At 58.6% G+C, this 112,313-nt stretch carries 114 protein-coding genes and 2 pseudogenes (2 of these 116 running past the window's edge); 37 read left to right on the top strand and 79 right to left on the bottom strand.

What is annotated here, in order from left to right:
• The 28 genes from crcB to JZI28_RS01525 all read right to left on the bottom strand — a co-directional run.
• Positions 1–98: the 5' end (the start) of a fluoride efflux transporter CrcB gene (gene crcB / locus JZI28_RS01660; protein WP_295451059.1), read on the bottom strand. It extends 283 nt beyond the left edge of the window; the window shows 98 of its 381 coding nt (coding positions 1–98); its start codon is at positions 96–98; the stop codon falls past the left edge of the window.
• Positions 99–459: 361 nt separating this feature from the next.
• On the bottom strand, positions 460–1,779 hold the full coding sequence (locus tag JZI28_RS01655; protein WP_375699021.1) for a replication-associated recombination protein A: 1,320 nt from the start codon (positions 1,777–1,779) through the stop codon (positions 460–462).
• A 3-nt stretch (positions 1,780–1,782) separates the two neighbouring features.
• Positions 1,783–3,189, bottom strand: coding sequence for a trypsin-like peptidase domain-containing protein (locus tag JZI28_RS01650; protein ID WP_348151608.1), 1,407 nt, complete (start codon positions 3,187–3,189; stop codon positions 1,783–1,785).
• A 132-nt stretch (positions 3,190–3,321) separates the two neighbouring features.
• A complete protein-coding gene (locus JZI28_RS01645; RefSeq protein WP_375699020.1) occupies positions 3,322–4,392 on the bottom strand; it encodes a 3-deoxy-7-phosphoheptulonate synthase in 1,071 nt (356 codons plus the stop codon).
• Positions 4,393–4,871: 479 nt separating this feature from the next.
• On the bottom strand, positions 4,872–6,371 hold the full coding sequence (locus tag JZI28_RS01640) for an alkaline phosphatase D family protein (protein ID WP_375699019.1): 1,500 nt from the start codon (positions 6,369–6,371) through the stop codon (positions 4,872–4,874).
• Positions 6,372–6,819: 448 nt separating this feature from the next.
• Positions 6,820–7,245, bottom strand: coding sequence for a 50S ribosomal protein L17 (gene rplQ / locus JZI28_RS01635; protein ID WP_295451071.1), 426 nt, complete (start codon positions 7,243–7,245; stop codon positions 6,820–6,822).
• A gap of 156 nt (positions 7,246–7,401) precedes the next feature.
• The gene (locus tag JZI28_RS01630; RefSeq protein ID WP_295451073.1) at positions 7,402–8,418 is read right to left on the bottom strand and encodes a DNA-directed RNA polymerase subunit alpha; all 1,017 of its coding nucleotides are present in this window, start codon (positions 8,416–8,418) and stop codon (positions 7,402–7,404) included.
• A gap of 114 nt (positions 8,419–8,532) precedes the next feature.
• Positions 8,533–8,922: a 30S ribosomal protein S11 gene (gene rpsK / locus JZI28_RS01625; protein WP_009810843.1), complete on the bottom strand. Its 390-nt coding sequence runs from the start codon at positions 8,920–8,922 to the stop codon at positions 8,533–8,535.
• A gap of 15 nt (positions 8,923–8,937) precedes the next feature.
• The gene (gene rpsM, locus JZI28_RS01620; RefSeq protein WP_295451077.1) at positions 8,938–9,306 is read right to left on the bottom strand and encodes a 30S ribosomal protein S13; all 369 of its coding nucleotides are present in this window, start codon (positions 9,304–9,306) and stop codon (positions 8,938–8,940) included.
• 243 nt (positions 9,307–9,549) lie between these two features.
• Positions 9,550–9,930, bottom strand: coding sequence for a hypothetical protein (locus tag JZI28_RS01615; RefSeq protein WP_297339815.1), 381 nt, complete (start codon positions 9,928–9,930; stop codon positions 9,550–9,552).
• A 206-nt stretch (positions 9,931–10,136) separates the two neighbouring features.
• Positions 10,137–10,784, bottom strand: a complete 648-nt coding sequence (locus tag JZI28_RS01610) for an adenylate kinase (RefSeq protein ID WP_297339816.1) — start codon at positions 10,782–10,784, stop codon at positions 10,137–10,139.
• Positions 10,781–12,145, bottom strand: coding sequence for a preprotein translocase subunit SecY (gene secY / locus JZI28_RS01605; protein ID WP_375699018.1), 1,365 nt, complete (start codon positions 12,143–12,145; stop codon positions 10,781–10,783). The genes JZI28_RS01610 and secY overlap by 4 nt, the downstream gene beginning before the upstream one ends.
• 110 nt (positions 12,146–12,255) lie before the next feature.
• Positions 12,256–12,726 (bottom strand): 50S ribosomal protein L15, encoded by a 471-nt coding sequence (rplO, locus tag JZI28_RS01600; RefSeq protein WP_027241738.1) that lies wholly within the window; start codon positions 12,724–12,726, stop codon positions 12,256–12,258.
• A gap of 275 nt (positions 12,727–13,001) precedes the next feature.
• Positions 13,002–13,214, bottom strand: coding sequence for a DUF1127 domain-containing protein (locus JZI28_RS01595; protein ID WP_295451087.1), 213 nt, complete (start codon positions 13,212–13,214; stop codon positions 13,002–13,004).
• 249 nt (positions 13,215–13,463) lie between these two features.
• Positions 13,464–13,652 carry a 50S ribosomal protein L30 gene (rpmD, locus tag JZI28_RS01590; RefSeq protein WP_009810836.1) on the bottom strand — a complete coding sequence of 63 codons (189 nt, stop codon included), beginning with the start codon at positions 13,650–13,652 and terminating at the stop codon, positions 13,464–13,466.
• 11 nt (positions 13,653–13,663) lie between these two features.
• Positions 13,664–14,233 carry a 30S ribosomal protein S5 gene (rpsE, locus tag JZI28_RS01585; protein WP_295451091.1) on the bottom strand — a complete coding sequence of 190 codons (570 nt, stop codon included), beginning with the start codon at positions 14,231–14,233 and terminating at the stop codon, positions 13,664–13,666.
• A gap of 113 nt (positions 14,234–14,346) precedes the next feature.
• The gene (gene rplR, locus JZI28_RS01580; protein WP_058335703.1) at positions 14,347–14,706 is read right to left on the bottom strand and encodes a 50S ribosomal protein L18; all 360 of its coding nucleotides are present in this window, start codon (positions 14,704–14,706) and stop codon (positions 14,347–14,349) included.
• Between the two features lie 11 nt (positions 14,707–14,717).
• Positions 14,718–15,251 (bottom strand): 50S ribosomal protein L6, encoded by a 534-nt coding sequence (rplF, locus tag JZI28_RS01575; protein WP_295451096.1) that lies wholly within the window; start codon positions 15,249–15,251, stop codon positions 14,718–14,720.
• Between the two features lie 13 nt (positions 15,252–15,264).
• Positions 15,265–15,657: a 30S ribosomal protein S8 gene (gene rpsH, locus JZI28_RS01570; RefSeq protein ID WP_122071980.1), complete on the bottom strand. Its 393-nt coding sequence runs from the start codon at positions 15,655–15,657 to the stop codon at positions 15,265–15,267.
• 13 nt (positions 15,658–15,670) lie between these two features.
• On the bottom strand, positions 15,671–15,976 hold the full coding sequence (rpsN, locus tag JZI28_RS01565; RefSeq protein WP_054463230.1) for a 30S ribosomal protein S14: 306 nt from the start codon (positions 15,974–15,976) through the stop codon (positions 15,671–15,673).
• Between the two features lie 22 nt (positions 15,977–15,998).
• Positions 15,999–16,562: a 50S ribosomal protein L5 gene (gene rplE, locus JZI28_RS01560; RefSeq protein ID WP_375699017.1), complete on the bottom strand. Its 564-nt coding sequence runs from the start codon at positions 16,560–16,562 to the stop codon at positions 15,999–16,001.
• Positions 16,562–16,867 carry a 50S ribosomal protein L24 gene (gene rplX / locus JZI28_RS01555; RefSeq protein ID WP_297341545.1) on the bottom strand — a complete coding sequence of 102 codons (306 nt, stop codon included), beginning with the start codon at positions 16,865–16,867 and terminating at the stop codon, positions 16,562–16,564. The genes rplE and rplX overlap by 1 nt, the downstream gene beginning before the upstream one ends.
• A gap of 2 nt (positions 16,868–16,869) precedes the next feature.
• A complete protein-coding gene (rplN, locus tag JZI28_RS01550; protein ID WP_009810828.1) occupies positions 16,870–17,238 on the bottom strand; it encodes a 50S ribosomal protein L14 in 369 nt (122 codons plus the stop codon).
• A 97-nt stretch (positions 17,239–17,335) separates the two neighbouring features.
• Positions 17,336–17,566, bottom strand: a complete 231-nt coding sequence (gene rpsQ / locus JZI28_RS01545; protein WP_083101282.1) for a 30S ribosomal protein S17 — start codon at positions 17,564–17,566, stop codon at positions 17,336–17,338.
• A 12-nt stretch (positions 17,567–17,578) separates the two neighbouring features.
• Positions 17,579–17,782, bottom strand: a complete 204-nt coding sequence (rpmC, locus tag JZI28_RS01540) for a 50S ribosomal protein L29 (protein ID WP_009810825.1) — start codon at positions 17,780–17,782, stop codon at positions 17,579–17,581.
• A gap of 199 nt (positions 17,783–17,981) precedes the next feature.
• Entirely contained in the window at positions 17,982–18,395 is a 414-nt protein-coding gene (locus JZI28_RS01535; protein WP_375699016.1) for a hypothetical protein, read from the bottom strand.
• Between the two features lie 306 nt (positions 18,396–18,701).
• Positions 18,702–19,322, bottom strand: coding sequence for a 2OG-Fe(II) oxygenase family protein (locus JZI28_RS01530; protein WP_375699015.1), 621 nt, complete (start codon positions 19,320–19,322; stop codon positions 18,702–18,704).
• Between the two features lie 183 nt (positions 19,323–19,505).
• Positions 19,506–21,098: an Ig-like domain-containing protein gene (locus tag JZI28_RS01525; RefSeq protein WP_375699014.1), complete on the bottom strand. Its 1,593-nt coding sequence runs from the start codon at positions 21,096–21,098 to the stop codon at positions 19,506–19,508.
• Between the two features lie 44 nt (positions 21,099–21,142).
• Here JZI28_RS01525 and JZI28_RS01520 point away from each other — a divergent pair, with 44 nt between their 5' ends.
• Positions 21,143–21,691 (top strand): hypothetical protein, encoded by a 549-nt coding sequence (locus JZI28_RS01520; protein ID WP_375699013.1) that lies wholly within the window; start codon positions 21,143–21,145, stop codon positions 21,689–21,691.
• Between the two features lie 203 nt (positions 21,692–21,894).
• Positions 21,895–22,201: pseudogene (locus tag JZI28_RS01515) on the top strand (phage tail protein); the annotation flags it as partial.
• Positions 22,202–22,311: 110 nt separating this feature from the next.
• Here the strand turns inward: JZI28_RS01515 and JZI28_RS01510 are convergent.
• Positions 22,312–23,307: an IS481 family transposase gene (locus JZI28_RS01510; protein WP_375699012.1), complete on the bottom strand. Its 996-nt coding sequence runs from the start codon at positions 23,305–23,307 to the stop codon at positions 22,312–22,314.
• Positions 23,308–23,391: 84 nt separating this feature from the next.
• Between JZI28_RS01510 and JZI28_RS01505 the strand changes: the two are divergent.
• A pseudogene (locus JZI28_RS01505) lies at positions 23,392–23,499 on the top strand (phage tail protein); the annotation flags it as partial.
• A gap of 141 nt (positions 23,500–23,640) precedes the next feature.
• Positions 23,641–24,201 (top strand): GNAT family N-acetyltransferase, encoded by a 561-nt coding sequence (locus JZI28_RS01500; protein ID WP_375699011.1) that lies wholly within the window; start codon positions 23,641–23,643, stop codon positions 24,199–24,201.
• Here the strand turns inward: JZI28_RS01500 and JZI28_RS01495 are convergent.
• Positions 24,177–24,470: a DUF6916 family protein gene (locus tag JZI28_RS01495; RefSeq protein ID WP_375699010.1), complete on the bottom strand. Its 294-nt coding sequence runs from the start codon at positions 24,468–24,470 to the stop codon at positions 24,177–24,179. The two genes, JZI28_RS01500 and JZI28_RS01495, sit on opposite strands and share 25 nt — an antisense overlap.
• Positions 24,471–24,718: 248 nt before the next feature.
• On the opposite strand from JZI28_RS01495, the gene JZI28_RS01490 reads away from it, so the two are divergent.
• Entirely contained in the window at positions 24,719–26,275 is a 1,557-nt protein-coding gene (locus JZI28_RS01490; RefSeq protein WP_375699009.1) for a hypothetical protein, read from the top strand.
• A gap of 303 nt (positions 26,276–26,578) precedes the next feature.
• The gene (katG, locus tag JZI28_RS01485; protein WP_375699008.1) at positions 26,579–28,795 is read left to right on the top strand and encodes a catalase/peroxidase HPI; all 2,217 of its coding nucleotides are present in this window, start codon (positions 26,579–26,581) and stop codon (positions 28,793–28,795) included.
• 35 nt (positions 28,796–28,830) lie between these two features.
• Here the strand turns inward: katG and JZI28_RS01480 are convergent, their stop codons facing one another.
• Together JZI28_RS01480 and JZI28_RS01475 are read right to left on the bottom strand one after the other, a co-directional pair.
• Positions 28,831–30,159 carry an aspartate aminotransferase family protein gene (locus JZI28_RS01480; protein WP_375699007.1) on the bottom strand — a complete coding sequence of 443 codons (1,329 nt, stop codon included), beginning with the start codon at positions 30,157–30,159 and terminating at the stop codon, positions 28,831–28,833.
• Positions 30,160–30,162: 3 nt separating this feature from the next.
• Positions 30,163–30,939 carry a 3-keto-5-aminohexanoate cleavage protein gene (locus tag JZI28_RS01475; protein WP_375699006.1) on the bottom strand — a complete coding sequence of 259 codons (777 nt, stop codon included), beginning with the start codon at positions 30,937–30,939 and terminating at the stop codon, positions 30,163–30,165.
• A gap of 386 nt (positions 30,940–31,325) precedes the next feature.
• Between JZI28_RS01475 and JZI28_RS01470 the strand changes: the two genes are divergently transcribed.
• Both JZI28_RS01470 and JZI28_RS01465 read left to right on the top strand, forming a co-directional pair.
• A complete protein-coding gene (locus tag JZI28_RS01470; protein ID WP_375699005.1) occupies positions 31,326–32,723 on the top strand; it encodes an aspartate aminotransferase family protein in 1,398 nt (465 codons plus the stop codon).
• A 173-nt stretch (positions 32,724–32,896) separates the two neighbouring features.
• Positions 32,897–33,481, top strand: coding sequence for a GNAT family N-acetyltransferase (locus JZI28_RS01465; RefSeq protein ID WP_375699004.1), 585 nt, complete (start codon positions 32,897–32,899; stop codon positions 33,479–33,481).
• A gap of 176 nt (positions 33,482–33,657) precedes the next feature.
• Here the strand turns inward: JZI28_RS01465 and JZI28_RS01460 are convergent, their stop codons facing one another.
• Together JZI28_RS01460 and JZI28_RS01455 are read right to left on the bottom strand one after the other, a co-directional pair.
• The gene (locus JZI28_RS01460) at positions 33,658–34,704 is read right to left on the bottom strand and encodes a permease (protein ID WP_375699003.1); all 1,047 of its coding nucleotides are present in this window, start codon (positions 34,702–34,704) and stop codon (positions 33,658–33,660) included.
• A complete protein-coding gene (locus JZI28_RS01455) occupies positions 34,697–35,011 on the bottom strand; it encodes a helix-turn-helix transcriptional regulator (RefSeq protein WP_348153251.1) in 315 nt (104 codons plus the stop codon). Before JZI28_RS01455 ends, JZI28_RS01460 begins: the two co-directional genes overlap by 8 nt.
• Before the next feature lie 129 nt (positions 35,012–35,140).
• On the opposite strand from JZI28_RS01455, the gene JZI28_RS01450 reads away from it, so the two are divergent.
• From JZI28_RS01450 to JZI28_RS01405, 10 genes are all read left to right on the top strand, one after another.
• On the top strand, positions 35,141–36,610 hold the full coding sequence (locus tag JZI28_RS01450; protein WP_295455385.1) for a PLP-dependent aminotransferase family protein: 1,470 nt from the start codon (positions 35,141–35,143) through the stop codon (positions 36,608–36,610).
• Between the two features lie 246 nt (positions 36,611–36,856).
• Positions 36,857–38,629 (top strand): sulfoacetaldehyde acetyltransferase, encoded by a 1,773-nt coding sequence (gene xsc, locus JZI28_RS01445; protein WP_375699002.1) that lies wholly within the window; start codon positions 36,857–36,859, stop codon positions 38,627–38,629.
• 5 nt (positions 38,630–38,634) lie between these two features.
• Positions 38,635–39,381: a TSUP family transporter gene (locus tag JZI28_RS01440; protein ID WP_375699001.1), complete on the top strand. Its 747-nt coding sequence runs from the start codon at positions 38,635–38,637 to the stop codon at positions 39,379–39,381.
• On the top strand, positions 39,378–40,532 hold the full coding sequence (locus JZI28_RS01435; RefSeq protein WP_375699000.1) for an acetate/propionate family kinase: 1,155 nt from the start codon (positions 39,378–39,380) through the stop codon (positions 40,530–40,532). Before JZI28_RS01440 ends, JZI28_RS01435 begins: the two co-directional genes overlap by 4 nt.
• 190 nt (positions 40,533–40,722) lie before the next feature.
• On the top strand, positions 40,723–41,724 hold the full coding sequence (locus tag JZI28_RS01430; protein ID WP_375698999.1) for a YeiH family protein: 1,002 nt from the start codon (positions 40,723–40,725) through the stop codon (positions 41,722–41,724).
• 37 nt (positions 41,725–41,761) lie between these two features.
• Positions 41,762–44,614, top strand: a complete 2,853-nt coding sequence (locus tag JZI28_RS01425) for a molybdopterin oxidoreductase family protein (RefSeq protein ID WP_375698998.1) — start codon at positions 41,762–41,764, stop codon at positions 44,612–44,614.
• A gap of 106 nt (positions 44,615–44,720) precedes the next feature.
• The gene (locus JZI28_RS01420) at positions 44,721–45,551 is read left to right on the top strand and encodes a 4Fe-4S dicluster domain-containing protein (protein ID WP_375698997.1); all 831 of its coding nucleotides are present in this window, start codon (positions 44,721–44,723) and stop codon (positions 45,549–45,551) included.
• The gene (locus JZI28_RS01415) at positions 45,551–46,441 is read left to right on the top strand and encodes a dimethyl sulfoxide reductase anchor subunit family protein (RefSeq protein ID WP_375698996.1); all 891 of its coding nucleotides are present in this window, start codon (positions 45,551–45,553) and stop codon (positions 46,439–46,441) included. The genes JZI28_RS01420 and JZI28_RS01415 overlap by 1 nt, the downstream gene beginning before the upstream one ends.
• A gap of 120 nt (positions 46,442–46,561) precedes the next feature.
• Positions 46,562–47,023: a carboxymuconolactone decarboxylase family protein gene (locus JZI28_RS01410; RefSeq protein WP_375698995.1), complete on the top strand. Its 462-nt coding sequence runs from the start codon at positions 46,562–46,564 to the stop codon at positions 47,021–47,023.
• Complete coding sequence (locus tag JZI28_RS01405; protein ID WP_375698994.1) at positions 47,020–47,901, top strand: sigma-70 family RNA polymerase sigma factor; 882 nt, start codon at positions 47,020–47,022, stop codon at positions 47,899–47,901. Before JZI28_RS01410 ends, JZI28_RS01405 begins: the two co-directional genes overlap by 4 nt.
• A 122-nt stretch (positions 47,902–48,023) precedes the next feature.
• On the opposite strand, the gene dapA is transcribed toward JZI28_RS01405, so the two are convergent.
• The gene (gene dapA / locus JZI28_RS01400; protein WP_297338885.1) at positions 48,024–48,896 is read right to left on the bottom strand and encodes a 4-hydroxy-tetrahydrodipicolinate synthase; all 873 of its coding nucleotides are present in this window, start codon (positions 48,894–48,896) and stop codon (positions 48,024–48,026) included.
• A 139-nt stretch (positions 48,897–49,035) separates the two neighbouring features.
• On the opposite strand from dapA, the gene JZI28_RS01395 reads away from it, so the two are divergent.
• Positions 49,036–51,003, top strand: a complete 1,968-nt coding sequence (locus JZI28_RS01395) for a lytic transglycosylase domain-containing protein (protein ID WP_375698993.1) — start codon at positions 49,036–49,038, stop codon at positions 51,001–51,003.
• Here JZI28_RS01395 and JZI28_RS01390 read toward each other — a convergent pair.
• The gene (locus JZI28_RS01390; protein ID WP_353401334.1) at positions 50,962–51,861 is read right to left on the bottom strand and encodes a DMT family transporter; all 900 of its coding nucleotides are present in this window, start codon (positions 51,859–51,861) and stop codon (positions 50,962–50,964) included. The genes JZI28_RS01395 and JZI28_RS01390 overlap by 42 nt on opposite strands.
• Complete coding sequence (gene mnmD, locus JZI28_RS01385) at positions 51,858–52,541, bottom strand: tRNA (5-methylaminomethyl-2-thiouridine)(34)-methyltransferase MnmD (protein WP_375698992.1); 684 nt, start codon at positions 52,539–52,541, stop codon at positions 51,858–51,860. The genes JZI28_RS01390 and mnmD overlap by 4 nt, the downstream gene beginning before the upstream one ends.
• 59 nt (positions 52,542–52,600) lie before the next feature.
• On the opposite strand from mnmD, the gene JZI28_RS01380 reads away from it, so the two are divergent.
• Positions 52,601–53,641, top strand: a complete 1,041-nt coding sequence (locus JZI28_RS01380) for an NAD(P)/FAD-dependent oxidoreductase (RefSeq protein WP_375698991.1) — start codon at positions 52,601–52,603, stop codon at positions 53,639–53,641.
• A gap of 268 nt (positions 53,642–53,909) precedes the next feature.
• Here the strand turns inward: JZI28_RS01380 and JZI28_RS01375 are convergent, their stop codons facing one another.
• The 3 genes from JZI28_RS01375 to JZI28_RS01365 all read right to left on the bottom strand — a co-directional run bounded on the left by JZI28_RS01375 (position 53,910) and on the right by JZI28_RS01365 (position 56,586).
• Positions 53,910–54,752: an acyl dehydratase gene (locus tag JZI28_RS01375; RefSeq protein ID WP_375698990.1), complete on the bottom strand. Its 843-nt coding sequence runs from the start codon at positions 54,750–54,752 to the stop codon at positions 53,910–53,912.
• Positions 54,753–54,900: 148 nt separating this feature from the next.
• Positions 54,901–55,560, bottom strand: coding sequence for an OmpA family protein (locus JZI28_RS01370; protein WP_375698988.1), 660 nt, complete (start codon positions 55,558–55,560; stop codon positions 54,901–54,903).
• Between the two features lie 162 nt (positions 55,561–55,722).
• Complete coding sequence (locus tag JZI28_RS01365; RefSeq protein WP_375698987.1) at positions 55,723–56,586, bottom strand: methylated-DNA--[protein]-cysteine S-methyltransferase; 864 nt, start codon at positions 56,584–56,586, stop codon at positions 55,723–55,725.
• 218 nt (positions 56,587–56,804) lie between these two features.
• Between JZI28_RS01365 and nth the strand changes: the two genes are divergently transcribed.
• Together nth and JZI28_RS01355 are read left to right on the top strand one after the other, a co-directional pair.
• On the top strand, positions 56,805–57,449 hold the full coding sequence (gene nth / locus JZI28_RS01360; RefSeq protein WP_297338877.1) for an endonuclease III: 645 nt from the start codon (positions 56,805–56,807) through the stop codon (positions 57,447–57,449).
• A complete protein-coding gene (locus JZI28_RS01355) occupies positions 57,446–58,435 on the top strand; it encodes an adenosine kinase (protein ID WP_348153221.1) in 990 nt (329 codons plus the stop codon). Before nth ends, JZI28_RS01355 begins: the two co-directional genes overlap by 4 nt.
• Positions 58,436–58,600: 165 nt before the next feature.
• Here JZI28_RS01355 and JZI28_RS01350 read toward each other — a convergent pair whose 3' ends face one another.
• Positions 58,601–59,095 (bottom strand): MarR family winged helix-turn-helix transcriptional regulator, encoded by a 495-nt coding sequence (locus JZI28_RS01350; RefSeq protein WP_375698986.1) that lies wholly within the window; start codon positions 59,093–59,095, stop codon positions 58,601–58,603.
• Between the two features lie 85 nt (positions 59,096–59,180).
• Here JZI28_RS01350 and JZI28_RS01345 point away from each other — a divergent pair, with 85 nt between their 5' ends.
• Positions 59,181–60,053: an EamA family transporter gene (locus JZI28_RS01345; RefSeq protein ID WP_375698985.1), complete on the top strand. Its 873-nt coding sequence runs from the start codon at positions 59,181–59,183 to the stop codon at positions 60,051–60,053.
• Between the two features lie 131 nt (positions 60,054–60,184).
• Here JZI28_RS01345 and JZI28_RS01340 read toward each other — a convergent pair whose 3' ends face one another.
• Positions 60,185–60,667, bottom strand: coding sequence for an RNA pyrophosphohydrolase (locus tag JZI28_RS01340; protein WP_375698984.1), 483 nt, complete (start codon positions 60,665–60,667; stop codon positions 60,185–60,187).
• 188 nt (positions 60,668–60,855) lie between these two features.
• Between JZI28_RS01340 and JZI28_RS01335 the strand changes: the two genes are divergently transcribed.
• The gene (locus JZI28_RS01335) at positions 60,856–62,883 is read left to right on the top strand and encodes an FAD-dependent oxidoreductase (RefSeq protein WP_375698983.1); all 2,028 of its coding nucleotides are present in this window, start codon (positions 60,856–60,858) and stop codon (positions 62,881–62,883) included.
• A gap of 174 nt (positions 62,884–63,057) precedes the next feature.
• Here the strand turns inward: JZI28_RS01335 and JZI28_RS01330 are convergent, their stop codons facing one another.
• The 3 genes from JZI28_RS01330 to JZI28_RS01320 form a co-directional block, all read right to left on the bottom strand.
• Positions 63,058–63,408, bottom strand: a complete 351-nt coding sequence (locus JZI28_RS01330; protein ID WP_295454268.1) for an antibiotic biosynthesis monooxygenase — start codon at positions 63,406–63,408, stop codon at positions 63,058–63,060.
• Positions 63,405–63,740 (bottom strand): NIPSNAP family protein, encoded by a 336-nt coding sequence (locus JZI28_RS01325; protein WP_295454266.1) that lies wholly within the window; start codon positions 63,738–63,740, stop codon positions 63,405–63,407. Before JZI28_RS01325 ends, JZI28_RS01330 begins: the two co-directional genes overlap by 4 nt.
• A 114-nt stretch (positions 63,741–63,854) precedes the next feature.
• Positions 63,855–65,615 carry a methyl-accepting chemotaxis protein gene (locus JZI28_RS01320; RefSeq protein WP_297341673.1) on the bottom strand — a complete coding sequence of 587 codons (1,761 nt, stop codon included), beginning with the start codon at positions 65,613–65,615 and terminating at the stop codon, positions 63,855–63,857.
• 439 nt (positions 65,616–66,054) lie between these two features.
• Here JZI28_RS01320 and JZI28_RS01315 point away from each other — a divergent pair, with 439 nt between their 5' ends.
• Positions 66,055–66,972 (top strand): LysR family transcriptional regulator, encoded by a 918-nt coding sequence (locus JZI28_RS01315; protein ID WP_353401309.1) that lies wholly within the window; start codon positions 66,055–66,057, stop codon positions 66,970–66,972.
• Positions 66,973–67,103: 131 nt separating this feature from the next.
• Here JZI28_RS01315 and JZI28_RS01310 read toward each other — a convergent pair whose 3' ends face one another.
• Genes JZI28_RS01310 through JZI28_RS01295 form a run of 4 tightly spaced genes read right to left on the bottom strand, consistent with a single transcriptional unit; the run spans position 67,104 to position 70,177 of the window.
• Entirely contained in the window at positions 67,104–68,129 is a 1,026-nt protein-coding gene (locus tag JZI28_RS01310) for an OmpA family protein (RefSeq protein WP_375698982.1), read from the bottom strand.
• A gap of 10 nt (positions 68,130–68,139) precedes the next feature.
• Positions 68,140–68,712 (bottom strand): peroxidase-related enzyme, encoded by a 573-nt coding sequence (locus JZI28_RS01305; protein ID WP_297339743.1) that lies wholly within the window; start codon positions 68,710–68,712, stop codon positions 68,140–68,142.
• Entirely contained in the window at positions 68,709–69,452 is a 744-nt protein-coding gene (locus JZI28_RS01300) for a GNAT family N-acetyltransferase (RefSeq protein ID WP_375700061.1), read from the bottom strand. Before JZI28_RS01300 ends, JZI28_RS01305 begins: the two co-directional genes overlap by 4 nt.
• A 2-nt stretch (positions 69,453–69,454) precedes the next feature.
• Entirely contained in the window at positions 69,455–70,177 is a 723-nt protein-coding gene (locus JZI28_RS01295) for a molybdopterin-binding protein (protein ID WP_295454255.1), read from the bottom strand.
• 303 nt (positions 70,178–70,480) lie between these two features.
• Between JZI28_RS01295 and JZI28_RS01290 the strand changes: the two genes are divergently transcribed.
• The gene (locus JZI28_RS01290; protein WP_375698981.1) at positions 70,481–71,017 is read left to right on the top strand and encodes an NADPH-dependent FMN reductase; all 537 of its coding nucleotides are present in this window, start codon (positions 70,481–70,483) and stop codon (positions 71,015–71,017) included.
• Positions 71,018–71,043: 26 nt separating this feature from the next.
• On the opposite strand, the gene sfsA is transcribed toward JZI28_RS01290, so the two are convergent.
• Positions 71,044–71,745 carry a DNA/RNA nuclease SfsA gene (sfsA, locus tag JZI28_RS01285; protein ID WP_375698980.1) on the bottom strand — a complete coding sequence of 234 codons (702 nt, stop codon included), beginning with the start codon at positions 71,743–71,745 and terminating at the stop codon, positions 71,044–71,046.
• A 300-nt stretch (positions 71,746–72,045) separates the two neighbouring features.
• On the opposite strand from sfsA, the gene map reads away from it, so the two are divergent.
• Positions 72,046–72,855: a type I methionyl aminopeptidase gene (gene map / locus JZI28_RS01280; protein WP_295454250.1), complete on the top strand. Its 810-nt coding sequence runs from the start codon at positions 72,046–72,048 to the stop codon at positions 72,853–72,855.
• A 76-nt stretch (positions 72,856–72,931) separates the two neighbouring features.
• Here the strand turns inward: map and JZI28_RS01275 are convergent, their stop codons facing one another.
• From JZI28_RS01275 to JZI28_RS01265, 3 genes are all read right to left on the bottom strand, one after another.
• Positions 72,932–73,594 (bottom strand): HAD family hydrolase, encoded by a 663-nt coding sequence (locus tag JZI28_RS01275; protein WP_375698979.1) that lies wholly within the window; start codon positions 73,592–73,594, stop codon positions 72,932–72,934.
• A 102-nt stretch (positions 73,595–73,696) separates the two neighbouring features.
• On the bottom strand, positions 73,697–74,257 hold the full coding sequence (gene rsmD, locus JZI28_RS01270; RefSeq protein WP_375698978.1) for a 16S rRNA (guanine(966)-N(2))-methyltransferase RsmD: 561 nt from the start codon (positions 74,255–74,257) through the stop codon (positions 73,697–73,699).
• A complete protein-coding gene (locus JZI28_RS01265; RefSeq protein ID WP_375698977.1) occupies positions 74,254–75,465 on the bottom strand; it encodes an NAD(P)/FAD-dependent oxidoreductase in 1,212 nt (403 codons plus the stop codon). The genes rsmD and JZI28_RS01265 overlap by 4 nt, the downstream gene beginning before the upstream one ends.
• A 99-nt stretch (positions 75,466–75,564) precedes the next feature.
• Here JZI28_RS01265 and JZI28_RS01260 point away from each other — a divergent pair, with 99 nt between their 5' ends.
• Entirely contained in the window at positions 75,565–76,053 is a 489-nt protein-coding gene (locus JZI28_RS01260) for a peroxiredoxin (RefSeq protein WP_295454238.1), read from the top strand.
• Between the two features lie 88 nt (positions 76,054–76,141).
• Here JZI28_RS01260 and JZI28_RS01255 read toward each other — a convergent pair whose 3' ends face one another.
• From JZI28_RS01255 to JZI28_RS01230, 6 genes are all read right to left on the bottom strand, one after another.
• Positions 76,142–76,435 (bottom strand): 4a-hydroxytetrahydrobiopterin dehydratase, encoded by a 294-nt coding sequence (locus tag JZI28_RS01255; protein ID WP_295454235.1) that lies wholly within the window; start codon positions 76,433–76,435, stop codon positions 76,142–76,144.
• Positions 76,432–77,619, bottom strand: a complete 1,188-nt coding sequence (locus tag JZI28_RS01250) for a GNAT family N-acetyltransferase (protein WP_375698976.1) — start codon at positions 77,617–77,619, stop codon at positions 76,432–76,434. Before JZI28_RS01250 ends, JZI28_RS01255 begins: the two co-directional genes overlap by 4 nt.
• Before the next feature lie 46 nt (positions 77,620–77,665).
• Complete coding sequence (locus tag JZI28_RS01245) at positions 77,666–78,439, bottom strand: glycerophosphodiester phosphodiesterase family protein (protein WP_375698975.1); 774 nt, start codon at positions 78,437–78,439, stop codon at positions 77,666–77,668.
• Positions 78,436–78,894, bottom strand: a complete 459-nt coding sequence (locus JZI28_RS01240) for a RidA family protein (RefSeq protein ID WP_375698974.1) — start codon at positions 78,892–78,894, stop codon at positions 78,436–78,438. Before JZI28_RS01240 ends, JZI28_RS01245 begins: the two co-directional genes overlap by 4 nt.
• Positions 78,895–78,992: 98 nt before the next feature.
• Positions 78,993–80,297 (bottom strand): HlyD family type I secretion periplasmic adaptor subunit, encoded by a 1,305-nt coding sequence (locus JZI28_RS01235; protein WP_375698973.1) that lies wholly within the window; start codon positions 80,295–80,297, stop codon positions 78,993–78,995.
• Positions 80,294–82,027: a type I secretion system permease/ATPase gene (locus JZI28_RS01230; RefSeq protein WP_375698972.1), complete on the bottom strand. Its 1,734-nt coding sequence runs from the start codon at positions 82,025–82,027 to the stop codon at positions 80,294–80,296. The genes JZI28_RS01235 and JZI28_RS01230 overlap by 4 nt, the downstream gene beginning before the upstream one ends.
• 194 nt (positions 82,028–82,221) lie before the next feature.
• On the opposite strand from JZI28_RS01230, the gene JZI28_RS01225 reads away from it, so the two are divergent.
• Entirely contained in the window at positions 82,222–82,983 is a 762-nt protein-coding gene (locus JZI28_RS01225; protein WP_375698971.1) for a VacJ family lipoprotein, read from the top strand.
• A gap of 3 nt (positions 82,984–82,986) precedes the next feature.
• Complete coding sequence (locus JZI28_RS01220) at positions 82,987–83,577, top strand: phospholipid-binding protein MlaC (RefSeq protein ID WP_348153781.1); 591 nt, start codon at positions 82,987–82,989, stop codon at positions 83,575–83,577.
• A 98-nt stretch (positions 83,578–83,675) separates the two neighbouring features.
• Here JZI28_RS01220 and JZI28_RS01215 read toward each other — a convergent pair whose 3' ends face one another.
• Entirely contained in the window at positions 83,676–85,928 is a 2,253-nt protein-coding gene (locus JZI28_RS01215; protein ID WP_375698970.1) for a transglycosylase domain-containing protein, read from the bottom strand.
• 283 nt (positions 85,929–86,211) lie between these two features.
• Between JZI28_RS01215 and JZI28_RS01210 the strand changes: the two genes are divergently transcribed.
• Positions 86,212–86,550: a P-II family nitrogen regulator gene (locus JZI28_RS01210; RefSeq protein WP_295454216.1), complete on the top strand. Its 339-nt coding sequence runs from the start codon at positions 86,212–86,214 to the stop codon at positions 86,548–86,550.
• Positions 86,551–86,573: 23 nt separating this feature from the next.
• Positions 86,574–87,896, top strand: coding sequence for an ammonium transporter (locus JZI28_RS01205; protein ID WP_295454214.1), 1,323 nt, complete (start codon positions 86,574–86,576; stop codon positions 87,894–87,896).
• 166 nt (positions 87,897–88,062) lie between these two features.
• Here the strand turns inward: JZI28_RS01205 and JZI28_RS01200 are convergent, their stop codons facing one another.
• The 5 genes from JZI28_RS01200 to JZI28_RS01180 form a co-directional block, all read right to left on the bottom strand.
• Positions 88,063–89,247, bottom strand: coding sequence for an aromatic amino acid transaminase (locus tag JZI28_RS01200; RefSeq protein WP_375698969.1), 1,185 nt, complete (start codon positions 89,245–89,247; stop codon positions 88,063–88,065).
• A complete protein-coding gene (sseA, locus tag JZI28_RS01195; RefSeq protein WP_375698968.1) occupies positions 89,247–90,101 on the bottom strand; it encodes a 3-mercaptopyruvate sulfurtransferase in 855 nt (284 codons plus the stop codon). The genes JZI28_RS01200 and sseA overlap by 1 nt, the downstream gene beginning before the upstream one ends.
• 208 nt (positions 90,102–90,309) lie before the next feature.
• Complete coding sequence (gene smpB, locus JZI28_RS01190) at positions 90,310–90,786, bottom strand: SsrA-binding protein SmpB (protein WP_295454206.1); 477 nt, start codon at positions 90,784–90,786, stop codon at positions 90,310–90,312.
• 44 nt (positions 90,787–90,830) lie between these two features.
• Positions 90,831–91,685 carry a DMT family transporter gene (locus tag JZI28_RS01185; protein WP_375698967.1) on the bottom strand — a complete coding sequence of 285 codons (855 nt, stop codon included), beginning with the start codon at positions 91,683–91,685 and terminating at the stop codon, positions 90,831–90,833.
• A 46-nt stretch (positions 91,686–91,731) separates the two neighbouring features.
• Positions 91,732–92,295 carry a helix-turn-helix domain-containing protein gene (locus JZI28_RS01180; RefSeq protein ID WP_375698966.1) on the bottom strand — a complete coding sequence of 188 codons (564 nt, stop codon included), beginning with the start codon at positions 92,293–92,295 and terminating at the stop codon, positions 91,732–91,734.
• Between the two features lie 129 nt (positions 92,296–92,424).
• Here JZI28_RS01180 and JZI28_RS01175 point away from each other — a divergent pair, with 129 nt between their 5' ends.
• Together JZI28_RS01175 and ilvD are read left to right on the top strand one after the other, a co-directional pair.
• Positions 92,425–93,615 carry a benzoate/H(+) symporter BenE family transporter gene (locus tag JZI28_RS01175; RefSeq protein ID WP_375698965.1) on the top strand — a complete coding sequence of 397 codons (1,191 nt, stop codon included), beginning with the start codon at positions 92,425–92,427 and terminating at the stop codon, positions 93,613–93,615.
• 145 nt (positions 93,616–93,760) lie between these two features.
• Complete coding sequence (gene ilvD, locus JZI28_RS01170; protein ID WP_295454195.1) at positions 93,761–95,611, top strand: dihydroxy-acid dehydratase; 1,851 nt, start codon at positions 93,761–93,763, stop codon at positions 95,609–95,611.
• A gap of 499 nt (positions 95,612–96,110) precedes the next feature.
• On the opposite strand, the gene JZI28_RS01165 is transcribed toward ilvD, so the two are convergent.
• Complete coding sequence (locus JZI28_RS01165; protein ID WP_375698964.1) at positions 96,111–96,929, bottom strand: sulfotransferase family protein; 819 nt, start codon at positions 96,927–96,929, stop codon at positions 96,111–96,113.
• Positions 96,930–97,068: 139 nt separating this feature from the next.
• On the opposite strand from JZI28_RS01165, the gene JZI28_RS01160 reads away from it, so the two are divergent.
• Positions 97,069–98,646: a DUF5928 domain-containing protein gene (locus JZI28_RS01160; protein WP_375698963.1), complete on the top strand. Its 1,578-nt coding sequence runs from the start codon at positions 97,069–97,071 to the stop codon at positions 98,644–98,646.
• 68 nt (positions 98,647–98,714) lie between these two features.
• On the opposite strand, the gene JZI28_RS01155 is transcribed toward JZI28_RS01160, so the two are convergent.
• From JZI28_RS01155 to JZI28_RS01145, 3 genes are all read right to left on the bottom strand, one after another.
• Positions 98,715–99,356, bottom strand: a complete 642-nt coding sequence (locus JZI28_RS01155; protein ID WP_348153709.1) for a DUF1523 family protein — start codon at positions 99,354–99,356, stop codon at positions 98,715–98,717.
• Positions 99,357–99,368: 12 nt separating this feature from the next.
• Positions 99,369–99,635: a hypothetical protein gene (locus tag JZI28_RS01150; RefSeq protein ID WP_295454185.1), complete on the bottom strand. Its 267-nt coding sequence runs from the start codon at positions 99,633–99,635 to the stop codon at positions 99,369–99,371.
• A gap of 270 nt (positions 99,636–99,905) precedes the next feature.
• Positions 99,906–100,523, bottom strand: coding sequence for an NAD(P)-dependent oxidoreductase (locus JZI28_RS01145; RefSeq protein ID WP_295454183.1), 618 nt, complete (start codon positions 100,521–100,523; stop codon positions 99,906–99,908).
• 170 nt (positions 100,524–100,693) lie between these two features.
• Between JZI28_RS01145 and JZI28_RS01140 the strand changes: the two genes are divergently transcribed.
• Positions 100,694–101,062: a winged helix-turn-helix transcriptional regulator gene (locus JZI28_RS01140; protein WP_375698961.1), complete on the top strand. Its 369-nt coding sequence runs from the start codon at positions 100,694–100,696 to the stop codon at positions 101,060–101,062.
• A gap of 104 nt (positions 101,063–101,166) precedes the next feature.
• On the opposite strand, the gene pssA is transcribed toward JZI28_RS01140, so the two are convergent.
• The 3 genes from pssA to JZI28_RS01125 all read right to left on the bottom strand — a co-directional run bounded on the left by pssA (position 101,167) and on the right by JZI28_RS01125 (position 104,501).
• Positions 101,167–101,910 (bottom strand): CDP-diacylglycerol--serine O-phosphatidyltransferase, encoded by a 744-nt coding sequence (pssA, locus tag JZI28_RS01135; protein ID WP_295454177.1) that lies wholly within the window; start codon positions 101,908–101,910, stop codon positions 101,167–101,169.
• Between the two features lie 374 nt (positions 101,911–102,284).
• Complete coding sequence (locus JZI28_RS01130) at positions 102,285–103,493, bottom strand: aminopeptidase P family protein (RefSeq protein WP_375698960.1); 1,209 nt, start codon at positions 103,491–103,493, stop codon at positions 102,285–102,287.
• A 219-nt stretch (positions 103,494–103,712) separates the two neighbouring features.
• Positions 103,713–104,501 carry an alpha/beta hydrolase gene (locus tag JZI28_RS01125; protein ID WP_375698959.1) on the bottom strand — a complete coding sequence of 263 codons (789 nt, stop codon included), beginning with the start codon at positions 104,499–104,501 and terminating at the stop codon, positions 103,713–103,715.
• A 188-nt stretch (positions 104,502–104,689) separates the two neighbouring features.
• On the opposite strand from JZI28_RS01125, the gene JZI28_RS01120 reads away from it, so the two are divergent.
• A complete protein-coding gene (locus JZI28_RS01120; protein ID WP_375698958.1) occupies positions 104,690–106,162 on the top strand; it encodes an NAD-dependent succinate-semialdehyde dehydrogenase in 1,473 nt (490 codons plus the stop codon).
• A gap of 106 nt (positions 106,163–106,268) precedes the next feature.
• Here JZI28_RS01120 and JZI28_RS01115 read toward each other — a convergent pair whose 3' ends face one another.
• The 7 genes from JZI28_RS01115 to JZI28_RS01085 form a co-directional block, all read right to left on the bottom strand.
• Entirely contained in the window at positions 106,269–106,706 is a 438-nt protein-coding gene (locus JZI28_RS01115; RefSeq protein ID WP_375698957.1) for a globin domain protein, read from the bottom strand.
• Positions 106,707–106,885: 179 nt separating this feature from the next.
• A complete protein-coding gene (locus JZI28_RS01110; protein ID WP_375698956.1) occupies positions 106,886–107,491 on the bottom strand; it encodes a TetR/AcrR family transcriptional regulator in 606 nt (201 codons plus the stop codon).
• Between the two features lie 221 nt (positions 107,492–107,712).
• A complete protein-coding gene (locus JZI28_RS01105) occupies positions 107,713–108,183 on the bottom strand; it encodes an Hsp20 family protein (protein ID WP_295454161.1) in 471 nt (156 codons plus the stop codon).
• 169 nt (positions 108,184–108,352) lie between these two features.
• A complete protein-coding gene (locus JZI28_RS01100) occupies positions 108,353–109,123 on the bottom strand; it encodes a serine protease (protein ID WP_295454297.1) in 771 nt (256 codons plus the stop codon).
• 201 nt (positions 109,124–109,324) lie between these two features.
• A complete protein-coding gene (glcF, locus tag JZI28_RS01095; protein WP_375698955.1) occupies positions 109,325–110,647 on the bottom strand; it encodes a glycolate oxidase subunit GlcF in 1,323 nt (440 codons plus the stop codon).
• 108 nt (positions 110,648–110,755) lie between these two features.
• On the bottom strand, positions 110,756–111,865 hold the full coding sequence (locus JZI28_RS01090) for an FAD-binding protein (protein WP_375698954.1): 1,110 nt from the start codon (positions 111,863–111,865) through the stop codon (positions 110,756–110,758).
• Between the two features lie 89 nt (positions 111,866–111,954).
• Positions 111,955–112,313, bottom strand: partial view of an FAD-linked oxidase C-terminal domain-containing protein gene (locus JZI28_RS01085; protein ID WP_349376460.1) — the final stretch only. Its footprint extends 1,090 nt past the window's final position; only the last 359 of its 1,449 coding nucleotides appear in the window; its start codon lies beyond the right edge, outside the window; it ends in the stop codon at positions 111,955–111,957.

Below are 112,313 nucleotides of genomic sequence, written 5' to 3'. Positions count from 1 at the left end.
TGATGGCCAACCAGGCGCAAAACACCCAGGCCCGTCAAATAGCGCAGCACCGCTCCGCAGGCGCCGCCAAGGGCGACCAGAGATACCGTTGAAATCATCAAGGGTCTGTGGCGCGACCGGAACAGGATGTCAAGTTTTAGCCGCTATGCAGCACGTCCCCTGCCTCACATCCAAACAACTGGGACACTCGCCCAGAAAAAACCAAACAGGGGAGACATGAAAACAACACCTATAATCGCTGCATTGACCTGCCAGGGCAAAGCCGAACAGGCTGAACGCCACTCTGGCCCATTTGTCCAAGACGGCAAAACGGATGCGGGCAAAAACACGACGGTTCAAATTTACGGCGATTGATTGCAGTTCACGTCAATAAGGCCCCCAGAAGATGCCCCCTTCAGCTTCATCTTTCCCAAAATACCTCCGCCGGAGGCAGTGGTTTTCCAGCAGGGAAAGCCGCTCTTATGAGTTACGCTGCAACCGAAGCTTGGCAAAATACTCTGATCGCCGTTTCAACTCGCGCTCAAAGCCGCGCTCCACTGGCTGATACAGCACGGGGCGGCGCACCCCATCGGGAAAGTAGTTCTGTCCCGAAAACCCATCCTCGGCATCATGGTCATAGGCATAGCCATCGCCATAGCCTTGTTCCGCCATCAGCTTAGTTGGCGCATTCATGATATGTTTAGGTGGCGGCGCTGATCCGGTTTCCTTGGCCAGACGACGTGCCGCCTTGATGCCGACATAGACCGCGTTGGATTTGGGGGCCAGCGCCAGATAAACCGCCGCATTGGCCAGAGCCAGCTCGCCTTCGGGGCTGCCTAGGCGCTCATAGGTGTTCCAGGCATTCAGGCAAACCGTGTTGGCCTGTGGATCCGCCAGACCGATATCCTCGGTCGACATCATGGTTAGACGCCGGGCCAGGAATCGCGGATCCTCGCCGCCCTCCAGCATCCGCCCCAACCAATACAGCGCCGCGTCCGGATCGGACCCTCGGATGGATTTATGCAGTGCCGATATGAGATTATAGTGCTCGTCACCGGATTTGTCATATTTGGAGGCCCGTCGCATCAACCGGGTTGCCAGGGCCTCGCGCCCCAGCGGGATGTCCACCCGCCAGGCTGCAACCTGTTCAATCAGGTTGAGCAACGTGCGCCCATCGCCATCGGCCATTTCATGCAGCGCATCCCGCGCCTCACCATTCAGCGGCAGCGCTTTGCCCAACTCCCGCTCGGCCCGCTGGGTCAACAACTCCAGATCCACCAGCGACAACCGCTCCAGCACCAGGACCTGCGACCGCGACAGCACAGCGGCGTTCAGCTCAAACGAAGGGTTTTCAGTAGTGGCGCCAACCAACAAGATGGTGCCATCTTCCATATAGGGCAAAAACCCATCCTGCTGCGCCTTGTTGAAGCGATGGATCTCATCGACGAACAGCAGCGTGCCCTGGCCGTTTTGACGCCGGATCTTGGCGGCCTCAAACACCTTTCGCAGGTCTGGCACCCCGGTAAAAATCGCCGAGATCTGGACAAAATGCAGATCCGTTTCCCGTGCCAGCAACCGCGCGATGGTGGTTTTTCCCACCCCGGGCGGCCCCCAGAAAATCAACGACGACAACGAGCCCGAGGACAGCATCACCCCCAGCGGCGCCTCTTCGCCCAGGACCTGCGCCTGGCCGATCACCTCTGCCAGCGATTTGGGGCGCAAACGATCCGCCAGCGGCCTGTTTACCTCGGCAGCGGCTTCAGCTTCGGGCTTTGCATCACTGTCAAATAGATCCGCCATTGCTCAGCGCCGCATATGCAGGCTGACCCGCTGCCCACGCCGGTTCAGATCAAACCGAAGACGGCGCCCGGCCTGCTCCAGCAGAGCTGGCACATCCTCCGAGGAGGTCACCTCCTTGCCATTGATGGCCAGCAGGATATCGCCCGCTTTGATCCCGGCGCGCGCCGCATAGGGGCCGGGGTCCAGCACCGCAACCCCAGTAGCCGAAAGCGGCAGCTGCAGGCGAACAATGGCAACAGGGTTGATCAAACCAACGGTCAGCCCCGGCAACACACTGTTTTCATTCATTACCACAGACCGCGCTGGCGGGTCATTGGGGGCGGTAAACATCTCTACCACCAGAGTTTCGCGTCTGTCACCGCGCAGCCGTGTCACCATCGAGGTGCCATCCAGACCAGCAACCGACATGCGAAACACCATTTCCGAAGGAGAATTCACCACCTGGCCATCCACGTCTGTAATCACATCGCCGACCTCAAATCCTGCCTTGGCAAAGGGGCTTTGCGGATGCAATTCAGAGATTACCATTCCTTCGGGCAGGTCCATACCCAAGGAGGCTGCCAGATCCGCATCCACCGGCTGGCCCGCCATACCGGCCCAGGGGCGCTGAAAGCCCTCCGAGCCAGCCCGCGCCTGTTTGACAAACTCACGCACCAAATTGGCCGGAATGGCAAAGCCGATGCCGTTGGAGCCGCCAGAGCGGCTGAGAATACGGGTATTGATGCCGATGAGGTCGCCATTCACATCAATCAACGCACCGCCCGAGTTACCCGGGTTGATCGGCGCATCGGTCTGAATGTAATAGCCAAAGCCCTCCCCCGAGGCGGTGCCACTGCGCGCCAAGCCCGAGACAATGCCGCTGCTCACGGTCTGACCAACGCCAAAGGGGTTCCCGATGGCCAAGGCCAGCTCGCCAACTTCGACTTCGTCACTGTTGCGCAGGGTCAAAAACGGCAGATCTGCAGCGTCTTCGAGCTGCAAAATGGCCAGATCGCTTGCCTGATCGGCCAGGACGACGCGGGCCTCATATTCGCGCTTATCCGTGGTCACCACCCGAATTTCAGTCGCCATCGCCACCACGTGGTAGTTTGAAACAATGATGCCGTCCTGTGACAGAATCACCCCTGACCCCAGCGAGCTTTCGACCCGCGGGCGCGGATTGGAGAAGTTGCGGAAGAAATCCTCAAAGAAGGGATCGTTCATAAAGGGAGAGCGCTGGTGTTGCTGGCGCACGATCTTGGCGTAGATATTCACCACCGCTGGCGCCGCCTGCTTGACCAGGGGCGCAAACCCAAGCGAGATTTCGGTCTGGGATTGCGGCACACGGGTTTCCGCCTGCGCTGGGAGCCCTACCGCGAGAGCAAGAACCAAAGATAGGGCAAAGCGGGCGAAAGAAGCAGTACGGATCATGGGATCTCCCGTAAAAGTGTTACTCTAGGATATGCTTCTGCCGAGGCCCAAATGCAAGCTTTGCCAAGGAGACCCGGTCTGGGTCCTCCCAGTCCGACAACAGGACGGGAGCAACCCAGATCTGCGGCCGTTTCACCCCGCCATTTGATTGGGCCGTGCCCGGCGCGCTTTGACAGCATCCGCTAGCTTATGCAGTTCCGTCACGGTGTCGTCCCAGCCAATGCAGCCGTCGGTGATCGACTGGCCGTAGGTCAGATCGCCCTTGCCCAGATCCTGACGCCCGGCGACCAGATGGCTCTCCACCATAACCCCGGTGATACGCTGCTCGCCAGCCCGCAGCTGGTCACCGACATCCTGCAAAACCAGCGGCTGTTTGGCCGGATCTTTGTCGCTGTTGGCGTGGCTGGCGTCGATCATCACATGACCGCGAATACCGTCCTGTTCGGCCTTCCGGCAGGCGGCATCGACTGAACCCGCATCATAGTTGGTCCCACCGCCGCCCCGCAGGATCAGGTGGCAATCCGGGTTGCCGCTGGTGGCCGCAATTGCCGCGCGACCATTTTTGGCCAAGGCCATGAAATGATGCGGATGGGCAGATGAGCGCACCGCATCAATGGCGATCTGCACATTGCCCCGGGTGCCATTTTTGAACCCCACAGGACAACTGAGGCCCGAGGCCATCTCGCGGTGGATCTGGCTCTCGGTGGTGCGCGCACCAATAGCGGCCCAGGCCATCAGGTCCGACAGGTATTGCGGCACCGCCGTATCCAGGAATTCGGTCCCCACTGGCAGCCCCGTCTGGTTGATATCAAGCAAGAGCTTGCGCGCCATCTCCAGCCCGTCATTGATGCGGAAGGAACCATCCAGGCCGGGATCATTTACCAGCCCTTTCCAGCCGCTGATAGTGCGGGGCTTTTCGAAATAGACCCGCATCACAATTTCCAACTCGCCCGCCAGCTCTTCGCGCAGGGGTTTTAGACGCGCAGCGTAGTCCAAGGCCGCCGCAGTATCATGGATCGAACAGGGGCCGACAACAACGACCAAGCGATCATCGGCGCCGCGCAGCACCTTTTGAATGTCAGCGCGGCTATCCAACACGGTCTTGCTGGCCAGATCATTGCTGGGCAGTTTCTCTGCCAGCTCATCCGGCGAGATCAGCTCCTGCATATCGGTGATGCGGAGGTTTTCAATATGGGGTGTCATAGTCCTAAGGTTCCTTGCGGGAGGCCCTTTTTGCGTGGCGGCGGATACAAAAAAACCGCCATCTGCTGAGGGCGGTTGGTGTGGTATCTGCTTTTGCGCACTATGTCATCTGCACGCCAAGACCCCTCCGTCCGCCTGTCGGCCCGGATAAAAATAAAACCAGATTGCAGCATAGGTTTGGGTCATGTGGGCGACGCTAGCGGAGATTCGCCAGACTGTCATCAGGAAAGTTGAAAGCGTTTTTTCAAAACTGAGCTAGCCAAGCTTTCACAAGACCTCATCGAAAGGACAACGTCTGCTTTGAACCCGGAGTGCGCCCAGATTTCACCACGGTGAAAGCCGTTTTTTACGAACCACTCTACAGTTTGCAAAAGCAAATTCAGACGGTCGGCTTTGTGCCCGCTCGGCAGCTGCTGATCTGAGGCGCATCGTTTAATTTCTTGAGGTGACCCAAACAGGCCACCTCAATCTTGGGCAGATCAGATAGCGATCTTCGGCTCCAACTCAACCGACCAAAGCTCCACATCTGCGCTGTCCATCAAGCGCACAGTCATCACGCCCGTATTCGCCGCAATGTCGACTTTGCCAAAGAACTGCAACCCGTCGCTTGGCGGCAGGTTGGCTTGCCCTTCTTCAGGATGTTTTGCAAAGCGCACTTCGGGACCAAAGGTGTTGTCGTATTCGGAGGGTCCGAATGTGCCGGCATGCAATGGACCGGAGACAAATTCCCAGAACGGTTCAAACTCCTGAAAAACAGCGCGGTCAGGCGAATAGTGATGGGCGGCGGTGTAATGCACATCTGCTGTGAGCCAAACAGTGTTGGTGATCTCGGCGGTTTTAATGAACGACAGGACTGCGGCGACATCCTTTTCACGGCCCAGGACCGGGCCATCGCCGTTTGCACCGTTTTCCATGTTATCACCATCTCGTACCATCATGCCAATTGGCATGTCGGCCGCGATGATCTTCCATGTTGCGGTAGAGTTCACCATCTCGCGTTTCAGCCAAGCAAGCTGTTCCGCGCCCAGGAACGGAGTGCCTTCTGCCTCGGTGTTGGCCGTGTTGTCGCCGCGATAGGTCCGCATGTCGATCACGAAAATATCCAGCAACGGGCCGTAGGACACCTTGCGATAGACGCGCATCGGTTCCGACAGAACCTGACGGGTTGGCATCATTTCGTGGAACGCGCGTGCGGAACGGGCTGCCAGGACCTGCAGTGATTTCTCCGTATAACGGTCATCCGCAGTCAACATTTCATTGGGATACCAGTTATTTGTGACTTCGTGGTCGTCCCACTGAGAAATCATAGGCACGGAGGCATTAAACGCCTGCACGTTTTTATCCATGTAGTTGTACAAATGCTGGCCGCGGAATTCGTCCAAAGTCTCAGCCACCTTCATCTTGGCGGGTGTGACGATGTTTTTCCAGATCGAGCCGTCGTCGAGTGCGACTTCTTCCTGCAACGGACCATCGGCGTAGACCGTATCACCGGAATGCAGGAAGAAATCAGGCGCGTGACTGTTCATCGTCGCATAGGTGGTCATGCCGCCGCGATCTTCGTCAATACCCCAACCTTGACCAGCCGTATCGCCAGACCAAACAAAACTGATGTCCCGGTTGCCCATGGGCGCGGTCCGGAAAGTGCCGGTCATCGGCTCTGAAAGCGTGCCATCAGCAAGATCGGACATTGTTACGCGGTAAAAAATATCCTGATCGCTTGGCAGTCCGGTGAGCGCCAGCTTGCCTGTGTAATCGGTCGGTGTGCCAACTGCCAATGCGGGAACAGCACGCGCGTCTGTCATGCTTTCGGTGGTTGCCCACTCGACAAGCATCTTGGCCTCGCGATCAGCGCGGCTCCAAATGACAGCGCCATCATGGGCGACATCACCAGACATAATGCCATGGGTAATCAGTGGACGCGATTGCGCTCTCGAAAGGGATGGCATGGCAATGGTAGCAGAAAGTGCAGCCGTGCCCAAAAGCGCTTGGCGACGGGTAAATGTGATGCGAGGCATGGGAATGTGATCCTAATCAGATGAGATACCGATGCTTAACGCGGTGCAAGTTTCAGCTCATTGACAGTGGTATGAAAGTTAAATGAACTTCAGCGACATCTGGGTGAAGGCGATTTACTGACACGATCTACAAGCTCTTTCATACGCTCAAAGCCGACCTTCGTCGTAGCGCCTTGAACGACAGCATTGCCGCAGATACTGCGCCTTCAAAGGCCGTCGTATTCCAATGCCAAACCTGCGCTTTGCCACCGCCCCCAATACCCCGAACGGGGCCAGCGCGGTGGATTTGTGAAGGAGCGCAAAACCCGTAAAGTGGTCCGGCGCTAGAAAATTCATGGTCGGCAATCATTCCAACAAAAAGCCCCCGCTCCAAAGGAGCGAGGGCCATGCCATCTGACGATGTCAGACAGTCTTATTCTGCGTCGTCAGCTTCGATTTCTGCAGCAACGCGCGCCTTGTCGGCGGCACCTTTGGCAGCAACGTCACGATCGACGAATTCGATGATCGCCATAGGCGCCATGTCACCATAGCGGAAGCCCGCTTTCAGGATACGAACATAGCCGCCCTGGCGGTCTTTGTACCGGGGGCCAAGCACATCAAACAGTTTGGAGACATACTGGTCTTCTTTCAGGCGCGCGTTGGCCTGACGACGGGCGTGCAGATCGCCGCGTTTTGCCAAGGTGATCATCTTTTCGATGATGGGGCGCAATTCTTTTGCCTTGGGCAGAGTCGTTTTGATCTGCTCGTGCTCGATCAGCGAGCCAGCCATGTTTGCAAACAGGGCCTTACGGTGCTCATGAGTACGGTTCAGGCGGCGGTAACCACGTGCGTGACGCATTGTTCAATTCCTTCTTTCGCGTTTTGCTTTGTCTGTCAGCCGATGCGTGTCAGCTGCTCTCCTTGGGGCATGTGCCCATCTTTCCCCGCCAGCGCGGGCATTGTTTAAGGGCAGACCTGGGCCTGCCCTCAAATCCTGTGTGACCGAGTGAGGTTCTTAGAACGTGTCTTCGAACTTCTTGGCCAGATCTTCGATGTTGTCTGGTGGCCAGTCCTCGACGTCCATGCCGAGGTGCAGACCCATGCCGGACAGCACTTCTTTGATCTCGTTCAGCGACTTGCGGCCAAAGTTTGGCGTGCGCAGCATTTCTGCTTCGGTCTTCTGGATCAGATCGCCGATGTAAACGATGTTGTCGTTCTTGAGGCAGTTTGCCGACCGGACAGACAGTTCCAGCTCGTCCACTTTCTTCAGCAGAAGCGGGTTGAACTCGAGACCATCGTCTTCGTCCTGACGGTTCGCCGACTCGGGCTCTTCGAAGTTGACGAAGATCGACAGCTGGTCCTGCAGGATACGCGCGGCATAGGCCAGGGCGTCATCCGGGGTCACGGAACCGTCTGTTTCGATTTTCAGCGTCAGCTTGTCATAGTCCAGCACCTGGCCCTCACGGGTAGGCTGAACGTCATAAGACACCTTTTTCACCGGTGAGTAGATCGCATCGATTGGGATCAGACCAATGGGTGCGTCTTCTGGCTTGTTCTTATCGGCAGAGACATAGCCCTTGCCGGTATTCACAGTCAGTTCCATGAACAGGTCAGCGCCGTCGTCCAGATGGCAGATAACATGCTCGCGGTTCAGAACCTCGATGCCTGCGGACTCAGAGATGTCACCGGCGGTGACAACAGCTGGGCCTTTGGCATTGATCGACAGGCGCTTGGGGCCTTCGACGTCCATGCGCAGGGAAACACCCTTGAGGTTCAGGATGATATCGGTGACATCTTCACGAACGCCAGCAACGCTGGAGAATTCGTGCAGAACGTTGTCGATCTGTACGGATGTGATCGCGGCACCTTGCAGCGAGCTCATCAGAACGCGGCGCAGCGCGTTGCCAAGCGTCAGGCCAAAGCCACGCTCAAGCGGTTCGGCAATAATTGTTGCCTGACGTGCGGGATCGTTGCCCGGCTTTGCTTCAAGCTGCGTTGGCTTGATCAGCTCTGCCCAATTTTTATGGATCATGCAGTCCCTCCATTCCTGTCTGTACCTCATGTCCGAAGGTGCAGACGCCCGAGGTTTAAAATGACGGACTGGGGCCCGGCAAACAAGCGGGGCCCCAGCGTAAGTCTCGAAGTCTTAGACGCGACGACGCTTAGGTGGACGGCAGCCATTGTGTGCCATCGGCGTTACGTCGCGGATCGAGGTGATGTTGAAGCCGATTGCGGCCAGAGCGCGCAGGGCAGATTCACGACCGCCACCGGGGCCCTGAACTTCAACTTCAAGAGTTTTAACACCGTGATCCTGTGCCTTTTTGCCGGCATCTTCTGCCGCCATCTGAGCCGCATAAGGAGTCGATTTACGCGACCCTTTGAAGCCCATGGAGCCAGCAGAGGACCATGCAATCGCATTACCCTGAACATCAGAGATCAGGATCTTGGTGTTGTTGAACGATGAGTTCACATGCGCAACACCAGTTGCGATGTTCTTACGCTCTTTTTTCTTCGTACGAGTCTTATCGCGTGCCATTGATCAAACCCTCCCTTACTTCTTCTTACCGGCAATGGCCTTTGCGGGGCCTTTGCGAGTGCGAGCGTTGGTGTGGGTACGCTGACCGCGAACGGGCAGGTTACGACGATGGCGCAGGCCGCGGTAGCAACCCAGATCCATCAGACGCTTGACGTTCATCTGAACTTCACGACGCAGGTCACCTTCAACGGTGAAGTTTGCATCGATGTGCTCGCGGATGGCCAGAATTTCGGCATCAGACAATTCGTTGACGCGACGGGCCGCATCAATGCCAACAGCTTCGCAGATTGCGGCAGCCGAGGTGTTTCCGATTCCGGTGATATAGGTGAGGGCGATAGGTACCCGCTTAGCAGCGGGGATGTTTACGCCGGCAATACGTGCCACGTGTCACTTTCCTTTTCGTTGCGGTTCCGTAGCTCCAGAACCTTTTTTCACAACGCTCGACCCTGGCAGTTCAGCCGTTCAGCCCAGCATTTTGAGGTGGTCATGCAGGCAAAAGAATCTGCCCACATGGAATCATCCCACAAAGGGATGGGGTTGCGTATGAGGATTTGAACAGAGCGTCAACCCGTCAAGAGATGAACCAGGCCTTTTTCATCAAAAGGCGGGCTTTTCAGCCAATTGGCGTCACGATGCGCAATTATAAAACCGCAGTGGCTCTGCGTCACCCGTAAAAATGGAGATGACGCCCGGTTGGTCGGGATCGCGGACAATGGTGAACAGCTGCGGCACAAACTCCGGCCCTGGCATCTCGCACTGGCCCACATGTGTGGTCACATCATAGACCTGCCATTGGTACAGCGCCTTGGGCGTGAAAGAGCAGAAATACTCCAACGAGCTATAGCCGGTTTCATTCAAGAGCAGCCCGCCGTTCCCCGCATAGTCAAGATCGCCATCCGGGCTCGACATCACGATGTCACAGCCCTCCGGACTATCGACAAGCAAATGCTGGGCCTGCAGCGGCAGGGTGAAGGAAAACAGGACAATGGAAGGCAGAAGGAATTTCATCAACTGGGCTTTCTCTAAAATGGGATGGGTCAGGATCACTATAGGCTGCTTGTTTCAGATTTTGTAAACGCACAGCCTGTTTCAGACAGAAACAGCCAACAAAGACACTCTCACCGCCAAGCGCCCCCAAGGCCGTTTCCAGCACCCCACCCAAAAAGGGAGCAACGAGGCTCCCTTTTTCGATATCAGATCTCAGCTGGCACAGTTTACTCAGCCAGAACCGCTGCAATATCCGCTTTTACAGCGTCCATATTCTGCAATCCATCAACGGACTGCAGATCACCCTTGGCGTAGTAATAGCCCAACAGCGGCGAGGTCTTTTTGTAATACTCCATCAGACGGGTCTTGAGGCTTTCCTCATTGTCGTCTGCGCGGCGCTTTACCTCTGTGCTGCCACAGTTGCTGCATTTGCCATCCGCAGGCCAGGGCTTGGTCTGGTCGTGGTAGACTTCACCGCAACCGCCACAGGTGGAGCGGCCGGTGATGCGCGCAACAAGCGCACTGTCATCCACTGCCATCTCAATCACCGCGTCCAGGGTCAGGCCCATTTCCGCCAGCAATTCACCCAAGGCATCAGCCTGCCCCAGGGTGCGGGGGAAGCCATCAAAGATAAAACCACCCTCGGCGCCTTCCACGAGCTTTTCGCGGATCAGACCAATAACGATCTCATCTGTGACCAGCTCACCGCGGGCAATGACGTCGGCAACCTTTTTACCCATCTCCGAGCCACTGGACTGCGCGTCGCGCAGCATATCACCAGTGGAGAGCTGAACCATGCCGCGCGCGTCGGTCAAATGACGCGCCTGCGTCCCCTTACCCGCACCGGGTGGCCCTAAAAGAATGATATTGGTCATCGGCGAGAGGGCCCCCGTTTTGCTCGTTTCTTGTTCCGGCCACGCAGCTGGCTCTTCTCGATGAGCCCCTCATACTGGTGCGCCAACAGGTGGCTTTGCGCCTGCTGAATGGTGTCCATGGTCACAGAGACCACAATCAGCACCGATGTACCGCCAAAGTAGACCGGGAAAGCAAACTGGCCACGCAGCACTTCTGGAAGCAGGCAAACCACCGCCAGATACATCGAGCCAAGTACCAAGATGCGGTTCACCACATATTCGATATATTCGGCGGTCTTCTTGCCCGGGCGAATACCCGGCACAAAGCCGTTCTGGTTCTTCAGGTTATTGGCCACATCCTCGGGCTTGAAGGCCACGTTGAAGGTGTAGAAATAGGCAAAGAACACAATCATCGAGACAAAGAACAGCAGGTAGAGCGGCTGGCCGGGGCCAAAGTTGGCCAGCATCCAGGACATCACCGGACCGTTGGTTGCACCGGATGAGAAAGCCGAAATCGTGGTTGGCAGCAGCAGCAGCGAACTGGCAAAGATCGCTGGGATAACGCCCGCTGGGTTCACTTTCACCGGCAGATGCGAGGACCCACCATCATAGACCTTCATGCCGACCTGGCGGCGCGGGTACTGGATGTGGATCTTGCGCAAGGCGCGCTCCATGAAGACCACAAACATGATCACCGCAACTACCATCAGCATCACACCGATGATCACCGCAGGGCTGATTGCACCGGAACGGCCAGAGGCAAAGAACTGCGCAATCGAGGCCGGAACCTCGGCGATGATGCCGACAAAGATGATCAGCGAGATGCCATTGCCCAGACCACGCTGGGTGATCTGCTCACCCAACCACATCAGGAACATGGTGCCACCCACCAGGGTGATCATGCAGGCCATACGGAAATACATGCCCGGATCAGTCGCCAGGTCACCAGCTTCCAGCGAAACCGCCAGGCCATAGGCCTGCGCTGTCGCCAGCGCCACGGTGCCATAGCGGGTGTATTGGTTGATTTTCTTCTGGCCCTGGGCACCCTCTTTTTTGAGCTGCTCAAGTGCCGGGACCATGGAGGTCAGCAACTGCACAATGATCGAAGCCGAAATATAGGGCATGATCCCGAGGGCAAAAATGCCCATCCGGCCAAGGGCGCCACCGGTGAACATCGACACCATGCCGCCAATGCCCTGCCCTGCCGCTTCCATAAAGTTGCGAAGCGCGCCTGAGTCGATGCCAGGAACCGGAATGAAGGTTCCGAGGCGATATACGATCAAAAGGCCAAGCGTAAACAAGATGCGATTGCGCAGATCCGTGGCTTTGCCAAGTGCGGACCAGCTGGTGTTCGCTGCCATTTGTTCTGCTGCTGATACCATGAAATGGGTCTCTTTTTGCAAAAACGCCGCCCGGAGCCCTTTTCCGGCTCGGACGGCGTATAGGGAAACTGATGACCTATGTAAGCGGCAATCTCGCCGCTCACAAGCCGTTACTCAGCTGCGGCTGCTGTTGCCACGGTCAATGCGCCACCGGCCTTTGCAACTGCTTCAATAGCAGCAGCGGATGCGCCGGTTACGGCGATGGTGGCTTTTGCGGTGAGTTCACCTTTGGCCAGAACGCGGACACCGTCTTTTTTGCGACGGATCAGACCGGAAGCCACCAGGGTGTCTTCGGTGATCGAGGCTGCGTCCAGCTTGCCCAGGTCGATGAATTTCTGGATCAGGCCCAGGTTCACAACGGCATATGCCTTGCGGTTTGGCTTGTTGAAGCCACGCTTAGGCAGACGCTGGTACAATGGCATCTGACCACCTTCGTAGCCATTGATCGAAACACCCGAACGGGATTTCTGACCTTTGATACCACGGCCACCCATTTTACCCTTGCCGGAGCCGGGACCACGGGCAACACGCATACGTTTTTTGGCGGCACCTGGATTGTCGCTGAGTTCGTGAAGTTTCATTTCGCTTCTCCTTCGCCGGATGTGATCCCAGAAGCGTAAACAGGATCAACCACGGCATGTCTTTGATATATGATTCCATGACCCCAAGAGGCCACCGTAGGCCTATAGCCGCCCAGCCCCCCCGGATCAAGCCCTTGCGGATCTCGCCACCCTCACATTGACGCCATGCCAACAGTTTATTGGACAGAGACGGTTTCAGAATCAAAAAACGTCCCTGTTGAAACAGAGACGTTTTTACGATCAGGAGCGAGGGAGGAGAGCTCTGGCTGATCGGGTTACAGGTGATGAACGTGTTTGCGCGCGATATCAGCGATATCGCAGCGGCGGACACCGATGTCTGCCAGCTCGCGATTGGTGAGACGCGACAGCTGCGCATAGGTGCGCTTGTACTCACGGTTCATCGCCCAGTTTGCACTGGCCTGCGCCACAAAAGCCCGCAGACGCGCGGTGATACCAAAGTCGGTGGTGGTGTTTTGAACAAATGCCAATTGGCTATTCCTTAGCTGCGGCTGAGACCCATTTCCCAGCCCTTTTTCTAACCTGTTTAGGTGTCTCTGGAATAAAGGAATAAATTTGTTACAAACAACCACTGCAACAAGACAACCCGCTATGCATCCGATGCATAGGCCGGGCTCATGGTGGCCTCGACCGGGCTGGCGGGCAGAGATGCCCCCCGCCACAAAAAAAGACGCCCCCGGTTTCCCGGAGGCGTCCTTAATCAGTCATTCGAAATAGGCTTAGTCGCGCTCTTCGATGATCTCTACCATGTGAGAGACCTTGCGCACCATGCCACGAACCGAAGGAGTGTCTTCGAGTTCACGGGTTTTGTGCATCTTGTTCAGACCCAGACCGATCAGCGTCGCGCGCTGGTCGGCGGGGCGGCGGATCGGGGAACCGATCTGCTTAACAACGATTGTTTTAGCCATTGTCCGTCTCCTTACGCTTCTGCTGCTTCAGCAGCAGGTGCTTCGTCCCGCTTGGGCAGGATATCGGCGACCTTTTTACCACGACGCTGAGCAACCGAACGGGGGCTCTGCTCTTTGGTCAGGCCATCAATGGTTGCACGGATCATGTTGTAGGGGTTCTGCGAGCCGATCGACTTGGACACAACGTCTTTGACGCCGAGCATTTCGAAAACTGCACGCATTGGACCACCAGCAATAATACCGGTACCTTCAGGAGCCGTCCGCATGACAACTTTGCCGGCGCCGTGGCGACCTGCAATGTCGTGGTGCAGGGTACGACCCTCTTTCAGAGGCACACGAACCATCTGACGCTTGGCCTGTTCAGTGGCCTTGCGGATCGCCTCGGGGACTTCTTTGGCTTTACCTTTGCCAAAGCCGACGCGGCCCTTTTGGTCACCAACAACAACCAGTGCTGCAAAACCAAAGCGCTTACCGCCTTTTACGGTTTTGGATACACGGTTGATTGCAACCAAACGATCCGCAAATTCGGGTGTCTCATCACGGTCGCGGCGATTGCCACGGCGGTTATCACGTTCTGCCATAAAGCATTCCTTTGTGTGTGGCGACGAGCGCCAATTGTTCCAATCCTGGTGAGGCGCGCCCGAAGACGCGCCTCCCGGATCATCGGGGTGGCGGTATCGCCACCCGCAAGTCTTTAGATCTTGAGGCCGCCTTCACGCGCAGCGTCGGCCAGAGCCTTCACCTTGCCGTGGAACAGGAAGCCGCCACGATCGAAATACGCCTCAGAGACGCCAGCCGCCTTGGCACGTTCGGCGATAACCGAACCCACTTTGGTTGCTGCTTCGATGTTGTTCTTGCCTACAAAGCCAAGATCTTTTTCCAGGGTCGATGCGGACGCCAGAGTCTTGCCTGCCAGATCGTCGATCAGCTGAACCGAGAGGTTCTTGTTCGAACGGTGGACAGAAAGACGCAGACGGCCAGCGTTGACCTTGCGAAGTTTGTTCCGGACGCGCAGGCGACGCTTCAGAAACAGGGTACGTTTGCTGTTTGCCATTGTGCTGGTCCTTACTTCTTCTTGCCTTCTTTGCGGAAGACGAACTCACCCTTGTAGCGGATGCCTTTGCCCTTATAGGGCTCGGGACGGCGCCAATCACGGATCTTCGCCGCGACTTCGCCCACCTGCTGCTGGTCGTTCCCTTCCACAACGATTTCTGTCTGCTTCGGCGCGGTGATGGTAACACCCTCCGGAGCAACAAATTCGACATCGTGGCTGTAACCGAGGTTCAGCTTCAGGGTATTCCCCTGCATCTGAGCCCGGTAACCCACACCCTGGATCTCCAGCTCTTTCTTAAAGCCGGTGGTCACGCCGGTTACCAAGTTGGCAACCATGGTGCGGGACATACCCCACTGCTGACGGGCGCGCTTGGACATGCCGCGAGGCGTGACCGAAACAGCGTTGTCTTCAACAGTCAGAGTGACATCGTCGGTTGCAGTGAAGCTGCGGGTCCCTTTGGGACCTTTGACTTCGATGCTCTGGCCGGACACGGCAGCGGTTACACCGCTAGGCAGGTCGACCGATTTTTTACCAATACGGGACATCGATTAGGCCTCCTTAGAAGACGGTGCAGAGCACTTCGCCGCCAACATTGGCTGCGCGTGCGTTTGCGTCCGACATCACACCCTTGGGGGTGGAGACAATCGACACACCCAGGCCCTGACGGACCGACGGGATGTCATTGACGCCCATGTAAACGCGACGGCCAGGTTTGGAAACCCGCTTCACTTCACGAATGACAGGATCGCCGTCGTAGTACTTGAGACTGATTTCCAGCGCCGGATGGCCGCGTTCGTCAGTGGATTTCTCGTAGCCGCGGATGTAACCCTCGTCTGCCAGCACGTCCAGAACCCAAGCCCGCAGCTTTGACGCTGGGGAGCTTACGGTGGATTTGCCACGCATTTGCGAGTTACGGATACGGGTGAGCATATCGCCGATAGGATCGTTCATATCTGTCTCTCCCTTACCAGCTCGATTTCACCATACCGGGGATCTGGCCATTCGAGCCCAGTTCCCGCAGCGCGATCCGGCTGACCTTCAGCTTACGATAGTAAGCGTGAGGACGACCGGTCAGCTGACAACGGTTGTGCAGACGAGTTGCCGAAGAATTCCGCGGCAGTTTGGCCAATGTCAGGCGCGCTTTGAAACGCTCTTCCATCGACTTGGATTCGTCATTCGCGATTTCTTTCAGCTCGGCGCGTTTTGCGGCATATTTTGCCACCAGACGCTCGCGCTTTTTCTCGCGTTCGATCATGCTTTTCTTAGCCATGTCTCTACTATCCTTCCCGCGCTCAGCTATTGAAGGGCATGTTGAAAGCTTTCAACAGTGCCTTCGCTTCGGCGTCGGTTTTCGCGGTTGTGGCAATCACGATATCCATGCCCCAGTTTTCGTCGATTTTATCAAAATCGATTTCTGGAAACACGAGATGCTCTTTCAGACCCATGGCGTAGTTGCCACGGCCGTCAAAGGAGGTACCCGATACGCCGCGGAAGTCACGGATACGGGGCATCGCGATGGTGATCAGACGGTCCAGGAATTCAAACATCCGGTCGCCGCGCAGAGTAACCTTTGCGCCCATCGGCATGCCTTCACGTACACGGAAGCCAGCGATGGAGTTCTTTGCCACAGTGGTCAGAGCTTTCTGGCCAGCGATGGTGCTGAGATCAGCCTGAGCGGATTTGGCTTTTTTGCTGTCACGAACAGCAGCCCGGCCGCAGCCAATGTTCAGAACGATTTTTTCCAGCTTAGGCAGCTGCATGTCGTTCTTGTAGCCAAACTCTTCTTTCAGGGCGCCACAGATGGTGTCCTTGTAAAGAGCCTTCAGACGTGGAGTGTAGGTTGCATTATCAAGCATCAGACAGTCTCCCCAGTCGTTTTGGCGAAGCGGACTTTTTTGTCGTCTTCCATGCGGAAGCCAACACGGGTTGCTTTGCCATTGGAGTCGAGCAGAGCCAGGTTCGACAGATCGACTGGCAGTGCTTTGGGCAGACGGCCGCCCTGTTCGTTCTGCGATTGACGGGTATGGCGGATCGCCATGTTCAGCCCATCAACGATCGCCTTGCCGGCTTTGGGATCAACAGAAGCGATAACGCCCTCTTTACCCTTGTCCTTGCCGGACAGCATGACAACCTTGTCGCCTTTGCGGAGTTTAGCAGCCATTGTTACAGCACCTCCGGAGCAAGCGAGATGATTTTCATGAAGTTCTTGGCGCGCAGCTCACGAACAACTGGTCCAAAGATACGTGTACCTACGGGCTCGTTGTTGGTGTTCAGGATGACGGCGGCGTTGCGATCAAAACGGATCGCTGTACCATCGGCACGACGGACTTCTTTAGCGGTGCGAACGACGACGGCCTTACGGACATCACCTTTCTTAACGCGACCGCGGGGGATGGCTTCCTTAACCGAGACAACAATGATGTCGCCTACGGATGCGTATTTACGCTTGGAACCACCCAGAACCTTGATGCACTGAACTCGGCGAGCGCCGGAGTTGTCAGCAACATCCAGGTTTGTTTGCATCTGGATCATGTGGTTTCTCCCGACCTATGGGGCAGCGATGCGTGCTGTAATCCCCCAGGGTTTCGACAAACTGGTCAGTTTGCCGCTTATGGGACCTTACGGTCTCTTAAGCGGTCACAACTTCCCAGCGTTTCGTTTTCGATTTCGGCGCGCACTCGATGATGCGGACTTGGTCGCCGACCTTGAAAGCGTTCTGTTCATCGTGCGCCCGATACTTTTTGGACTTACGAATGGTCTTTTTCAGAACAGGGTGCGTGAAGCGGCGTTCAACCGAAACTGTTACGGTCTGGGCGTTGGCGTCGCTGGTCACGGTGCCTGTGAGAATACGTTTGGGCATCTGTCAGGCTCCTTATTCTGCTGCTGCGGCTGCAGCTTTTTCGTTCAGGATGGTTTTCACACGAGCAGCATTGCGGCGTGCCGCTTTGATGCCTGCAGTGTTTTCCAGCTGACCGGTAGCTTGTTGAAAACGGAGATTGAAGCTCTCTTTTTTCATGTTGGCAAGCACATCGCGGAGTTCATCCACGGTCTTGTCACGCAGATCATTGGCGTTCATCGCCTTTGTTCCTTGTCCAAAGCACCAGAAGGCCCCGTGAGGGTCACCTTGTTATCTGGTGGGTTATGTAAAACCCGCACTCAATAAAGTGCAGAAAAGAATCACCGGGGCCAAATCCAAGACGAATTTAGCCCAAGCGATGTGCCCCTATAGGGGAGATAGGGGGTGGGGGCAAGGGAAAGGTTGGGCAGCCCCCACCCTAAAGCAATTTGGCCAAGGACAAAACAAATCGCATTCCAAGCGCCGCACACGACCCCACCAAAAGCGCTGAGAGCCAAAGTTCAAAATGGAGATTAAGGATCAGGAAAGCTGCTGCATAGACAGTTGCCAAGTAAACGACACAGCTCCCCACCGAGGTCACCCAGAACAATTTCTTAGTGTGCAGCACCCGACGCAAAAACGTCCTGCGCATTATTCTGGCAGCAACCAAGGCGGCAACTGTTAGCCCGACAACGGCACAGGCCAAGAAAAGGTAGAGAACCCAAAGCTGGTCCTCAGGAATGACATTAAATCCCATAGCAAACTGCAGGGGCAAAACCGACATTTGCAGAACCAAGGGGATCGTTAGTGGCACCAACAGAAGATATGCAATGAGCTTCAGCTTATACGACATTGAACGTTAGCCTCCAGGATCGCAGAAATACTATTTTCCAAACCCCACCAATTCCACCTATAGATGCATCGGAATCTCAATTCCGGCTCAGGCTGAAAGCCCGGGCCGCGCCTGACTTTCCCCATGGGAAGGCGCTTTGCACCTCCCCAAGGTCAGACACCGCCCTTTTGTTCCGCGGTCTGGCTTTGGTTTCCGGCGGTTCGCGCCTCTATCGCTCCCCCGCAACGATAGCCACTGTGTGGTTCGGCTAGGGCTCCGCCCGTTCGAAAGCGAAACGCTCTCCCAGAGCGTTTCCGAGAAGCTTTCTCACTCCCACCGATAATTGAAGCTGACGGAAATACGCTCGTCCTCGGCCATGTTCATCGGCACCTCATGGCGCAGCCAGCTCTCCCACAGAAGCACATCCCCCACGGCAGGCTTCATGTAGATAAAAGGCTTCAACTCACGCCGCGCTTCTTTGGTGCGCGTGGGCGCCGCCATCATCCGGCCGGACCGCGGGTCTTCCAGCTTCAGCGCAGAGGCCCCTTCGGGCATCGCCACATAGGTGGTGCCTGAGATGACCGAGTGGGGATGCAGGTGCGAGGAATGCATGCCGCCTTCGGGCAGGATATTGATCCAAAGATCCTCAAGCACCAGCTTGCGGCCATCGAGATCAAACTCCAGATCCTTGGCAAAATTGGCGACGTGTTCATCCAGCGATTTCACCAGATCGGCAAACACCGGGAAGCGCCAGGGCAGATCTGTCAGGGACGCATAGGAGGTATAGCCGGGATAGCCGTTCGCCTCGCACCAGTCCTGTCCGGCCTCGTCATCTTCGGCGATAACAATGCAAGAGGTTTCCATTTCCTGCGCATCAATGGCCGGTCCGCATTCGGACAGGGCAGCGCGGTACAAGCGGGTCACAAAGAGAGATTCTATCTGGGCCATGGCCTTTCTTTACCGCAGCTCTGCCGAAGAACCAATCCGACATTCCTGCCACCCGCGCACTTTCGAAAACCTGCCCGCCTAGTTTCATCCGGTCTTATCCTGCCTTATCCAGCCCTACCCGCTACGAAATACTTAGAGCGCCGCCCCCGGGACCGCGCTCTAAGGTGTTTAAGGGGCGCTCGCCTAGAACTTCAGATCAAACCCGACCTGCAGCCCGTAGCTCTCATAGCCGCTCATGCCGATCCCATCATAAAAGGTCTCTGCCTGGAACACGCCCTGATCCGCAAAATGATAACTCAGCCCCAGCTTGGCCCGCGCGCGCGCCCCCTGCACATTGGAAGAGGTGGTGACTGCATTGCCCGAGTTCTTCACATGGCTGCCAATAGCGCTGATCCCGCCAAACAACAGCACCTCACCATTGCCGCGCCGCACTTCAAGCGGTGTCTCAAAATCAAGCCCCAGCTCAACCTGCCCCCATGCGACATCCAAGTCCGGGATCAGGTTGCCCAGACTGTCGCGGTAAGCCTTCTGATCATCCGTCGTATAGGTAAGTTGAACCTTTGGGATCAGGGTGGTTTTGCCATAGAGCATTGATCCCGAAAGCTTCAACAAGGCGAGAAAACGCTCAGTCTCGACCTTGTCCGTATAGGTGCCAAACGGAGAGACATCGTTTGAACTCTGCCCATACAGAAGCCGCCCCTCAACAAAGACGTCACGGTCTGGAAACTTGGTGACAAAATAGGGGCCGATCAACCAACCCTTGCCTTTGATACTGGCCGCCCCATCGTCCTGATCCAGGTAATCCAGCTGCAGCATTGCCCCAAGCAATAGGCTCTTGTTGATGGCAAAGTGACTGCCGACAACGCCAAAGACATAGGAGCTATCACTGGTGCCTTCACGGCTTATAGCCCCCTGCAACCGGGTCCAGACACGCGACCCTGGCCGCGTCGAGATGTCAAAGGTTCCCTGCCCGCGGGTGACCGCCAGGTTAAACTGCCCCTGACCCTGGCCCAGCCCCGCTCCGTTACCGGACAAGAACCCTGTCAAATCGGGCTGATTGTTGATCAACTGGGTTGCCCGGGTGTTCATGAACTGACCAATAAGCTGACTGGTCTCCTCAACTGCCGAGCTATGAACAGCAATCGCACCGGAGGCGAGGTTGCCATTGCCCGAGGCGTCCTGCGCCACCCCCGCCGCAATCGAAACGCCGGTATCACCGCTTCCTGTTGACTGGATCGTAATGACGTAGACAGACCCGCTCCCGGAAAGCGCAACCGCAGAGCCATGCGTGACGAACACATCAAGCAGCGCAAACCCGGTGACCGCCTCAGAGAATGTCGCCGTGACGTCAAAGTCTTCGCCAGGTCGAACCGACACCGCATTGGTTGATAGCGTGACAGTGGGTGCCACAACATCCAAATTCGTCAACCCAAAGGTCACCGAGGTCAGACCCGTGGCGCTGGCCGTCACATTATAGGCCCCCGCCGTGGCATTGGCCGTCGCCGTCACCGAGGCCAGGCCGGAGGCATCGCTCACCGCCGAGCCCGCCGACAGCGCCGCCGAAGCGCCACTCCCCGGTGCCGCGAAGGTCACCGTCACCCCAGAGACCGGATTGCCCCCGGCATCCGTCACCAGCGCCACCAGCGCGGTGCCAAAAGAGGTCGAGATCGCCGTGCTCTGGCTGTCGCCGCTGGACACCGCCAGCGTTGCCGCTGCCCCCGCCATATTGGTCAGGGCAAAACTTTGGTTTGAAATACCCGCACTGGAGGCAACCACGTTGTCCCCCCCCTGCCACTGTATTGGCGGTGAAGGTGGTCGAAGTGGCAACACCTGATCCATTTGTGGTGACCGTTTCTGATACACCGCCCCCGGAGAAAGTGCCACTGACACCGGAGCCGGGCGCCGTGAAGGTAACGGAAACACCTGAAACCGGATTACTGCCTGCATCGACAACCATTGCCGTCAGAACCGAGGCAAAAGCGGTCGAGATCGTGGCGCTTTGCCCTCCGCCCGAAGGGGAGGTGAAGGCCGAGGGGGGGGCCAACAGAACTGCCCGTTGTCGCTGTTCCCGTTCCAGTATTGAAGGTGAATTGGAAACTGAAACTACCAGTCACGCTATGCGTACCGGCAATTGTACAACCACCCGTACAATCGACCTGCAGACCAAGTCCGCCAACGTTAACGCCATTCACAGTCGCAGTCAGGGTGGCCCCGGTCTGGGTAAACACCTGAAAGCTAGCTTGTTTGCGATATTTCGGTTGTCACCAATGATGATGAAATCCTCATTTCCGGACGTAGGGCTGCTGGGGATAGATGTCGTCAGAAGACAGTGGTCATCGGAGATATTCAAAGCCAGCTCTTGCCCTTGAGCTGTCAGATCAGGGCAGCTCGCCGTGAATGCAGCATCGGCCGATCGGGGCAGACCCAAAAGCAAAATCACAAACGCAAGTAAGGTGAATGACTGCAGGCCAAGGGCACGCAGATTTGACAAATATCTCATAAATTTCAATTTTTAGTGGAAGAAAGGCAGCAAAATAGCTCTTTCCCCACATCCTCCTTAGGTCAACATTAACTGTTCCATCCCGGACGATCACATAGATCCTCGCAGATCCGCATTTTTGCCGGTAACCTTGCTCCACGCAGCTGGGCCTTTTGCAACGGTCAATTGCTTCCAGTAGCACAAAATACCGCATTATTCTCACTGATTGGAACAACTTATGGCGGTGATGGTCGCACAACCACAGCGCTTCCCAATCTTGAAGGGCGTGCGCCGATACACCCCGGTCGGGGTCCGGGCCTAACCTCCCGACGCCTTGGGCAAAGAACAGGGGTCGAAACGGTTACCCTCACAGAGGCACAGATTCCAAACCATTCGCACACAGTCCGTGCACGTACTGGCGCAGGGGTTTCCGGCACTCCCCCCGGCTCTACAGCCGCTATTTCAAAAAACAGCTTCCTGGACCGGCTTTACGAGACCGCTGGGGCAGGGCTAACGAATATAGCAAGCGAAACGGTAAGTGTCACATCCCGGACGGTAGTATGGCAGTTTGTTGAACAGTTCTGGTTTGAGTTTGTGCCAGTGCTTCATCGCTTGCAAGGGCGTCTTGCTGCCCAAGGCTGATTGCGGAAGCTGTTGGTTGTAGAGCCAAACATAGCGGTGCAGCGTGGTCTCCAGTTCTTCGCCTGATCGGAAGTGGTGGCTTTGCAGCACGTCTTCGATGCGACCGTTGAAGCGCTCGACCATGCCGTTTGTTTGGGGCGATCTTTGCGGCGTCAGACGGTGTTCGATGTCCAGTTCGGCGCAGAGCTTGTCGAAATCATGTTTTCCGCTTTGTTCGCGCTTGCGCAGGCCAAAGAGACGGTCGGAGAACTCCTTTCCATTGTCTGTGAGTATGGTTCGGATGCGAAGTGGGCAAGCCCGCTCTAGATCACGCAAAAAGCGGCGCGCGTTGGCCGCTGTCTTGCTGCTGTAGATACGGATAAAAACCCAGCGTGTAGCCCGATCAATGGCAACAAACAGATACCGGCGGGAAGTTTGATCAGCCATCTGTGGCAGGTACTTCACGTCGATATGCAGATATCCCGGCTCGTATGCCTTGAAGGCGCTCTGCTTTGGGCGGGCGGCCTTTGGCTTAAGATCGCGCAGGTTGCCGACCCCATGCCGCCGCAGACACCGATCCAGTCCAGAGCGCGAGACGTCCGGGTTCAGAAACTCCCGCACCACGGCCAGCAGGTCATCCAGCGACACTAGCAGCATCTTGCGCAGCGCAACCACAACGGCCTCCTGAGCAGGCGTCAACGTCGTTTGCAGCCGATGAGCGGTATGGCTACGGTCATGGACACTGTCGCGCTTGCGCCATTTCCAAACTGTCTGTTCGGTTGTGCCAAAACGCTCAGCCAGAACCCATGCAGGCTCGTCGCTCGCCTGGATGGCAGCCCGTATCTTAGGCGTTGTTGTCGCTTGGTTATGAAGATGGATCAGCATTAAGCGCCCTCCCGAATGTCACCGAAAACCGATCTTGCCATGAAAAATGCGGATCGGCGAGAATCTATGTGATCGTCCGGGATGGAACAGGTAACGAATACTGGTGGCAGTCAGGCACATAACAATATGCAGCCCTTTTTGGTGATGAATTTCATCATCGCACTGCAGGGGCTTTACCCCTCTCGCGGATAGGCTGCGACCGCGCCAAAAACTTGTCACACTGGCGGGGCGAAACAGACCGCGCCCTTTACCTGTCAAACCTTATGGTTCTAGCCCCGGGCCTGTCGCAGACCTGCCCGGAAATCTGCCCCTCGCAACCGCAAAGGCCTGTTTATGACCCAATTGCCCCTGCTTCACCATGCAGCGCGACACCACATAGGTTTTCGACCGATCACCGACCAGGACATGGGATTGCTGTCGCGGCTTTATCGTTCGACACGTGAGGCTGAACTGGCGCAGGTCGGCTGGGGCGAGGCAGAGAAGCAGGCCTTTTGCCAAATGCAGTTTGAGGCCCAACACAGCCACTACCAAAAGCATTATCCAGATGCGCTGTGGCTGGTGATTGAGCAAAAAGGCAACCCAATAGGGCGTCTTTACCTTGAGCGTTGGCCCAAAGAGCACCGGATTATCGACATTGCCCTGATGCCAGAGGCACGTGGTCAGGGCATCGGCGCCAGCTTGTTGCGAGACTTGCAGATAGGCGCGGCTGCCGATGGCTCACGCGGTATTGGTATCCATGTCGAAAAGGCCAACCCGGCAATGGCGCTCTACCACCGGCTTGGCTTTGTCACGATCGAGGAAAAGGGCGTCTATGATTTGTTGTTCTGGACGCCCCAAGCTGCTGAGGCCGCACCGACAACGTCAGGCGATCAGGTAAAGACCGCCTCGTATTGAAACCCGGCCTCTTTCTGCGCCACAGGCACCAGAAACAGGTCCTGGCCCCCCGTTTCGGGATGGGACAGCTTATGTATTTCCTGGGTTAATGCTGGCGTTTGCGGTCCCTGCCACAACAGTGAAAAAGCGCCGCCTTCACGCTCACCCGTCCCAAGTTTGGTCACTTCGATCAACTTCAAAGTGACGGGTGGCTCCGCAGAGGTAATCACAAACTCCTGATCCTGGAATTTGGCAAATTGTTCAGCGGTTACAGTGGTCAAATCAAACATGTCTCTCACACTCTTCTGGAACGGATTAGCGCAACCTTGCCTCCAAAGCGTTCTCTTTCCAAGGGTTTCTTTTGAAACCGCTCGCCTGTAGTCTGCATAACCCGTTGACAGATTACCACAAGCGTAGCGTCAAACCCTGCCTATCAAAACGCCCAGCCAGCCTCCTGACTGCAATATCACGCTGCCTTCACAGTCGGCTTTTACGATGTTTCAAAAAAACGCCAAATTGGTGAAACCGGGAGAGAACCATGGCTGAGTTGCACACTGCTGAGCCAATTCGCGACACCAGTTTTCCAGCAGATTTGGATTACCCGCTTGCAAAGGCCTATCAGACCTTTGGCCACCGTTCCTATTTTCGCGGCGTGGACATCGGCTATCGCTGGCGGCAGGGGCAGCGCACCGATGAGATCTGCCTGCGCCTGCATCTAGATCGCAAACTGCCGCTTGACGCCCTGATGCCCTCGCAGGTGCTGCCGACCCATGTGGAAGGCGTCGCACTGGACGTCATCGAAGCCGCCTACCAGCCCTCATTGGAACCTGGCGCCGCGCGCCGGGCCAGCACCCGACAACCCTATACCCTGGGCGGCCTGCCCTGCGGCAGATCCGGTGAAGGAGCAGGTACAATTGGCCTGGTGGTAATTGATAAGACCAACGGCAAACCCGGCATCCTGTCAAATTGGCATGTTTTGGCTGGCCCACGGGCACGCCGCAATGATCCAATCATGCAACTGGGGGAGCGTGATGATGAATTTGACCCGCGCAATCACATAGCCAATCTGAAACGCTGGATGCTGAACCGCAGCGGAGATGCCGCTTTGGCTGAACTGCTGCCGGATCAGCCCTGGCTGCCACTGCAATTTGGCGGCTTTGAGAGTATCAGCCGTGTCAGATCTGCCTGTCTGGGTGAAATCCTGAACAAAACCTCCCGCGCATCCAGCAACGCCCAGGCGCGGGTCGATGGCAGGGGGCTGTATCGCCTGCAGTATGAAACACGGCAAGGCATGCTGGAATATCGCGTTATAGAAGGGCTGAAATTGGTCTATGAAACCGACATTCCTGTTGCAGGCGGCAAGGTCTCATCTGCTGGCGACAGTGGGTCCGCCTGGGTCTCAGCGGCCACGGGCGATGCCGTGGCGCTACAGATTGGCGGGCAAACCGCATCTGCCAATTGCCTCAGCAGCACACAACAGGGCGTCATTGCCAGCGAGATGGCCCCAATCCTCGAGACCTTAGAGATCCGGCTGGCCAGTTTTGAGGATCTCCTGGCACAAAATGGCCAGAACCCTGTGCTCACCCATCGTCAGCAGGTCTGCGCCGACATGTCCCATGACAGTGATGAAGCGATGCGCGCACCGCAGTGGCCGCACCCTCAACACTGGGTGGATGCATCGTTTTCGCAGCCCCGGCGCCCCCGCCGCCCGGATCGCAGCGAAACAAGCCCCTCTGCGGCCCAGGTTGTTCCCATGGTGCGCATTCTGCCAAACAAACCTGCGCTGCTGCAACCGATCCTGGCTACGACCTCACAGCAAAGCGAGAGTGGGCAGGACATCTGGCAAAAACGCCTATGCCCAGCCCTGCTGGACTATGACCCCAATTTCAGGGGCGTCTTGCCTGCTGAACCACTGGTTCACCGTATCTCGATTGCGGATGAGCGCAATATAAACGCCTTTTTCTGCCGTCTTATCAATAGGTCAGAACGGTTTGACGGCATTGGCCTGAGGCAAGTTCTGGAAACGGATTTCACAGGAGCAACGACGTATATGCAAATCTGCGACCGCATTGACGCCCTACGGCGGCAACCCTGAATTCCCCTTGAACAGGTTGCCAGTTTGCCAGCCCTGGCCGTTTTATCAAGGGCCCTGATTCCGGAGCGATCAGGTCTGGGCGGCGCCGTTTTCTGTGGAGAGCTCGGACCACCCTGGTTTGATTTCAGCTGGCGGCCTCAAATCGTCACGGTCATAATCTATTCCTATGACAACAATACAAAAGTGCAATTTCCTTTTATCAATTCACCTTGCTACCCTGCCTGCATACCCTAAGAAGGAGGCAGCAAAATCTGCGTCCTCCTCTCGCCACGGCCATAAAAGCAAGCCAGATCGGAGACCAAAATGGACGGAAACGACGCCCCACAAACAGGTGGATGCCCGGTGATGCACAGCGGTGCCAAAAGCGCCTCAACCGGTGTAAGATCAAACAAGGACTGGTGGCCCAACCAGCTCAATCTGAAACTTCTGCATCAGAACTCCGAAAAATCCGACCCTATGGCGGCTGATTTTGACTATGCAGAGGCCTTCAAATCTTTGGACCTTAAGGCTCTGAAACAGGATCTTGTGGCCCTGATGACCGACAGCCAGGACTGGTGGCCTGCCGATTATGGCCATTACGGCGGCTTGTTCATCCGCATGGCTTGGCACAGCGCCGGCACCTATCGCACCTCGGATGGGCGCGGCGGCAGCGGCACCGGTCAGCAGCGGTTTGCGCCGCTCAACAGCTGGCCCGACAACGGCAACCTCGACAAGGCGCGCCGCCTGCTGTGGCCGATCAAACAGAAATACGGCAACAAGATCAGCTGGGCTGACCTGATGATCCTGGCCGGCAATTGTGCCATTGAAAGCATGGGCGGCAAGACCTTTGGCTTTGCCGGGGGCCGGGCCGATGTCTGGGAGCCCGAAGAAGACGTCTATTGGGGACGCGAGGACGAATGGCTGGCCGATAGTTCTGCTCAGAACAGCCGCTATTCCGGCGAGCGCGATCTGGAAAACCCACTGGCTGCGGTGCAGATGGGCCTGATCTATGTGAACCCCGAAGGTCCCGATGGGCAGCCCGACGCCCTGGCCTCGGGGCGGGACATCCGCGAAACCTTTGCCCGCATGTCGATGAACGACGAGGAAACCGTCGCGCTGGTGGCCGGCGGCCATACGTTTGGCAAGGCCCATGGCGCCGGGGATCCGGATTTGGTTGGCCCAGAGCCAGAAGCCGCGCCGATTGAAACCATGGGCCTTGGCTGGATCAACAGCCACGGCACCGGCAAAGGCGATGACACCACCACCAGCGGTATTGAGGGCGCCTGGACAGCCAACCCGACCCAGTGGGACAACGGCTATTTTGACCTGCTCTTTGGCTATGACTGGAACCTGACCAAATCGCCCTCTGGCGCCTGGATCTGGGAACCGGTCAATGTCCGCCCCGAGGACATGGCCCCGGCGGCCCATGACTCCAGCAAGAAGGTCAAGACCATGATGACCACGGCTGATATGGCGATGCGGATGGATCCGATCTACGGGCCAATCTCCAAACGCTTCCATGAGAACCCAGAAGAGCTGGCCGATGCCTTTGCCCGCGCCTGGTTCAAGCTCACCCACCGCGATATGGGGCCACGGTCGCTTTATCTCGGGGATGAAGTCCCGGCAGAAGAGCTGATCTGGCAGGACTGCGTTCCCGCTGTAGATCACGCCTTGGTCAATGAGGCTGATATTGCTGCTCTGAAAGCCGAAGTTCTGACCTCTGATCTCTCTGTTGCAGACTTGGTGTCCACCGCCTGGGCCTCGGCCTCCACCTTCCGCGGGTCTGACAAACGCGGCGGCGCCAATGGCGCGCGCATCCAGCTGAGCCCGCAGAAAGACTGGGAGGTGAACCAGCCCGAGCAACTGGCGCGCGTCCTCAGTGGACTTGAAAATATCCGCAGCACCTTCAACGCCACAGTGCGGGAGCGGCAGATCTCAATGGCGGATCTGATTGTTCTGGCCGGTTCAGCCGCTGTGGAACAGGCCGCACGTGCCGCAGGTCAGGAGATCGAGGTGCCATTTGCACCCGGTCGCACCGATGCCACCCAAGAGCAGACCGATGTCGACGGCTTTGCCGTTCTGGAACCAGAGGCCGATGGCTTCCGCAACTACCAGAAAAAGCAGTATAGCATCTCCCCCGAAGAGATGTTGCTGGACAAGGCCCAGCTGTTGACCCTGACAGCGCCGGAAATGACGTTTCTGATCGGTGGCTTGCGGGTCTTGGGCGCGAACTACGGCGGATCCTCATTGGGTGTCTTCACCAGCACCCCTGGCAGCCTGAGCACCGACTTCTTTGTCAATCTGCTCGATATGGCGACCCAGTGGGCGCCGCAGGAAGATGGCAGCTACGCCGGGACCGACCGCGCCAGCGGTGCAGCAAAATGGACCGCAAGCCGCGTTGACCTGGCCTTTGGCTCCAATTCGCAGCTGCGCGCCATCGCAGAGACCTACGCCCAGGACGACGCCAAGGCGCGGTTTGTGCAGGACTTTGCTGCCGCCTGGGTCAAAGTGATGAACGCGGATCGCTTTGATCTGAGCTAATCCACCAGAAAATCCCGATCTAGGCCCCCTGGGGCCTAGATCCCCTGCAAGGCAAGGGCGATAGCCTTATCCAACTTGTCCACCACTTCGCCAATCTGGGCTTCGGTCATGATAAAGGGTGGTGCCAGCAGGACATGGTCGCCGATACGCCCATCACGGGTGCCAGACATCGGATAACAGATCAACCCGGCCTCAAAAGCAGCGCTTTTTACCTTGGCAGCAAGGGTCTTACCCGGATCAAACGGCGCTTTTGTTGTACGATCCGCCACCAATTCAATGCCGCAAAACAAGCCACGCCCACGAATATCTCCCACATGTGGATGATCCGCAAACCGGTCGACCAAGGCCGCCTGCAGCTGCGACCCCCTGTCACGGCACTTGAAAATCAAATCTCTTCTGAGCATCTCCGTCACCACGGCAAGCCCGGCTGCGGTTGCCACCGGGTGACCAATATAGGTGTGGCCATGTTGAAAAAAGCCGCTCCCTGCCGTGATAGCTGCATAGATATCTGCGCTGCACAGCATCGCACCTATGGGCTGGTATCCCGCGCCCAGGCCTTTGGCGATACACAGGATATCAGGCGACACCCCATCGGCATCGCAGGCAAACATATGGCCTGTGCGGCCCATGCCACACATGACCTCATCCAGGATCAGCAAGACGCCGTATTTGTCACAAATTTCGCGAATGCGTTTGAAATATCCCGGCACCGCAGGCACCGCGCCAGAGGTGGCTCCGACAACCGGTTCGGCGATAAACCCCATCACGGTTTCAGGACCCAGACGCAGGATTTCCGCCTCCAGTTCATTGGCGACCCGCTGGCCGTAGTCAAAGGCGCTCTCGCCCTCGGGGCGATCAGCATATTCATAACAGGGCGCGATATGCGACACGCCGATTAACAGCGGATCAAACTGCTGTCGCCGCCAGGCGTTGCCCCCGGCGGCCAGAGCCCCCAGGGTGTTGCCATGATAGCTTTGCCGCCGCGCAATCAGATGGCGGCGCTCCGGCTCACCGCGTTCGAGGTGGTATTGACGCGTCAACTTGATTGCGGCTTCGGTGGCCTCGGACCCTCCAGAAACAAAATAGACCCGATCCAGCCCCGCCGGGGCTTGCTCAATCAGCAAATCAGCCAGAGCCTCTGCCGGTTCCGATGTCATAAATCCGGTATGGGCAAAGGCCAGCTTTCCCACCTGTTCCTGCACCGCGCGGATCACCGCCGCGTCCGAATGGCCCAGGCAGGACACCGCCGCCCCGCCGGAGCCGTCAAAATAGCGTTTGCCCGTTGCATCGATCAGATAGCAGCCGTCACCCGCCACAGCAGTGGGCAGGTTGGCCTTTGTATGACGTGGAAAAACATGGCTCATGGATCAGTTCCTTTTTAGGGTGTGACCTGCCAGTGAGGCGGCCTTGACCAGCGCCGCGACCGAAGCGGCATTATCCTGCAACACTCTGCCCTCTGGGGTCTCCAGGTTGTTCTCAAATCCAACACGGACATTGCCGCCCGCCTGGATCGCCGCCAGCAGGCAGGCGCGCTCGTCTCGGCCAAAGGCGCAAAGGCTCCAACTGAGATCCAGCGCCTGAGCTGCCGACACAAAATCGGCCAGCCCATCGGGCCGCCCCGGTGTCGCGGGCGCGTATTGCCCCAGCACAAAGATCACATCTCGCATCGCCGCAGGGACGACGCCGTCGGCATACCAGGATGTGAGCTGGGCAATGCAGGCCGGTGAATACAGAATATGCTGAACCTGAGTGCCCGCCTCGGCGCACAGCCCATAGGCACGCACCGCTACCTCGGGCGCCCTGGCCATTTCCCGTACCGCAATCGAGGCCGCAGCGGGGCGCAGCGCCTGCAAACAGGCCAGCTGCGTCTCCGGGGCATAGATCCCGGCGCTTTCGGTGGTGATCTGTACACCCATATTTGGCGCTGCATCCGCCACAGCCGCCATGGCCGCTCGATAGCGCCCGGCATCCAGGGAATGCCCGCCCGCATCATCGCGCACGTGCAGGTGTAATGTGCTGGCCCCTGCCTCGGCACAGGCCCGTGCGGTTTGTGCCAGCTCTTGCGGCGTGATTGGCAACTCTGGATGATCGGCTTTTTGCCGGCGCGCCCCGTTGGGCGCCACGGTCAGCTGATAGTCTGCCACCTCTGATCTCCTGCTTTGGCGTCGCCAAAACACTGGCGACAGCGCAGTGCGATCTCAAGCCAGCATTTTCAGAACAATTGCTCTTTCGCTACCTCTTCACCGGGATGTGAAGCCATTTTCGACCTCTACACGCCAAACATGGGTCCCAATCCCTACGGGTTCTGCCCACAGGCCCCCCCTGTCCCAGGGGGAAAGTTCTTTTTTACCAATTGGTTAAAAATGGGCCTGCCATAGCCTGCCAAGCCTGCCCCAAAACTGGACGCAAAACACCCCACCATCTGGCCCTAGAGTATCCGCCCGTTTTGGCGTTTCGTCACATTATGACGACTCCGGCTGACAGGCAGCTGGCAGACACCCCCACTTTTACTTTTATGGAAGGACATGTCATGGACGGCACGTTCAACGAAAACGATCTCAGCCGGGTAGTTGCGGCTGATAAGGCCCATGTCTGGCACCACCTGATTCAGCATAAGCCCTTTGAAGAGAATGATCCGCGCATCATCGTCGAAGGCAAAGGCATGCGCGTCTGGGATCAGAACGGCAAAGAGTTCCTGGATGCGGTCTCTGGCGGCGTCTGGACCGTCAACGTCGGCTATGGCCGCGAAGAGATCTGCAAAGCCGTCTACAACCAGATGATGAAGCTGTGCTATTTTGCCCAGTCGGCAGGCTCGATCCCCGGTGCGCTTTTTGCCGAGAAACTGATCGAAAAAATGCCGGGCATGAGCCGCGTTTACTACAACAACTCCGGCTCCGAGGCGAATGAGAAAGCCTTTAAGATGGTGCGCCAAATCGCGCACAAAAAATACGGCGGCAAAAAAACCAAGATCCTGTATCGCGACCGCGATTACCACGGCTCCACCCTGGCAGCGATGTCCGCCGGTGGCCAGGATGAGCGCAACGCGCAATACGGCCCCTTTGCGCCTGATTTCATTCGCGTGCCCCACTGCATGGAATACCGCAAGCACGAGCTGGGTCTTGAACATCTGTCGGGGCGCGAATTTGGCATTGCAGCCGCCAATGCCATCGAAGAGGTGATCCTGCGCGAAGGCCCCGAAACTGTTGGTGCCCTGTGCCTGGAGCCGGTGACAGCCGGTGGCGGCGTCATTGAGGCCCCCGAAGGCTATTGGGAGCGCGTGCAGGAGATCTGCACCCAGTATGACATTCTGCTGCACATCGACGAGGTTGTCTGTGGCGTGGGCCGCACCGGCACCTGGTTTGGCTATCAGCACTACGGCATCAAGCCTGATTTTGTCACCATGGCCAAAGGTGTTGCCTCCGGCTATGCAGCTATCGCCGTGCTGGTCACCACCGAAGAGGTCTTTGACATGTTCAAAGATGATGCATCGGATCCGCTGAACTACTTCCGTGACATCTCCACCTTTGGTGGCTGCACCGCCGGCCCTGCGGCGGCGCTGGAAAACATGCGCATCATCGAAGAAGAGGGCCTGCTGGACAACTGCACCGCCATGGGCGAGCGGATGATGAACAATCTGCTGGCGCTGAAAGAAAAGCACCCCGTGATTGGTGATGTACGCGGCAAGGGTCTGTTCCTTGGGGCCGAACTGGTCACTGATCGCGAAACCAAAGAGCCAGTGGACGAGAAGCTCGCCCAGCAGGTCGTGGCAGACTGTGGTGCCCAGGGTGTTCTGATCGGTGTCACCAACCGCTCTATTCCCGGCAAGAACAACACGCTGTGCTTCAGCCCGGCGCTGATCGTCACCGCCGAAGACATCGACGCCATCACCGATGCTGTCGACAAGGCCCTAACCAAGGTCTTTGGCTAAACCTCCAGTCCTCACTTAACAACTAAAACGCCCCGGTTTCCCGGGGCGTTTTGCCTATCAGTCCAGGCAGCACGAGCATTTTGGACTGCCCACTTTGAACAAAAGTGGCTCTTTCTAACAGCCCATCCCGCCTGCACTTTGGCGCAAAGGATATGCGATAAAGGAGTCGACCCATGTGGGCCACACCCGTCACACTTACCGGTCAGCAGGTCACGCTTGCGCCGCTCAGCCAATCCCACGCCGCCGATCTGGCCGTGGCCAGCGCCGATGGTAACCTTGCTGCGCTGTGGTACACGACAATACCCGCCCCGGCGGATGTCCCAGCCGAGATTGACCGGCGATTGGCGCTGCAACAGGCAGGCAGCATGGTGGCCTTTGCCATTCTGGACGCCTCTGGCCGGGCTGTCGGCATGACCACCTATATGAATATCGACCAGATCAATCAGCGGCTTGAAATCGGCTCGACCTGGTACCGCACATCGGTACAGCGCTCGGGGTTGAACACCGAATGCAAGCTGCTGATGCTGCGTCACGCCTTTGAGGGTCTCGACGCCATCGCGGTGGAGTTCCGCACCCATGTGATCAACCACCAAAGCCGCCGTGCGATTGAACGACTTGGGGCAAAACCTGATGGCATCCTACGAGCTCATATGCGGATGGCTAACGGCAGCCTCCGCGACACGGCAGTCTATTCGATCATCGCACCGGAATGGCCAACCATTCAGGCCCATCTGAACCATCTTATGACCCGGTATTGATCGGCGCGGCGGATCAAGGGGGCCACCTCAGCCACTTTATCCAGCTGTTCTCCCCTGCGACAGCTTTGCCCCAAACGCCACAGCGCCGCGCGTCAGCGCGGCGCTGGGCCCAACGGGAGGCAGGCATTCTTTGAATGACAACTCCGGGCGGGAGCCCCACCCGAAGCCCTAGCCAATCAGATCAGCTGGAACAGCACCCCCGAAACAATAGCGCCACTGACACCAAGCCCCAGATAGGTGGCAAAGACCTTTGGCTTGACCAGGGACCAGACCGCCGCCATCGCCGGGATCGAGCTCACAGCCCCGGCCACCATAAAGGACATCGCAGCACCGGCGCTCATGCCCTGGTCCATCAGCCCCGCCAACAGGGGCGGCGCCACATAGGAGTTGAGATAGGCCGGCATCCCGACCAGCGCCGCCAGGACAATCGGCACCACGCCGTCGCCCCCAACAAGACCTGCAATCAGATCAGCAGGCACGTAATGCACCAGAATTGCCTCCAACACATAGGCCAGCGCCAGCCATTTCAGCAGAAACAATCCATTACTGATAAACTCGCTGCGGAATTTCAGGCGCCGCTCCGGGTCCTGCCAGAATTTCCAGTGTGGTTTGTCATCCAGCTTTGGACCGGAAGAACAGCAACTGGAACAGCTGGGCGCCTGTTTCAGCGGATCAGCAAAGGCCCCCTGCCCCATCAGAGTTTTGACAAAGAACCCGCCAAACAGACCCAGGGCAACGGCGATGACCGCTTTGCCGATGGCAAAATCCCAGCCCAGCGCGCCGGCTGTAATCAGCAGGGTTGGTGGGTCAATCAGTGGTGACGCCAGCCAGAAGGCCATCACGGCGGAAAGTGGTGCGCCCAGCGCCAGAAGCCCGGCAATAAAGGGGATGACCTCGCAGGAACAGAACGGTGCCAGGCCGCCAAAGACTGCGGCCAGAAAAATCATCCGCACCTCACGCCCAACAAAGGCCCGCGCCACCATGGTTTCTGCCCCAGTGGCCTTGAGATAGGCCAACAGCAACACCGCAAAGAGAATATACCGACCCGTATGAGCCAAAGCCTTGGCGGCAAAAATGATCACGGCCTGGAAATTTCCCGGATCCAGCAGCAAAACTGCACAAAGTATCAACAGGCTCACAGTCCAGGGTGTTTTTAGCCACGCCCATCGGGGGCCTTTCGCCTCCGGCAGGGGGTGGGATGAGTTCTGAGACAGATCAGCCATCATTTGCCGCCTTGTTATGGGGAAGATCGGCGCAGCATTCGCTTAAGATAAAGCCCGCCAGTTTTTCCAGTTGTTCAAAATTTGCCTGGTTCAGAGTGCTGCGCCCAACCCGCGCCTGATCAACGACGCCAGCGCCGGTCAAGAATTTCAAATGATGCGCCAGGGTCGACGGAGCAATGCCCGTTCGGTCCTGAATGTCCCCAACAGTGAGCCCTTCCCGGCCTGCGCGAATAAGACAGCGCAATACCTGCAGGCGCGATTCCGAGCCCATGGCTGCAAAACCCTGTGCCGCTTCTTCCCACAACATTCTAGATCTCCTCTTCGATTCTATAAAACTAGTTTTATGGTTTATTTTGCAAAAGACAACCCCATGAATCTTCCACATCCCCTTAAGTCCAGATTGCGCACGCTTTATGTCCACCCTAAGGTGCCCGTCATGGCTATATCCGTTGACACATTTTTCCTGAATTCCGACGCCCAGGGCACCCTGCAGGCGCAAATCCAGGAAATGATCGCCGAAGGCATCCTTTCAGGGCGCTTTCGCGTTGGTGAAAAGCTGCCCTCCTCAAGAAAACTGGCGGTACATCTGGGCATTAGCCGCATCACCGTCACGCTGGCCTATACAGAACTGCTGGCAAATGATTACCTGACATCGCGTGGACGATCCGGGTATTTTGTGTCGGAAAACGCACCTGTCCCACCAATCTACACCCCTCCTGTGCAATCCAGAGAGGCAGTGGACTGGGACACTGTACTGGTGCGCAAATTCACTGGCGGCGACACCCCGCGCAAGGCCCGAGACTGGCGCAGCTATCGCTACCCCTTTATCTACGGGCAGGCTGATCCCTCGCTGTTTGATCATGCCAATTGGCGGCTTTGCTCGCTGCGCGCCCTGGGGCAAAAAGACTTTGCGGCGCTGACAGACGACTATTTCGACCAGGACGACCCCCTCCTGATCGAATACATCGCCCGCCACACCCTGCCCCGTCGTGGCGTCATTGCCCGGCCCGAACAGATCCTGATCACCCTTGGCGCCCAAAACGCCCTCTGGCTGGCTGGTCAGCTCTTGCTGAACCAGAGCAGCAAAGCCACCATCGAAGACCCGACCTATTACACCCTGCGGGACCAGTTGCATCATGTGGGCTGTCAGGTTGATTGCATCCCAGTGGATCAGGACGGTCTACCGCCACAGGACATATCCGATGACACGGATGTCATTTTCTGCACCCCCAGCCATCAAAGCCCCACCACAGCGACCATGCCCATGGCACGGCGCCGTGAGTTGCTGCAACGTGCCCATGACATTGATGCGGTCATTGTCGAAGACGACTATGAATTTGAAATGTCCTTTATGCGGGCGCCCTCCCCGGCCCTGAAGTCACTCGATTCCGATGGCCGGGTGATTTATGTCGGCAGCTTCTCCAAATCCCTGTTTCCAGGGTTGCGACTGGGCTATATTGTCGGCTCCGAAGCCTTTATTCGCCAGGCCCGCGCCCTGCGCGCCAATGTACTGCGACACCCTCCGGGCCATGTCCAACGTACTGTCGCCTATTTCCTGTCACTGGGGCATTATGATGCCCAGATCCGGCGCACCGCAAAGGTTCTGCAGGACCGCCGCCAAGTGATCGAAGAAGCCATCATCGAACATGGGCTCACGGTATCGGGCGAGGGGGTCTACGGCGGCTCATCTTTGTGGATGCAGGCGCCCGATGGCATCAACATGGCTCATATTGCTGAGCAGTTGAAACCCGACAGCGTCATTGTTGAACCCGGCGCGCCGTTCTTTTCGGCGCAACATCGCCAGCACAACTTCTTTCGGCTTGGCTATTCCTCCATTTCTGCCAACCGCATCGCACCTGGGCTGGCCCTCTTGGCGCAGGCCCTGAAACAGGCAGAAACAGCCTAACCAGCCCCTGACCTGCCACAGCAACACTCATGTTGAATGAGACAAATCATATCGCGCATTGATGTCTCGGAACCCTGCATGCGCAGGTGATCTCCTGAAAGCCCCTACTTTTACAAAGGCGGCGCCTGTTTTGGCTCTATCCGCGTTTGGAACTGGCCCTAACTGCGCGGGCTTAGTCTGCCTAAACCAGTGATAATCCCCGGTAACTGGCCGGGGCTCTATGCGTCTCACTTAGGAGCACCCGCCATGAAAATGACCACCGAGGAAGCCTTTGTAAAAACTCTGCAAATGCACGGCATTCAGCATGCATTTGGTATTATTGGTTCGGCAATGATGCCGATTTCCGACATCTTCCCCAAAGCAGGCATCACCTTCTGGGACTGCGCCCATGAGGGCTCTGGCGGCATGATGGCAGATGGCTATACCCGCGCCACCGGCAAGATGTCGATGATGATCGCCCAGAACGGCCCTGGCATCACCAATTTTGTCACCGCCGTCAAAACTGCATACTGGAACCACACGCCGCTGTTGCTGGTCACACCACAGGCCGCCAACAAGACCATCGGTCAGGGTGGTTTCCAGGAAATGGAGCAAATGCGCATGTTTGCCGACTGCGTTTGCTACCAGGAAGAAGTCCGTGATCCGTCCCGCGTGGCAGAAGTTCTCAGCCGGGTGATCATGCAGGCCAAGCGCAGCTCTGCCCCGGCGCAGCTGAACATCCCCCGTGATATGTGGACCCAGATCGTCGATATTGAGCTGCCACAGATCGTCGAGTTTGAACGCCCCGGTGGCGGCGAAGCCTCGCTGCAGGAAGCGGCTGATCTGCTGTCCAACGCCAAGTTCCCCGTCATCCTGAACGGGGCCGGTGTGGTTCTGTCCGGTGGTATCGAGGCCTCCAAAGAGCTGGCCGAGCGTCTCAGTGCTCCGGTCTGCGTTGGCTACCAGCACAACGACGCCTTCCCCGGATCGCACCCGCTGTTTGCAGGACCTCTGGGCTACAATGGCTCCAAAGCCGGCATGGAGCTGATCGCCAAGGCAGATGTGGTGTTGGCGCTAGGGTCACGCCTGAACCCGTTTTCGACCCTGCCCGGGTATGGCATCGACTACTGGCCAACAGAGGCCAAGATCATCCAGGTCGACATCAACCCTGACCGCATCGGCCTGACCAAAAAGGTCACAGTGGGTATCGTTGGTGACGCCAAGAAAGTCGCCACGTCGATCCTGGAAAAACTGTCTGACAGCGCCGGTGATGAGGGTCGCGACGATCGCATGACGCTGATTTCCACCGCCAAATCCACCTGGGCACAGCAGCTCAGCTCGATGGACCACGAGGACGACGATCCCGGCACCACCTGGAACGAACGCGCCCGTGCCGACAAGCCAGAGTGGATGAGCCCACGCATGGCCTGGCGTGCAATCCAATCCGCACTGCCAAAAGAGGCGATCATCTCGTCTGACATTGGCAACAACTGCGCCATCGGCAATGCCTATCCGTCCTTTGATGACAGCCGCAAATATCTGGCCCCCGGCCTGTTTGGCCCCTGTGGTTACGGCTTGCCAGCGGTTGTTGGCGCCAAGATTGGCTGCCCGGATGTGCCGGTTGTCGGCTTTTCTGGTGATGGCGCCTTTGGCATTGCGGTGACCGAACTGACCGCAATTGGCCGCAGCGAGTGGCCCGCGGTGACGCAGGTCGTGTTCCGCAACTACCAGTGGGGCGCGGAAAAGCGCAACTCGACCCTGTGGTTCGATGACAACTTTGTTGGCACCGAGCTGGACCAGCAGGTGTCTTATGCGGGAATCGCCACGGCCTGTGGTCTGAAAGGCGTCATTGCCCGCACCATGGATGAGCTGACAGCCGCCCTGTCGCAAGCTGTCGAAGACCAGAAGAACGGGATCACCACCCTCATTGAGGCGATGATCAACCAGGAACTGGGCGAACCCTTCCGCCGCGACGCGATGAAAAAGCCGGTCGAGGTTGCAGGTATCGACGCTTCTGACATGCGCGAACAGCAGGTCTGATCCAGATGGAGCTGCCCTTTGATCTAACAGCAGGCCAAGGGGCATATCTGGCCGCCGCACTGTTCGCGGCGGCCTATATTCGCGGCTACTCCGGCTTTGGATTTTCCGCGATCTTTATAATTCTGGCTGCTCTGACCACCAATCCGCTGCCGCTGATCCCGGTGATTTTTGCCTGTGAAATCACCATGACCCTGTTTCAGGCCCGGGGCATTCGGGCCCATGTGGACTGGTCCCGTGTGCGGCCCTTGCTGATTGGGGCTGCCATCGCCACCATTCCCGCGGTGACCGTCATGGCCCGACTGGGCGAAGATCAGGCCCGGCTGGCCATTTCAGCCGTAATTTTGATGCTGAGCCTGATCCTGCTGAGCGGCTGGCAGCTGCGCCGCCAAATTGGTTTTAATGGCAATCTGGCGGTTGGACTATTGTCCGGCATGGTCAATAGCGCCGGCGTTGGCGGCCTGCCTGCGGCGGCGTTCCTCACCGCGCAGCCGGTTGCCCCGGCGGTGTTTCGCGCCACCATGATTGTCTTTCTCACCGGGATTGACCTGATGGCCCTGCCGGTGATGCACGCCAATGGCCTGACGGGCGGCGAAACCCTGACCGGTGTGCTGCTGGCCTTTCCCATTCTGGGGCTTGGCATCTGGGCCGGGAGCCTGCGGTTTTCCTCGGCCTCACAGGCGCAGTTTCGCCGGGTGATTGTAGCGCTGCTGACGGTGTTTTCCGTTCTCAACATTCTCAAGGTAGCACTATGAACACCTCTGCAGACATATTGGTGCTGAATACCGGGTCCTCTTCTGTCAAGTTCGCGGTCTTTGACGCCCAGCTGCACGAACGCATAAGCGGTGTTGCGGAGGGTATTGGCGGTCGGGGAACCCTGCGCATCGGCGCACAGAAAGAGGCGCTGGATCTGCCTGATCACGATCAAGCGCTGGCGGCAGTTCTGGACCGGCTAACCCAACAGGGCGCAGGCCCAGGCAGCCTGCGTGCGGTGGCCCATCGCGTGGTCCATGGTGGCCAAACCCTCACGCAGCCGACCCGCATCACCCCACCGGTGCGCGCTGAGATCCGGGCCTGTGTTCCACTGGCACCGCTGCACAACCCCCATGCGCTGTTGGCGATGGATGCCCTGGACCATCTGGCCCCAGATCTGCCGCAATATGCCAGTTTTGACACCGCTTTTCACGCCACCGCCCCCGAGGTCGCCAGCCGCTACGCCCTGCCGCCCCAGGCCGAAGCTCTGGGCCTGCGCCGCTATGGGTTTCACGGGCTGTCCTACGCCGCGTTGTGCCGCCGCCTGCCTGAGATCTCCACCCATCCCTTGCCGCAGCGACTGCTGGCGCTGCACCTTGGCAACGGCGCCTCCATCTGCGCCATCAAGGACGGTCAGTCGGTGGGTACAACCATGGGCTATTCCCCACTTGAGGGGCTGACCATGGGCACCCGGGTCGGCACCCTGGACCCGAATGCGACGCTCAGGCTGGTGGAAGAGATCGGCCTGAACGAGGCCAAGGCAATGCTAAACAACCGGTCCGGCCTGGTCGGCCTGTCTGGCGGCCTGTCGGACATGCGGGCGCTGGAACAGGCAGGCACGCCTGAGGCGCAGTTTGCAATCGACCACTTTTGCTACTGGGCCATCCGCCACGGTCACAGTCTGATCGGCGCCATGGGAGGCTGCGATGCCATCGCCTTTACCGGCGGCATTGGTGAAAACGCCAGCGGCATCCGCGCCCGTATCCTTGATGGGTTTGCCTGGCTTGGCTGCGCGATTGATCCCGATAGAAACACCCAGAACACCCCCTGCCTGACCAGCACCACAGCGACGCCTACGGCCTGGATCGTCCCAGCAGAGGAAGAGCGTCAGATCGCCATGGATGCCGATACCTTGCTCCGAGGCGCCACATGAACGTGACACCATGCGCCTTTGTTTCACCGATACATCACAGCAAACTGGCCCCTTTGCGCAAGCAAAGGAACCTGCCGCTTGCTGCCCGGCATAGGCCGCGAGGGCCACGGCCCCAACGTCTGCGCCTTTGCAGCCTCTGTGTGAAAGCGCCGCTGTGACCCAGACGATCCCGCCCAACCGGACAACGCAGATGGTCCAGACCCTGCGCGCCCAAAGCAAGGAGCTGTTTCCCGGTGTTGCCGTGGCACTGATTGTCGCTGCCACCGCGCAGTTCCTGGCAGACCATTACGCCACCCCGGCGATGCTGCTGGCACTGCTACTGGGCATCGCCGTGAGCTTTCTTGGCGAAGAAGGCAAAACAGTTGCCGGCATCGCTTTTTCGGCGCGGTCGCTGTTGCGTCTGGGCATTGCCTTTTTGGGGGTGCGGGTTTCGATGGGGTTGATGATGGCCCTGGGCTGGGATCTCATTGCGTTGGTTGTGGGCGGTGTGATTGCCACCATTGGCTTTGGCCTGATGGTGGCGCGGTTTTTTGGTCACAAATGGCGTTTTGCACTGTTGACCGCCGGCTCCGTGGCAATCTGCGGAGCCTCCGCCGCCATGGCGATCAGCGCGATCCTGCCCCGCGACGGGCGTTCCGAGGAGCGGCTTATCTTTACCGTGATGGGCGTCACCGTGCTGTCGACCCTCGCCATGATTGCCTATCCTATCTTGGTGAATTTCCTCGGGCTAAACCCAGTGCAGGCCGGCGTCTTCCTGGGTGGGACCATTCATGATGTCGCCCAGGTGGTTGGCGCCGGCTTTTCCATCTCGGAACAGACCGGGGATACTGCCACTCTGGTTAAGCTGATGCGCGTCGCCATGCTGGCGCCCATCGTTTTGGTGGCCTCTCTGATGATCCGTGCCTTTGCCGAACTGCCCAAAGATGGCACCCGTCCGCCGCTGCTGCCTGGCTTTGTGGTTGCTTTTCTCTTGCTCGCCGGGCTCAACTCCTTTGGACTGATCCCGGCGAGCGTCAGCGATTTTCTCAGCCAGTGGTCACGCTGGTTGCTGCTCACCGCGATTGCGGCCGTGGGCATGAAGACCAATCTAAAACAGGTGCTGGCCGTCGGAGGCGCGGCCATTGCCTTACTCATCGTCGAAACACTGTTCATTGCCGGGCTCATCCTGGCAGGGATCACCGTCCTGAGCTGAGATCCGCCATGGACAGACAACGTTATAGGGAGGCCAGATGACGTTCCAGCAACCCCGGGTGGAGACATCCCCCAAGGTATCAGACGAGATCCGTCAGACCACCTGCTACATGTGCGCCTGCCGTTGTGGCATCAACGTGCATATGAAAACCAATGAGGATGGCAAGAAAGAGGTCGCCTATATCGAAGGCAACCGCGATCACCCGGTCAACAAGGGCGTGCTCTGTGCCAAGGGGTCTGCCGGTATCATGCAGGTCAACGCGCCCTCACGGCTGAAGGCGCCGCTGAAACGTGTTGGGCCTCGGGGGTCTGGCGAGTTTGAGGAAATCTCCTGGGATGAAGCGCTGGAGATCGCCGCTGGCTGGCTGGAGCCGATCCGCCGTGATGACCCGTCAAAGCTGGCCTTTTTTACTGGCCGGGATCAATCGCAGTCCTTCACTGGCTTCTGGGCGCAGAATTTTGGCACCTGTAATTACGCGGCGCACGGTGGCTTTTGCTCGGTCAATATGGCCACTGCTGGCATCTACACCATGGGCGGCGCCTTTTGGGAGTTCGGCCAGCCGGACTGGGATCACACCAAGCTGTTCATGCTGTTTGGCGTGGCCGAAGACCACGACAGCAACCCGATTAAAATGGGCCTCGGCAAGATCAAGGCGCGCGGCGCGCGGGTGATCGGCGTCAATCCGATCCGCTCGGGCTATAACGCCATCGCAGATGACTGGGTCGGCATCACCCCCGGCACCGATGGCTTGTTCATCCTGGCCCTGGTGCATGAGCTGATGAAGGCCGGCAAGATCGATCTGGATTACCTCAGCCGCTACACAAATGCACCGGTGCTGGTGAACCAGGACCCCAATTCGCCGGACAAGGGCCTGTTCCTACGCGACGACCACGGCTCACCGCTGGTGATCAACCGCAACACCGGCAAACTTGCCCCCTTTGACATGAAGGGCGTGCGCCCGGATCTAGGCGGCAGTTTCAAGATGGGCGACATCACCCATGTCTCGGTGTTTCAGCTGATGGCCCAGCGTTACCTGAAAGACGAATACGCCCCCGAAGCCGTGGCCGAGCGTTGCGGCATCCCCGCCAAACGTATCCGTGCCATTGCCGCAGAACTGGCCCGCGTCGCCTTTGACGAGGCCTTTGAGCTGGACCAGGAATGGACCGATTTTCGTGGCGAAAAACACAAAAAGATGATCGGCCGCCCCGTCGCCATGCATGCCATGCGCGGTGTCTCGGCCCATGCCAACGGCTTTCAAACCTGCCGCGCCCTGCATGTGCTGCAGATCCTGCTTGGCACGGTAGAAGCCCCCGGAGGCTTCCGCTTCAAACCCCCCTATCCCAAACCGGTCGACGCCCACCCGGCCCCCCATTGCCGGGTCACCCCCAACAAACCGCTGGATGGCCCGCACCTGGGCTTTGTGCATGGCCCCGAACATCTGGCGCTGAAAAGTGACGGCAGCCCGGCGCGCATCGACAAGGCCTTTACCTGGGAAAATCCGATGTCCAGCCACGGGCTGATGCATATGGTGATCTCCAACGCCCATGCAGGCGATCCCTACAAGATCGACACCCTGTTCATGTATATGGCCAATATGTCGTGGAATTCTTCGATGAACACCGGCGGCGTGATCGATATGCTGACCGACAAGGACGCCGACGGCGCATATAAGATCCCGCGCATCATCTATTCCGATGCCTATTCCTCGGAAATGGTAGCCTACGCCGATCTGATCCTGCCCGACACCACTTACCTTGAACGCCACGACTGTATCTCGATGCTGGACCGCCCCATTTGCGAAGCCGATGGCGCCGCCGATGCCATCCGCTGGCCGGTGATCGAGCCCGACCGGCCCGGTCATCATGGCGTGCGCGGCTTTCAGACCGTGCTGGTGCAGCTGGCTAACAAGATGAAACTGCCCGGTTTCACAAATGAAGACGGCAGCGCCAAATGGCAGGACTACGCCGACTATATCGTCAACCACGAACGCAAACCCGGCATTGGCCCGCTGGCGGGCTTTCGCGGCCCCGGTGGCGATAAATCCGGGCGCGGGGAGCCAAACCCGCAGCAGCTGGACAACTATATCAAAAACGGCGGTTTCTTTGTCGAACACATCCCCGCCGAGGCCAGCTATTTCAAACCCTGGAACAGAGCCTATCAAGACTGGGCGGTGGACCTTGGCCTTTATGACAGCCCCCAGCCCTATCTGTTTCAGCTCTATGTGGAGCCGATGCGCAAATTCCAGCTGGCCGCCGAAGGTTACGGCGAACGACAACCCCCGGAACACCTGCGTCAGCGCATCAAAGACACCATGGACCCGCTGCCAATCTGGTATGAGACGGATCAGCAGGGCAACGAGGGTTTCACCGTCAACGCCCTAACCCAACGCCCCATGGCGATGTACCACTCCTGGGGCAGCCAAAACGCCTGGCTCAGACAGCTGCATGGGCACAACCCGCTCTATCTGCCAACAAAACTGATGCGTCAGCACGACCTGGCAGATGGCGACTGGGCCAGGGTTTCCTCTCCCCATGGGGAAATCACCGTACCAGTGATGGAAATGGCGGCGCTCAACGACAACACCGTCTGGACCTGGAACGCCATCGGCAAACGCAAAGGCACCTGGGGCCTGCAGGAAGACGCGCCCGAAGCCACCAGGGGCTTCCTGCTCAACCACCTGATCCACGAGCTGATGCCGCCCAAAGGTGACGGACTTCGCTGGGCCAACTCCGACCCCATCACCGGCCAGGCCGCCTGGTTTGACCTCAAGGTGAAAATCGAAAAAGCAGCTGCCCCGGCAGATTTCACCGAAAGCAAACCCTCGCTGGAGCCAATCAAATCACCCGTCGGCACCGGTCCAAAAAATCTGACATGGAAGGTGGGAAAATGACCCTGCTTTTTCTCTGGCACCCCTGCTCTTCATCTGACCGCAAATACCTCGGGGTCCGGGGCAGCGCCCCGGTCCTGCAATCCAAAATGAGCGGAGGCATGTTCTGATGACTGAACTCCCCACCAATACCGCCAAAAAAATGGGCCTGGTCATCGATCTGGACACCTGCGTTGGCTGCCATGCCTGCGTGATCTCCTGCAAAGGCTGGAACACCGAAAACTACGGCGCGCCGCTGTCAGATCAGGACGCCTATGGCGCCGACCCTGCCGGCACCTTCCTCAACCGGGTGCATAGTTTCGAGGTGCAGCCCGCGGCCACAGCGGCGCAGCCTGCCCCGGCAGCGCAGCTGGTCCATTTCCCCAAATCCTGCCTGCACTGCGACGACGCCCCCTGCGTCACCGTCTGCCCCACAGGCGCCAGCTACAAACGGGTTGAAGACGGCATTGTTCTGGTCAATGAGAGCGACTGCATCGGCTGCGGGCTTTGTGCCTGGTCCTGCCCCTATGGCGCGCGCGAGCTCGATCTGGCCGAGGGCGTGATGAAAAAATGCACGCTCTGTGTTGACCGGATCTACAATGAAAACCTGCCAGAGGTGGACCGCGTCCCCACCTGCGTGCGGACCTGCCCTGCAGGTGCGCGACACTTTGGCGATCTTGGCGATCCAGACAGTGCCGTCAGCCAGCTGGTGGTTGAGCGCGGCGGCATGGATCTGATGCCCGAGATGGGCACCAAACCGGTAAACAAATACTTGCCACCGCGCCCCAAGGATAAACTGGAAGAGCAGATCGACATTCTGGCGCCACTGCTGGCGCCGGTCACCGAAACCCCCGGCGGCTTTCTGGGCTGGCTCGACAAGGCCCTCGACAAACTGCCAGGCCAGTCTTCCGGCCAGTCTTCCAGCCAGTCCTCGGATCAGTCTTCAGGAGGGACCGCCTGATGCATCCGGCACCATCCGTCATTCTCTTTACCACCCTCTCTGGCCTCGGATTTGGGCTGCTGGCCTTTCTCGGCCTCGGCTCCCCTGGCGTGACTGGCTGGGTGGCCTTTGTGTTCTACGCCATTGCTTATGCTCTGGCGGTCGGGGGGCTGCTGACCTCGACTTTCCACCTTGGCCGCCCGGAACGCGCTTTCAAAGCCTTCAGCCAATGGCGCACAAGCTGGCTCAGCCGCGAAGGCATATGCGCCGTGGCGGCGCTGCTGGTGATGGGGCTTTATGCCATTGGCGCAATTTTTCTCGAAACGCACTGGCCTGTTCTGGGCGTGATCGGCGCCGGGCTGAGCCTTGGCACCGTATTTACCACCTCAATGATCTATACCCAGCTCAAGACCATCCCCCGTTGGCACATGCCGCTGACACCGGTGATGTTCCTCATCTTTGCCCTAGCCGGAGGCGCCCTGCTGGCCGGACAAGAGCGCCTCGCGGTCTGGTTCTTGCTGGCGGCCGCTGTGGTACAGCTGGCCTATTGGTGGCAGGGCGACCGGGCCTTTGCCACCTCTGGCACCACCATGGCCAGTGCCACCGGTCTGGGCACCGAGGGGGCCACAGTGCGCGCCTTTGAGCCGCCCCATACTGGCAGCAACTATCTGCTACGGGAATTTGTGCATGTGGTGGGGCGCAGACATGCGCAAAAGCTGCGGGCCATTGCGCTGATCCTGGGCTTTGCCCTGCCAGTCATGTTTCTGGTACTGCCAGTGGAGTCCAGCCTGGTCAAACATCTGATGGCCGCCTTTGCTGTGCTTTCACATATGGCTGGGATTGCGGTGTCGCGCTGGCTGTTCTTTGCCCAGGCGGAACATGTGGTCGGGCTCTATTACGGCAAGCGTTGAGCAGTAAAACCGCCGCCACATATAAAAAGCGCGCCTCTGGGGCGCTTTTTTGTTCTGCCCATGTCACAGCCGCCAGTGCTACCTCGTCCTGTTTACATGCCGTCAAGACAGGAGACACCCATGACAGCCCGTATCGACCAGTTCACCACTGCCCCCGACCTGATGAAATCCATGCTTGCGATGGAGGAAACCATTACCGCTAGCGGGTTGGAACGCAGCCTGATCGAGCTGGTGAAACTGCGTGCCTCGCAGATCAACCACTGCGCCTTTTGCATCCATATGCACACACAGGACGCCCGCGCCAACGGGGAAAGCGACACCCGAATGCATCTGCTGCACGCCTGGCAGGAGTCCACGCTGTTCACCCCCCGCGAGCGTGCCGCCCTGAGCTGGACCGAATGCCTGACCGAGGTGGCAAGCCGCGGCGCCCCAGACAGCGCCTATGCGACCCTTGCCGCGCAGTTTGATCCCCGCGAACAAGTGGCCGTGACATTATTGATCACCACGATCAATGCCTGGAATCGGCTTGCCATCGGCTTTGCCATTCCACATCCTGTCGGTCAGGAGGCTGCGAGCGCGTGACACTTCAGGCAACTGATCCAGACACAAAAGTGTTTCTACAGATGCGGCCGTGCTTGTTTGCGGCCGCCTATCGGATGCTGGGCAGTGTCAGCGATACCGAGGACATCCTGCAAGAGGCCTATCTGCGCTGGCAACGTTCTGACCGCTCGGCGATACAAGAACCAGCAGGCTACCTGATACGGATCACCACCCGGCTCTGTCTGGATCTGCTCAAATCCGCACGTGTGCGGCGCGAAACCTATCCTGGGGAATGGTTGCCCGAACCCGTACTCACCGAAGATCCAACCGAGCTGCTGGATCAGGATGTCACCGTGGCCCTGTTGCTGGCACTGGACCGGTTGTCACCACTGGAGCGCGCCGCATTTTTGCTGCATGATATTTTTGATGACGCCTATACAGATATCGCCGCAACATTGGATCGCTCTCCCGAGGCCTGCCGCCAACTGGCCGCGCGGGCGCGGCGGAAAGTACAGCAGCTTCCGCCAAAACCACCAGAGCAAAGCCAACACGGCATGGACCTTGCCGAAGCCTTCTTTCGGGCCTCCAAGACTGGCGATACTGCCGCATTAAGCCAACTTTTAGCCCAGGACGTGGTGTTGATCTCGGATGGCGGAGGCAAGGCTATCGCGGCCCTCAATCCGATCTACGGGATGGACCGGGTGGCGCGGCTGCTGGACGGGGTGGCGCGTAAAGCCGGGCGCAGACTGCCAGCCAACTGGCGGCTTTGTCGGCTCAACAGATTGCCGGCCATGATGTGCTGGTCAGAGGACGGCGTGCTTGAAACAACAGCGATTGAGATCCTGGAGGGCCGGATTACCCGCATCTATGTGACCCGAAACCCAGACAAGACCCGGCACTTGGAGAGGGCATTGGTCTAGGCTAAACCTGTCAGCACGCGCGGCTGCGAGTTTGCCCAGAGTAGGTTTGAGAAGACATGCAGGCGAAAAAAAGCCCCGCATTTACTGCAGGGCTTTCGCAAAATCTGGTTGATGATGGCGCTTTACAACAGACCCGCGTGGGCCATGGCCGCGTCAATGGCGGCCTTGGTGCTGTCCTCAAGGCCGGTCAGCGGAGAGCGGATTTCCTGGGAGCACAGGCCCAGTTTGCTGAGACCATATTTGGCGCCGACCAGACCGGGTTCGATAAAGATCGCCTCGTGCAGGGGCATCAGTTTGTCCTGATATTCCAGCGCTTTGGCGTAGTCGCCCGCCAGAGTTGCTGCCTGAAATTCAGCGCAAAGCCTTGGCGCAACATTTGCCGTCACCGAGATGCAGCCAACACCGCCGTGGGCGTTAAAGCCCAGCGCGGTGGCGTCTTCGCCGGAGAGCTGGACAAAATCGGCGCCACAGCTGGCACGCTGCTGGCTGACACGGGCGATGTCACCGGTGGCATCCTTGACGCCAATAATGCGCGGCAGCTTGGCCAACTCTGCCATGGTGGCAGGCGTCATGTCGACGATCGAGCGACCCGGGATATTGTAGATGATGATTGGCACATCGGCACAGTCATGGGCCGCCTGAAAATGCGCCAGCAAACCGCGCTGTGTCGGCTTGTTGTAATAGGGGGTCACCACCAGAGCGGCATCGGCGCCGACCTTCTGGGCAAACTCGACAAAACGAATCGTTTCGACCGTGTTGTTGGACCCGGCACCGGCAATCACTGGCACGCGCCCGGCTGCCGCCTTGACCACCTCGGCGATTACCGCCTCGTGTTCCTCATGGGTGAGGGTGGGGCTTTCGCCGGTGGTGCCAACCGGCACCAAACCGCTTGAGCCTTCAGCGATGTGCCAATCAACCAAGCGTTTAAGCGCATCCAGATCCAACGCGCCGTTTTGAAACGGGGTGACGAGGGCTGGCATAGAGCCTGTAAACATGGGTGCGCTCCCTTAGCGAATGGTCGTGACAGGCGGAGGCCCGCCAACTGTGTGGAAATGACCGGAAATTGAGTTGATACCGGCCATTCTCGGATTATCGTCAATGGCTCTATCCCCGGATCCACTATAAAAGCAAGCCATGACACGCATACTGCTCCTGATATCGCTGATCCTGATGCTTGGATCCGTCGCAACAGCCCAGCCGCACCGGCTGGAACGGGCTCTGGAGCACCTGCGCACGCAGGACTGGCCCCAGGCCCTGCAGACCGCCGGAGCAAAAGGCTCCGTGGCCCGTGACATTGTTGAATGGCACCGGTTGCGGACCAAAGAAGGCACGGCTGAGGATGTGGAGAGCTTTTTGGCGCGACGGCCTGACTGGCCCGGTCTGCCCTATCTGCGGCGGCGCAATGAAGAGTTGATCATCGAGAAATCACACCAGCGCGTACGCGCCTTTTTTGCCGATCAACCGCCCCAGACCCCGGAAGGGGCCGCCAGCCTGGCCCGTGCGTTTTTTGCCAAGGGGCAGCAAAGTCAGGGTGAGGCGGAACTGATCCGGGCCTGGCAAACCATGCCGATGAGCGCGGAGACCCAAGAGGCTTATATTGCGGATCATGCCACGCTTTTGAAGCCGCATCATGCCACCCGGCTGAGCCAGCTGCTGTGGGACTCTCATGATCTGAGCGCGAAGCCCATGCTGCCGCTGGTTGGCACGGCTGAGCGCGCCCTGGCAGAGGCCCGCATTGCGCTGCAAAAACAGGCCACAGGAGTAGATGCAAAGATCAAAGCCATTCCGGCAGCACTGCAAAATGACCCAGGTCTGGCCTATGATCGTTTTGTCTGGCGCGACCGCAAAAACCGCCAGGACGATGCCATTGCCCTGATGATGGATCGCAGCACCAGCGCCAAGGCCCTGGGACAGCCGGAAAAATGGCTGCGCCGCCGTCGAGATCTGGCACGTCAACTGATGCGCGACGGAAAGCATGAACAGGCCTATCAACTGGCCGCGCATCATTTTTCCACGCCAGAGGTTGGCTATGGCTATTCTGATTGCGAATGGCTTGCCGGGTATATCGCCCTGCGCAAGCTGAAGGACGCAGAACTGGCCGTCTATCATTTTGACCGGTTTCTTGACTCTGTTGAGACGCCAATTTCCGTGGGGCGTGGCGGCTATTGGCTGGGCCGGGCCCATGCGGCTCTCGGCGAGGTGGACAAGGCCCATACGGCCTATGCAAAGGCCGCTGCCTACCAGACGTCCTTTTACGGGCTACTGGCAGCAGAAGCCCTGGGGCGCAGCTTTGATCCGGCGCTTGTGACACCGCCACAGCTGCCGCCCTGGCGCAGTGCTGCTTTTCTGGACACCTCGGTGGTTGAAGCCGCTTTGCTGCTGTTGCAGGCAGGCGAGCTGACGCTGGCAGAACGGTTCTTTACCCATCAAGTGGAAAGCCTGTCACCGCTTGAAGCGCAGCAGATGGGGCAGATGGCCGTTGCAATGAAAGAGCCACATCTGGCGGTGATGATTGCCAAACGCGCGGCCCAGGCCGGTGTAGAACTGCAAGGGGCCTATTACCCGCTGCACCCTGTTGCCCTGCAAAAACTGCCTATGGCCTCAGAGATGACCCTGGCAATTGCCCGGCGCGAAAGCGAATTTGACCCCCTGGTGGTCAGCCACGCAGGGGCGCGCGGTTTGATGCAGCTTATGCCAGCCACCGCCAAACTGGTGGCAACAGAGCTGGATATTCTGGCCAAACATGAAACCGCCCGCCTGACGGCGGAATGGGATTATAACGCCACATTGGGCAGCCAGTACCTGGCCGGGCTGGCGGCGGAATTCAACGGCAATGTGGTGATGATGGCGGCGGGGTATAACGCCGGCCCACGTCGCCCGATCGCCTGGATGAAGCGATACGGCGACCCCCGCAGCGGCAGCCCGAATATCATCGACTGGATCGAGCACATTCCCTTTAACGAGACCCGCAACTACGTGATGCGGGTCACCGAAAGCCTGCCTGTCTATCGCGCGCGGCTGGGCAAAACGCCTCTGCCGGTCCCCTTCTCAAAGGAACTGTCAGGCGCGAGCCTTGCGGCTTTCGCGCCACAAAGTGAATAGCCCGGCTGCGATGATGATCGCCGCGCCGCTTGCCACATTCAGACGGATCACTTCGCCAAAGATGCTGACCCCCAGAATTGCCGCCCAGACCAGGTGGAAATAGGCAAAGGGCTGCACCGCGCTGGCCTCTGCCATCTCGTAACATTTGATCAGCAACCAATGTCCGGTGACGCCAGAAACGCACAGCAGGGCCATCCACAGCCAATCCCCCTGGCTCATGGGCTCCCAGAACCAAATGCCGATCAAGGTCATAAACACCATGCCCGCGATCCCGGTCCAGAAAAAGCTGGTGGCGGTGCTGTCGCGCCGCGCCGCATAACGGGTCACCAGCCCATAGACCGCAAACATCAGCGCCGAGGCAAAGGGGATCAAAGCCGCAGGATCAAACACTCCGGTGCCGGGCTGCAGAATGATCAGCACCCCGATGAGCCCCACACCAATCGCCGCCCAGCGGCGCCAGCCCACGCTTTCGCCCAGCACCGGGCCGCTCAGCGCGGCAACCAACAGCGGATAGCAGATAAACACCGCTTGGCTTTCGACCAACCCCAACAGGGTAAAGCCATAGACAGCGACGCAGATCTCACCGACCAGCAGGACACCGCGAAAGATCTGCAATCCCAACTGACTGGTGCGGGCCACGCCCCTTATGCCCCCCGGTGTCCGCATCGCCAGGAACACCACAAAAGCCGCAAAAAACCAGTAACGCACCATCACCACCATATAGGTGTTGTAGGTGCCCGCCAGATGGCGCGAAATCCCGTCCTGCAGGGCAAAGACAATTGTCGCCCCAATCATCAGCAAAATGCCCATGGGCACATTATTGCTTTGAGGTGTGCTGCCTGCCGTTGCCGTGCTCATTCCAAATTCGCCTCTGTCCTGACCGCCTTGGTCATATGTCGTTTACGCCCAAATCCCGGCACCCGTGTCACGGTAAACCCTGCGGCTTCCAGCCCCCGCCGCACAAACCCTGCTGCGGTATAGGTGGCCGCACTGCCCCCCGGCTTGGTATGATCCGCAACCGCCTGCAACAGATCCTGCTGCCACAGCTCGGGATTTTTCGCCGGAGAGAACCCATCCAGAAACCAGGCATCAACCACCCCTGTCCACTCTGGTAGCGACAGGCGCGCGTCGCCTGTGACCACCTCCAGCTGCAATGTCTCCAAATCACAGTGCCCGCTGCCCTGCCACTGTGCCAGAAACCGATCCGCCCAGGGCTGGATATCAGGAAAAGCCGCCGAAGCTTTCTTCATATCGGCAGGGGCCATCGGGAAGGCCTCAAAACTGGTGAACCGCAGCGCAGTCTGCTGTCCGCTCTGCTCCCAGGCGCGCCAGGTGGCCAACATATTCAGCCCGGTGCCAAAGCCCAGCTCAGCCACATGAAAATCAGTCGCAAACCGTGTTGGCAGATCATTGCCTCCCAGAAAAACATGGCAGGTCTCGGCCAGACCATCCTGGATCGAGAAATAGGGATCATCAAACTGATCCGAGACCGGAATGCGGTCTTCCCGCCAGCTGAGCTGTGCCTGCTGGTCCGCCATGGCAAAATCCCCTACATGAAGTCTGAAAACTGGCGCGACACTGGCGAAAGGCATGGCAAATGACAATGGCAGATATCACCGTCCGGGGCGCAGGCATCTTTGGGCTGTCCATCGCCTGGGCCTGCGCCAAGCGCGGCGCCCGGGTACAGGTGATCGACCCTCACGGCGCCGGGGCGGGCTCCAGTGGCGGCCTCGTTGGCGCCCTGGCGCCCCATGTGCCGGAAAACTGGAACCCCAAAAAGCAGTTCCAACTCGACAGCCTGCTGATGGCGCAAGCCTTCTGGGCAGAGGTCGAAGCCGCCGGAGGGGTCACCGCAGGTTATGGTCGCACCGGACGCCTGCAGCCGCTGCAGGACGCCCGCGCAGTTGAACTTGCCTACCAGCGCGAAGACACCGCCCGCAGCCTCTGGCAAGGTCAGGCCCGGTGGCAAGTCCGTCCGGCCTCTGACCTTGGTACCTGGTGCCCACCCAGTGCTAGCGGACTGGTTGTCCAGGATACATTGAGCGGCCGCATGCACCCCCGCCGCGCCTGCGCCGCCCTGACGGCTGCCCTAGCCAATAAGGGCGTGACCATCACAGAGGATGGCCCCGATACCGGCCTGGTGCTGCACGCCAAGGGCTACGCTGGCCTGCTAGAGCTCAACGACAGCTTTGCCAAACCCATGGGCAATGGGGTCAAAGGCCAGGCCGCGCTGCTGCGCCATGACGCTGGCGAGGTGCCACAGCTCTATGCGGATGGTCTGCATATTATCCCCCATGCCGACGGCACCGTCGCCATCGGTTCTACCAGCGAACGCAGCTTTGAGCACCCAAACGACACAGACGATCAGCTCGACGATGTCATTGCCCGCGCCACTGCAGCGCTGCCTGTGCTGCAACAGGCCGAAGTCATAGAACGCTGGGCAGGGGTTCGGCCCCGTGCCAAAAGCCGCGCGCCAATGCTGGGCGCCTGGCCCCAGCGCCCAGAACATTACATCGCCAATGGCGGCTTCAAAATTGGGTTTGGCATGGCCCCCAAGGTCTCTCAGGTCATGGCAGACCTGCTGCTGGACGGCAAAGACCACATCCCCCCGGGTTTTCGGGTCGAAGACAACCTTTGAACCAAATTTGCAGACCTCCCCCGGCCCGGTTCTTTTGCCCTTTGACGGGTCAAGGGCGGCGTCAGCCGCCGCGTGCCAGCGCGGGTCACCCTTGAGGCGGCACAGGGCCCTGTAAACTGGACCACGCGTCTTGAGAGGCAGACTTGCCGCTCAAGCGCTTCCCCAGCAGCCTTGTTGCGCCGCGCAGCGGCGCCGGGCCCAAGGCTTCTTTTGATGACCAGCCCTGCTGGTGTTCAAAAAGGCGCGGGAGCTCCCCCTTATCTGACGTTCAAACCTTTGCCTCAGGCAGGGCTTGGGCCTGCATGCATTGCCGCCCATCTGGCGCGCGCACCCAAAGATCCTGCCCATTGCAACACAGGGTCGCCGCCTCAAAATGCATCAAAGGTGCGGTGGCACGAAAGGAAAACTCAGCCAGTGGTCCCATCAGCTCGACAGCCAGCAACATCAGCTGCTGCGCCAATAGCGGGCCATGCACCACCAGACCAGCATAGCCCTCAACCTCGCGGGCATAGTCCAGGTCATAATGGATGCGATGACCATTAAAGGTGAGCGCCGAATAGCGAAACAGCAAGGTCGAGTCGAACCGGACCTGTCGCGCCTCTTCTTCATCTTCACGGGCCCGAGGCGGTAGTGGTTTTGGCGCCTCGGGAGAGGGATCCTCGCGGTAGACAAGATCGTGCCACTCGCGCAGACATCGCTGTCCCTGCTGGTGAATGTCATGGCGCAGGGTGACAAACCCCAAAGGCCCGGTTCGGCCCATCTTGGTCTGCGAGCGCTCTACGACAGAGCGTTTTTCCGCCTCGATCCCAGCCTTGAGCGGGCGTTCAAACTGCAACCGGCCACCAGCCCACATGCGCCGCGGCAAACCAAGATCAGGGATCAACCCGGATGTGCTCAGCCCTGGGTGGCCATCTCGGCCTAGCTGCTCCGGCGGCACCGGTGTCCAGAAATAGAGTTGATGAAAAAACGGCGGCAGTTCTGTGCCTGCGACGATGCTTGGCTGCAATCCAAGCGCAACCTGCAGTGCCGCAGACCGCGCAGGGTCCATGACATCGAGACTACGGAGAATATTGCCGTCAGAGGGAGGAGCGGAGTCAGTGAGATGTGTCATTGCGCAACCTTACGCCCTGCACCTTCCGTGGCAACCGCCCAATCACAGGCTCCAGCCGCGCGGCAGAGCAAAATGCAAAAGAGGCCACATCAACATGTGGCCCCTCAGTGGTGCTAATCACGCCCGTTGAGGCTCTCTCATCGCCACATCAGGCGGTGGGAACAATCACGATCTCAACCCGGCGGTTCTGCGCTTTACCCTCGGCGGTCAGGTTGCTTGCCACAGGCTGGGATTCCCCACGCCCATAGGTTTGCAGCCGGTTGTACGGCACCCCGCCCGCCTGCACCTGATCGGCAACGGTACTCGCCCGCTGCTCTGACAGGGTCTGATTGTAAGCCGCATCACCGTCGCTGTCGGTATGGCCAATCACCTGAACCGTGCTGTTGGGATATCTCACCAGGCTCTGCGAAACTTGCCGCAGGTCGGATTCAACTGCTGGGGAGATTGCCGCGCTATCGGTGGCAAAGGTCAAATCATTTGGCAAGGAAAGGATCAAACGATCGCCGGTATTGACGATGGTGATGCCATTGTTGGACAGGCTCTGGCGCAGCTCAGCCTCTTGCTTGTCCAACTGGTTGCCAATGGCGCCCCCCAACAAGGCCCCCGCAGCAGCGCCAGCAACGACTGCCGCGCCTTTGTTGCTGGAATTTGACAGACCCGCCAGCCCAGCCCCCACAATTGCCCCGGCAATCAGGCCATTGCGCTCTTTTTCGCCCGGCTGGCGCAGGGCATTGGTATCAGTACAGGCGGTGGTCAGCCCAAGGAGCGCAGCCAACAGGCCCGCGCTGGAGATTTTCAAAACGGTCACTGGGTCACCTCATTCTCTGCTCGCCGATGCAAATCCTGCACCGCGTCCCCGTATATATCGACGCTGAGGAGAGCCGGCTCAAGCTCTTGCTTGCCCGTTTCGGCGAAATACTGCGCAAAAACAGCCAGCACCGCATAAATTCAGTGTACAAAACGCTGTCGGCTAGGCCTTTTCCGACTCGCGCTCTGGCGTGTCAGCGCGGGCGGCCTCATAGGCCAGCATGGCGCGCTTCACGGGTTGCCCCCAATGATACCCCCCCAGCTCACCTGATTTCTTAAGCGCCCGGTGGCAGGGGATCAGCCAGCTGACCGGGTTGCGGCCAACAGCGGTGCCAACCGCCCTGACTGCCCTTGGTACGCCGATTGACTTGGCGATTTCCGAATAGCTGGTGACATGCCCATCCGGAATTGACATCAGCGCCTCCCAGACCTTGATTTGCAACGGGGCGCCAATCAGATGCAGCGCGGTTTCCCCCTTTTGCGCAAAGGCTGCATCAACCAAAGGCCGCAATGCCATGGGATCCTCGACAAACCTTGCCTGTGGCCAGCGGCTGCGCATATCGGCCAGGGTTGGCTCGGCCCCTGTTTCAGCAGCAAAACCCAGGCCACAAATACCTTTCTGCGTGCCCATTACCAGCGCCAGCCCAAAGGGACTGTCAAACCAGCCCCAGAGAATGTCCAAGCCAGCGCCTTTGCGGGCATATTCACCGGGGCTCATCGCCTCCCAGCGTACAAAGAGATCATGCAGCCTGCCGGAGCCGGACAGGCCCACTGCATGTGCGGTTTCCAGCGTGGAAAACCGATCCCGCAGCAGGGTCTTTGCATGTCCAAGCCGCAGATACTGCTGATATCGCTTGGGGGAGACCCCAACCCAGGCGGAAAACAAGCGCTGAAAATGTGCCGGGCTCATATCCATGCGTTTTGCCAGCTCTTCCAGCGAAAGATTATCACCGCCCGCATCAATCAGGTCGATGGCGCGGCGCATGACGCCATAGTGGTAGCCTTGCTCGCTTGCCTGTATGTTCATGCCGCGCCCTTTTGGTCTCTGCCTGCTCTGATCATACTGCCATCTGCCCTCGGCCAGCGACCCGAAACTTGCGAAAATGTCCTCAGCTGCAAGCCGCGCGGCCATGATCCGGCCAGAGAGGCGCTGCTGTGGCCAAAGAACAAGCAGGAAAGCCCTTGTAAACCGCGCCGACGCTTTGGCATTGCAGGATGTTGGCCAAAACGGCGATAAGGCCGGTTATGGCAAAGCAACTCGATTATCATACAATTCGCGAAATCTTCTCGCGCTTTCAGGCCGCGGAACCAGAGCCCAAGGGCGAACTGGAGCATGTCAATGTCTACACGCTGGTGGTGGCTGTGGCCCTGTCGGCACAGGCGACCGATGCAGGCGTGAACAAAGCCACCCGCGCGCTGTTCCAAATCGCGGATACGCCGCAAAAGATGCTGGATCTCGGCCTTGAAGGCGTCACCGAACATATCAAGACCATCGGCCTGTTTCGCCAGAAGGCCAAGAATGTCATCAAGCTCAGCCAGATTTTGGTGGATGACTATGACGGCGAGGTGCCAAACTCCCGCGCGGCGCTGCAATCGCTGCCCGGAGTAGGCCGCAAAACCGCCAATGTGGTCTTGAACATGTGGTGGCATCAGCCTGCACAGGCGGTCGACACCCATATTTTTCGCGTTGGCAACCGTTCGGGCATAGCCCCAGGTAAGGATGTCGATGCAGTAGAGCGCGCCGTTGAAGATAATATTCCCGCTGATTTTCAGCAACATGCACATCATTGGCTGATCCTGCACGGACGCTATCACTGCAAGGCGCGCAAGCCGCTGTGTGGCACCTGCCTGATCCGCGATCTCTGTCAATATGAGGACAAGAACCTATGAAAACCTACCAAATCGTTGGCATCGGCAATGCGGTTGTCGACGTGATCTCGCAAAGCGATGACAGCTTTCTGGCCCATATGGGAATCGAAAAAGGCATCATGCAGCTGATCGAACGGGATCGCGGCGAAGTGCTGTATGGCGCCATGGAAAACCGGGTGCAGACCCCCGGTGGATCGGTCGCCAATACCATCGCCGGCGCCGGGGCTTTGGGCCTGGACGCCGCCTTTATCGGGCGGGTGCATGACGATGCGTTGGGGCATTTTTATGCCAATGCCATGAACGAAGACGGCGTTGATTTTGTAAACCCACCCGTTGCGGGTGGCGAGTTGCCGACCTCGCGGTCGATGATTTTTGTATCGCCGGATGGCGAACGCTCGATGAACACCTATCTTGGTATCTCCTCCGAGCTGAGCAGCGCCGATGTGCCAAACGCCGTGGCCGGCAGCGCCCAGATCATGTTCCTGGAAGGCTATCTGTTTGACAAGGACAAGGGCAAGTCAGCCTTCATGGAAGCCGCGCGGGACTGCCGTAAGGGCGGTGGCAAATCTGGTATCGCCATCTCGGATCCCTTCTGTGTCGAACGGCACCGGGCAGATTTTCTGTCCTTGATCGAACATGATCTGGATTTTGTGATCGGCAACGAGGACGAGATCAAATCGCTGTTTGAGACCGATGATCTGGAAGTGGGCCTGGCCAAAACGGCGGCGATTTGCCCGCTGGTGGTCTGCACCCGCTCTGGCGATGGCGTCACCGTGATCAGCGGTGAAACCCGGCTGGATGTGCCCGTCACTAGGGTGGTGCCGGTAGATGCAACCGGGGCCGGCGACCAGTTTGCCGCCGGCTTCCTGTTTGGTCTTGCCACCGGCCGTGATCTGGAAACCTGTGCCAAGATTGGCAACATCTGCGCGGCTGAGGTCATTAGCCATATCGGTCCACGCCCCGAGAGCAATATGCTGGAGCTGATCCGCGAGGCTGGCCTGCTGTAAGCACAGCGCCTGGTTTCAATCACAAAGCGGGCTCTCCCGCCCGTCGCCCCTCTCGCCTCCGGCGGGAGGGCTCCCGTTGGGCCCAGCGCGGGGAGGCTTTGCCACCCCGCGCTCCGGCGCTCTTTTCTACCAGTGTTCTGGCACAGGTGGCAAAGCCAAGCACCCCTAGCCTGATGATTTTTCAACCGCTGCCTGTGCTCGCGACAACAGGGTCTTGAGTGCAGTGCGCTCTTGCTTGGGCATCGGGGCAAGCAGGCGTTCCTGCGTTGCAACATGCTCTTCCACCACCCGGTCAATCAAAGCCAGACCATCGGCGCTGAGTTCGATCAGAAAGCTGCGGCTGTCGTCAGGATTGATCAGACGCAGCACCAGGCCCTCTGCTTCGAGACGGGAAATCCGGTTGGTCATAGTGCCAGAGGCCACCATGGTTGCTTTGAGCAAGTCCCCCGGTGACAGCCGATAGGGCGCGCCTGAGCGGCGCAGAGTTGCCAGCACGTCGAATTTTGCAGCATTCAAACCGTAGCGGGAGAACGTGACCTGCATCGCCTCCTGATAAGCAAGATAAAGCCGGGCCACCCGGCCAATGATCCCCATGGCGCTGACATCCAGATCGGGCCGTTCACGCGCCCATTGGTCAGTGATAAAGTCTACATGATCCATGCACATAGCCTGTTCAGAATTTATCTTGATGTCAAGACAAACCCAATTATCTTGACATCAAGATAAAAGTAAGGAGACTCAAGATATGGCCCGTTTGGATCTATTTCTCACCGCGCTTGCCCCGACCATCTGGGGCAGCAGCTATATTGTTACGACCAGTCTGCTACCGGGGCAATCGCCGCTTCTGGTGGCGCTATTGCGTGCCCTGCCCGCTGGGCTGATCCTGCTGCTGATCGTCCGCCAATTGCCGCCGCTTGCCTGGATTCCAAAACTGTTGGTGCTGGCGACGCTCAACTTTTCGCTGTTTTGGACCCTGCTTTTTGTCGCTGCATACCGGCTCCCTGGTGGCGTGGCGGCAACGCTGGGCGCGGCGCAGCCGCTGTTGGTGGTGTTTTTGTCCGCCTATGCGCTGCAAACGCCCATCCGCCCCACCGCGCTGCTGGCTGCGGCGCTTAGTATTCTTGGTGTGGCACTGCTGGTGCTGACCCCAGCGGCCGCCCTTGATTTTGGGGGTGTTGTGGCTGGCTTGGGCGGCGCCGCTTCCATGGCCGCAGGCGTGGTTTTGACACGCAAATGGCAACCACCAGTCCCCCCACTCACCTTCACCGCCTGGCAATTGACCGCCGGTGGATTGCTGCTGATCCCCTTTGCGGCCCCCAGTCTGGCCGACATCCCCCTACTGACAGGAAACAACCTCATTGGCCTGGCCTACATGAGCCTGATCGGTGGCGCCCTGACCTATATTCTGTGGTTTCGCGGTTTGGCCCGGATCGAGCCTGCCAAAGTCTCGCTTTTGGGGGTTCTAAGCCCGCTCTCAGCCGTCTTTTTGGGATGGACCTTGCTGGGCGAGAGCCTGACCCCGATGCAAATTTCGGGCGCTGCCCTGGCCCTGTTCAGTCTCTGGTTGGGGCAATCTAACCTGGGCTTTCGCCGCCCCAAAGCAAAGCTCCCCTCGTAGGTTACAAAACCCAGGGGCCGGGCCAGGCCCCCAGGGGTCTGGCCATGGGCAGGAAAACTCAGCTCTCGCTCACTGAAACGCGGCTCGAAACAGCCTACCCAGGCCGCCCCTTCCCCCCGCATGCTCTGGGCTCAGAAATGGGCAGAAAATTCAACCACCACGCGGGCGTAGACCTCACGCTTGAAGGGGACAATCTTTTCCACCAGCTGATCCACCGGCTGCCAGCACCAGTCCGAAAACTCAGGATGATCAGTTTCGATATTGATCTGATCATCGCGGCCAAGAAACCGCATAAGATACCATTTCTGTTCCTGACCGCGATATTTCCCGCCCCAGAACTTTGGCACCACGTCAAGCGGCAGGTCATAGGGCAGCCATCCGTCGCTTTCGGCAATGATCTCAACCAGATCCTGGGTCACGCTGGTTTCTTCTTCCAGCTCACGCAGGGCTGCCACACGGGCGTCCTCGCCGCAGTCGATCCCCCCCTGCGGCATTTGCCAGGCATCCTGAAACCGATCCTTGCGCTGTGCCACAAAGACATGGTTGGCCCGGTTTACCAACATGATGCCCACATTGGGACGATAGGGCAGCTTTGCAATTTCTTCGGGCGTCATTTTAGTCTCCTTGGGCCACTGGGGCAGATGCAGACAAAGGCCGCAGCGCGGTAATATCGGCGGTGTGGCTCTGCTGTTTCTCCTTAGACCCCGTGTCGTCAGGGCAGGCAAGAGGGTGACGCCGCGTTGAGGCGTGACAAGCCCGCCTGCGCAGGGCATTTTTGTCGACAACGACAAGGGAGAGTGTCATGACTGCGTACCCAAATCTTCTGGCGCCGCTGGATCTCGGATTTACCACATTGAAAAACCGGGTGCTGATGGGCTCGATGCACACTGGTCTGGAAGAAACCAAAGACTGGAATCGGGTGGCGGAGTTCTATGCCGAACGGGCGCGCGGCAATGTTGGACTGATGGTCACTGGCGGCATTGGCCCCAATCTCGAAGGCTCGGTACTGCCCGGGGCGTCGATGATGACCACGGATGAAGAGGTCGCCAGCCATTCCATTGTCACCAAGCGCGTGCATGAGGCCGGTGGCAAGATCGCCATGCAGATCCTACATGCGGGCCGCTATTCCTACGGCCCCAAATGCGTCGCCCCCAGCCCGGTGAAATCGCCGATCTCCCCCTTCCCGCCCAATGAGCTGGACGAAGAAGGCATCGAGAAGCAGATCGCGGATATCGTCAATGCTGCCGTATTGGCCCAGAAAGCGGGCTATGACGGGGTGGAGATCATGGGCTCTGAGGGCTATTTCCTCAACCAGTTCCTGGTCACCCATACAAACAAGCGCACCGACCGCTGGGGCGGATCCTATGAAAACCGCATGCGCCTGCCCATCGACGTGGTCCGCCGCACCCGCGAAGCCGTGGGCCGTGATTTCATCATCATCTATCGCCTGTCGATGATCGACCTGGTGCCCAATGGCTCGACCCATGATGAGGTGGTGCAGCTGGCGCAAGAGGTCGAAAAGGCCGGCGCTACCATAATAAATACTGGCATCGGCTGGCACGAGGCACGCATTCCCACAATCGCCACCTCGGTCCCGCGCGCGGCCTTTGCCTGGGTCACCAAGAAACTGATGGGCAAGGTCTCGATCCCGGTGATCACCTCAAACCGGATCAACACGCCGGAAGTGGGCGAAGAGGTGCTGGCCACGGGCTGTGCCGATATGGTGTCGATGGCGCGACCGATGTTGGCAGATGCGCATTTTGTCGCCAAGGCCGAAGCCGGTAAGGGTGCACAGATTGCCCCCTGCATCGGCTGCAATCAGGCCTGCCTGGATCACACCTTTGGGGGCAAGCTGACCTCTTGTCTGGTGAACCCCATGGCCTGCCATGAGACCGAGCTGGTCCTGGGCACGGCGGATGTGCTCAAGTCCGTGGCGATTGTGGGTGCGGGTCCTGCAGGTCTATCGACCGCTCTGGCTGCGGCGCAGCGGGGCCATAAGGTCACCGTCTTTGACAGGTCGGATGAGATCGGTGGCCAGCTCAACATGGCGAAACAGGTGCCCGGCAAGGAAGAGTTCTGGGGCCTTGTCGATTGGTATCGCACCATGGTTGCCGAGGCCGGGATCACTCTGGAACTGGGGCGCGAGGTCTCTGCAGAGGATCTCACCACCTATGACGAGGTGATCATTGCCACCGGGGTCATGCCCCGCGATCCCGGCATTCCCGGTCAGGACCGCCCCGAGGTGCTGAGCTATATCGACGTGCTGCGCCATAAGAAACCCGTCGGCAAGACGGTTGCGGTTATCGGCGCAGGCGGCATTGGCTTTGATGTCAGCGAATACCTGCTGCACGAGGGCAAAAGCCCAACGGAAGACCTGCCTCTCTGGATGAAGGAATGGGGGGTCACCGACCCGGCCGAGCACCGCTCCGGTCTTGCCCCCGAGGGGCCACAACCCGAGGCTCCGGCCCGTGAAGTCACACTGTTGCAACGCAAAAAACAGGCCCATGGCAAAGGCCTGGGCAAGACCACTGGCTGGATCCACCGGGCCACGCTCAAGATGAAAGGCGTGAACTTTGTTGGCGGCGTGAACTATGAACGCATCGACGACGAGGGGCTGCATGTCAGCTTTGGCGAGGCGCGTGAGACCCCCACCGTTATCGCAGCGGATAGCATTGTGCTTTGCGCCGGGCAGGTCTCGGACCGCAGTCTCGCGGAGGCGCTCGCGGCCAAAGGCGTGCCCTGCCATGTCATCGGGGGCGCCGATGTTGCCGCAGAGCTGGATGCAAAACGCGCCATCAACCAGGGAACCAGGCTGGCTGCCACACTCTAGGCGCTGAAGGTTACGGCCAAATCCTCCCGCGCCCACAGATGTCCTGGCAAAGCCAGGCCACCATCCCGTGCGACCTTGGGGGTAGCGCCGCGCGCATTGCGCGCGGCGCTACCCCCAACGGGAGGCGGCTTTGGCAAAAGCCAACGACGGGCGGGAGCCCCCCTGTCTGAGGCGTCAAATCGATTTGTTTGCTACCTGGCTATCCTCGGGGGCCTCTTGACGGTCCCGCATGCCATAGTCGCGCTGAACCTCTGCCACTTTCAGGCGATAGTCCGCAAAAATCCCATCCCGGCCTTTGCTTTGGGCTGTGCGATGCTGTGTCAACTGCCGCCACTGCTGCACCGCCTGTTCATCGCGAAAGAAGGAAAGAGACAGCAGCTTGTTCGGCTGGCTGAGGCTTTGGAACCGCTCCACCGAAATAAAGCCGTCAATCTGCTCCAGCAGTGGCTTCAGCTCTGCCGCCACCTCAAGATAGCTTGGCTTTTGCCCCTCGGCGATCTGCACTTCAAATATCACGGCTATCACTTGCGCGCTCCTGTGGTGGGGACATCTGGTGTTGAGGCCAGCTTGAGGAAACTGCGCTCCTCCCGCAAGATAAACCGCTCCCGCTGGGCAAAGGCATAGTTCTCCTGCCCCAGCGGATCAGCGGCCAGCCGGGCCCGATAGCGCTCATAGCTGGCAAGGTCGGCAATGTTATAGATCCCATAGGCTTGGGTCGCAGATCCTTCATGCGGGGCAAAATAGCCAATCAGGTCGGCGCCATTGCGGGGAATGGCCTCCCCCCAATTGCGCGCATACTGGCGGAAGGCCTCGGTTTTTGTTGGGTCGATCTGGTAGCGGATAATACATGTAAGCATGGCAGGTTTCCTGTTCTTGGGATCCCAAGCCTAGCCAATTCCACAGCATAAAGGCTTCGCTCTGGAGCGAAGCCTTTATGCTGTGGAATCCTGTCCCCTGGTGAAACCGGGTTATCAGGCCACTTCTTGCTGCGCATCACCAGAGCCGGCAAACCTTTGAAGCAGGTTTGACAACCGCGATGCTTCGTCTTTCATCTTCTGGCTGGCGCTGTTGGTTTCTTGCACCATGGCGGCATTTTCCTGGGTGACCTTGTCCAGCTGGGAGACACCAATGTTGATCTCGCGCAGGCCAGAGGCCTGTTCGGTCGCTGAAGCGGCAATCGAAGAGACACGTTCAGAAACGCTGGTTACGCTTTCGACAATCTGCGCCAAGGTCTCGCTGGTGGCCTGCACCAGGCGCTCGCCATCTTCGACCTGTTTTGAACTATTGGTCACCAGCCCCTTGATGTCATTGGCCGATTTGGCTGCCAGATGGGCAAGGCTACGCACCTCCGAAGCAACAACCGCAAATCCACGACCGGCCTCACCGGCGCGGGCTGCTTCTACCCCCGCATTCAGGGCCAAAAGACTGGTCTGAAAGGCGATGTCGTCAATCACCGTGATGATCTTGCTGATGTTTTCAGAAGACTCCGCAATGGAGGTCATCGCCTGCATCGCCTCCTGCATAACACCGCCGCCCTGTTCCGCCCGTCTGCGGCCCTCAGCAGCCTGTTCATCCGCCGCCTGCGCTTGTTCCGCTGCGGATTGCACACTCGCTGACAATTGTTCCAATGCTGCGGCGGATTCTTCCAGTGTTGCAGCCTGGGTTTCCGCTCGACGGGACATTTCATCGGACATCGTGGACAGCCCCTGCGCATTCTGGCCCACCGCGCTCGAACTCACGCTGAGCTCTTGCACCAGTTCTCCCAAGGCGCCCGCGAGATCATTAAAGTCGATACAGAGCATTTCATAGCTCTCGCCGAGGTCGGTCCAGTCCCCCGCAGGAATCCGCTGATTCATATCGCCAGATTTCAGATCCGCCATGGAGGCGCTGAGAACATGGAACAGTTCAACCCTGCGCTCATTTTCCTGCTGATTTTTCAGCTCAATTGATTTGGCCTGGTCCAACCGTTGCCGCAGATCCGCAAGGTTGCGGGCAATGGCCCCGACCTCATCCCGGCGATGGGTATCTTCAATCTCGCTTTGGTAGTCGTCTTCCACCAATCTATTCACAGAACGCGCTGCTGCAACAATTGGCCGACTCAGAAGCTGGCCAAACACCAACGCCATGACCAGTGCGCCAACCATTGCCGCAATGTTGGTGCCCAGCTGCACAATTTCGCTGCGCGCAATCAGACTGGTAATTTGATCCTCAACCGCCTGTTTTCGCGCCCCCATGATGTCCTGCATGGAATTAACCGAATCACGAAGATGGGCAATGGCGGGAACGACTTGATCATAGGCAAAAGCCCGGCGGTCTGCACCCGCTTCGGTCTTTTCAAGTGCAGCAAGCATAGCGGTGAAGCCATCGACAGTTGGCGTCAGAGCGATGACAGATTCATAAACATCGTTTTGAACAGCATTTGCAGAAGAGACCTTAACAAAGCGATCCTCGGCACCAGCAATTTCTGTGGCGACCTCGTCTATGTTGCCGCGCAGCCCCGTTATTCCTTCGTTGTCGCCACCAGTATAGGCCAATAGATCCGCCAAACCCTGTTCGATATCTTCTTTCATATCATCCAGGCTCTTCAGCTGTGCCACAACCAAGCGCGATTGATAGATGCTTTCTGTCAAACGATTGCTGACCAGCCAGGAGATTCCAGCGACCAGCGCCAGCATCGCAACAAAAGCGCCCCCTAAAATAAATACCTGCGTACGCAGTGAAAAACGATGCATGAGTTATCAGCCTTTCCAAACATTATACGTTCTGGCTCCGAGTTATATTCAAAAGTAGTGTACATCCCGTTATCTTGGTCCAAGGAAGCCTACAGGCTGGGCAAATGGGGCAAAATCTCATGGAGCTCTTTGCACCCTCTTTCATAGAACGCGCCTGGCGCAGCACATGTTTTTGACCTTGGGCTTTGGCGCGCCTCTTCTTCTGGAGCTAAGCCTGCTTGCTCAACCGCCGCTGCTGCTGGCCCCATCCCTGCGGCTGCGGCTACTGGTAGCTGGTCTGTTTTTCTGAACGAAACGGTCAAAATCGCCACATTGTGCGACCGTTTCCAGGATCTGAACGGTTTTGAGAAAACCCCGCAATTATCCCACCATTGCCCCGTTCTTGCCCGAATTCGACGCCAAACACAGGTCGAGCAAACGAAACAAAAGGACCCTGCGAATGGATCGACTGACCGAAATGGAGGCCTTTGCCAATGTCGTGGACCAGGGCGGGTTCACCGACGCGGCAAAGAAGATGGGGATTTCAAAATCCGCCGTATCTAAACATGTATCCAGCCTGGAGACCCGCCTCGGCGCCCGGCTGCTGAACCGCACAACGCGCCGCGTGTCGCCGACAGAAATCGGCCTCGCCTATTATGACCGCGCCAGACGCGTGCTGAACGATGCCGGCGAAGCTGACGCGCTTGTCTCCTCCATGCAATCCGCGCCTTCCGGGCTGCTCAGGATTTCGGTGGCGACGGATTTTGGCGTCAACCATCTGTCACCGGTGCTGTCGGAGTTTCTACGGGATTTCCCCGACATCACTGTCAACATGGTCCTGAACAACCGCTATGTGGAGCTGATTTCAGAAGGTTTTGATATGGCTCTGCGCATAGGCGAACTGGAAGACAGCTCGCTCAAGGCCCGCAAGCTCACCGAGACCACCAAACGGATGATCGCCTCACCGGGCTATCTGGAACAATTTGGCCGACCGCAAAAAATCGACGATCTGAACACCCACAAGCTTTTGCACTATTCCAACCAGTCCAGCGGCAATGTCTGGAAGATCACCGCCCCCTCTGGTGAGAAGCGCCAGGTGCGCACCACGGGCTGGCTGTCGGTGAACGATGGGCAATCCCTGCTCAATGCTGCGATCTCGGGTCTGGGCATCGCCTATCTGCCCAGCTACCTCTACTCTGAAGCGATGGCAGAGGGGCTGGTCGAAGACGTCATGCCAAACCTGCCCGTAGAGACCCAGGGCATCTATGCGGTCTATCCTCCGGGCAAGTTCACCCAGCCCAAGGTCCGTGCCTTTATCGACTTTCTGGCTCATTCCTTTGCCGGCAAAGATAGCGAAGAGTGGCAACAGTCCGCCTGATTGGCGGCACAGCCCCATGACTCCTCTCTTTTCAAAGCTGCTCCTGCTCAGGCGGGGGCAGTTTTCTGCTGCGCCACCCGAAGAAACGACAGCGCTTTCCTCGGTTTGGCGCCCGGAGTCCTGACCCTAGATTATCTGGAGAGCAGAACCACCTCCACCCGGCGATTTTTCTCGCGCCCGGCGGCTGTGAGATTACTGGCAATCGGCGCCATATAGCCGGCTCCCGCAACCTCGATACGCCCGTCAGAAACACCATAGGTCTGCACCAGTGTTTCCTTGACCACCGAGGCCCGCCGCAATGAAAGGGACTTGTTGTCCTCAAGCCCGCCAACGCTGTCAGTGTGTCCAACAACCAGAATCTGAGCCTGGGGCTGCTCTTCCAAAAAGCCTGCGAGCTGCTCCAGACTGGCAATAGCGTCCTGGCCCAGTGCTTCCCCTCCGGTGCCAAACACCACTCCGGCCAGCACGACATGGCCCTGTTGTTCGAGCAGGCTTGCCAGCCCCAAAGCGGTTTGTGTTTGAGCTTGTAACGGAAGGGCGGAGGCGGGGGTTTCTGCTGTCACAAGAGCCAAAGGCGCCTGTTTTTCCGGTGAGACCTCGATCAGCTGAATGTAGGTTACTGTTCCGCTTCGTGACACCAACAACGAAACCACCTGCCTGGCCGCAGCAGGCTCAGCTGTTGCCTGCCCCGTCGTGGCCTGATCCGCCGTCGCGGCTGCGGTCTGCTTTTGCGCCGCCAGAAAATGGTAATCCGACAGGCTGACAACCATGTCGGGTGCCGGGACGACTTCGATGCCAAAGCGAAAATCAAAGCCACCGCATTGGCGGGTTTCGCATTGGAACAGGATCTCATAACCCTGTTCTACCAGCTGGCTGCGCAGCACATCCAAAACCTGCAAAACAGTTGTATCGCCTTGCAGATGCCAGGTCCGCCGCAGGATATGGCCTTCTTGCAGGCGCAGGGGGATGCCCGCCGCGCTAAAGGCGCCAACCGGTAGCGCATAAGTGCCCAACGCGGTTTCCCGCTCGGAGCGGGCTGTGGCGCCCGCAGGCAGCTGCAAGGCAGCCTCCCCCCCTGATTGAGCCTGAGCTGCAACAGCAGAGAAAGCCAGGGTCAGACAGCTGCCAAGAGCCAGAACAGCAGGGCCAAGCCTCATCTGGTCTGCCTCACCGGAACTGCGCGTGGTATTCGTCGTTTGGCACCATGCCAGTGGCCGAGGCAACACGGTTGGACATGTTGTAAAACGCGGTAACATTGGCGATGTCCCAGATATCGCGATCGCTAAAGCCAACCTGGCGCAGCATTTCGCGATCGGCCTCTTCGATCTCGGTGCTGGCCTTGGTGACCTTGACCGCAAAATCCAGCATGGCCCGTTGGCGCGCATCCAACGGGGCAACCCGGTAATTCATCACCAGCATCTCGCCCAGTTTTGGATCGCCCGAAAGCTGGCGAACCGCAGCGCCATGGGCCGCAAGACAATAAAAGCAGCCGTTGACCGCCGAAACCGCCACCGCGATCATCTCGCGTTCCAGTTTGCTCAGGCCGCTGTCGCCTAGCATCAGCTCATTGTAGAGCGCACTAAAGGTGTTGAGTTTATTCTCATCAAACGCATGGGCGCGCAGCACGTTGGGCACCATGCCCAGCTTGTCCTGACAGATGCCGAAATACTTCTGCATGCCCGCAGGCAGCGGGTCCAGAGGCGGCAGATCCAGAGCGGTTGGCGGTGTTTGATCGGTCATGATAAATTACTTCCTGTAGGTAAATGTCGGTAATGGTATTGCCCGCTTTTGGTCATACCCAATGCGGCATAAAGTCCGTTGGCTCCGGCGTTTTTCTTGGTGCAAAGCACTGCCAGCTCGCGCGCGCCATTTTCAGCCGCCCACAAGGCGGCCTGACGCATCATCCAAACCCCCATGCCACGACGCCGCTGGTGCGGCAGGATCTCCAGCGCATGCACCATGGCCACGCCATCATGCACCGCCACAAAACCTGCCCCGGCTGGTTTATCATCATTGCGCGCCAACAGGGCCGCCTTGGGACCAGCAGCCCGGTCCATGATCGCCTGACGTTCCGGGCCAATGCCCCCAGCGATCCATATTTCACGCTGGATTTCTAGCGGCGACCACAGGGCAAAGGTGGTGACACGGGGGATCTCTTGGTCTGTCAGCTGTTCAATCGGACAAAGCCACAGATTGACCGGGTCTTTCACCAGATAGCCGCGCGCGGCCAGCTGTGCATCCAGCTCGTCCTGGCCATCGCGAACCATAAAGAGGCAATCTTGCCCCATGGCGCGCATCGCCTGTTCGGCAGCCTCGATCTCAGCCTCAGAGGCGGGACCCTCAACGCTGGCGGCCGAAACGCGGCTGCCGCCGCCCTGTCCGTCGCGCAAAGTGACAGGCCCAAGTCTGCGTTTTCCAGCGGCAGGCCAGGTGGCCTCAACCACATCATAATACTTTGGATCTGTCAGCGTGGCGCCCATACTCATAGCCCCATCTCCTGTGCCAACTCCCGCATTGCCGCGTCAACCCCGGGGCCATTGTGGCCACGGATCACCACATTGGCCCCGTAGGCGCCGTTGTGCTGAAACGGATAGCACCCGATCGACAAATCCCCGTGCCGCGCGGCCAGATCCGACAGGAAAGCCGCGATATCGCCTTCGCCGCGCATCACCCGCAGGCTTTGTGACAGCAAGGGCTCGCCGCCGGTCAGCCCCGGCAGAACGCTAGCCACCATGGCCTGAAAAACCGTTGGTACCCCAGCCATTACATGCACATTGCCTAAGCTGAATCCCGGCGCCGAAGACACCGGATTGTCGATCAAGGTCGCGCCGTCGGGGATTCGCGCCATGCGCAGGCGCGCCGCGTTTAGCTCTTGCCCCGAATTGGCATAATGCGCCGCCAGAATGGCCCGGGCATCGTCGCGCACATCAAGATGGGCGCCAAAGGCCTCTGCGATGCAATCTGCGGTGATATCATCATGGGTGGGGCCAATGCCGCCACTGGTAAAGACATGGTCAAACCTTTTGCTCAGCGCTTGCACGGCGGCAATAATAACCGGTGCATCATCGCTGATCACCCGCACTTCCTTCAGGTCGATGCCATGTTTGGTCAGCTCACCTGCCAGAAAATGCGTATTGGTGTCCTGGGTCCGTCCTGACAGGATTTCATCACCGATGACCAACATTGCGGCACTTGGGTTGGGCATCTTCTCTCTCCTATGATGACACTCTGCGCGATCTTTGCTGCAAGATAGCCACTCCTGCATCAAGGGCAAGCGGGCATCCCGTCTCAGGCCTGCTCTGACGCGCGGTTTCTGGCCAAGATTGGTGCAAACACTTTCCTCACCATGGCTTTCTCAGACCTGCTGACGATTTCGCCCCCTGCGTGCTCCCTTTTGTACCATTCCAAGCCTCTATGGGCACGCCCTGCAGCAACATCTTGCTTGCAGGTCAGCCAATCCCACACTGCGATCGTTGTGCCAGCCCATGGGGTGTTCTACTCAGAGGCTATGAAACTTCTCGCACTCTCTGGCAGTGGCCGCGCCACATCCACCAACACCGCTTTGCTCAAATCTGTGTCTGAAATCGCAGGTTCTGATCATCGCGTAACGGTTTTCGCAGGCGTCGCTGATTTGCCGGTCTTCTCTCCTGACGCAGAACAGGATCCCTTGCCGCTGCCGGTTCGGAGTTTCATTGACCTGATCCGGGAAAATGATGCGCTGATCATCGCAAGTCCCGAATACATAAGGGCAATTCCCGGCGGCTTGAAAAACGCGATTGATTGGCTGGTGTCCCGAGACGAGATTATTGGCAAGCCTATAGCCTTACTGCACGCCTCACACCGAGGGGATGACATGCTTGCTCAGTTGCGGCTGGTTTTGGCCACAGTCAGCGATGGGTTCACCCCAGAAGCCTTCGCCAGGTTTGACCTAATGAAACTGTCACCAGAGCAAATTCATCAGACCATGTTGGAGCCGCAGAACCGATCAAAGGTCGTTGATTTTCTTGCACAGCTTACCCGCCAGGTCGCGCAGATCCGGGCCTAGAACTGTCCATTTGGCAAAATGGCCAGTCACACCCCAACGACAGGTGCCGCCACAGTTATCTCATGCGGGCTGATCTGAGTGCTGTAAACAAGCCGCTCAACGCCACAGATTTGCGCATGATCAAAGGCCCGCGCATAGGCCGGGTCGATATCATCGGCGAGCTGAAAGCGGTCGCAATCTGTGCGTTGCACAAGATAGAGCATCACCGCCCGGTGCCCTTGCTCTACCATACGGGCCAGTTCTTCCAGGTGTTTTGTGCCCCGTTTGGTCACACTATCAGGAAACTCCGCCACGCCTGGTTGCCGCATCAGCGTGACGCTCTTGACCTCGACATAACAGGCCGGGAAACCGGGCTGTGTCAGAAGAAAATCAATGCGGCTGTTTTCACCGTATTTCACTTCGGGTTGTACGGTCTTGTAGTCAGCCAGCTCGGTGATTTTCTGAGCCTCAAGGGCGGAACGCAAAACCCGGTTGGGAACCGCAGTATCAATGCCTGAGAAATGTCCGTTCTCATGCTCAACCAATCGCCAGCCGTATTTCAGCTTTTTCCGGGGGTCATTGTTGGGCTCCAACCAGATCCGCATGCCCGGCTCTGCCAGCCCGGTCATCGAACCGGGGTTGGGGCAGTGGGCGGTGATTTCCTGGCCATCTGGCAGCAGACAATCGGCCAAAAATCGCTTGTAGCGCCGGATCAAGGTGGCCGGGATGAGAGGCGTAGAAAACTCCATTCTATCTTCCTATCCCAGCCGCAAAGGGTGTCAAAGCAACATTCTCGATCAATCAGGACAATTTGCATCCGAACCGACAGACAGGGGTGCGCGGCCGTTTTAGACGGCGTACTATACTGCGGACGCGGGGCGCTGATCTACCGCAGATGCAATTCTGCGCAATAGATCGCCCTGGGCCAAGGCTGCCAGCAGCCTGACCAGTACCAACCCCCAGCCCCGGTTTTACAACGGCGGCTCTGGTTCTTTTAACCAAATCCCCTTACATAGTCCCCAAGAGACACGCCTACGGAGCCCAGCTTGATGAGATCGAAAGACGGCCGCACCACCAAAGACGGCATTCGCATTTACCAGGAAGCCGATTTTTCCGGCATGCATGTGGCCGGGAAGTTGGCCGCGCAGATTCTGGATGACATCGCACAGCATGTTTTTCCAGGGCAGACCACCGGAGAGATTGACCGGCTCATCACCAATATGGTCGAGGAGGCCGGGGCGAAATCTGCCACCATCGGCTACAAGGGCTATCAGCACGCCAGCTGCATTTCAGTAAACCACGTGGTCTGCCACGGCATCCCCAGTGACAAAAAGCTGAAAGATGGCGACATCCTCAATATCGACGTGACCGTCATCGTGGATGGCTGGTTTGGCGATACCTCGCGAATGTTTGTTGCGGGTAAACTGTCGCGCAAGGCCGAACGCCTGATTCAGGTGACCCATGACAGCCTGATGAAAGGGATCGAGGTGGTGAAGCCCGGCAATACCTTTGGCGACATCGGTCATGCCATCCAATCCTATGCTGAAAGCCAGCGGATGAGCGTGGTGCGCGATTTCTGCGGCCATGGCTTGGGGCTGGTGTTTCATGCGCCGCCCAATGTGCTGCACTATGGCCGCCCCGGAACCGGCCCAAAGCTGGAAGAGGGCATGTTCTTTACCATCGAGCCGATGATCAATCTGGGCCGCCCCGAGACCAAGATCCTCGCCGATGAATGGACCGCTGTCACCCGCGACAAATCCCTGTCGGCGCAGTTTGAACATTCCATTGGCGTCACCGCAGACGGGTTTGACATTTTCACCCTCTCCCCCGGCGGCAAGTTCCACCCGACCTACGGCTAGGACCTCAGCCCCGGCGCCCTGATATCAAAAGCCCCGACCCTCGGTTGGGGCTTTTCATTTGGGGAAAGGAGTTTGCTCAAAGCCCGATCAAGGCCGGGACATCAGACATATGGGAAAAGACCTCAGCACCCGCCGTCGCCAGATCCGCGCCACCGCCCTCGGGCGCAAAGCCAAGACACCGCATACCAGCCCGCGCCGCCGCCGTGGCCCCGGTGGCGCTGTCTTCGACCACCAAGCAGTCGCGCGCCTGTTTGCCAAAATGGCTGGCAGCCGCCAAAAAAAGCCCCGGATCCGGTTTTGCCACGCCCAGGGAATGGGCTGAAAACATCGCACTGGGGTGAAACCGCTGCCACAGCCCGTTCTGCCCCAGGGTGATGCGCATCTTGTCTTCGCTGCCATTGGACGCCACACAGCAGGGGATTTGATGCTGATCCAGGACCGCCAAAAGCGCCGTAACACCCGGCGTCAGATCCACGCCGGCCTTGAGCGCCGCATAGGTTTCCCCATAGATTTCATCAACCCAGCCCTCATGCAGGTCCGCCCCTAGCGCGATGGCTTTCTGCATCACCCCAGTCATGGTGCCACCGACAAACAGCTGCATCGAGCGTTCAAGGCTCAGCGACAGCCCATGCCTGGACAAATTGTCGACCAGCGCCTGATTTGACACCCGTTCACTATCGACCAGTACCCCGTCGCAATCAAAAATAACCAGCTGTGGCGTTGGAAAGGTCGTAGGCATGTCATGAATTCCTGAGGCAAAGCCCCGGTATTCTGCCCCGCGCTAAACCCTGATGCAAACCCTGTACCGGCACAAAACCGCCCGATCTACCCCGCGCCTGTTTCAGACTGACACACCCCGCAACAACAGGGTAATATAGCTGTCGCCATATTTGCGCGCGTCTCGCAGCTCATAGCCTTCGGGAGGGGACATCGCCGCGTTTTCCTCCCAGATGATCAGCGCATCCTCCGCTATCCAGCCGCCAGCCTCGGCGGCCTTCAGGGCCTTTTCCCCCAGGCCTTTGCCATAGGGGGGATCGAGAAACACCACATCAAAGGACGCCTGCGGGTTCTCCCCCAGCTTCAGCGCATCGCGCCGGATCAGGCTGGCGCGATCGCCGGCGCGACAGATGTCGATGTTTTTGGCGATCAGCCCCTGCGATACCCGGCCGTCATCGACAAATGTCACGCTCTCGGCGCCGCGCGACAGGGCCTCGAGCCCCAACGCACCGGTGCCGGCAAAAAGATCCAGCACCCGCATGCCGTCAAAATCAACCTGATGCGCCAGCACGTTGAACAGGCTCTCGCGCACCCGGTCAGTGGTGGGACGCAGATGGGCCCCCGCATCGCCCTTGCCCAGCGCCGCCAAGGCGCGACCGCGAAAGTCCCCGGCGATGATCCTCATGCTTTCAGCAGGGGTTTCAGATCCGCCGCAGCGTCTGCCACCGCCGCCTTATCTGCCGTCTTGCCCATGTCGATCAGCCGTTTGCCGACCATATAGGCACGCGGATCATTCATTGCGTCCACCGCAACCAATTGATCGCCCTTGTAGTACCAGAACGAGGTGGTCCGGCCGTCACCGGCGCGGGTGACAACATTGTCAAACCCGGTGTTCAACCCGGCGATCTGTAGTTTGACATCATACTGATCCGACCAGAACCAGGGCGTTGCCACATAGTCCTTGCCCGCGCCCATCATGTTCTGCGCCACGACCTCCGCCTGATCAATGGCGTTTGGCACGCTTTCCAGCCGGATACGGCCCCCTTTATACGGGAAGGAGGCACAATCCCCCGCGGACCAGATCGACGGGTCAGATGTGCGCCCCTGCGCATCGGTCTTGATGCCATTCTCCACCTCCACCCCGGCCAGCGCCGCCAGTTGGGTGCTGGGGGTGATACCAACGCCAACAACGACAAAATCAACCTCAACAGTGGAGCCGTCGCCCAGGACGGCGTGGGTCACCTGGCCCGCCTCGCCTTCCAGATGGTCCAGCCCGGTGCCTTCCAGGATGGTAACACCGTGATCCCGGTGCAGAGCGCGGAAATAGTCAGAGGTCTCGGGCGCGGCGACCCGCTGCAGGATGCGATCGCCCATCTCCACCAGGGTGACATCAACCCCGCGTTTGGCGCAGACCGCTGCGGCCTCCAGCCCAATGTAACCACCGCCAACGATCAAGGCGCGCTTGCCTGCACCCACATAGGGCGCCATTGCATCAACATCGCCCAGGCTGCGCACCACAAAAACCCCGCCAAGATCACCGCCGATAGCGGCAGGCAACTGCCGTGGATCCGATCCGGTGGTCAGGGCCAGCTGGTCATAAGCAATCACCTCATCGCCCAGGCTCAGGGTCTTGGCCCCAGCATCAATCGCCGTCACCACAGTGCCGAGACGTAGGGTAATGTTGTTGTCAGCGTAAAAACTCTCAGGCCGCAGAAACAGCCGCTCCAGATCCATCTCTCCCAGCAGATAGGCCTTAGACAGCGGCGGGCGCTGATATGGCAGGGTCTTTTCGGCCCCAATCAAGGTGATTTCGCCTTCAAACCCATCCTTGCGCAGCTTCGCCACCAAGGACGATCCTGCCTGTCCTGCTCCGATCACAATGATGTGACTCATTTCACCTCTTGCCTCCCACGCTGGTTCTGGTCTCCTGTTGTGGTGACCCTATAGGGGCGAAGAACCTAAACGCAATCACCACAACAGAGGAAACGCGCAATGATTTCTGCTGGAGAGAAACTGCCCGATGCAACGCTCACCCAAATGGGCGCTGAAGGCCCCGAACAGGTGCAGATGGCCGATAAGGTAAAGGGGCGCAAAGTCGCAATTTTTGCGGTGCCCGGCGCCTTTACCCCAACCTGTCATTCCGCCCATGTGCCCAGTTTTATCCGCACCAAGGATCAGTTTGCTGCCAAAGGCGTCGACGAGATCATCTGCATCTCGGCCAATGATCCCTTTGTGATGCAGGCCTGGGGCGAAGCAACCGGCGCCACGGCTGCCGGAATTTCCATGCTGGCCGATGCCGAAAGCGCCTTTACCGATGCAATCGGCATGCGCTTTGACGCGCCGCCCGCCGGGCTGATTGGCCGCTCGCTGCGCTATGCAATGCTGGTTGAGGATGGCGTCGTGACCCAGCTCAACATGGAAGAAAATCCCGGTCAGTGCGAACTCTCTGCTGGCGAAGGCCTGCTGGCCTCGATTGGCTGATGCAAAACGGCTGCCCGAGCCTATCGCTTGGGCAGCCGCATTTTTGATCTCAGACCAGAGTTTCCGGCCAAAATTTAATGCCAAAATTTCAGACCAGGCTATCGAATTTCCGCGCCAGCTTGGCATCCAGTGCCGAGACCCCCTCCACGTCATGGGTGGTGAGCACGACCGTTACCTGATTGTAGATATTGCTCCATTCTGGATGGTGGTCCCATTTTTCAGCCCAGATCGCGGCACGGGTCATCCAGCCAAAGGCGTCGACAAAACTGTCAAACGTGAAGGTCTTGGTCAGGGCATCGCGCCCCTCGACCATCTGCCATCCGGTTGCAAACAGCGGATCCAGTAGCGGCCCGCGCGTGGCCTCTGATAGTTTCTCGGTCATTCCTGTTCCTCCACTTCTGCTTTGCGAAACGGCCCATAGCTGGTCAGCACCTCGACCTCTTCTGCCACCGCTGCCCGCTCGGCTTCCAGATACCGGCCAACGGCCTCGGCAAACCCTGCATCGCCGATCCAATGCAGGCTGTGTGTCTCCACTGGCAGGTAGCCACGCGCCAGTTTGTGTTCGCCCTGCGCGCCAGCCTCAACCCGTAACAGCTGATTGGCAATGGCAAAATCAATGGCCTGATAGTAGCATAATTCAAAGTGTAAACAGGGGTGATGTTCCAGGCAGCCCCAGTAGCGCCCATATAGGGTCTCACGCCCGATGAAATTCAACGCCCCCGCAACCGGATAACCATCGCGTTCCGCCAAAATAAGATGCAGATCATCCGCCATGGTTTCGTGAATGATCGAAAAGAACTCCCGCGTCAGATAGGGTGTGCCCCATTTGCGCGATCCGGTATCCTGATAAAAGGCCCAGAAGGCATCCCAGTGCTCCGGGCGGAGCTGTTCCCCGGTATAGCTGTGGATTGTGCCACCAAAGCTCTGAGCCTGGGCGCGTTCCTTGCGGATATTTTTACGCTTGCGCGACGACAGCTCCGCCAGAAAGCCGTCAAAATCCGCATAACCATCGTTGAGCCAGTGAAACTGTTGGCTGACCCGTGGCATCAGCCCCATCTCAGTGCCGATCTGCGCCTCTTCAGAGGTGCAAAAGGTCACATGCAGGGATGAGACCTGGTTGTCGCCCGCCAGCTGCACCGCCCCCTGCACCAGGGCCGACTGGCCAATGCCCTCATAGCCGGGCCGCACCAGCAACCGCCGCCCCGTGGCCGGGGTAAAGGGCACTGCGATCTGCAGCTTGGGATAATAGCGCCCGCCGGCCTGCTCATAGGCATGGCCCCAGTTGTGATCAAAGATATATTCGCCCTGGCTGTGCGATTTGGCATAGAGCGGCGCGCAGGCGATCAAGGCCCCGTCGAGAGAGGCAGTCAGATATTGCGGCTGCCATCCCGTGCCCGGCCCTACCGACCCGCTTTGCTCTAACGCGCTGAGAAACCGGTAGGTGGTAAAGGGATCCAAAGGACGCCCGCCATCAGAGGCTTCCGGGCAGGCACAGGCATCCCAATCCGCTGCCGCAATCTGCGACAGGCTGCCAAGCACGCGAATTTCAACTGGTTTGTGATCCATAAACTCTCCCTGCTCCTGACACTATTTGAGCAGCGTATCGCGTTGATCAAGCCGGCAGCGGCGAAAGATATTGTTCAAAAGTAACATTATCCACCCATTTGCGCGCCTCGTCCTCGGCTGCACGGCTTTTCACCGTCCAGCATAGAACCGGCACCCCAGCAGCGCGCAAACCCTGCACCCGCTGACGCGACAGATCCCCCACCTCGTGGCTGATAAAGCTGGACTGGCTGCTGTCAAAATCAGGGATGTCGCGCAGCCGCTCACAGATGGCTTTGGGAACCGGGGTCCAGTCCGTCGGGTCATACGCGCTGGTCACCAAACCCCGCGCAATATGGGGCGCGTATTGCGCCAATGCAGCGGTCGAATGTGGATTGAACGACATCAGGGCGACTGTTCCCTCATAGCCCTGCAGGACCTTGGCTGTGGCTGCTTCCAGATCGCCCACATTGGGGCCCAGATTGCCATCCTGGTCCTTAATCTCAATCAGTAGCGGCACCTGACCGGCCACCAGATCCAGCACCTCGGCCAGGGTCGGTATACACTCGCCGTCGCCACCTTTTAGCGGGATCTGTTCCAGCTCTGCCCGGCTGCGGGCCGCGACCAAACCTGTGGCCTCGGTCAGGCGGTCCAGGTCGTCGTCATGAAACACCATGGGACAGCCATCGCTGGAGCGCTGCAAATCAATTTCGATCGCATAGCCCGCCGCAATTGCCGCGCGGATGGCCGCGCGGCTGTTTTCAGGCCGTCCATCCGTCACATCATGCAGCGCCCGATGGGCAACCGGCAGCGACAGCAGGTCAGCAGGGAGTTTTGGGATCATTTGATCTGGAACACCGCGTCGATTTCAACCGCCACCCCCAGTGGCAACGACGGCGAGCTAACGGCCGAGCGCGCGTGGCGGCCAGCGTCACCCAGTGCAGCAACCAGGAAATCTGACGCGCCATTTACCACCTGTGGCTGCTGGGTGAAATCCGCAGTGGAATTGACAAATGCGCCCAGCTTCACCACCCGCACCAGGCGTTCAAGATCGCCACCGCAGGCGGCTTTCAGCTGCGCCAGCAGGGAGATGGCACAGCGCTTGGCGGCGGCCTGACCGGCCTCCACATCCAGATCCGCGCCCAGGGTGCCGGTGATCAAGCCGTTTTCATCCGCAGAGATCTGCCCGGAGACATAGACCATGTCACCCGCAACGACAAAAGGCACATAGTTGGCCGCCGGGGCCGGGGCCTCTGGCAGGGTGATGCCCAGGTCTTTTAGGTTTGCTTCGATGCTCATGGTCACGCTCCTTCAACGCCGATGTTTCGCGGCGACGCTAGCGCTGATGACCCGCGCCGGAAAGAGCAAAAACGACAACAGCCACCAGCACCGGGGCATCAGTCTTCGCGAAAGGCTTTGACAAAATAGTCGGCCAGGGGTTTCACCAGATAGGTCAGCGGCGAACGATCCTGAGTGCGGATGTAGCTTTCCACCGGCATGCCGGGAATAAGCACCGTACCTTTGGGCAGGCGCTGCGCCTCCTCTGCGTTCAGTTCTATTTCAGCCCGGTAAAAAGAGGCCCTGGTGTTCTGGTCCTCAAATGCATCCGCCGAGACCTGCATGACCTTACCATAGAGATCCGGGGTATTGCGCTGATCCAGAGACGAAAATTTCAGCGTCACATCCTGCCCGACATAGATCTGTTCGATATCCGTGGGCGACACCTGCGCCACGATCACCAGCGGGCGGTCCTGCGGCACCAGATACAGCACCGGGTCTGCCGCCCGGATTACCGAACGGGGGGTGTGAACCTGCATGTCATAGACAATTCCCGAAACCGGTGCGGTGATATCCAGCCGGTCCAGGCGCTCCAGCAGGGTGCGGCGGTTTTCGCCCAGCTCCAATTCCTGAAACCGCAGATCGCGCAGCTGGGTGATCGCCTCTTCCCGCCGGGTCGAGCCCAGTTTCAGGATCACGATCTCAGTCTCGGTAATCCGCCCCAAGGCCTGGGCCTCGGTGGCGATCAGCTCTCCCAAACGGCCACTCAGATCGGCCTCGGTGCGGCGTAGGTTGAGCACAGTCCCCGCCTGCGCCAGCCCCCGGTCCAGCAGAATTGTCTGGTTCTTCAGCTCCTCGGCGATCAACTCCAGCTGCAACTCCATCGAGGCCTGCTGTGCCTTGATCCCGGTGATCTGATCCCGCGTCTGCGAACTGCGTTTGTTCAGCTGTTCAATTTCACGGGCAATGGATTCTTCGCGGGCCACAAACAAACGGCGCTGCCCCTCGATCAAATCCTGCACCGCCGGACGGGTCTCGGTCAGGGCCAACAGCTCTGCATCAAAGGTAACCTCTTTGGCGCTGTCACGTTCCGCTTCCAGCCGCCCACGCCGCGCCATCATCTCAAACAACTGGCCCTCGGTGATGGCCAGTTGCGAGCGCAACTCCTTGGCGTCGAGACGTAGCAACATCTGGCCGAGAGCGACGCTGTCGCCCTCATCCACCAGGATCTCGGCGACGATCCCGCCATCCAGATGCTGCACAACCTGCCGGTTGCGATCCACCTCGATACGGCCAGAGGCAACAATCGCCTCGGCAATAGACGACATCACCGCCCAGGTCCCAAAACCGCCCAACAGGATAAGCAGGCTCAGGCTCCCGATCAGCAGGGGCTTGCGGGCGGACCATTCGCTGTTCTGGCTCATTGCACACCTCCCGTGCCAGCCGTCTTGCGGATGGACTGATGATTGGCCACCATTTCCTGTAACACCTTATCCTTGGGCCCAAAGGCGGTTTGCACGCCGTTGTCGATCACCAGGAGCATCTCACATTCCTGTATAGCTGCCGGGCGGTGCGCCATGATGAGCACCGACTGACCCGCAGCCTTGAGTGCCTTGATCGCCTGATTCAGAGCCACCGAGCCTTCGTTATCAAGGTTCGAGTTGGGCTCATCCAGGATCACAATCACCGGCATGTCATAAAGCGCTCGGGCCAGGGCCACGCGCTGCATCTGTCCACCTGACAGGCGCCCGCCCCCCGCAGATACGCGGGTGTCGTAGCCATCCGGCAGGTTGACGATCATCTCATGGGCTGCTGCTTTCTTGGCTGCGGCCACGACTTTTTCGGCATCCGGCTCCTCAGCCAGGCGCGCGATATTCTGCGCAATGGTGCCGTCAAACAACTGCACACGCTGCGGCAGATAGCCAAAATGCCGCCCCAAAACATCCGGGTCGTATTGGTCCAGTGCCGCGCCATCCAGGCGCACGGTGCCGGCAGCTGGTTTCCAGGCCCCCGTCAGTGCCTTGGCCAGCGTCGATTTGCCCGACCCCGAGGGGCCAATGACCCCAATCGCCTGGCCCGGCTCGACCCGGAAACTGACGTTGCGCAGCTGTGCCCGGCTCTCCCCCGGTGGCACCACCGCCAGCGCCTGAACCTCCAGACGCGCTTCGGGCTGTGGCAGTGCCATGCGCTCGACCTCAGGCGGAACCTTGGTCAGCAGCTCCGCCAGGGAATGCCAGCCTTTGATGGCGCGCTGCACCAGAGCCCATTGCCCCAGCCCCAGCTCGATTGGTGCCAGGGCGCGCCCCATCAATATCGACCCCGCAATCATCGCCCCCGGCGAAACCTCCCCCTGCAGCGCCAGATAGGCCCCCAAGCCCAGCATTGCGGATTGTAGAAACAGTCGCAGTGTCTTGGTCAGAGTGGTGAAGCCGCCGCCGGTATCATTGGCGCTCAGCGTGTCTTTCAGGGCCGCTTTGCGAATTTTCTGCCAGCGCTGAAACGCGGCGCCGCGCATGCCCATGGATTGGATCATCTCTGCCTCGCCGCGAATTTCCTCAGAAGAGAGATTGGCGCGATGGGAGGAAACCGCCGCCTTTTGCAACGGCGCACGGCTGAACACCTGATTGAGCAACGCCACCGCAACCAAAACCGCACCGCCCCCCAGGGCCAGCAATCCCAGCCAGGGGTGGAACAGGGCAATCCCAGCGAGAAAGAAAGGCGTCGAGGGTAAATCAAACGCAGCGCCCAAAACCGGTGAAGACATCAGTCTCTGAATTGCCTCCAGATCTGCAGTCCCGGTCTGGGCAACCGGGTCCTGGGCCACTGCGGAACGGCGGACCATGGCGTCAAACACCCGTTTGTCCAGTTGCGCCTGAAACCGGGCGCCAATCCGTGCCAGCACCCGACCACGCACGTAGTCCAGAAGCCCCATCATGCCATAAAGAAACAGGACCAGCAGCGACAGGGCCACCAGGGTCGCCTCCGACCCACTGCCAAGCACGCGATCATAGACCTGCATCATATAGAGCGGCCCCGTCAGCATCAGCAGATTTACAAAGATACTAAAAATACCAACGGCCCAGTACAGGCCACGGCTTTGGCGGCGGCAGGCCGTAAGCTCATCGTAACCAGGCTTAAATGTTTTATTTGTCATATTGACCACGCTCTACCTGTTCAAACCGCCCGCGACATATTAGACCCTTCGCCACCTACAAATCTGGGGAAACCTGTTCCGAATCTGCCACAAACGTGCAAACAAATTGCTGTCGAAAGTGGGAATCTGCCGGATTGTCTTTAAATAGGCCGCGCGTGTTTCTCAAATAGCGAATTAACTGGATCACATACCGAATGCGACTTTTCACCAAACCTCGTTTTGTTTTTGCTGCGCTTGCTATGGTTCTGTCACTGGCAGGCTGCGCCACACAAAGCCCTGAGGCCAGGGCTGCTGGCGAGGTTTTTGACCCCTATGAAAACACCAACCGGTCTGTGCACAGCTTTAACCTGGCGGTAGATCGCTACGCCTTTCGGCCCGCCTCCAAGGGCTATGTGACCATCGTCCCCGAGCCTATGGTGACCAGCTTTTCTTCCTTCGCTCGGAACCTGTCGATGCCGGGGCAAGCCGTCAATGCCCTGCTGCAAGGCAACCCCAAGCTGGCCGGGCAGGCTTTGGCCCGGTTCGCCATGAACACAACAATTGGCTTCCTGGGCCTTGCGGATCCTTCCACCGAATTCAACCTTCCCCAGGTAGATACCGATTTTGGCAAAACACTGGCTGTCTGGGGTGTCGGGGAAGGCGCCTATGTTGAACTGCCGCTTTATGGCCCCTCCACCGCGCGGGATGCCACGGGTATTTTGGTCGATTTCTTCACCAACCCCATTGGCTACGCTCGGAACAATCCCGCCGATAACATCAGCATTTACGCAGAGATAGTGCGTCGCATGGGCGATCGTGGCAGATATTCAGATACCGTGGATTCGATTCTCTATGAAAGTGCCGACAGCTATGCCCAGGCCCGCCTGCTGTATCTGCAGAACCGGCGCTTCGAGCTGGGTGAAACGGCCGAGATCAGTGAAATTGATCCCTTTGAACTAGATACTGAAGGATTTTAAATGATGCATCGCCGCAGCTTTCTGACCGGTCTCACTGCCAGCGCGGCGCTTGTGCCTGCGGCCCCCCTTTGGGCTTTGAACGAAGCTGGCGCCAGCAGTTTGATCAACAGCCTCGTCACCGACATCAATAAGGTCATCGCGTCGGGCAAGGCGGAAAATGCCATGTTCCGCGAGTTTGAACGGATCTTCAAACGCTACAGCGACACCTCCTATATTGCGGCCTATGCGCTTGGCGTTGATGCCCGCCGGGCCTCTGCTGCCCAAAAACGGAATTTCTCCAAGACCTTCCAGGGCTATATCTCCCGCAAATACGGCAAACGCTTCCGCGAATTCATCGGTGGCAGCCTGGAAGTGAAAAGCGTCAAGCGGGTCAAGAAGTGGTACGAAGTCAGCACCACCGCCTTTCTGCAGGGGCAAGCCCCTTTTGAGGTCACCTTTCTGGTTTCTGACCGCTCCGGCAAGGATCTCTTCTTTAATATGTATATCGAAGGGGTGAACCTGCTGCTGACCGAGCGTACCGAGATTGGTGCGATCCTGGACAGCAACAAAGGCGATATCGACGCAATGATTGCCGAGTTGAAGCGCCAAAGCTAAGGCCAGTCGCGCAAGATCTGATCATCACAGACAAAAGGCTCCCAACCGGGAGCCTTTTCTTTTTTGCTACGCAGCAGACAAGTCGGCTAACAGGCGGGCTAGTTGCGGCCAAAGATATCGCGCAAAAGCCCATCCACCGCCCGGCCGATCTCGCGGCCCGGCTGGATCCGGTCGCGCCGCCGTTGCGGAGCCGGCTGCACAGGAGGCGCAATGGGGTCAGGCGCCAACATCGGCAGGGGTTCTGGTGTCAGCCCCTCATGCACCCGTACCATGGCTTCGTGCCAGATCTCCGCTGGCAGACCACCGCCGGTGACACCGCTCAAGGGCGTGTTGTCATCGTAGCCCATCCAGACACCAGCCACATAATCTGCGGTAAAGCCGATGAACCAGGCATCACGCGCAGCCTGGGTGGTGCCGGATTTCCCGGCCGCCTGCCAACCGGGGATCTGCGCCCGACGTCCGGTGCCCTCAGCGATGACCTTCTCCATCATCCAAACCAGCTGCTGCGCTGCCTTGGTACGGATCACCCGCTCGCCCATGCCACCACTGCGCCCCATCAAGGGTTCTGTATCGGTGGCCAGGCGCAGCTCGCTGACGCCGTAGGGCGTCACCGAAGAGCCGCCATTGAGGATCCCGGCATAGGCGCCCGTCATTTCCAGAAGCGTGCTTTCCGAGGCCCCCAGCGCCAGCGCCGGCCCTTCGGCCATTTCGTTATCAATGCCAAAATCGCTGGCAACCCGACGCACAAGATCCCGGCCCACGGCTTCGGAAAGCTTCACGGCGGGAATATTCAGCGAATCCCTTAGGGCACGGGCCAGCGTCACCTCACCATAGTATTTACGAGTATAGTTCTTGGGACACCATTCGCCAGATCCGGGCAGGTCCAGGCAATATTCCGTATCCAACAGGATATCGAGCGGCGAATAGCCCAGCTCCAGCGCGGTTGCATAGACAAAGGGTTTGAACGCCGAGCCGGTTTGCCGCTTTGCCTGGGTGGCGCGGTTGAACACGCCAGAAACCCGGGTCTTGCGTCCGCCAACCATGGCACGCACCGCGCCATCCGCGCTCATCACCACAATTGCCGCCTGCGCCTTGGACCCCTTGCGGACCTTGTTTTCAAACACATAGGTCATCGCTTCTTCGGCGGCGGTTTGCAGCCGTTGGTCCATAGTGGTGCGGATCACCACGTCTTCCGACGTTTGGGCGCCAAAATAGCTGGGCACACTGTCCATGATCCAGTCTGCGAAATAGCCACCTGCCCGCGCCTCTGCCGCCTGGCTGAGCCGCGCCGGATGATCCTGCCCCGCTTTGGCATCGGCCTGGCTAATGTAGCCCTGCTCCTGCATCAGGCGCAGCACGGTCGCTGCACGATCCTGCGACCGCTTGAGATTATTGGTCGGCGCCAGCGAGGACGGCGCGGTCAGCAATCCCGCCAGCATCGCCCCTTCCGCGGCGCTCAGCTGGTTAGCAGATTTGCCAAAATAGCGCTGCGCCGCAGCCTCCGCCCCGTAGGCGCCACCGCCCATGTAGGCGCGGTTCATATAGATCGAAAGGATCTCGTCCTTGCTATATTTGACCTCCATGGCCAGCGCATAGATAGCCTCAGTGCCCTTGCGCCACAGCGACCCCTGGCGACAGTCTTTCTCATAGTCGGCCTCATTCTCCCATTCTGTGGGATCATAGACCCGCCCGAGGCAGAGCAACTTGGCCGTCTGTTGGGTAATGGTGGAGCCCCCATGCCCCGACAGCGGACCGCGCCCTTCGCTCAGATTGATCCGCACCGCTGAGGCCACACCACGGGGCGAAATCCCAAAGTGGCGGTAGAACCGTTTGTCTTCGGTCGCGACGATCGCGTTTTTCAGATAGGGTGAGACCGTCTGCGCGGTCACCACACCACCAAACTGATCTCCCCGCCAGGCAAAGACGTCGCCCTCATGGTCCAGCAGGGTGACAGAGCCGTGCGCGCGGCCATCCAATAGGGTTGAGACCTCTGGCAGGTTCAGCACCTGATAGCCCACTGCCATGCCCACCAGGGTGAGAACGATAAACCCAACCCGCCAGGAAAAGCTCCAGATCAGCCGCAATAGCCAGCGCACCGGCATCAACAAAGTCCCAATCACACCACGTGGCTTACGGGGGCGCGTCGGCTTTTGCCGCGCCGAGGCTGGTCGCTGGGGGTTAGACCGGGACTGAGGTCGAGGTTTCGCTTTAGGCTTGGGCCGCGGTTTTGCCTTTGGCCTGCCAAACAGCAGCCCCCAAAGCCCTCCACGTCGTTTGGCAGGCCGTTTGCCCCCTGCCTTTGCATAGCGTTTTTCCGCCACCAGTGGCTTTCGCCCTGAACCCTGCGCCATCTTCACAATCCTGCCCGGTTTGCCCGTTTTTACCACTCTACCCTCTCTGCCCTGCTTTGTAGAGAGGCGGTTTAAGGGGAAAATAGCTTCTCTTGCCGCCTAATTTTCGAGCAGATTTACAATTTTGCGCTCCTTTTTTAACCGACGCCTCCGTGCTGCACCTGCAAAACCACTGCTCCGGTTCCCCCGACTCGGCGGCTTGGTTTTTCTGCAATTGCAAATACGCGGGTGCAACAGCCAGATCCCTTGGTGACAGGCACCTTTCCAAGACGAGGATGTCGAAATGAAAATGATCATCGCAGCCATCAAACCCTTCAAACTGGAGGACGTCCGCGAAGCACTGACAGGTATCGGCGTTTCCGGGTTGATGGTTTCCGAAGTCAAAGGCTTTGGCGCCCAGGCTGGCCATACCGAAATCTACCGCGGCGCCGAGTACGAAGTGAACTTTGTCCCCAAGCTGAAGCTGGAAATCGTGGTCTCTGCCGGCCTCGCGGAGCAAGTGGTTGAAACCATCGCCAATACCGCCCGCACCGGCAAGATCGGTGATGGCAAGATCTTTGTAATCGACGTGGAGCATGCCCTGCGGGTGCGCACCGGCGAAACCAATCAAGACGCGCTTTAAGCGCCGCATTTGGAGGAAAACTGATGCGTAAATTCTCTCTCTCTTTGTCAGCCCTGGCGCTGACCACCCTGCCGGGCCTGGCCCTGGCGGATGAGGCCGCTGCCGCTGCCCCCGCTGATATCACCCCCTATATCTTTACCACGCTGCTGTTCCTGATTGGTGGCTTTATGGTGTTCTGGATGGCTGCTGGTTTTGCCATGCTCGAAGCCGGTCTGGTACGCTCCAAGAACGTCACCATGCAGCTAACCAAGAACATCGCGCTGTTCTCGATTGCCGCCATTATGTACTGGCTGGTTGGCTTTAACCTGATGTACCCCGGCGACGCCTGGTCGATTGGCGGCATCCTTGGTGCCTTCTCGCCCACCGCGTTGGAAGCTGTTGGTCTGGACGCAGCGGATGCCTCCCTGGACTATGCCTCGGTTGGCTCTGATTTCTTCTTCCAGCTGATGTTCTGCGCCACCACGGCCTCGATTGTTTCGGGCACCCTGGCGGAGCGTATCAAACTCTGGCCCTTCCTGATCTTTGTGGCTGTGCTGACCGGTATCATCTACCCCATCGGCGCATCCTGGCAGTGGGGCGGCGGCTTCCTCTCGGAAATGGGTTTCTCTGACTTTGCCGGCTCGACCGTGGTGCACGCAGCAGGTGGCTTTGCAGCCCTGGCAGGCGCTCTGATCCTCGGCCCACGTATCGGTAAATACAAAGGCGACAAAACCATCCCGATGCCTGGTTCCAACCTGGCGCTGGCAACCTTGGGTACCTTTATCCTGTGGCTCGGCTGGTTTGGTTTCAACGGTGGCTCGCAGCTGGCGATGGGCACCGTGGGCGATATCACTGACATCTCCCGCATCTTTGCCAACACCAATATGGCTGCTGCGTCTGGTGCCGTCACCGCCCTGATCCTGACCCAGGTCATGTTCAAAAAGCCCGACCTCACCATGACCCTGAACGGCGCCTTGGCTGGTCTGGTCTCCATCACTGCCGGCCCGCTTGACCCAACCCTGTTTGGCGCTCTGTGGATTGGTGCTGTTGGCGGTGTGATCGTGGTCTTTGTTGTACCGATGCTGGACAAGCTGAAAATCGATGACGTTGTTGGCGCAATCCCGGTTCACCTGGTTGCCGGTCTCTGGGGTACCTTTGCGGTTCCCTTCTACACCGCCGACACTTCCTTCGTGACCCAGATCACCGGCTTTGTTGCCATCGGTGCCTTCACCTTCATCGTCTCCGGCATTGTCTGGCTGATCCTGAAGTCCACCATGGGCATCCGCGTCAGCGAAGAAGACGAGATCAACGGGCTCGACATGGCAGAGCTGGGTATGGAAGCCTACCCTGAATTCAAAGCAGGCTAACGCCCAAAGACCTATGAGCAGAACACAGAAAACGCGGCCCCCTGGGGTCGCGTTTTTTTTCGTTTGGCCCCTCCACGGGCGCTTTTCGGGCGGGGCCTGCTTTGCAAACACAAAAACGCGCCCCAGGGGGCGCGCTTTGTACTTTCAAAACCTGGCTGACTGGACTTCAGACGCCAGCGTCAATGATCGCTTTGGCCAGGACAGGAATAGTGGCCGTGTTCAGACCCGCGATGTTCATGCGGCTGTCGCTGACCATGTAGATACCGTTATCGAGACGCATTTTCTCAACCAGTTCCGGAGAGGTTCCCAGCAGCGAGAACATGCCCCGGTGCTGCGCCAGAAAGCCAAAGCGGTCAGAGCCGGACAGGCGCTGCAGCTCATTCGCCAGATCCGTACGCAGTCCCAGCATGCCCAGACGCACCTCTTCCAACTCTGCCATCCAATCCGCGCGCAGCGCATCATCGTTCAGGATCATGGTCACCAGACGGGCGCCATGGTCCGGCGGGAAGGAATAGTTCTGCCGGTTGAGAAAGGCCAGGGTGCCCTGATTGACCACCTGCAGCCCCTTGTTCTGCGCCACCGCCATCAACAGGCCAGTGCGTTCGCGGTAGATGCCAAAGTTCTTGGAACAGCTGGCGGCAATCAGCACCTCTGGGCAGCCAGCAGCCACCAGACGCACACCCAGCGCGTCTTCTTCCAGACCGTCGCCAAAGCCCTGATAGGCAATGTCGATCATCGGGATCAGGCCGCGCTCATTCATCAGTGCGATGACGTCTTGCCACTGTGTCTCGTTGAGATTGGCGCCGGTTGGGTTGTGACAGCAGCCGTGCAGCAGCACCACATCGCCCTTGGCGGCCAGTTTCAGATCCTCGATCATGCCGTCAAAGTTCACGCCACGGGTTTCGCGGTCAAAATAGCGGTAGGTGACAGTTTCAATGCCAACATACTGCAGAATAGACACATGGTTCGGCCAGGTCGGATCGGAAACATGCACCTTGGCCGATGGATTGGCCATTTTGATCATCTCAAAGGCCTGACGCACCGCGCCAGTGCCGCCGGGAGTGGCGGCTGCGGCGATGTTTTCCCGCGCCACGGCATCGCCGAGGATCAGTTTGATCATCGCATCGCCATAGGCTGGGTCCCCTGCCAAGCCAACGTAGGATTTGCTGGTCTGCTCTTCCCAGAGCTTATGCTCGGCAGCCTTGATGGCACGCATCACCGGCGTCAGGCCTTCGGCGTTTTTGTACACGCCGACGCCCAGGTCGATTTTGTTGTCGCGCGGATCTTCGCGGAACATTTGCATCAGAGCCAGGATTTTGTCAGCTGGCTGTGGCTTCAGAGTTTCGAACATCAGGTCTCTCCGGTTGCAACGGGAAGGGTCGGGAAGGCACCCCATTCCGACCAGGATCCGTCATATAGCGCATGATCGGTCTTGCCGATCCGCTCCAGGCCCAGGCTCAGCACCGCAGCGGTGACGCCCGACCCACAGGTGGTAATGGCGGGTTTGTTCAGATCGACGCCAGCGGCCTCAAAGACCGAACGCAGCTCTTCTGGCTCCTTGAGGGTGCCGTCAGCCTGGAGAAGATCTGTGTAGGGCGTGTTCTTTGAGCCCGGAATATGGCCACTCCGCAGACCTTCACGGGGTTCAGGCACCTCGCCGCGAAAACGGGCAGCAGCGCGGGCGTCGATGATCTCATGGTCGCCCAGTTTGGCGGCGGAAGACACCTGTGTCACATCGCGTACCAAATGGTTCTGCACCCGCACGGTCATATGGCGATCACGAATCACCGGTGGCAGATCTTCAGTCTCGCGCCCCTCGGCCAGCCATTTGGGCAGGCCGCCGTCCAGTACTGCGATATTGCTCTGCCCCATCAGGCGGAACAACCACCAGACCCGGGCGGCTGATTTCAGACCGGCGCCGTCGTAGACAACAACTTGGTGGCCGTCCCCCACGCCCATGCTGCGCAGGCGGGACATAAATTTCTCAACCGGGGGCACCATATGCGGCAGTTCTGAACGATGGTCAGAAATGTCATCAATATCAAAGAACCGTGCGTTGGGGATGTGCCCGGCGTCATATTCCGCCTTTGCATCACGCTCTTCCTGCGGCAGGTACCAAGATCCGTCCAGCACCCGCAGGTCCGGATCTTTCAGGTGAGCGGCCAGCCACTCGGTGGATACAAGAGTTTTTGGATCGTCGCGCATCAAAGCCTCCCTGAAGATGTGTCAATGCCTACTATTGGCATGACACAGGTGCAAGGGAAGGCTGCAATTATGCGCAAGGCAGCTCAAAGTTGTCAGCAGGTTGCCAGCATCAAGGGGCTCGCGCCTCGCCTCGCTGGCAAGCCAGGCGTTTCAAGGTCGTATTAGGGTAAGTGTCGCAGCTAACCCGGCAGTCGCGCCTCAGGCCGGATCAGCCGTGATCTTTCATCAGGCGGCTCTTTTGACGTGACCAGTCACGCTTGGCCTCGGCTTCGCGCTTGTCATGGGCCTTTTTACCCTTGGCGATGCCGATCTTCAGCTTGGCGCGGCCCTTGTGATTGAAATACATCACGATAGGCACCAGCGTCATCCCCTTGCGCTGGGTCGCGTTCCACATATCCGACAGCTGCTTGCGCGAGACCAGCAGCTTGCGGCGGCGACGTTCCACATGTTTGAACATCTTGGCCTGCGAATAGGGCGGAATGTAAGAATTCACCAGCCAGAGCTCGCCATCCTCCACCGCCGCATAGCTTTCGGCGATATTTGTGCCGCCTTCGCGCAGGGCCTTCACTTCGGAGCCTTCAAGCACAACACCGCATTCCACGTCATCCTCGATGGCGTAGTCAAACCGCGCACGGCGGTTTTCGGCGATCACTTTGTAATTCGGGTCTGATTTCGTCTGAGCCATGACTGGCAGATGTAAGCGCCCGGGCGGGCAGGCGCAAGATGCCTCTATCGCCTAGAGCTGCGGATCAGGGTGAAGAAACCACTCGCGACGATCACTGCGCTGCCCAACAAGGTCCAGCTGTCTGGACGCTCGCCAAAGACCAGAATGCCCAGCGCCATGGCAAAGACAAGCCGGGTATAGCGAAACGGCGCCACAACCGAGATTTCCCCATGGCGCATCGCGCCGGTCAGGGCATTATAGGCAATGACGCCGATGCCAGTGGTGAGCCCCAAATACAGCCAGGCCCGACCACTGGGCCAGACGGCGCCGCCGCTCCAGGCCAGCGCCATGATCCCGGCAATGACCAGCATGGCAAAGCCAAATAGTCCCAGTTGCAGGTTGGTCATGGATTTGGGGGCCGCGCGGGTGGCAAGGTCGCGCCCGGCAAAACCTAATGTGCCGATCACCGCAAAGAGCGAATAGATCTCAAACCCGCTGGCGCCCGGGCGCAGAATCATCAGCACTCCCACAAAGCCAAGCGTAATGGCCAACCAGCGCCGCCAGCCAACCTTTTCGCCAAAAAACACCACCGCGCCCCCTGCCACCACCAGCGGGGTGGCCTGCAAAATCGCCGAAGCCGAGGACAGCGGCGTCAAGGCGATAGCCAGGGTAAAACAGAGCCGCCCGGTGACCTCTGCAAGCGATCGCACCACCAAAGGGCGCGTGCAAAACCCCGGATGCCACAGGCGCTGCCCCTGCGCACGCGCCACCGCAGCAAAAATCGCCATACCGCCAAGACCAAAGAGCACAAGGATCTGCCCAACCGGCAGTTCCTGCGCGACTTTTTTGATGAACATGTCTTCCAAAGCAAAGGCTGCCATAGCCAGAACCATCAGAAAACTGCCGCGCAGAGTCTCCATGCTCTTTTCCCTTCCAGCCATATACTTGCCCCCTAGCAGACCACTGTCAGGCCTGGTCTGCATTTCCAACGTGACGGGGATAGTAATGCATGTTCAAAAACACCGCCCCCTCCGCGCCGCCACGATATCCATGGGGCTGATCCGCCCTGAACCGAACCCCCTCTGCGACGCCAAGCGGCTGCCAGACATCGTCTCGCAACACCTCCATCGTGCCCGCCAGCACAAAAACCTCTTCTATCACCCCATTCTCATGCGGCTGCGAGACATGGGACTGGCCTGGTGTCAGACTGATTTGAAAGGTTTCGCCGCCAAGCACGGGGTCAAAGGGAAAAATGATTTTCACCGCAATGCTGCCCGGAAACTGCACGGTTTTATAGGCCACAGCTGGATCAGGTCGCCCCGCATCGGGTGTGCCAATCAGCGCCGACAGCGGCAGGTGAAACCCCTTGGCGATTTTCCACAGGGTGACAATTGTCGGGCTGGATTCGCCCCGCTCAATCTGCCCCAGCATGGCCTTGCTCACCCCCGTCAGATCGGCGGCCTTGGACAGGCTGATCCCGGCTGTATTGCGGAGGTTTCGCAGATTCGCGCCGATAATATCCTCTGTCATGATCTGTGCTCCAAAGAGCCTAAAGCAGGCGATTCAAAAAAAGGGGCTTGTGCGTTATAACGCACAAGAGCAACATGAGCGTTATAACGCACGCCACCCTAGCCCAGCCCCGCGAGAAGGAAAACCCAAATGCTCTCTCACTTAAAACTCTCGCATCTGGCGGCCGGAGCCATTGCGGTTCTGGTTGGCTATACCAGTTCGGTGGCCATCATTTTCCAGGCGATCGAAGCCGTGGGCGCGACCCAGGCACAGGCAAACAGCTGGCTGGTAGCCTTGGGGCTTGGCATGGGCCTGACCTCTTTGATGTTGTCCCTCTGGTTTCGCATGCCGGTGCTGACAGCCTGGTCGACACCCGGCGCCGCACTGCTGGCTGTGGGGCTGAAAGACGTGCCGCTTGACCAGGCTGTCGGCGCATTTTTGTTCTGCGGTCTGCTGCTCACCTTAACCGGGCTGACCGGCTGGTTTGAGCGCCTGGCGCGACTGATCCCCGACAGTCTGGCCAATGCTCTGTTGGCTGGGATCTTGTTCAATTTTGGCCTCTCCGCCTTTACCGCCCTCAATGAGGACACCGCGTTGCTGGCCATAATGGGCGTGACCTTTCTGGCCGGACGGCTCTGGTTTGCCCGCTACACCATTTTGGCCGTTCTGCTGGTCGGCGGAATTTGGGCAGGCGCCGCAGGCAGCTTTGGCGATTTCACCCAATTAAACACAAGCCTGACCCTGCCCGAAGCCGTCAGCCCCGCCTTTTCTCTGCCAGTATTGATCGGCGTTGGCCTGCCGCTGTATATTGTGACCATGTGCTCGCAAAACATGCCCGGCACCGTCACCCTGCGCGCCGCAGGCTACACACCGCCGGTCTCTGCCACCCTGACCGTGACCGGTATTGCCACCCTAATCCTGGCTCCCTTTGGTGGCTTTGCCTTCAACTTTGCCGCCATCACCGCCGCAATCTGTGCCGGGCCAGAAGCCGATGATGACCCCAAAACCCGCTATCTCGCCAGCGCTGCCGCCGGAGTGCTGTACTGCTTGGTTGGCCTGGGCGGCGCCACCGTCATCAGCCTGTTTCTCATCGCTCCGCCAGCGCTGGTTGCTGGTGTTGCCGGGCTGGCCCTGCTGGCAACCATCGGCAACAGCCTGTCACAGGCCTTGCACCAAGAGACCGGGCGTGAAGCGGCGCTGATCACCTTTATGACTGCCGTGTCCGGCGTCAGTTTTTTTGGCATCGGCGCCGCCTTCTGGGCTTTGGTCTTTGGATTGCTGGTGAATCACCTCTTTACACGCAGCACGCCCAAGCCCAGCGCCGCAGCCAAAGCCCCCTGAGAACAGCGCCTTCCACCCCATGGAGCCCGTAAAACCCACCTCAAAGACGGGCTCTTGAGATCAAAAGAACCAAAACCTGCCTGCGGATATTGCGTTTGTTGCGCAAATGATGTGTCTGAGGGCAAAGACAAGGGAAACAGCTCAGATGCCAATGTACCGATCCAGAACCTCCACCCACGGCCGCAATATGGCGGGCGCCCGCGGATTGTGGCGCGCCACCGGCATGCAGGACGATGATTTCGGCAAACCGATCATCGCCATCGTCAACTCTTTCACCCAGTTTGTGCCCGGCCACGTGCACCTCAAAGATCTGGGCCAAATGGTCGCCCGCGAGGTCGAAGCCGCTGGCGGTGTTGCCAAAGAGTTCAACACCATTGCGGTGGATGACGGCATCGCCATGGGGCATGACGGCATGCTCTATTCACTGCCCTCGCGCGAAGTGATCGCCGATAGCGTCGAATACATGGTCAACGCCCATTGCGCCGACGCCATGGTCTGTATCTCCAACTGCGATAAGATCACTCCGGGGATGATGATGGCCGCCATGCGCCTGAACATCCCGGTGATCTTTGTTTCTGGCGGCCCGATGGAGGCCGGCAAGATCGACATCGAATCGCTTGATGCAAAAAAGGTCGATCTGGTCGATGCCATGGTTGCCGCAGCCAGCGACACGCTGACCGACGCCGAAGTACAGCATATCGAAGAAAACGCCTGCCCCACCTGCGGGTCGTGTTCCGGCATGTTCACCGCCAACTCGATGAACTGCCTGGCCGAGGCCCTGGGCCTGGCGCTGCCCGGCAATGGCTCCACCCTGGCGACCCATGCGGACCGCAAACATCTGTTCCTGGAGGCCGGCCGCAAGATCGTCGAGATCACCAAACGCCACTACGAGGGCAACGAGGCAGGCCTGCTGCCCCGTGAGATCGCCACCTTTGAGGCCTTCGAGAATGCCATGAGCCTGGATATCGCCATGGGCGGGTCGACCAATACGGTTTTGCACTTGCTGGCAATCGCCAACGAGGGCGAGATCAAGTTCACCATGGATGACATTGACCGACTCAGCCGTCAGGTGCCCTGCCTGTGCAAGGTCGCACCGAATATCGAAAACGTGCATATGGAAGACGTGCACCGCGCTGGTGGCATCTTCTCGATCCTGGGGGAACTTTCCCGCGCCGGCCTGTTGCATGATGACTGTTCCACCGTGCATTCGGCCTCAATGGGCGAAGCTATCGCCAAATGGGATATCAAGGTCGCCAACAACCCTGAGGCTGAGCAGCTGTTCAAAGCGGCTCCGGGCGGTGTGCGCACCACTCAGGCCTTTTCCACCGAAAACCGTTATAAAGAGGTCGACGTGGACCGTGAAGGCGGTGTCATCCGCTCCAAGGAACATGCCTTCAGCCAGGATGGCGGTCTTGCGGTCCTGTTTGGCAATATCGCCCTGGACGGCTGCATCGTCAAAACCGCCGGTGTGGATGCCTCGATCCTGCAATTCACCGGCTCCGCCTATGTCTGCGAAAGCCAGGATCAGGCCGTCAGCGACATTTTGACTGGTAAGGTCAAGGCCGGTGATGTGGTGGTGATCCGCTATGAGGGGCCGCGGGGCGGTCCGGGTATGCAGGAGATGCTCTACCCGACCTCCTATCTGAAATCCAAAGGCCTTGGCAAAGACTGCGCCCTGCTGACCGATGGTCGTTTCTCCGGCGGCACCTCCGGGTTGTCAATTGGTCATGCCTCGCCTGAGGCCGCAGAAGGCGGCGCCATTGGTTTGGTTGAGATGGGTGACAAGATCGAGATCGACATCCCCAACCGCACCATCCATCTGGCAGTTTCGGATGAGGTTCTGGCAACACGTCGCGCAGCCCAGGACGCCGCAGGCTGGAAGCCCGCCAAACCGCGTAAACGTAAGGTCTCCAAGGCGCTGAAGGCCTATGCAATGCTGGCCACGTCTGCCGCCAAAGGCGCAGTGCGCGAGCTGCCGGAAGACTACGACGGCTGATAACCACCACTTTACCATGCCAATGACCCTCTGCATCCTTGATGCGGAGGGTTTTCTTTTGATCAACCACTATACAAGTCCAGCTGGTGCTCCCGCCCCCTCTGCAGGTCTTCTGCCTAACGGCAGAAAGCCTTTGAAGCGTTGGGCATGGCGCCGGGCTCCGCCCGGTGCGGATCTAGCCGCCAAGTGCGGTCTCGCCATCGAAACAGTTGGGGCAAGGAGAAAAAAATAGAAATCTGCTGAGAAGCGGTTCAGGGGCAGGTCTGCCCTGAACGCGCCCGGTCAATTTTTACAAGAATACCCCGCCTCAAGGGTAAACCGCGCAGATGCGCGGCGGCTTTGCCGTCCTTGACCCGGGACGCGAGGTCCACCGCGCGAAATCTCAAACACTGCCGCGCCGCGCGTAAGCGCGGCGCCACCCCCAACGGGGGAGAATCAATCTTTGATTGTTCCGAGACGGGCGGGAGCCCCCCCCTTTTATTGAAAGGGGCCTGCTGACCTATTCACCGAGTTTGGCGTGCACTTCGTCGAGATCAATTTCCCCAGTGGGCATCTTGTTGGAAGGGTCCTCAAAGTCATATTTGACCAGCTCGAAATCGCGTTTGTAGATCTCATAGATCAGGTGCATCGACAGATCGTCAAAATAGTCCTCAACCGGATGTGCCCGTTTGGGACCATGGCCTTCGCTTTCGTTAAAGCGGGGGATATTGGCCAGATCGACGGTATGAGGCGTCTCGATGGCGTCCAGCACCTCCTGCATGCCGCCGTTGAAATCCTCGGTCCAGAAGATTTTGTTGTAGCGGCCACCATTCCAGATGAAGGTCGAGACATGGCCCGACATCGCTGACCAGTGGATATCGGGGTCCATCGGGCGGCGGAAGCGAATGCTGTCGCGCACAAACAGCAAAAACCGGCGAAAGCTCTGGATCTGGTCGAACTCCTGCTTGCCGTCCTCGCCGCCGACCTCGATGCCATATTCATTTATCAGTTTGGGTACCAGATTGCCGCGATAGCGTTTGCCATTGCGCTGGATGCCGCAGATCTTGTCAAAAAACGAGCTGAGCACCCGGGTATAAGGGTTACGCACGCAGGTAAAAGCATAGGTGCGTTGGCCACGTACATTGCGGGTGATCGGACCCTGGCTGTGCTCCAGCGCCCATTTGTGCAGCCCGTTCTGCGCATCATGGATATCGCCATCAAAGAATTTGCCATGATCCGAATAGTGCAGGATTTGGCCAATGGTCGAGCAGGCGCATTTGGGCACCACGCGATAAATCACGCTCTCGCTTTCGGTCATCCAAGTGCCCGGAAATCCCATGTAAGCCTTCCTCCAGTCGTGCCGCTTTAACGGTACAATCCACATCTAAGCATAAAATTCAAATAATCTGGTTTATTCAATGCGCTCGCGCCTTTATCAAGGAGACAATCAGGCTGAAGCAAGGTGTATCGTCTCCAAAATGGCAAAAATTGCGTATATCCTGCTCTGCCACAAGGATCCCGAAGCGATCATCCAGCAGGCTGAACAGCTGACGGCGGTTGGCGACTACATGTCCATCCATTTTGACCGCCGTGCCAAACCAGAGGATTACGCCAGCATTCAAAAGGCATTGGCCGACAATCCAAACGTCTGTTTTGCCAAGACACGCATCAAATGTGGCTGGGGGGAGTGGTCCCTGGTGCAGGCCACCCTGCACGCGCTGCACAGCGCCATCGAAGAATTTCCGCGCGCCACACATTTTTACATGCTGTCTGGCGACTGTATGGCGATCAAGACTGCCGAATACGCCCATGACTTCCTGGACCGTCATGACTGCGATTTCATCGAAAGCTTTGATTTCTTTGGCAGCGACTGGATCAAGACCGGTATGAAAGAAGAGCGGCTGACCTATCGCCACTTCTTCAATGAACGCAAAAACAAGGCGCTGTTCTATGCGAGTGTGAACCTGCAAAAAAAACTGGGGCTGAGGCGAGAGATTCCCGGTGATCTTCAAGTACAAATCGGCAGCCAATGGTGGTGCCTGCGCCGCCGCACAGTGGAATGCATCTTTGACCTGCTTGCCGAGCGCAAAGACATCATCCGCTTCTTCCAGACCACCTGGATTCCGGATGAGACCTTTTTTCAAACTCTGGTGCGCCACCTGGTTCCGGGATCCGAGATCGACAGCCGCACCCTGACCTTTTTGATGTTCACCGATTACGGCATGCCGGTGAATTTCTACAATGATCACTATGATTTGCTGCTCAGCCAGGACTTTCTCTTTGCCCGCAAAATCAGCCCGGATGCCAAAGAGCTGAAACTGCGCCTTGGGCGCCTTTATGCAGCGCAAGGCGTGAGCTTTCAGATCTCCAACGAGGGCCGCAGCCTTTACAATTTCCTAGTGAAACGCGGCCGCATTGGCCGACGGTTTGCCACCCGATTCTGGGAAAAGGAAAGCTCGCTTGGGCGCGAGCGCGAACTGATGATCGTGGTCTGCAAGAAATGGCACGTTGCCAAGCGCCTGATCGAACAGCTCCGCCAAAGCACCAATATCCCCGCAATTGATTATCTGTTCCACGAAGAAGGCACGCCGCTGCCGGACCTGGGCGGTATTCAGGCCTCCCTGAGCAAGCGTACCCGGCACCGGCGAGCGCTGATGCGGATGTTGTTTGAATATTTTGACACCAACCGCCTGATCATCTGCATGGACCCGTCCGCCTTGGAGTTGATGAATGACTTCAACTCTGATCGTTCGACCACCCGCACGTTGCAGATCGAATGCGATTTCTCAGATGACTATCTGATTGGCCATGCCCATCGGGTCGGGCTCGCCGGGGAGCGTACGCCGCAGCAGTCGCTGGAACGGCTGCTGCCGACAATCCGCAATGACATTGTCTACGAATCCGACCGCATTCGCGATTCCGGCTATTCCAATTACACGATCATTCGCGAATCCGACAGCGCCGAGGAAAACGCCGACCGCTTGGCGCAATTCTTCAGTCTGCCCTTTGAAACCGCCAAGGACCTGGCTCAAACACCACATCTTTTTGCCGATTAGACCCGTTGCGTCCGGGCTTTCCTGTGCCCTTGCCGCCCCGCCAAAATCAGGCGGGGTCGGCCTCAGCCTCATCCCTTGAGGCTGGAAAACCACCGCCGCAGCCGCCCGCGCCGTTCCGAAATGGCGTCTCCCGCCGCATAGAACCCGTCTTCGACATCCTCCAGCACCGGATCAATCCGATCGCGGCGAAACCGGCGCCAGCGCACATAGATAGCCCAAAACAGCGCTGCCAGCAGGGTCAGGAAGATGATATTGAACCAATTGAGCGGCTTATCATCAGGACCGGACACCGGCGTGATTGAGATCGCATTGGGAAAGGTGGACAAGAACACACTGCGCCAGCCGTAGTGCAGAACCACAACCCATTCCGGGTCATCCTTGGTCGAGATAGCGTCATTGGCTTCGGTATAAAGATTGGCGGTATCAAACTTGAAATAGGGCGGCCAATGCCAGCCAGTATCCTCGTTGCGGTAAACGATCGCATCACCATTGGCGCGGAAGGACTGAATGAATTGCACATCCCGCGTGATCGCCGCCTGTGTCGGATTGTCCGGGGTCGACCAGAAGATCCGCTTCCAATTGTCCAGCTCCTGGCGCTCCTCATAGGTGCTGACGATCCGCACCACATCGTATTGCGGCAGGGTATAATGCAGGAAGGCTGCAAAAACAGACCAAACCGTGATCAAAAATCCCCATTTGATATAGGCCATGACAGATGCCCCTTAGCTAAAGTTTACCACATAGATGACCAGAGCGATTGCGCTCAGCGGCAGGATATAGACCAATAGGATCAGCCGCCGCCGTAATGAGTGGTCGTATTGTTTCAGCCCCCGCTGGATGAAGCTCTGCCGGTCTCCGGTCAACCCCTTGACTGCCCAATGCTGTTTCAGTTTGGCGCGTCGTCGCTCACGCGAATAGAGCGAGACGCCACCGTAGATCAGGGTCAGGATGATCAGAAGCAGCAGAACAAGACGAAGAAAGGCAAACATTTTTCCGCTCCTTTGCTGGCGCCGCGCGCACCAGGCACTGCTCATTCCGGGTCATATGACAGCAAAAGACCCCGGCAGAGATCCTCTACCGGGGTCTTGTCTGTCTTGCCTGTACTATGCCCCAGCCGGAACCGCATGACCAGCACTCTGCCCGGCGAAACCGGGGTGGAATGGCCAGGTTGAAATCAGCGGGGGGAGCCGTCGCGCCGCTTGCAGGCCTCATTGCAGCAAAAGCATCTGGCGACCTTAGCGCCCCGCCAGAGCTGCCTATCAGTAGGCGGCAGTAAAGACCTGGCGCGGGTGTTTTGGCACCTCGACCTCATCCATAAATGCCACGGCATAATCCTCTGCGCTGATCTGGCTATTGCCCTCATCATCCGTCAGGAACGCACGTTGCCCCAGCCGGAACACACCGGTGCGCTCGCCGGGTTCAATCACCCCGGCCGGTGCCATAAAGGTAAAATCTGCTGTGCTCTTTGCCAGCATTTCATACATGGCACGCATCGCTTTGGCTTCATCTTGGTACGGCTCTGGCACCACATCGGCGACCGGTGTGCCGTCTGGCAGATTCAGGGTCCCGGCGCCCCCAACGACCATCAGGCGCTTGCCAATCTGCGGGGCCGCCTCAATCAGCGCAGCGCCATAGCCCAGAGCATCGTCCATCGCGTTGCCGCTTGTACGCGGGCTCACCGCTGTGATCACCAGATCCACAGTCTGGGCGGCAGCGACCACGGCCTCGACATCGGTCACCTCCAGGGACAGCGGCTGGGCATTGCCTACCGTGCTCCCCTTGCGAGAGGCGGCCACAACGCTGTGGCCCCGCGATTCAGCTTCTGCAACCAAGCGGCTACCAATCATGCCCGTGGCCCCAATGATCAGGAGTTTCATATTAGTTCTCTTTTCGATATAAGTTACTACTAGTAACTAGATACGCACCGGCAGAGGCCAACGGAATACGCATCTTTTCGTCTTATAGTTACTTTGAGGGAACCGCCCCTTACGCGGCGAAAAACTGGTCCGAAACAGGGCCAGCCACATAGAAACAAGGCAGGAACCCAGTGGGAGCAAAGCGCAAACTCGACTATGACTGTCCGATCCGTGACGTGCTGGACCGGGTCGGCGATGCATGGACCGTTCTGACCATTTTGGAGCTTTCCAAAGGTCCCTGCCGTTTTAATGCTTTGAAACGGGTGATCGACGGTATTTCGCAACGCATGCTGGCAGTGACCCTGCGAAATCTGGAACGTGACGGGCTGGTCAGCCGCAGGGTTCTGCCCACTGCCCCGCCACATGTGGAATATAGCCTCACCGCGCGCGGGCTGTCTTTGCACCAGGCGATAGGGGCGCTGAATGAATGGGCCGTGGATCATCAACCTGGTATACGCGCCGACCGGCTCCGCTATGACCAGCGCCCTGCCCTTGTGTAGACGACGTCTGCGAAACAGGGATCCGGTGACAGTCTACAAACGAAAGCAACAGCAGCGCTCTGGCGGGGCACTGGCAGGATACTGGCCAGCCTTGGCGATCAGGGTTATTCCGGCGAGGATCGTTTCAGCAATCCCCAGATCACCAGCACAACATAGCTGAGACAGAGAACAACCATTGTCGTCCAGGCGTAGGTCAATACAGCAGCACCGGCAAAGGCGCAGGCAACCAGAAAATACTTCACGTTCTCGCGTGAGATGCGTACCAGCTTGGGCGACCAGGTAGGAATGCGGCTGATCATCAACAATCCAATGACCACCATATGCAAACAGATCAGCAGCTTGGGGAATCCGGTTCCCGCATCAAAGGCAAAAGAAATGAACATGGGCAGCATCGCCAGTAGCGCCCCGGCAGGTGAGGGGATGCCAACAAAATATCCACTGGCCACGTCGCTGACCTCTTCGGATTTGGTGGCAACATTGAACCTGGCCAGCCGCACCACGCAGCAGACAGAAAACACCAGGACCGAGATCCAGCCAGCGTTGCTCATGTCCTGAAGCGCCCAGAAATAGATCACCAGCGGCGCGGCAACACCAAAGTTGAGGAAATCCGCCAGCGAATCCAGCTCGGCGCCCATCTTGCTGTCGCTGCCCAGGGCCCGTGCAAGGCGCCCGTCCAGCCCGTCCAGAAGCGCCGCCAGGAGTATCAGCTGTACCGCCAGCACATAGTTGCCCTGCACCCCAAAACGGATAGCCGAAAGCCCGGCGCAGATTGCGCCAACCGTCATGATATTGGGCAAGAGCTGGATCAGCGCAAACTCGGTCAGTCTTTTGTCGTGGGGTTCATCCATGGCGTGGCCTGGTCACCTATATGAGACAGAGATCAGTGTTGGAAACAACTCCCCACCCGCTGTCAAAACAGGCTCCACACTGACTTGCAGGGCCCCGTCCAACACCAAGGTGAGGTCGGTACTCATAAAAGGTTTGGCTTTGAAAGCAAGGGTCAGCCCCCCAGAAAGCTCCCGCAGGCTCCCGCATAGGTGAAAAATACTCCCTATGGTCTCAGTCATAAACCCTGCGTGATCAGACCACAGACTCAGGTCGTATCACGGGACAGCACCGCGCCAACGGCGCGGTGCCATGCCCAACGGGCATGTGATCCCGGCAGGGGTCAGATCCGGGCGGGAGCGCCACGCTGATCTTTCACGACGTGGCGCCTGGGCGTTCAGCCAACAACGTTGAACCCAGGCCCATAGGGGTATTTGGTGATGTTTTCATTGCCCTCCTCATGGATAATCAAAATATCATGCTCACGGTAGCCACCGGCGCCGGGCTGCCCTGCGGCCAGGGTCAGCATCGGCTCCATCGAAATTACCATGCCGGGCTCCAGCACCGTGTCGATGTCTTCACGCAGCTCCAGCCCGGCTTCACGCCCGTAGTAATGCGACAGCACCCCAAAGGAATGGCCATAGCCAAAGGTGCGATATTGCAGCAGGTCGCGCTCTTCAAAGAAGGCGTTGATCTGATTGGTGATCTCGGCACAGCTGGCCCCGGGTTTCAGCAGTGAAATGCCATATTCATGGGCCGCCACATTGGCCTCCCAGATTTTCAGGCTCTCGGCATCCACGTCGCCCAAAAACAGGGTGCGTTCCAGCGCTGTGTAATAGCCGGAAATCATCGGAAAGGTATTCAGCGACAGGATATCACCGCGCTGCAATCTGCGCCCTGTCACCGGATTATGCGCGCCATCAGTATTGATCCCCGACTGGAACCAGACCCAGCTGTCGCGATATTCCGCATCGGGAAACCGCTTGGCAATCTCCAGCTCCATCGCGTCCCGCCCGGCCATGGCCACATCAATCTCGCGCGCGCCTTCCTTGATCGCATCCCGAATGGCAAAACCGCCCACATCTGCCACGGCTGCCCCCGCACGGATCATCTCCAGCTCAGCATCGGATTTGCCCATGCGCTGCACCATGGTGGGTTCATAAAGATCCACCAACTTCGACGGGCTCAGGTAGCTTTCCAGCTTGCCCTTTTGCAGCAGGGTCAGGTGGTCGCTCTCATAGCCTACAACGCTCCCATCACCCGAGACCGATTTGATGGCGCGCCAGAAATTGTCGCGCTGCCAGTCAGTATAGGTGATGTTGTCGCAGAACGACCGGCGCCAGGGCTGGCCCGCGTCAATACCCGCCGAGATGGTCACGGCCTCGGTCGCCGTCACAACCAGCCCATAGGGGCGGCCAAAGGCGCAGTAGGTAAAGCCGGAATAGTAAGAGATATTATGCATCGAGGTGAAAACGGCCGCGCTCACCCCCTTGTCGATCATGATTTTACGCAGGCCGGCGATGCGCGCCTCATACTCAGAGACCGCAAATTGCAGCGGGGCTTTTTCACCATTGTGAAAACGATACATGTCAGGACGTGCAGTCATGCTGGATCCTTCCTTTGCTCAAGAAAGGTCCTGGCGTACAGGACGAAAAAATTGAAAGTGACCCATGTGGTGCTGACGGACGAAACCAGTGGTTATCATCCCAAGTCAGCACGTTCATGTGGCGACGCCATCGCCCAGTCAGGCTGGAAAATGCGCCCGAATCATCGCGGAGGCAAGCGATATTTCTTCGCTGCCTCCCGCACCTCTTCATCCCAGGGCCTAGCTTGTGAGCAAGCGGACCAGATCGCTCTCGGGATCTGCCAGGGGGTCCACGACATTAAAATGGTGTTTGCCAAAGGCAATCACGTGATCCGCGTGCCAGGCATCTGCCAGCCACTGCGCCTGATCCAGGAAGGCGGGGCGCTCTTCTGCACCAACCCAGACAGTCACCTCAGTCTGGTAGCGATCCTGCATTTCCACCGGGCTTTCGGCCTTGGCCGCGTCGTTGTCCATCTGGAACGTGTCATTCATCGAGGTGCGCAGCAGCGGCAGCAGATCCGCCAGCGGCGAAATCGGCACAACCACCTTCAAACGCGCGCCAACCGCATTGGGGATCACCTTTGGATCCAGCATTCGCGCTACCAGATGCCCCCCAGCCGAATGGCCGGCAAGCGAGATCGGCACCTCCGGCACCTCTTCAGCAATGCGAACCACGGCCCTGGCGACCTGCTGTGTGATATCCGCAATTCGCACCTCTGGGCACAGATCATAAGAGGGCATCGCCACCGCCCAGCCCTGCGCCAATGCGCCCACTGCCAGATGCGACCAAGAGCTTTTGTCAAAGGCCAGCCAATAGCCGCCATGCACAAAAATCAGCACCCCCTTTGGCGCCGTTTCAGGCATGAAGAGATCAAAGCAATGCCGCGCGCCGTCACCATAGGGGAGATTCAGACGCGCCCGTTCGTGCAGGCTATTGCGGAAATCCTCGGCCGAAGCCGCCCAACGCGGCGGAAAATCCTCCGCTCCCGCAATGTGCGCGCCATTTGCATAGGCATCATCCAGTTCCATCAGTGTGCTCCCCTATTTGTGCAACAAGTGACAATCTGGCTTTGCCATTGTCAAACACTCTTCTCCCCAATGGAATTAGATTAACAAGTAAATTAACTTATGATCAAATTCTGGACTTATGGATCTTTCTGGACATATCTATCGGGAACAGTTTTCCATGTCTGCACAAACACCCTCGGGAGGCCCCTATGCTACAAACAACCACCGCGCTGAAGACTCTGTTGAGCGACCCAACCCTGTTGGAAACCCGCGCCTATATAGGCGGGGCGTTCGTCGATGGTGAGGGCACGTTCGATGTGACCAACCCGGCGCGCGGCGATGTGATTGCCCAGGTTGCCGATGTCAGCCGCGCCCAGGTCGCCGGAGCCATCGCCCAGGCCGATGCTGCGCAAAAAGAATGGGCAAAATGGACCGGCAAAGAGCGCGCATCTGTGCTGCGTAAATGGTATGATCTGATGATGGCCAATCAGGAAGACCTAGCGGTGATCCTGACAGCCGAAATGGGCAAACCCCTGGCCGAAGCCCGCGGCGAGATCGCCTATGGTGCATCCTTCATTGAATTCTTTTCCGAAGAAGCCAAACGCATCTATGGCGAGACTATTCCTGGCCACCAGCGCGACAAGCGCATCACCGTTCTGAAACAACCTATTGGTGTTGCCGCCTCCATTACGCCCTGGAACTTTCCCAATGCAATGATCACTCGCAAGGCCGGCCCGGCACTGGCAGCAGGCTGCGCCTTTGTCGCCCGCCCGGCGGAACTCACCCCACTCTCGGCCACTGCGCTGGGTGTTCTGGCAGACCGTGCGGGCATTCCTGCCGGCGTGTTCAATGTTGTGCCCTCCTCCAATGCCTCGGAAATCGGCAAGGAGTTCTGTGAAAACAACACGGTGCGCAAACTCACCTTCACCGGCTCCACCGAAGTGGGTCGCATCCTGATGCGCCAGGCTGCTGACACAGTGACAAAGTGCTCGATGGAGCTGGGTGGCAACGCGCCGTTCATTGTCTTTGACGACGCCGATCTGGATGCCGCCGTAGAAGGCGCGATCATGTGCAAGTTCCGCAACAATGGTCAGACCTGTGTCTGCGCCAACCGGATCTATGTGCAGGCCGGGGTCTATGATCAATTTGCCGCCAAGCTGAAGGAAGCCGTTGCCAAAATGAAGGTCGGCGATGGCATGGAAGATGGCACCGTGTTTGGCCCGCTGATCAACGCCAAGGCAGTGACCAAAGTGCAGGACCATATTGCAGATGCGACCGCCAAAGGGGCCGAGGTCATTCTAGGTGGCACCCCATCCGATCTGGGCGGAACCTTCTTTCAACCGACAATTGTCACCGGGGCAACCCGCAAGATGGCCTTTGCCACCGATGAAACCTTTGGACCCTTGGCACCTTTGTTCAAGTTTGAGAGCGAAGATGACGTCATTGAGATGGCCAATGACACCATCTTTGGCCTTGCGTCGTATTTCTACGCCAAAGATCTGAGCCGCGTTTACAAGGTCGCTGAGGCCCTGGAATATGGCATCGTTGGCGTCAACACGGGTCTTATTTCCACCGAAGTGGCCCCCTTTGGCGGCGTCAAACAATCCGGCCTGGGCCGCGAAGGTAGCCACCACGGCATCGAAGACTATCTGGAAATGAAATACATCTGCATGTCAGTGTGACATCACTAAGAGACAGTTCTGGGCCCTGATGTCTATTGGGGCCCAGTGTGGCAGGCGCGCACCCCGCCGCCTGCCTGCCTCTTGGGCTCAGGCCCCCAACATAGGTTCAGGGTTGGCGTTCAGCATCGGGTTTGGGTTCTGGTTCGGGTTCTGCATGAAGTAGATCCATGACCCCGGCAATGGCTTGCTCCCAAACACTGACCTGTTCTCGCGTAAGATCATTGCCCAAGACATCCTCCAACGCCGCCATCACAGCTTTACCAGCCAAAGCCGTTTCCTGGCGGCCAAGGTTGTAGCGCCCGTGTGTCAACGACAGGCTGTCGCGCGCATGGGTCATGCTCTGGTTGTTGGCCACTCCTTTGAGGCAATAGGTCAACATGGCAGAAAACATTTCCTTCTGTTTGGCAAAGTCACCGCCGAACAGGGGCTCCACTTCAGGCAAAAGCTCAAAAAGGTGGACGTAAAACCGCTCCGCCAGTTCTGCCTTTCTCGCGTAGATCAAGGAAAAACTGGACTGCATCTCTTTGACGTCATTCCCCTCCATTTCGGCCCCCCTATTTACACAAACATTACTTTTACCTGCACGTTTATAGAACCTGTTGAGCAAGAGACAAAACTAAAATCAATTCAACGTTGCATGACCGCATGGGGGTCGACAAATAAGCAGCACAATTGCCCCTGGAAGGTCTATCGCGTCGCTCCCACCTGTTTAACCCCTATCTATCATCGCCTTACCACGCTTCGAACCAGATCGCGCGTATGGGCAGGGGCAAGGCCTGCGCCTTGGTCCACTGGATCCTTACCAAAACGATATGACAGGTTGCACCGCGCCGCAGGCAGCAGGCAGACAACCCCCAATAGCTCCATGGCAATCGACAATGCCGCAGCAAAGCCCGCGTCCCGCCAGCGCTCTGTGGCCTGGATCAAAGCTGCCAGCGGCTCCAAAAAATCCTGCACCGGCGGGCGCAGGTCATCTGCAACTGCGGCCTGGCCCGGTCCATCAATCAAAACCCCTATCAGCAAAGCCGCGGCTGAGCGCTGCTTCAGGAAGAACCCTGACAGGGCCACAAAGACCCTCTCAATCTGCAGTTCAGCCTGTTCTGTCTCTTCCATCGCGACAAAAAGCAGCTGCACCAGCTCTTGGTTCAACTGATCCAGAACCGCGCGATAGAGCTGATCCTTGGTTTTGAAATGATGCAGCAAGGCCTGTTTGGAAACCCCCGACTCCGAGGAGATCCGGGCCAGGCTGGCGCCTTGATACCCCCGTTCAGCAAAGTGGCGTCTGGCGGCGCGCAACAGCTCGCTTTGTGTGTGCTGTGCAGATGACATGGGCTGACCTCTGATTAGGTAGCTCAAGCCTAGCACAGCCTCGCAAAACTTACCATTCGGTAAGCAGAGATACCTACCGAATGGTAAGTAATACGGAGTTTTTACTAACGCGCCCAAATAACGCCCATAGCCCCAAGCCACATCTGCGGCCCAGGGCTATGGTCATTCCATCCAGGCTCCCTGGAGAAAGCCTTGAACAGAAAGGAGTTAGGGGACTGACCTTAGTTGATCGGCTGCGCGTCAGACTCAATCGCGGTCCGCTGCGGCCCGGTCGAGCTGATCTCAATCCGGCGTGGCTTTAGCGCCTCGGGCACCTCGCGGTGCAGATCGATATGCAGCATGCCATCAGCGTGGCTGGCACCAGTGACCCGGACGTGATCCGCGAGGGTAAACTGGCGCTCAAAGGCCCGGGTGGCGATGCCCCGGTGCAAAAAGCTGCGCCCTTCGGCCTCATCGGCCTTTCCGGCAGAAACCACCAGGGCGTTTTCCTTGACCTCAACGGTCAGGTCTTCTCCGCTGAACCCTGCGACCGCGATGGAAATCCGATAGCTGTCAGCAGCGGTTTTTTCGATATTGTAAGGGGGATAGCTGGGCTGGCCGACGTCATTGCTCAGGGCGCGGTCCATCAGATCAGCGATCTGGTCAAAACCAATAGTTGCACGGTTGAGTGGTGCAAAGTCAAATCTACGCATGTTTTATCCTCGAATATGAGCGACATTCTTGTGCCCTCCCGGATGGGACAGGCGGTGGACATCTGGGCCCCGGTAACCGGCGACCCCGACAAAACATGAAATATGCACGCGCTATCCGATTTCAAGACCTGCCAGCACAGCCCCACGGCGCGGCGCAGGGCGCTATGGCCTAGCCGCCCGGGCGCACAAATTTGGCTCCACCTGACGAACGGGCACCGCCAACCTGGACCCTGCCCACGCCTTCGGGCATGCGGCTGCCAATGCGCGTACTGGTGAGCTGCGCCCGCAGGATCTGCAGCTCTTTGGCGAGATCCGCCCCCAGGGACACCCGCTTGCCGTCAACCTCGGCCTTGGCCGAAACCACCGAAACGATGCGCGGCTTGCCCCCGGAAAATGAAAACACCGGCGCCCCGGACGAGCCAAAATCAACGTCACAGGACATAATCAGCACCCCCTCCTGACGCGCCATCACCGAACACAGCTCTTGGATTGACGGCGCTTCTGAGCGGTCATGGGCATAAGACACAACCCCCACATCCGCACCTTTGCGCGGGCGGTTGTCGGTCTGAAACGGAATAACGGTGGTATTGCGGATCGGCCGTTGCAATTGCAACAAGGCAATATCCCTGCGCACCCGGTCGGTCGAGACCTCTCCGTCAAAGATATAGTCGGGATGTACCACAGCCCGGGTGACAGTCCGGTAGGCCGAGGCGCGGCCATTGCGCCAGCCCGCCAGGAATTCAATCGTTTTTGGCTGGATACGGACGCCGCTGCGGGCATCATACAGACAATGCGCTGCCGTCAGCACCAGATCCGGCGCGATCAGCGCCCCGGTGCAAAAGCCTTCACCATCGACATCCAACCGCCCCACGGCCTCCCAGCCGCGCCCGGCATCAGAGGTCTCCATGCGCTGCAGGCGGCTGTCAGCCGCCTGTGCCATCACCGGAAAAAGCCCAATAAGGCCGAACAGCCCGGCGAAGCCCTGTCCAATGAAACGCAAATCCAGCACATCAGTCTCCTCACCCGATTGCTGGCATGTTTACCTGCAAGCTTCGGCAAAAATACGGCAACGCCGCAGGAAAGACAGCCCCAAAGGAAAAAAACTGCACGCCGCTATCAAGGCTGTAGCATCGACTAAGGTTCAGCGCAGGATCGGCACCTCATTTGCACGCTGAGATCCACCCGCCATGGCAGGGGGTATTGGCCCACCCGTCGCCCAGTCCAGCAGCTCAACCGTATGCAGGATAGGCACTTCGGTCGCGGATCCTATCTGCATCATGCAGCCGATATTGCCTGCAGCAATCAGATCCGGGGATTTGGCCTCTAGGGTTTTGACCTTGCGCGCCTTCAACTGCCCCGAGATTTCCGGCTGCATCAGGTTATAGGTCCCTGCCGAGCCGCAGCACAGATGGCTGTCGGCGGGCTCCACCACCTTGAACCCGGCGCGTTTCAACAGGGTCTTGGGGTGGCTTTTGATCTGTTGACCATGCTGCAAGGAACAGGCCGCGTGATAGGCAACCGTCAGCTCTTTCTCAGCCCCGACGGGGAGATCCAACTGCATCAACAGCTCCGAGATATCCAGACAGCGTTCAGAAACACGCGCCGCATCCGCAGCCAGGGGATCATTGCGGAACATATGGCCGTAGTCCTTGACCGTGGTGCCGCAGCCCGAAGTGTTGATGACAATGGCATCCAACCCCTTGCCATCAATCTCGGCGCTCCAGGCACGGATATTCTTGGCAGCCGTGGCGTGGCTTTCGGTCTCGCGCCCCATGTGATGGGTCAACGCACCACAGCAGCCCGCACCTTCTGCCACCACAACCTCGCAACCCAATCGGGTCAGCAGCCGGATGGTGGCATCATTGATATCGGTGTTCAGCGCCTTTTGCGCACAGCCGGTCATCAGCGCCACCCGTTTCTTCTGTGGCGCCTCCGCCGCAAAGCTCTGCGGGTCATCATTGCGACTGACCGGCGGGATTTGCTTTGGCGCCATCTCCAACATCGCCCTGAGCCGCGCATCCGGCACCAGGCCTTTGAACGGGCGCGCCATCTTCGCTCCCAACAGGGCCAGACGGAACCGCCCCGGATAGGGCAGGATCCGCGCCAGCACAGCCCGCAACAGGCGGTCCATCACGGGGCGTTTGTAATTTTTGTCGATATAGGCGCGGGCGTGATCCACCAGATGCATGTAATGCACCCCCGACGGGCAGGTGGTCATACACGCCAGACAGCTGAGACACCGGTCGATATGTTTGACCGTCTTGGCATCCGGCACCCGGTTGTTCTCCAGCATGTCCTTGATCAGATAGATCCGGCCGCGCGGGCTGTCGAGCTCATCGCCCAGCACCTGATAGGTCGGACAGGTCGCGGTACAAAAGCCGCAGTGCACGCAGGCGCGCAGGATTTCATTGGCACGTTGCGTCCCCGGGGCCTGCAGTTGTTCTTTGGTGAAATTTGTCTGCATATCAGACCTCCTGCGGCAGTTCTTCAGGGCGCGGTGAGCGCACAGTAGCGAGCAAATTGAGCAAGAAAGCTCCCCAGCGCTTTGCCTGTCGGCGCTTATCCGACAAAATCATCCCATCACCCCCGGATTAAGCAGGCCTTTGGGGTCAAACCTCTGCCGCAGGCCTTTTGCGATCGCTTCCAGCGGGGCCACCTGCGGCTGGAAGCGGCCCAACCGAGTCGTTGTTTCAGCACTGCCGCGCACCAGGGTTGCATGGCCTGCGACCCCTGCCTGCGCCATTCTGGCCCGCAGGTCGGCACCCGCGTCACAGAGGGCCCAAATCAACCCACCACCCCAGTCAAACTGCAGCGCCTCCGCCTCCAACATCGGCGCCAGCAGGGGCGCATCCGACGGTCGGACCGAGATCCGCCAAACATCGCCCTCCCGGCCGTGGAACCCGGCAACATCGCGGATCCCCTGCCACAGCACCTCAGAACCCGCGTCGGTCGCAACCGTACCAAAACCAGCCAGTTCCGTGGCCAGTTTCTCCTGGCGATATGCAACCGAGCGGGCAAACCCTTCCAGCCGCACATGTACAAGTCCAGTATGGGGGTCATAGGCCGCACCGCTCACATCATAGGGAGAGCCCAAAGCCGCCGACATCGCCCGCACCGCCACTGTCAGGTCAGCCACTGCAACACTGACGGTCACAACAGCCTCTGGGTTAGGCAACACTTTCAGCGACAGCTCGCTCAACACACCAAGAGTGCCATGCGCCCCCGCCATCAGTTTCACCAAATCATAGCCAGTGACATTCTTCATCACCCGGCCACCGTTCTTGATCACTTGACCGCTGCCATCGACAAACCGCACCCCCAAAAGATAATCGCGCGCCGCCCCACCCTGAATGCGGCGCGGACCTGAGCTGTTGGTGGCAAAGACTCCCCCAATCGTCGCCACGCCACTGGTCCCCAGCACCCCACGCATATCCATTGGTTCAAAGGCCATACGCTGCCCTTCTGCGGCCAAAATCTGTTCGATTTCCGCCACAGGCGTTCCCGCCTTGGCCACCAGGGTAAGGGATCCGGGCTCATAGAGTTCAATGCCTGTCAGTCCAGACATGCTCAGCACCTCCCCCGCCCCGCCAAAACCACGCGTACCGCCGCCTTCTATACAAAAGGGGGCGCGCGCCTCGGCAATCACTTCAGCCAGTTCAGCCTCATCCTGCGGATTATACATTTTCATCTTTCCAAAAATACCTTGGGGGTTTGGGGGCAAAGCCCCCATCACACAGCTTCCCTCACGCAACGCCCGTCACTCAACGTCCGTCACTCAGCCGCCAGGACCGGCACCCGACGACCCTCGGTCACCGACAGCGGAAAAACCTTTGCCGGGTTCAGCAACCACTTGGGGTCAAAGACATCCTTGACCAAAAGCTGCGCCTCCAGATCCACCGGCGCATATTGATACAGCATCAAATCACGTTTCTCGATGCCAACACCATGTTCCCCTGTGAGACAGCCGCCGACATCCACACAGAGTTTCAGCACCTCAGCGCCAAACTGTTCACACAGCTCCAGATCCCCGGGTTTGTTGGCATCAAACAGGATCAACGGATGCATATTGCCGTCACCAGCGTGAAACACATTGGCCACGTCCAGCCCGTATTCCTGTGACAGCTCACCAA

Origin of the sequence: Pseudophaeobacter sp. TrK17 (genome assembly GCF_042192375.1) — a bacterium.
Lineage (GTDB): Bacteria > Pseudomonadota > Alphaproteobacteria > Rhodobacterales > Rhodobacteraceae > Pseudophaeobacter.
Note: the sequence above shows the minus strand (reverse complement) of the source record. Positions and strands in the feature narration are given on the sequence as shown.

Excerpts from the sequence above, each read along its gene's own strand:
- JZI28_RS01495 (WP_375699010.1), bottom strand. The coding sequence starts at position 24,470 with ATGTTTGATTTGACCACTGTAACCGCTGAACAATTTGCCAAATTCCAG.
- JZI28_RS01160 (WP_375698963.1), top strand. The coding sequence starts at position 97,069 with ATGGCAAAAATTGCGTATATCCTGCTCTGCCACAAGGATCCCGAAGCG.
- glcF (WP_375698955.1), bottom strand. The coding sequence starts at position 110,647 with ATGCAGACAAATTTCACCAAAGAACAACTGCAGGCCCCGGGGACGCAA.
- JZI28_RS01090 (WP_375698954.1), bottom strand. The coding sequence starts at position 111,865 with ATGTATAATCCGCAGGATGAGGCTGAACTGGCTGAAGTGATTGCCGAG.
- katG (WP_375699008.1), top strand. The coding sequence starts at position 26,579 with ATGGACGGAAACGACGCCCCACAAACAGGTGGATGCCCGGTGATGCAC.
- rpmC (WP_009810825.1), bottom strand. The coding sequence starts at position 17,782 with ATGAACGCCAATGATCTGCGTGACAAGACCGTGGATGAACTCCGCGAT.
- JZI28_RS01215 (WP_375698970.1), bottom strand. The coding sequence starts at position 85,928 with ATGGCGCAGGGTTCAGGGCGAAAGCCACTGGTGGCGGAAAAACGCTAT.
- JZI28_RS01465 (WP_375699004.1), top strand. The coding sequence starts at position 32,897 with ATGTGGGCCACACCCGTCACACTTACCGGTCAGCAGGTCACGCTTGCG.
- JZI28_RS01365 (WP_375698987.1), bottom strand. The coding sequence starts at position 56,586 with ATGAACATACAGGCAAGCGAGCAAGGCTACCACTATGGCGTCATGCGC.
- JZI28_RS01530 (WP_375699015.1), bottom strand. The coding sequence starts at position 19,322 with ATGGCCCAGATAGAATCTCTCTTTGTGACCCGCTTGTACCGCGCTGCC.
- JZI28_RS01110 (WP_375698956.1), bottom strand. The coding sequence starts at position 107,491 with ATGTCATCTGCACAGCACACACAAAGCGAGCTGTTGCGCGCCGCCAGA.
- JZI28_RS01120 (WP_375698958.1), top strand. The coding sequence starts at position 104,690 with ATGCTACAAACAACCACCGCGCTGAAGACTCTGTTGAGCGACCCAACC.
- JZI28_RS01425 (WP_375698998.1), top strand. The coding sequence starts at position 41,762 with ATGACGTTCCAGCAACCCCGGGTGGAGACATCCCCCAAGGTATCAGAC.
- JZI28_RS01510 (WP_375699012.1), bottom strand. The coding sequence starts at position 23,307 with ATGCTGATCCATCTTCATAACCAAGCGACAACAACGCCTAAGATACGG.
- JZI28_RS01535 (WP_375699016.1), bottom strand. The coding sequence starts at position 18,395 with ATGTCGTATAAGCTGAAGCTCATTGCATATCTTCTGTTGGTGCCACTA.
- JZI28_RS01235 (WP_375698973.1), bottom strand. The coding sequence starts at position 80,297 with ATGAGCCAGAACAGCGAATGGTCCGCCCGCAAGCCCCTGCTGATCGGG.
- JZI28_RS01345 (WP_375698985.1), top strand. The coding sequence starts at position 59,181 with ATGGCCCGTTTGGATCTATTTCTCACCGCGCTTGCCCCGACCATCTGG.
- mnmD (WP_375698992.1), bottom strand. The coding sequence starts at position 52,541 with ATGGCGGACCAGCAGGCACAGCTCAGCTGGCGGGAAGACCGCATTCCG.
- JZI28_RS01225 (WP_375698971.1), top strand. The coding sequence starts at position 82,222 with ATGCGACTTTTCACCAAACCTCGTTTTGTTTTTGCTGCGCTTGCTATG.
- JZI28_RS01420 (WP_375698997.1), top strand. The coding sequence starts at position 44,721 with ATGACTGAACTCCCCACCAATACCGCCAAAAAAATGGGCCTGGTCATC.
- JZI28_RS01125 (WP_375698959.1), bottom strand. The coding sequence starts at position 104,501 with ATGGAACTGGATGATGCCTATGCAAATGGCGCGCACATTGCGGGAGCG.
- JZI28_RS01145 (WP_295454183.1), bottom strand. The coding sequence starts at position 100,523 with ATGAAACTCCTGATCATTGGGGCCACGGGCATGATTGGTAGCCGCTTG.
- JZI28_RS01480 (WP_375699007.1), bottom strand. The coding sequence starts at position 30,159 with ATGAGCCATGTTTTTCCACGTCATACAAAGGCCAACCTGCCCACTGCT.
- JZI28_RS01265 (WP_375698977.1), bottom strand. The coding sequence starts at position 75,465 with ATGAGTCACATCATTGTGATCGGAGCAGGACAGGCAGGATCGTCCTTG.
- JZI28_RS01180 (WP_375698966.1), bottom strand. The coding sequence starts at position 92,295 with ATGACAGAGGATATTATCGGCGCGAATCTGCGAAACCTCCGCAATACA.
- JZI28_RS01450 (WP_295455385.1), top strand. The coding sequence starts at position 35,141 with ATGGCTATATCCGTTGACACATTTTTCCTGAATTCCGACGCCCAGGGC.
- sfsA (WP_375698980.1), bottom strand. The coding sequence starts at position 71,745 with ATGGAGTTTTCTACGCCTCTCATCCCGGCCACCTTGATCCGGCGCTAC.
- JZI28_RS01300 (WP_375700061.1), bottom strand. The coding sequence starts at position 69,452 with ATGGGCGCCACGCTGACAGATCCAAAGTATTATGATGTGGTTGAGGCC.
- rpsK (WP_009810843.1), bottom strand. The coding sequence starts at position 8,922 with ATGGCACGCGATAAGACTCGTACGAAGAAAAAAGAGCGTAAGAACATC.
- JZI28_RS01245 (WP_375698975.1), bottom strand. The coding sequence starts at position 78,439 with ATGATCCCAAAACTCCCTGCTGACCTGCTGTCGCTGCCGGTTGCCCAT.
- JZI28_RS01165 (WP_375698964.1), bottom strand. The coding sequence starts at position 96,929 with ATGGGATTTCCGGGCACTTGGATGACCGAAAGCGAGAGCGTGATTTAT.
- JZI28_RS01380 (WP_375698991.1), top strand. The coding sequence starts at position 52,601 with ATGACAATGGCAGATATCACCGTCCGGGGCGCAGGCATCTTTGGGCTG.
- JZI28_RS01305 (WP_297339743.1), bottom strand. The coding sequence starts at position 68,712 with ATGACCGATCAAACACCGCCAACCGCTCTGGATCTGCCGCCTCTGGAC.
- JZI28_RS01310 (WP_375698982.1), bottom strand. The coding sequence starts at position 68,129 with ATGAGGCTTGGCCCTGCTGTTCTGGCTCTTGGCAGCTGTCTGACCCTG.
- JZI28_RS01255 (WP_295454235.1), bottom strand. The coding sequence starts at position 76,435 with ATGACCGAGAAACTATCAGAGGCCACGCGCGGGCCGCTACTGGATCCG.
- JZI28_RS01325 (WP_295454266.1), bottom strand. The coding sequence starts at position 63,740 with ATGCTTACATGTATTATCCGCTACCAGATCGACCCAACAAAAACCGAG.
- rplN (WP_009810828.1), bottom strand. The coding sequence starts at position 17,238 with ATGATCCAGATGCAAACAAACCTGGATGTTGCTGACAACTCCGGCGCT.
- JZI28_RS01115 (WP_375698957.1), bottom strand. The coding sequence starts at position 106,706 with ATGGAGGGGAATGACGTCAAAGAGATGCAGTCCAGTTTTTCCTTGATC.
- rplE (WP_375699017.1), bottom strand. The coding sequence starts at position 16,562 with ATGCTTGATAATGCAACCTACACTCCACGTCTGAAGGCTCTTTACAAG.
- secY (WP_375699018.1), bottom strand. The coding sequence starts at position 12,145 with ATGGTATCAGCAGCAGAACAAATGGCAGCGAACACCAGCTGGTCCGCA.
- JZI28_RS01200 (WP_375698969.1), bottom strand. The coding sequence starts at position 89,247 with ATGTTCGAAACTCTGAAGCCACAGCCAGCTGACAAAATCCTGGCTCTG.
- JZI28_RS01375 (WP_375698990.1), bottom strand. The coding sequence starts at position 54,752 with ATGACACATCTCACTGACTCCGCTCCTCCCTCTGACGGCAATATTCTC.
- JZI28_RS01395 (WP_375698993.1), top strand. The coding sequence starts at position 49,036 with ATGACACGCATACTGCTCCTGATATCGCTGATCCTGATGCTTGGATCC.
- map (WP_295454250.1), top strand. The coding sequence starts at position 72,046 with ATGAGATCGAAAGACGGCCGCACCACCAAAGACGGCATTCGCATTTAC.
- JZI28_RS01240 (WP_375698974.1), bottom strand. The coding sequence starts at position 78,894 with ATGAGCATCGAAGCAAACCTAAAAGACCTGGGCATCACCCTGCCAGAG.
- JZI28_RS01230 (WP_375698972.1), bottom strand. The coding sequence starts at position 82,027 with ATGACAAATAAAACATTTAAGCCTGGTTACGATGAGCTTACGGCCTGC.
- JZI28_RS01250 (WP_375698976.1), bottom strand. The coding sequence starts at position 77,619 with ATGGATCACAAACCAGTTGAAATTCGCGTGCTTGGCAGCCTGTCGCAG.
- JZI28_RS01100 (WP_295454297.1), bottom strand. The coding sequence starts at position 109,123 with ATGGCACAGGCGGCTGACAGCCGCCTGCAGCGCATGGAGACCTCTGAT.
- JZI28_RS01335 (WP_375698983.1), top strand. The coding sequence starts at position 60,856 with ATGACTGCGTACCCAAATCTTCTGGCGCCGCTGGATCTCGGATTTACC.
- rplO (WP_027241738.1), bottom strand. The coding sequence starts at position 12,726 with ATGAAACTTCACGAACTCAGCGACAATCCAGGTGCCGCCAAAAAACGT.
- JZI28_RS01460 (WP_375699003.1), bottom strand. The coding sequence starts at position 34,704 with ATGGCTGATCTGTCTCAGAACTCATCCCACCCCCTGCCGGAGGCGAAA.
- rpsE (WP_295451091.1), bottom strand. The coding sequence starts at position 14,233 with ATGGCAGAACGTGATAACCGCCGTGGCAATCGCCGCGACCGTGATGAG.
- JZI28_RS01315 (WP_353401309.1), top strand. The coding sequence starts at position 66,055 with ATGGATCGACTGACCGAAATGGAGGCCTTTGCCAATGTCGTGGACCAG.
- JZI28_RS01470 (WP_375699005.1), top strand. The coding sequence starts at position 31,326 with ATGGACGGCACGTTCAACGAAAACGATCTCAGCCGGGTAGTTGCGGCT.
- nth (WP_297338877.1), top strand. The coding sequence starts at position 56,805 with ATGGCAAAGCAACTCGATTATCATACAATTCGCGAAATCTTCTCGCGC.
- JZI28_RS01435 (WP_375699000.1), top strand. The coding sequence starts at position 39,378 with ATGAACACCTCTGCAGACATATTGGTGCTGAATACCGGGTCCTCTTCT.
- JZI28_RS01415 (WP_375698996.1), top strand. The coding sequence starts at position 45,551 with ATGCATCCGGCACCATCCGTCATTCTCTTTACCACCCTCTCTGGCCTC.
- ilvD (WP_295454195.1), top strand. The coding sequence starts at position 93,761 with ATGCCAATGTACCGATCCAGAACCTCCACCCACGGCCGCAATATGGCG.
- JZI28_RS01155 (WP_348153709.1), bottom strand. The coding sequence starts at position 99,356 with ATGGCCTATATCAAATGGGGATTTTTGATCACGGTTTGGTCTGTTTTT.
- JZI28_RS01320 (WP_297341673.1), bottom strand. The coding sequence starts at position 65,615 with ATGCATCGTTTTTCACTGCGTACGCAGGTATTTATTTTAGGGGGCGCT.
- JZI28_RS01645 (WP_375699020.1), bottom strand. The coding sequence starts at position 4,392 with ATGACACCCCATATTGAAAACCTCCGCATCACCGATATGCAGGAGCTG.
- JZI28_RS01130 (WP_375698960.1), bottom strand. The coding sequence starts at position 103,493 with ATGACTGCACGTCCTGACATGTATCGTTTTCACAATGGTGAAAAAGCC.
- JZI28_RS01355 (WP_348153221.1), top strand. The coding sequence starts at position 57,446 with ATGAAAACCTACCAAATCGTTGGCATCGGCAATGCGGTTGTCGACGTG.
- rpsQ (WP_083101282.1), bottom strand. The coding sequence starts at position 17,566 with ATGCCCAAACGTATTCTCACAGGCACCGTGACCAGCGACGCCAACGCC.
- pssA (WP_295454177.1), bottom strand. The coding sequence starts at position 101,910 with ATGGATGAACCCCACGACAAAAGACTGACCGAGTTTGCGCTGATCCAG.
- JZI28_RS01615 (WP_297339815.1), bottom strand. The coding sequence starts at position 9,930 with ATGAAATTCCTTCTGCCTTCCATTGTCCTGTTTTCCTTCACCCTGCCG.
- JZI28_RS01275 (WP_375698979.1), bottom strand. The coding sequence starts at position 73,594 with ATGCCTACGACCTTTCCAACGCCACAGCTGGTTATTTTTGATTGCGAC.
- rsmD (WP_375698978.1), bottom strand. The coding sequence starts at position 74,257 with ATGAGGATCATCGCCGGGGACTTTCGCGGTCGCGCCTTGGCGGCGCTG.
- JZI28_RS01210 (WP_295454216.1), top strand. The coding sequence starts at position 86,212 with ATGAAAATGATCATCGCAGCCATCAAACCCTTCAAACTGGAGGACGTC.
- rpsH (WP_122071980.1), bottom strand. The coding sequence starts at position 15,657 with ATGAACGATCCTATCGGCGATATGCTCACCCGTATCCGTAACTCGCAA.
- JZI28_RS01650 (WP_348151608.1), bottom strand. The coding sequence starts at position 3,189 with ATGATCCGTACTGCTTCTTTCGCCCGCTTTGCCCTATCTTTGGTTCTT.
- rplX (WP_297341545.1), bottom strand. The coding sequence starts at position 16,867 with ATGGCTGCTAAACTCCGCAAAGGCGACAAGGTTGTCATGCTGTCCGGC.
- rplF (WP_295451096.1), bottom strand. The coding sequence starts at position 15,251 with ATGTCCCGTATTGGTAAAAAATCGGTCGACCTGCCTAGCGGTGTAACC.
- smpB (WP_295454206.1), bottom strand. The coding sequence starts at position 90,786 with ATGGCTCAGACGAAATCAGACCCGAATTACAAAGTGATCGCCGAAAAC.
- JZI28_RS01295 (WP_295454255.1), bottom strand. The coding sequence starts at position 70,177 with ATGCCCAACCCAAGTGCCGCAATGTTGGTCATCGGTGATGAAATCCTG.
- JZI28_RS01410 (WP_375698995.1), top strand. The coding sequence starts at position 46,562 with ATGACAGCCCGTATCGACCAGTTCACCACTGCCCCCGACCTGATGAAA.
- JZI28_RS01500 (WP_375699011.1), top strand. The coding sequence starts at position 23,641 with ATGACCCAATTGCCCCTGCTTCACCATGCAGCGCGACACCACATAGGT.
- JZI28_RS01340 (WP_375698984.1), bottom strand. The coding sequence starts at position 60,667 with ATGACGCCCGAAGAAATTGCAAAGCTGCCCTATCGTCCCAATGTGGGC.
- sseA (WP_375698968.1), bottom strand. The coding sequence starts at position 90,101 with ATGCGCGACGATCCAAAAACTCTTGTATCCACCGAGTGGCTGGCCGCT.
- JZI28_RS01150 (WP_295454185.1), bottom strand. The coding sequence starts at position 99,635 with ATGTTTGCCTTTCTTCGTCTTGTTCTGCTGCTTCTGATCATCCTGACC.
- JZI28_RS01440 (WP_375699001.1), top strand. The coding sequence starts at position 38,635 with ATGGAGCTGCCCTTTGATCTAACAGCAGGCCAAGGGGCATATCTGGCC.
- JZI28_RS01490 (WP_375699009.1), top strand. The coding sequence starts at position 24,719 with ATGGCTGAGTTGCACACTGCTGAGCCAATTCGCGACACCAGTTTTCCA.
- JZI28_RS01290 (WP_375698981.1), top strand. The coding sequence starts at position 70,481 with ATGAAACTTCTCGCACTCTCTGGCAGTGGCCGCGCCACATCCACCAAC.
- JZI28_RS01655 (WP_375699021.1), bottom strand. The coding sequence starts at position 1,779 with ATGGCGGATCTATTTGACAGTGATGCAAAGCCCGAAGCTGAAGCCGCT.
- rplQ (WP_295451071.1), bottom strand. The coding sequence starts at position 7,245 with ATGCGTCACGCACGTGGTTACCGCCGCCTGAACCGTACTCATGAGCAC.
- JZI28_RS01350 (WP_375698986.1), bottom strand. The coding sequence starts at position 59,095 with ATGGATCATGTAGACTTTATCACTGACCAATGGGCGCGTGAACGGCCC.
- JZI28_RS01630 (WP_295451073.1), bottom strand. The coding sequence starts at position 8,418 with ATGATCCATAAAAATTGGGCAGAGCTGATCAAGCCAACGCAGCTTGAA.
- JZI28_RS01260 (WP_295454238.1), top strand. The coding sequence starts at position 75,565 with ATGATTTCTGCTGGAGAGAAACTGCCCGATGCAACGCTCACCCAAATG.
- JZI28_RS01105 (WP_295454161.1), bottom strand. The coding sequence starts at position 108,183 with ATGCGTAGATTTGACTTTGCACCACTCAACCGTGCAACTATTGGTTTT.
- rplR (WP_058335703.1), bottom strand. The coding sequence starts at position 14,706 with ATGGCAAACAGCAAACGTACCCTGTTTCTGAAGCGTCGCCTGCGCGTC.
- JZI28_RS01610 (WP_297339816.1), bottom strand. The coding sequence starts at position 10,784 with ATGACCAATATCATTCTTTTAGGGCCACCCGGTGCGGGTAAGGGGACG.
- xsc (WP_375699002.1), top strand. The coding sequence starts at position 36,857 with ATGAAAATGACCACCGAGGAAGCCTTTGTAAAAACTCTGCAAATGCAC.
- JZI28_RS01455 (WP_348153251.1), bottom strand. The coding sequence starts at position 35,011 with ATGTTGTGGGAAGAAGCGGCACAGGGTTTTGCAGCCATGGGCTCGGAA.
- rpmD (WP_009810836.1), bottom strand. The coding sequence starts at position 13,652 with ATGGCTAAAACAATCGTTGTTAAGCAGATCGGTTCCCCGATCCGCCGC.
- JZI28_RS01220 (WP_348153781.1), top strand. The coding sequence starts at position 82,987 with ATGCATCGCCGCAGCTTTCTGACCGGTCTCACTGCCAGCGCGGCGCTT.
- JZI28_RS01175 (WP_375698965.1), top strand. The coding sequence starts at position 92,425 with ATGCTCTCTCACTTAAAACTCTCGCATCTGGCGGCCGGAGCCATTGCG.
- JZI28_RS01185 (WP_375698967.1), bottom strand. The coding sequence starts at position 91,685 with ATGGAGACTCTGCGCGGCAGTTTTCTGATGGTTCTGGCTATGGCAGCC.
- rpsN (WP_054463230.1), bottom strand. The coding sequence starts at position 15,976 with ATGGCTAAGAAAAGCATGATCGAACGCGAGAAAAAGCGCGAGCGTCTG.
- JZI28_RS01205 (WP_295454214.1), top strand. The coding sequence starts at position 86,574 with ATGCGTAAATTCTCTCTCTCTTTGTCAGCCCTGGCGCTGACCACCCTG.
- JZI28_RS01390 (WP_353401334.1), bottom strand. The coding sequence starts at position 51,861 with ATGAGCACGGCAACGGCAGGCAGCACACCTCAAAGCAATAATGTGCCC.
- JZI28_RS01430 (WP_375698999.1), top strand. The coding sequence starts at position 40,723 with ATGGTCCAGACCCTGCGCGCCCAAAGCAAGGAGCTGTTTCCCGGTGTT.
- dapA (WP_297338885.1), bottom strand. The coding sequence starts at position 48,896 with ATGTTTACAGGCTCTATGCCAGCCCTCGTCACCCCGTTTCAAAACGGC.